At 44.7% G+C, this 115343-nt stretch carries 98 protein-coding genes, 3 pseudogenes and 1 riboswitch (1 of these 102 cut by a window edge); of the genes and pseudogenes, 36 read left to right on the top strand and 65 right to left on the bottom strand.

Annotated elements, in window-relative coordinates:
- The 4 genes in view from kduI to ASG93_RS30780 are tightly spaced (at most 34 nt apart) and all read left to right on the top strand, a layout consistent with a single transcriptional unit that may run on beyond the window.
- Positions 1–170, top strand: the 3' end of a protein-coding gene (gene kduI / locus ASG93_RS30795; RefSeq protein WP_056838480.1) for a 5-dehydro-4-deoxy-D-glucuronate isomerase. The gene continues 664 nt to the left of window position 1, outside the view; 170 of the gene's 834 nt are visible here — the last part of the coding sequence; the start codon falls outside the window, past its left edge; the stop codon is at positions 168–170.
- A gap of 34 nt (positions 171–204) precedes the next feature.
- The gene (locus ASG93_RS30790) at positions 205–960 is read left to right on the top strand and encodes a DeoR/GlpR family DNA-binding transcription regulator (RefSeq protein ID WP_056838478.1); all 756 of its coding nucleotides are present in this window, start codon (positions 205–207) and stop codon (positions 958–960) included.
- 18 nt (positions 961–978) lie between these two features.
- Positions 979–1731, top strand: a complete 753-nt coding sequence (gene kduD / locus ASG93_RS30785) for a 2-dehydro-3-deoxy-D-gluconate 5-dehydrogenase KduD (protein ID WP_056838475.1) — start codon at positions 979–981, stop codon at positions 1729–1731.
- A complete protein-coding gene (locus ASG93_RS30780; RefSeq protein ID WP_056838473.1) occupies positions 1732–2562 on the top strand; it encodes a sugar phosphate isomerase/epimerase family protein in 831 nt (276 codons plus the stop codon). It begins immediately after the preceding gene.
- Positions 2563–2622: 60 nt separating this feature from the next.
- Here the strand turns inward: ASG93_RS30780 and ASG93_RS36695 are convergent, their stop codons facing one another.
- On the bottom strand, positions 2623–2874 hold the full coding sequence (locus ASG93_RS36695) for a heme-binding protein (RefSeq protein WP_056838471.1): 252 nt from the start codon (positions 2872–2874) through the stop codon (positions 2623–2625).
- 72 nt (positions 2875–2946) lie between these two features.
- Positions 2947–3090 carry a heme-binding protein gene (locus ASG93_RS36690; RefSeq protein ID WP_235551020.1) on the bottom strand — a complete coding sequence of 48 codons (144 nt, stop codon included), beginning with the start codon at positions 3088–3090 and terminating at the stop codon, positions 2947–2949.
- Between the two features lie 148 nt (positions 3091–3238).
- Positions 3239–3317: riboswitch (ZMP/ZTP riboswitch) on the top strand.
- A gap of 62 nt (positions 3318–3379) precedes the next feature.
- Here ASG93_RS36690 and ASG93_RS30770 point away from each other — a divergent pair.
- Positions 3380–3973 carry a DJ-1/PfpI family protein gene (locus tag ASG93_RS30770; RefSeq protein WP_056838468.1) on the top strand — a complete coding sequence of 198 codons (594 nt, stop codon included), beginning with the start codon at positions 3380–3382 and terminating at the stop codon, positions 3971–3973.
- A 655-nt stretch (positions 3974–4628) separates the two neighbouring features.
- Here ASG93_RS30770 and ASG93_RS30765 read toward each other — a convergent pair.
- The 7 genes from ASG93_RS30765 to ASG93_RS30735 form a co-directional block, all read right to left on the bottom strand.
- Positions 4629–4850 carry a hypothetical protein gene (locus tag ASG93_RS30765; protein WP_056838466.1) on the bottom strand — a complete coding sequence of 74 codons (222 nt, stop codon included), beginning with the start codon at positions 4848–4850 and terminating at the stop codon, positions 4629–4631.
- A 114-nt stretch (positions 4851–4964) separates the two neighbouring features.
- Positions 4965–6089 (bottom strand): Ger(x)C family spore germination protein, encoded by a 1125-nt coding sequence (locus ASG93_RS30760; protein ID WP_056838465.1) that lies wholly within the window; start codon positions 6087–6089, stop codon positions 4965–4967.
- Positions 6086–7186: a GerAB/ArcD/ProY family transporter gene (locus ASG93_RS30755; protein WP_056838463.1), complete on the bottom strand. Its 1101-nt coding sequence runs from the start codon at positions 7184–7186 to the stop codon at positions 6086–6088. The genes ASG93_RS30760 and ASG93_RS30755 overlap by 4 nt, the downstream gene beginning before the upstream one ends.
- A 58-nt stretch (positions 7187–7244) precedes the next feature.
- Positions 7245–8366 (bottom strand): Ger(x)C family spore germination protein, encoded by a 1122-nt coding sequence (locus tag ASG93_RS30750; RefSeq protein WP_056838461.1) that lies wholly within the window; start codon positions 8364–8366, stop codon positions 7245–7247.
- On the bottom strand, positions 8363–9463 hold the full coding sequence (locus tag ASG93_RS30745; protein ID WP_056838459.1) for a GerAB/ArcD/ProY family transporter: 1101 nt from the start codon (positions 9461–9463) through the stop codon (positions 8363–8365). Before ASG93_RS30745 ends, ASG93_RS30750 begins: the two co-directional genes overlap by 4 nt.
- Positions 9460–10998, bottom strand: a complete 1539-nt coding sequence (locus ASG93_RS30740) for a spore germination protein (protein ID WP_082615198.1) — start codon at positions 10996–10998, stop codon at positions 9460–9462. The genes ASG93_RS30745 and ASG93_RS30740 overlap by 4 nt, the downstream gene beginning before the upstream one ends.
- A gap of 194 nt (positions 10999–11192) precedes the next feature.
- The gene (locus ASG93_RS30735; RefSeq protein WP_056838457.1) at positions 11193–12200 is read right to left on the bottom strand and encodes an LLM class flavin-dependent oxidoreductase; all 1008 of its coding nucleotides are present in this window, start codon (positions 12198–12200) and stop codon (positions 11193–11195) included.
- Between the two features lie 385 nt (positions 12201–12585).
- On the opposite strand from ASG93_RS30735, the gene ASG93_RS30730 reads away from it, so the two are divergent.
- Positions 12586–12780: a hypothetical protein gene (locus ASG93_RS30730; RefSeq protein WP_056838455.1), complete on the top strand. Its 195-nt coding sequence runs from the start codon at positions 12586–12588 to the stop codon at positions 12778–12780.
- A 654-nt stretch (positions 12781–13434) separates the two neighbouring features.
- On the opposite strand, the gene ASG93_RS30725 is transcribed toward ASG93_RS30730, so the two are convergent.
- Entirely contained in the window at positions 13435–14937 is a 1503-nt protein-coding gene (locus ASG93_RS30725; RefSeq protein WP_056838453.1) for an L-fucose/L-arabinose isomerase family protein, read from the bottom strand.
- Between the two features lie 127 nt (positions 14938–15064).
- Here ASG93_RS30725 and ASG93_RS30720 point away from each other — a divergent pair, with 127 nt between their 5' ends.
- Positions 15065–15940, top strand: coding sequence for an AraC family transcriptional regulator (locus ASG93_RS30720; protein WP_056838451.1), 876 nt, complete (start codon positions 15065–15067; stop codon positions 15938–15940).
- A gap of 126 nt (positions 15941–16066) precedes the next feature.
- On the opposite strand, the pseudogene ASG93_RS30715 reads toward ASG93_RS30720, so the two are convergent.
- The 3 genes and pseudogenes from ASG93_RS30715 to fucU form a co-directional block, all read right to left on the bottom strand.
- Positions 16067–16504, bottom strand: a pseudogene (locus ASG93_RS30715) (class II aldolase/adducin family protein); the annotation flags it as partial.
- A pseudogene (gene fucI, locus ASG93_RS34640) lies at positions 16501–16960 on the bottom strand (L-fucose isomerase); the annotation flags it as partial. The pseudogenes fucI and ASG93_RS30715, both read right to left, overlap by 4 nt.
- 29 nt (positions 16961–16989) lie before the next feature.
- Positions 16990–17415: an L-fucose mutarotase gene (gene fucU / locus ASG93_RS30710; RefSeq protein ID WP_056838449.1), complete on the bottom strand. Its 426-nt coding sequence runs from the start codon at positions 17413–17415 to the stop codon at positions 16990–16992.
- Between the two features lie 123 nt (positions 17416–17538).
- Between fucU and ASG93_RS30705 the strand changes: the two genes are divergently transcribed.
- Both ASG93_RS30705 and ASG93_RS30700 read left to right on the top strand, forming a co-directional pair.
- The gene (locus ASG93_RS30705; protein ID WP_056838446.1) at positions 17539–18546 is read left to right on the top strand and encodes a LacI family DNA-binding transcriptional regulator; all 1008 of its coding nucleotides are present in this window, start codon (positions 17539–17541) and stop codon (positions 18544–18546) included.
- 346 nt (positions 18547–18892) lie between these two features.
- Positions 18893–19204 carry a hypothetical protein gene (locus tag ASG93_RS30700; protein WP_056838445.1) on the top strand — a complete coding sequence of 104 codons (312 nt, stop codon included), beginning with the start codon at positions 18893–18895 and terminating at the stop codon, positions 19202–19204.
- A 143-nt stretch (positions 19205–19347) separates the two neighbouring features.
- Here the strand turns inward: ASG93_RS30700 and ASG93_RS30695 are convergent, their stop codons facing one another.
- Complete coding sequence (locus ASG93_RS30695; RefSeq protein ID WP_056838442.1) at positions 19348–19857, bottom strand: hypothetical protein; 510 nt, start codon at positions 19855–19857, stop codon at positions 19348–19350.
- 235 nt (positions 19858–20092) lie between these two features.
- A complete protein-coding gene (locus ASG93_RS36055; RefSeq protein ID WP_200984552.1) occupies positions 20093–20233 on the bottom strand; it encodes a hypothetical protein in 141 nt (46 codons plus the stop codon).
- A gap of 786 nt (positions 20234–21019) precedes the next feature.
- On the opposite strand from ASG93_RS36055, the gene ASG93_RS30685 reads away from it, so the two are divergent.
- Positions 21020–21394, top strand: coding sequence for a hypothetical protein (locus ASG93_RS30685; RefSeq protein ID WP_056838439.1), 375 nt, complete (start codon positions 21020–21022; stop codon positions 21392–21394).
- A 74-nt stretch (positions 21395–21468) separates the two neighbouring features.
- On the opposite strand, the gene ASG93_RS30680 is transcribed toward ASG93_RS30685, so the two are convergent.
- The 3 genes from ASG93_RS30680 to ASG93_RS30665 all read right to left on the bottom strand — a co-directional run bounded on the left by ASG93_RS30680 (position 21469) and on the right by ASG93_RS30665 (position 24090).
- Positions 21469–21669: a sporulation protein gene (locus tag ASG93_RS30680; protein ID WP_056838437.1), complete on the bottom strand. Its 201-nt coding sequence runs from the start codon at positions 21667–21669 to the stop codon at positions 21469–21471.
- Positions 21670–21687: 18 nt separating this feature from the next.
- A complete protein-coding gene (locus tag ASG93_RS30675; protein WP_056838435.1) occupies positions 21688–22440 on the bottom strand; it encodes an AAA family ATPase in 753 nt (250 codons plus the stop codon).
- Between the two features lie 480 nt (positions 22441–22920).
- Positions 22921–24090, bottom strand: a complete 1170-nt coding sequence (locus ASG93_RS30665) for an iron-containing alcohol dehydrogenase (protein ID WP_056838432.1) — start codon at positions 24088–24090, stop codon at positions 22921–22923.
- 105 nt (positions 24091–24195) lie between these two features.
- Between ASG93_RS30665 and ASG93_RS30660 the strand changes: the two genes are divergently transcribed.
- Positions 24196–24534, top strand: a complete 339-nt coding sequence (locus ASG93_RS30660; RefSeq protein WP_056838430.1) for a L,D-transpeptidase — start codon at positions 24196–24198, stop codon at positions 24532–24534.
- 56 nt (positions 24535–24590) lie between these two features.
- Here the strand turns inward: ASG93_RS30660 and ASG93_RS37350 are convergent, their stop codons facing one another.
- From ASG93_RS37350 to ASG93_RS30650, 3 genes and pseudogenes are all read right to left on the bottom strand, one after another.
- Positions 24591–25121, bottom strand: coding sequence for a sensor histidine kinase (locus ASG93_RS37350; RefSeq protein WP_414858901.1), 531 nt, complete (start codon positions 25119–25121; stop codon positions 24591–24593).
- Positions 25098–29786: pseudogene (locus ASG93_RS30655) on the bottom strand (AAA family ATPase); the annotation flags it as partial. The pseudogene ASG93_RS30655 and the gene ASG93_RS37350, both read right to left, overlap by 24 nt.
- A 35-nt stretch (positions 29787–29821) precedes the next feature.
- Positions 29822–31468 carry an FAD-dependent oxidoreductase gene (locus tag ASG93_RS30650; protein WP_082615197.1) on the bottom strand — a complete coding sequence of 549 codons (1647 nt, stop codon included), beginning with the start codon at positions 31466–31468 and terminating at the stop codon, positions 29822–29824.
- A 208-nt stretch (positions 31469–31676) separates the two neighbouring features.
- On the opposite strand from ASG93_RS30650, the gene ASG93_RS30645 reads away from it, so the two are divergent.
- The gene (locus ASG93_RS30645; RefSeq protein ID WP_056838425.1) at positions 31677–32909 is read left to right on the top strand and encodes a PASTA domain-containing protein; all 1233 of its coding nucleotides are present in this window, start codon (positions 31677–31679) and stop codon (positions 32907–32909) included.
- A gap of 637 nt (positions 32910–33546) precedes the next feature.
- On the opposite strand, the gene ASG93_RS30640 is transcribed toward ASG93_RS30645, so the two are convergent.
- The 14 genes from ASG93_RS30640 to ASG93_RS35575 all read right to left on the bottom strand — a co-directional run bounded on the left by ASG93_RS30640 (position 33547) and on the right by ASG93_RS35575 (position 53123).
- Positions 33547–34389 (bottom strand): carbohydrate ABC transporter permease, encoded by an 843-nt coding sequence (locus ASG93_RS30640; protein WP_056838423.1) that lies wholly within the window; start codon positions 34387–34389, stop codon positions 33547–33549.
- Between the two features lie 12 nt (positions 34390–34401).
- A complete protein-coding gene (locus ASG93_RS30635) occupies positions 34402–35280 on the bottom strand; it encodes a carbohydrate ABC transporter permease (RefSeq protein ID WP_056838421.1) in 879 nt (292 codons plus the stop codon).
- 83 nt (positions 35281–35363) lie between these two features.
- On the bottom strand, positions 35364–36698 hold the full coding sequence (locus ASG93_RS30630) for an ABC transporter substrate-binding protein (protein WP_056838419.1): 1335 nt from the start codon (positions 36696–36698) through the stop codon (positions 35364–35366).
- Positions 36699–36822: 124 nt separating this feature from the next.
- Positions 36823–38412, bottom strand: coding sequence for a response regulator (locus ASG93_RS30625; RefSeq protein WP_056838418.1), 1590 nt, complete (start codon positions 38410–38412; stop codon positions 36823–36825).
- Positions 38413–38415: 3 nt separating this feature from the next.
- Positions 38416–40215, bottom strand: a complete 1800-nt coding sequence (locus ASG93_RS30620; protein ID WP_056838416.1) for a sensor histidine kinase — start codon at positions 40213–40215, stop codon at positions 38416–38418.
- A 169-nt stretch (positions 40216–40384) separates the two neighbouring features.
- Positions 40385–41398 carry a LacI family DNA-binding transcriptional regulator gene (locus ASG93_RS30615; RefSeq protein WP_056838414.1) on the bottom strand — a complete coding sequence of 338 codons (1014 nt, stop codon included), beginning with the start codon at positions 41396–41398 and terminating at the stop codon, positions 40385–40387.
- Positions 41399–41472: 74 nt separating this feature from the next.
- Positions 41473–43080: a DUF3502 domain-containing protein gene (locus ASG93_RS30610; RefSeq protein ID WP_056838413.1), complete on the bottom strand. Its 1608-nt coding sequence runs from the start codon at positions 43078–43080 to the stop codon at positions 41473–41475.
- A 42-nt stretch (positions 43081–43122) separates the two neighbouring features.
- Positions 43123–44019: a carbohydrate ABC transporter permease gene (locus tag ASG93_RS30605; protein WP_156411107.1), complete on the bottom strand. Its 897-nt coding sequence runs from the start codon at positions 44017–44019 to the stop codon at positions 43123–43125.
- A 61-nt stretch (positions 44020–44080) separates the two neighbouring features.
- On the bottom strand, positions 44081–44950 hold the full coding sequence (locus ASG93_RS30600) for an ABC transporter permease (RefSeq protein ID WP_235551029.1): 870 nt from the start codon (positions 44948–44950) through the stop codon (positions 44081–44083).
- A 122-nt stretch (positions 44951–45072) separates the two neighbouring features.
- Positions 45073–47865 carry a beta-galactosidase gene (locus ASG93_RS30595; RefSeq protein ID WP_056838408.1) on the bottom strand — a complete coding sequence of 931 codons (2793 nt, stop codon included), beginning with the start codon at positions 47863–47865 and terminating at the stop codon, positions 45073–45075.
- Between the two features lie 275 nt (positions 47866–48140).
- Positions 48141–49679 (bottom strand): response regulator, encoded by a 1539-nt coding sequence (locus ASG93_RS30590; RefSeq protein WP_056838406.1) that lies wholly within the window; start codon positions 49677–49679, stop codon positions 48141–48143.
- Positions 49657–51492, bottom strand: coding sequence for a sensor histidine kinase (locus ASG93_RS30585; RefSeq protein WP_056838404.1), 1836 nt, complete (start codon positions 51490–51492; stop codon positions 49657–49659). The genes ASG93_RS30590 and ASG93_RS30585 overlap by 23 nt, the downstream gene beginning before the upstream one ends.
- Positions 51493–51510: 18 nt before the next feature.
- Positions 51511–52806 (bottom strand): ABC transporter substrate-binding protein, encoded by a 1296-nt coding sequence (locus ASG93_RS30580; protein ID WP_056838402.1) that lies wholly within the window; start codon positions 52804–52806, stop codon positions 51511–51513.
- A 146-nt stretch (positions 52807–52952) separates the two neighbouring features.
- Positions 52953–53123 carry a hypothetical protein gene (locus tag ASG93_RS35575; RefSeq protein WP_156411103.1) on the bottom strand — a complete coding sequence of 57 codons (171 nt, stop codon included), beginning with the start codon at positions 53121–53123 and terminating at the stop codon, positions 52953–52955.
- A 279-nt stretch (positions 53124–53402) separates the two neighbouring features.
- Between ASG93_RS35575 and ASG93_RS30575 the strand changes: the two genes are divergently transcribed.
- Positions 53403–54053, top strand: a complete 651-nt coding sequence (locus ASG93_RS30575) for a response regulator transcription factor (RefSeq protein WP_056838400.1) — start codon at positions 53403–53405, stop codon at positions 54051–54053.
- A gap of 226 nt (positions 54054–54279) precedes the next feature.
- On the opposite strand, the gene ASG93_RS30570 is transcribed toward ASG93_RS30575, so the two are convergent.
- Together ASG93_RS30570 and ASG93_RS30565 are read right to left on the bottom strand one after the other, a co-directional pair.
- Positions 54280–54561, bottom strand: a complete 282-nt coding sequence (locus tag ASG93_RS30570; RefSeq protein ID WP_056838398.1) for a late competence development ComFB family protein — start codon at positions 54559–54561, stop codon at positions 54280–54282.
- A gap of 381 nt (positions 54562–54942) precedes the next feature.
- Positions 54943–57615 carry an alpha-L-rhamnosidase gene (locus tag ASG93_RS30565; RefSeq protein ID WP_056838396.1) on the bottom strand — a complete coding sequence of 891 codons (2673 nt, stop codon included), beginning with the start codon at positions 57613–57615 and terminating at the stop codon, positions 54943–54945.
- A gap of 229 nt (positions 57616–57844) precedes the next feature.
- Between ASG93_RS30565 and ASG93_RS30560 the strand changes: the two genes are divergently transcribed.
- Positions 57845–58369: a metal-dependent hydrolase gene (locus ASG93_RS30560; RefSeq protein ID WP_056838394.1), complete on the top strand. Its 525-nt coding sequence runs from the start codon at positions 57845–57847 to the stop codon at positions 58367–58369.
- Here ASG93_RS30560 and ASG93_RS30555 read toward each other — a convergent pair.
- Entirely contained in the window at positions 58366–58851 is a 486-nt protein-coding gene (locus ASG93_RS30555) for a hypothetical protein (protein WP_056838391.1), read from the bottom strand. The two genes, ASG93_RS30560 and ASG93_RS30555, sit on opposite strands and share 4 nt — an antisense overlap.
- Before the next feature lie 521 nt (positions 58852–59372).
- On the bottom strand, positions 59373–59855 hold the full coding sequence (locus ASG93_RS30545) for a RidA family protein (RefSeq protein ID WP_056838387.1): 483 nt from the start codon (positions 59853–59855) through the stop codon (positions 59373–59375).
- A gap of 115 nt (positions 59856–59970) precedes the next feature.
- Between ASG93_RS30545 and ASG93_RS30540 the strand changes: the two genes are divergently transcribed.
- Entirely contained in the window at positions 59971–61371 is a 1401-nt protein-coding gene (locus ASG93_RS30540; RefSeq protein WP_056838385.1) for a PLP-dependent aminotransferase family protein, read from the top strand.
- Here ASG93_RS30540 and ASG93_RS30535 read toward each other — a convergent pair whose 3' ends face one another.
- Positions 61372–63117 carry a sensor histidine kinase gene (locus tag ASG93_RS30535; RefSeq protein WP_056838383.1) on the bottom strand — a complete coding sequence of 582 codons (1746 nt, stop codon included), beginning with the start codon at positions 63115–63117 and terminating at the stop codon, positions 61372–61374.
- 238 nt (positions 63118–63355) lie between these two features.
- On the opposite strand from ASG93_RS30535, the gene ASG93_RS30530 reads away from it, so the two are divergent.
- Entirely contained in the window at positions 63356–66610 is a 3255-nt protein-coding gene (locus ASG93_RS30530; RefSeq protein ID WP_056838381.1) for a DEAD/DEAH box helicase, read from the top strand.
- Between the two features lie 637 nt (positions 66611–67247).
- Here ASG93_RS30530 and ASG93_RS30525 read toward each other — a convergent pair.
- Positions 67248–68546 (bottom strand): hypothetical protein, encoded by a 1299-nt coding sequence (locus ASG93_RS30525; protein ID WP_056838379.1) that lies wholly within the window; start codon positions 68544–68546, stop codon positions 67248–67250.
- A 205-nt stretch (positions 68547–68751) separates the two neighbouring features.
- On the opposite strand from ASG93_RS30525, the gene greA reads away from it, so the two are divergent.
- A complete protein-coding gene (gene greA, locus ASG93_RS30520; RefSeq protein WP_056838378.1) occupies positions 68752–69222 on the top strand; it encodes a transcription elongation factor GreA in 471 nt (156 codons plus the stop codon).
- 88 nt (positions 69223–69310) lie between these two features.
- Here the strand turns inward: greA and murI are convergent, their stop codons facing one another.
- From murI to ASG93_RS30490, 6 genes are all read right to left on the bottom strand, one after another.
- Complete coding sequence (gene murI / locus ASG93_RS30515; protein ID WP_056838376.1) at positions 69311–70087, bottom strand: glutamate racemase; 777 nt, start codon at positions 70085–70087, stop codon at positions 69311–69313.
- 30 nt (positions 70088–70117) lie between these two features.
- Positions 70118–70897, bottom strand: coding sequence for a Cof-type HAD-IIB family hydrolase (locus ASG93_RS30510; RefSeq protein ID WP_082615194.1), 780 nt, complete (start codon positions 70895–70897; stop codon positions 70118–70120).
- 117 nt (positions 70898–71014) lie between these two features.
- The gene (locus ASG93_RS30505; RefSeq protein WP_056838372.1) at positions 71015–71545 is read right to left on the bottom strand and encodes an ATP-dependent Clp protease proteolytic subunit; all 531 of its coding nucleotides are present in this window, start codon (positions 71543–71545) and stop codon (positions 71015–71017) included.
- A gap of 247 nt (positions 71546–71792) precedes the next feature.
- Entirely contained in the window at positions 71793–72110 is a 318-nt protein-coding gene (locus tag ASG93_RS30500) for an MGMT family protein (RefSeq protein ID WP_056838370.1), read from the bottom strand.
- Entirely contained in the window at positions 72107–73186 is a 1080-nt protein-coding gene (locus tag ASG93_RS30495) for a lactonase family protein (RefSeq protein WP_056838368.1), read from the bottom strand. The genes ASG93_RS30500 and ASG93_RS30495 overlap by 4 nt, the downstream gene beginning before the upstream one ends.
- Before the next feature lie 79 nt (positions 73187–73265).
- Complete coding sequence (locus ASG93_RS30490; RefSeq protein WP_056838365.1) at positions 73266–73877, bottom strand: TetR/AcrR family transcriptional regulator; 612 nt, start codon at positions 73875–73877, stop codon at positions 73266–73268.
- A 148-nt stretch (positions 73878–74025) separates the two neighbouring features.
- Here ASG93_RS30490 and ASG93_RS30485 point away from each other — a divergent pair, with 148 nt between their 5' ends.
- The 3 genes from ASG93_RS30485 (at position 74026) to ASG93_RS30475 (ending at position 76631) form a co-directional block, all read left to right on the top strand.
- Entirely contained in the window at positions 74026–74916 is an 891-nt protein-coding gene (locus tag ASG93_RS30485; protein WP_056838364.1) for an ATP-binding cassette domain-containing protein, read from the top strand.
- The gene (locus ASG93_RS30480) at positions 74913–75725 is read left to right on the top strand and encodes an ABC transporter permease subunit (protein WP_056838362.1); all 813 of its coding nucleotides are present in this window, start codon (positions 74913–74915) and stop codon (positions 75723–75725) included. Before ASG93_RS30485 ends, ASG93_RS30480 begins: the two co-directional genes overlap by 4 nt.
- A 261-nt stretch (positions 75726–75986) precedes the next feature.
- Positions 75987–76631 carry a hypothetical protein gene (locus ASG93_RS30475; protein ID WP_056838360.1) on the top strand — a complete coding sequence of 215 codons (645 nt, stop codon included), beginning with the start codon at positions 75987–75989 and terminating at the stop codon, positions 76629–76631.
- A 1175-nt stretch (positions 76632–77806) separates the two neighbouring features.
- On the opposite strand, the gene pruA is transcribed toward ASG93_RS30475, so the two are convergent.
- Complete coding sequence (gene pruA, locus ASG93_RS30470) at positions 77807–79375, bottom strand: L-glutamate gamma-semialdehyde dehydrogenase (protein ID WP_056838358.1); 1569 nt, start codon at positions 79373–79375, stop codon at positions 77807–77809.
- Positions 79376–79408: 33 nt separating this feature from the next.
- Positions 79409–80323: a proline dehydrogenase family protein gene (locus ASG93_RS30465; RefSeq protein WP_056838355.1), complete on the bottom strand. Its 915-nt coding sequence runs from the start codon at positions 80321–80323 to the stop codon at positions 79409–79411.
- A 228-nt stretch (positions 80324–80551) separates the two neighbouring features.
- Between ASG93_RS30465 and ASG93_RS30460 the strand changes: the two genes are divergently transcribed.
- Positions 80552–82270, top strand: a complete 1719-nt coding sequence (locus ASG93_RS30460) for a sigma-54 interaction domain-containing protein (protein ID WP_056838354.1) — start codon at positions 80552–80554, stop codon at positions 82268–82270.
- A 211-nt stretch (positions 82271–82481) separates the two neighbouring features.
- Positions 82482–83681: a chromate efflux transporter gene (gene chrA / locus ASG93_RS30455; RefSeq protein WP_235551019.1), complete on the top strand. Its 1200-nt coding sequence runs from the start codon at positions 82482–82484 to the stop codon at positions 83679–83681.
- Here the strand turns inward: chrA and ASG93_RS30450 are convergent.
- The 3 genes from ASG93_RS30450 to ASG93_RS30440 all read right to left on the bottom strand — a co-directional run bounded on the left by ASG93_RS30450 (position 83672) and on the right by ASG93_RS30440 (position 86339).
- Positions 83672–84478 (bottom strand): MBL fold metallo-hydrolase, encoded by an 807-nt coding sequence (locus ASG93_RS30450; RefSeq protein ID WP_056838350.1) that lies wholly within the window; start codon positions 84476–84478, stop codon positions 83672–83674. The genes chrA and ASG93_RS30450 overlap by 10 nt on opposite strands.
- A gap of 5 nt (positions 84479–84483) precedes the next feature.
- Positions 84484–85386 (bottom strand): SMP-30/gluconolactonase/LRE family protein, encoded by a 903-nt coding sequence (locus tag ASG93_RS30445; protein ID WP_056838348.1) that lies wholly within the window; start codon positions 85384–85386, stop codon positions 84484–84486.
- Positions 85387–85511: 125 nt separating this feature from the next.
- Entirely contained in the window at positions 85512–86339 is an 828-nt protein-coding gene (locus tag ASG93_RS30440) for a phytanoyl-CoA dioxygenase family protein (protein ID WP_056838346.1), read from the bottom strand.
- A gap of 132 nt (positions 86340–86471) precedes the next feature.
- Here ASG93_RS30440 and ASG93_RS30435 point away from each other — a divergent pair, with 132 nt between their 5' ends.
- From ASG93_RS30435 to ASG93_RS30425, 3 genes are all read left to right on the top strand, one after another.
- Complete coding sequence (locus tag ASG93_RS30435; RefSeq protein WP_056838343.1) at positions 86472–87266, top strand: helix-turn-helix transcriptional regulator; 795 nt, start codon at positions 86472–86474, stop codon at positions 87264–87266.
- Between the two features lie 97 nt (positions 87267–87363).
- Complete coding sequence (locus ASG93_RS30430; protein WP_056838341.1) at positions 87364–88515, top strand: MFS transporter; 1152 nt, start codon at positions 87364–87366, stop codon at positions 88513–88515.
- A 49-nt stretch (positions 88516–88564) separates the two neighbouring features.
- The gene (locus ASG93_RS30425; protein WP_056838340.1) at positions 88565–89344 is read left to right on the top strand and encodes a 3'-5' exonuclease; all 780 of its coding nucleotides are present in this window, start codon (positions 88565–88567) and stop codon (positions 89342–89344) included.
- An 80-nt stretch (positions 89345–89424) separates the two neighbouring features.
- On the opposite strand, the gene ASG93_RS30420 is transcribed toward ASG93_RS30425, so the two are convergent.
- The 4 genes from ASG93_RS30420 to ASG93_RS30410 all read right to left on the bottom strand — a co-directional run bounded on the left by ASG93_RS30420 (position 89425) and on the right by ASG93_RS30410 (position 93159).
- Positions 89425–89796 carry an IDEAL domain-containing protein gene (locus ASG93_RS30420; RefSeq protein WP_063891998.1) on the bottom strand — a complete coding sequence of 124 codons (372 nt, stop codon included), beginning with the start codon at positions 89794–89796 and terminating at the stop codon, positions 89425–89427.
- Between the two features lie 454 nt (positions 89797–90250).
- Positions 90251–90400, bottom strand: coding sequence for a hypothetical protein (locus tag ASG93_RS36050; RefSeq protein ID WP_200984551.1), 150 nt, complete (start codon positions 90398–90400; stop codon positions 90251–90253).
- 88 nt (positions 90401–90488) lie between these two features.
- Entirely contained in the window at positions 90489–91274 is a 786-nt protein-coding gene (locus ASG93_RS30415; RefSeq protein ID WP_056838671.1) for an SDR family oxidoreductase, read from the bottom strand.
- 235 nt (positions 91275–91509) lie between these two features.
- Positions 91510–93159, bottom strand: a complete 1650-nt coding sequence (locus tag ASG93_RS30410; RefSeq protein WP_056838337.1) for an immunoglobulin-like domain-containing protein — start codon at positions 93157–93159, stop codon at positions 91510–91512.
- Positions 93160–93393: 234 nt separating this feature from the next.
- Between ASG93_RS30410 and ASG93_RS30405 the strand changes: the two genes are divergently transcribed.
- From ASG93_RS30405 to ASG93_RS30385, 5 genes are read left to right on the top strand one after another with little or no spacing between them, the layout of a single operon-like run.
- Positions 93394–94953 carry a spore germination protein gene (locus tag ASG93_RS30405; protein WP_056838335.1) on the top strand — a complete coding sequence of 520 codons (1560 nt, stop codon included), beginning with the start codon at positions 93394–93396 and terminating at the stop codon, positions 94951–94953.
- Positions 94954–94972: 19 nt separating this feature from the next.
- Entirely contained in the window at positions 94973–96166 is a 1194-nt protein-coding gene (locus ASG93_RS30400; RefSeq protein WP_056838332.1) for a Ger(x)C family spore germination protein, read from the top strand.
- Positions 96167–96171: 5 nt separating this feature from the next.
- Complete coding sequence (locus ASG93_RS30395; RefSeq protein WP_056838330.1) at positions 96172–96414, top strand: hypothetical protein; 243 nt, start codon at positions 96172–96174, stop codon at positions 96412–96414.
- A 29-nt stretch (positions 96415–96443) separates the two neighbouring features.
- Positions 96444–97535 carry a GerAB/ArcD/ProY family transporter gene (locus tag ASG93_RS30390; RefSeq protein WP_056838327.1) on the top strand — a complete coding sequence of 364 codons (1092 nt, stop codon included), beginning with the start codon at positions 96444–96446 and terminating at the stop codon, positions 97533–97535.
- 26 nt (positions 97536–97561) lie between these two features.
- Positions 97562–98674 (top strand): GerAB/ArcD/ProY family transporter, encoded by a 1113-nt coding sequence (locus ASG93_RS30385; RefSeq protein WP_056838325.1) that lies wholly within the window; start codon positions 97562–97564, stop codon positions 98672–98674.
- Here ASG93_RS30385 and ASG93_RS30380 read toward each other — a convergent pair.
- The gene (locus ASG93_RS30380; protein ID WP_056838324.1) at positions 98671–99060 is read right to left on the bottom strand and encodes a DUF2809 domain-containing protein; all 390 of its coding nucleotides are present in this window, start codon (positions 99058–99060) and stop codon (positions 98671–98673) included. The two genes, ASG93_RS30385 and ASG93_RS30380, sit on opposite strands and share 4 nt — an antisense overlap.
- A gap of 107 nt (positions 99061–99167) precedes the next feature.
- On the opposite strand from ASG93_RS30380, the gene ASG93_RS30375 reads away from it, so the two are divergent.
- Both ASG93_RS30375 and ASG93_RS30370 read left to right on the top strand, forming a co-directional pair.
- Positions 99168–100730, top strand: coding sequence for an SWIM zinc finger family protein (locus ASG93_RS30375; protein WP_056838321.1), 1563 nt, complete (start codon positions 99168–99170; stop codon positions 100728–100730).
- The gene (locus ASG93_RS30370; RefSeq protein WP_056838320.1) at positions 100727–103657 is read left to right on the top strand and encodes a DEAD/DEAH box helicase; all 2931 of its coding nucleotides are present in this window, start codon (positions 100727–100729) and stop codon (positions 103655–103657) included. The genes ASG93_RS30375 and ASG93_RS30370 overlap by 4 nt, the downstream gene beginning before the upstream one ends.
- A gap of 506 nt (positions 103658–104163) precedes the next feature.
- Here the strand turns inward: ASG93_RS30370 and ASG93_RS30365 are convergent.
- From ASG93_RS30365 to ASG93_RS30355, 3 genes are read right to left on the bottom strand one after another with little or no spacing between them, the layout of a single operon-like run.
- The gene (locus ASG93_RS30365; RefSeq protein ID WP_235551018.1) at positions 104164–104721 is read right to left on the bottom strand and encodes an SRPBCC family protein; all 558 of its coding nucleotides are present in this window, start codon (positions 104719–104721) and stop codon (positions 104164–104166) included.
- Positions 104722–104764: 43 nt separating this feature from the next.
- On the bottom strand, positions 104765–105217 hold the full coding sequence (locus ASG93_RS30360) for an SRPBCC family protein (protein ID WP_063892003.1): 453 nt from the start codon (positions 105215–105217) through the stop codon (positions 104765–104767).
- The gene (locus tag ASG93_RS30355) at positions 105201–105539 is read right to left on the bottom strand and encodes an ArsR/SmtB family transcription factor (RefSeq protein WP_063891997.1); all 339 of its coding nucleotides are present in this window, start codon (positions 105537–105539) and stop codon (positions 105201–105203) included. The genes ASG93_RS30360 and ASG93_RS30355 overlap by 17 nt, the downstream gene beginning before the upstream one ends.
- Positions 105540–105800: 261 nt before the next feature.
- Between ASG93_RS30355 and ASG93_RS30350 the strand changes: the two genes are divergently transcribed.
- Positions 105801–106187 carry a TfoX/Sxy family protein gene (locus ASG93_RS30350; protein ID WP_056838316.1) on the top strand — a complete coding sequence of 129 codons (387 nt, stop codon included), beginning with the start codon at positions 105801–105803 and terminating at the stop codon, positions 106185–106187.
- A gap of 62 nt (positions 106188–106249) precedes the next feature.
- On the opposite strand, the gene ASG93_RS30345 is transcribed toward ASG93_RS30350, so the two are convergent.
- Together ASG93_RS30345 and ASG93_RS30340 are read right to left on the bottom strand one after the other, a co-directional pair.
- Positions 106250–107257 (bottom strand): DUF3231 family protein, encoded by a 1008-nt coding sequence (locus ASG93_RS30345; protein ID WP_056838313.1) that lies wholly within the window; start codon positions 107255–107257, stop codon positions 106250–106252.
- 210 nt (positions 107258–107467) lie between these two features.
- Positions 107468–108967, bottom strand: coding sequence for an MDR family MFS transporter (locus tag ASG93_RS30340; RefSeq protein WP_056838311.1), 1500 nt, complete (start codon positions 108965–108967; stop codon positions 107468–107470).
- Between the two features lie 140 nt (positions 108968–109107).
- Between ASG93_RS30340 and ASG93_RS30335 the strand changes: the two genes are divergently transcribed.
- A complete protein-coding gene (locus tag ASG93_RS30335) occupies positions 109108–109761 on the top strand; it encodes a TetR/AcrR family transcriptional regulator (RefSeq protein ID WP_056838309.1) in 654 nt (217 codons plus the stop codon).
- Between the two features lie 4 nt (positions 109762–109765).
- Complete coding sequence (locus tag ASG93_RS30330; RefSeq protein WP_056838308.1) at positions 109766–110626, top strand: AraC family transcriptional regulator; 861 nt, start codon at positions 109766–109768, stop codon at positions 110624–110626.
- A gap of 65 nt (positions 110627–110691) precedes the next feature.
- Here ASG93_RS30330 and ASG93_RS30325 read toward each other — a convergent pair whose 3' ends face one another.
- Complete coding sequence (locus tag ASG93_RS30325) at positions 110692–112101, bottom strand: HEAT repeat domain-containing protein (RefSeq protein ID WP_056838306.1); 1410 nt, start codon at positions 112099–112101, stop codon at positions 110692–110694.
- A 131-nt stretch (positions 112102–112232) separates the two neighbouring features.
- Positions 112233–113120, bottom strand: coding sequence for a sugar phosphate isomerase/epimerase family protein (locus tag ASG93_RS30320; RefSeq protein ID WP_056838304.1), 888 nt, complete (start codon positions 113118–113120; stop codon positions 112233–112235).
- A 132-nt stretch (positions 113121–113252) separates the two neighbouring features.
- On the opposite strand from ASG93_RS30320, the gene ASG93_RS30315 reads away from it, so the two are divergent.
- The gene (locus ASG93_RS30315; protein ID WP_056838302.1) at positions 113253–114146 is read left to right on the top strand and encodes a helix-turn-helix transcriptional regulator; all 894 of its coding nucleotides are present in this window, start codon (positions 113253–113255) and stop codon (positions 114144–114146) included.
- 65 nt (positions 114147–114211) lie between these two features.
- On the opposite strand, the gene trhA is transcribed toward ASG93_RS30315, so the two are convergent.
- Positions 114212–114856, bottom strand: a complete 645-nt coding sequence (gene trhA / locus ASG93_RS30310; RefSeq protein WP_056838300.1) for a PAQR family membrane homeostasis protein TrhA — start codon at positions 114854–114856, stop codon at positions 114212–114214.
- Between the last annotated feature and the right edge of the window lie 487 nt (positions 114857–115343).

Below are 115343 nucleotides of genomic sequence, written 5' to 3'. Positions count from 1 at the left end.
CGCAGCAAACACGTCACGTAGTTATGCGCAATGAGCAAGCTGTCATTTCCCCAAGCTGGTCCATTCATAGCGGTGTTGGCACGAACAACTACACCTTCATTTGGGGTATGGCTGGCGAAAATCAAATTTTTGATGATATGGACGCCGTGGCCATGAAAGATTTAAAATAATCGGTAACCTCTATTAAGAAACGGATGACAACCGATGAACCCTTTACGCAGATATGAAACCATCATGGAAATACTCCTGGCTCAGAAAGAAGTAACCGTGAACGAGCTTAGCGAACGGCTGGACGTTACAGGTAAAACGATTCGCGAAGATTTGGCCAAACTCGAGGAAAAAGGATTACTCGTCCGCATTCATGGCGGAGCGGTGCTCGCTCAAAGTGATCAGCTTGGCATACTTTCAACGAAAGAGCCGATCATTAAGCACGCCGATCAAAAATCCGAAATCGCGACGATTGCTTTGCGATACATTCAACCACGGGATATTATTGCCCTCGATGGCGGCAGTACAACACTTGAAATTGCTAGGCGGCTGGATAATCAGCCGCTTACTGTTGTAACGAATGATTTATTTATTATCTCCGAGCTCTTGCATAAAGAAGAAATTCGATTGGTTGTGCCAGGCGGCTACCGTCTGCGTAACACCCTCGCAGGTCCTGAAGCCGTAGACTATGTGAGTAAGCTCAATATTCAGAAATCGTTCATTTCTGCCACTGGTGTTCATTTGCAGCACGGCTTTACCATCTACACAAGTGATCATGCCGATTATAAACGTGCGTTGATCAGATCCAGTGCAACGGTTTACGGCGTTGCCGATCACTACAAATTCGGCCAGTGTGCCTTACGAACGTTCGCTACCTTGTCAGAGGTGGCTATGATTCTAACAGACAGTTCCCTACCCGCTGATATTGCCAAGCAGTACAGAGATGCTGGCATCCAAATTGTAACTCAATAGTGAAAAGGAGTATCCTTCATGACACTTTTTAATTTATCAGGCAAAACAGCCTTCGTTACCGGCGCTTCCGGCGGTCTTGGTCAAGCGATGGCCATTGGCCTTGCAGAAGCAGGCGCAAATGTCATTGCTGTTTCCTCATCTGAAAGCGTTCAAACGGTTGAAGCCATCCGAGCAATAGGCGGCAAAGCCGAGCTGATCGCAGCTGATCTTAGCAACGAAGTCATCCTTGAGGATGTGGTAAACAAAGCCATTGGCATCTATGGCGGCATCGATATTCTCGTGAATAACGCCGGAATCATCCGTCGTACACCGGCAGTCGACCATGCGCGTCAAGATTGGCACGATGTCATTGACCTGAACTTGAACTCGGCCTTCTTCTTGTGCCAGCTGCTTGGCCGTCACATGATTGAGCGCGGCAGCGGCAAAATCATAAACATCGCTTCCATGCTGACCTATCAAGGTGGCATTAATGTTCCTGGTTACACAGCAAGCAAACATGCTATCGCAGGTGTTACCAAAGCATTAGCGAACGAGTGGGCTGGGAAAGGCATCCAGATCAATGCCATCGCTCCTGGTTACATGACGACTAATAACACAGCTCCTATTCTCAAAGATGAGAAACGTACACAATCCATTACAGATCGAATTCCGGCAGGCCGTTGGGGCTCACCTGAGGATTTGAAAGGTCCAGTTGTATTCTTATCATCGCATGCATCAGATTATATGAACGGACACGTACTGTGCGTGGACGGCGGATGGATGGCTAGATAGATGGGAATCGGTACGTTAGCTCATACTGCTGGACATCTTCCATTGAAGAAATTAACAGAGAAGTTAAGCGGACGAGGCATTGACTTCGTTCAATTGGCACTCAGTAAAGCGATTAGTGATATTGACACCAGCCTCGGCAGGCTCAGCCCTGCTCTTGCCAACCACATTGCTGAGCAATTCCACCATGCTGGCATCCGAATTGGCGTTCTTGGCTGCTATATCAACCCAATTCATCCTGATCCGCAGCAGCGGCGTCATGAAATCAACCGGTTCAAGGAGCATCTGCGTTTCGCCAGAGACTTTGGCACCTCTATCGTTGCGACGGAAACGGCTGACCTAACGACGTACCTCTCGCAGGATTCCGAGCGTTATGAGGCCATTGGTTGGGAGACCCTCAAGCAAACAGTTGAAGAATTGGCAGAGGAAGCAGAACGCTGGGGTGTCTTCATTGGACTCGAACCTGTATTCACTCACACATTGTCTAGCTGCGATAAAATGGTCCGAATTTTGGATGAGGTTCCATCCAGTAATCTGGGGATTGTGTTTGATCCAGTGAATCTATTGCCACCCGTTTCTGTTGAGACACAAGAAGTATTTCTGGATCAGGCTTTTGCTGCTTTCGGTGATCGTATTGTCCTTGCCCATCTTAAGGATGTCGTCGTTCAAAATGGCAAGCTGGAAGCTGTCCCAACCGGCAAAGGTATTTTCCAAACGAAAACGTTCTTGGAGAAGCTGCATCGAATAAAACCGGGGATCGACATCTCGTTAGAACAACTAACGGATGATACGATTGACGAAACCGTTCAATATGTTAGAAGCCTTTTGAAATAACACATAGGCCCCGTTCTCTCTTTCGTTGGAGGGACTGGGCTTTTCTTTTTGAAATGATGCCTATTTCTTTATATCAGGCTCTGTCATGACATCATATACGTTACCCAAATAAGACTGAAGCGCCTTTAACGCCGCAACCCCCACAGCAATGTCATCCTCACTACTCCCTCCACTTACACCGACTCCGCCAATGACACTCCCGTTCACCACAATTGGAAGTCCCCCGACGAAAATAGCAAATTTGCCAGGCATCATGGCATGAATCCCAAATGCCTCACCATGAATGGTCGCTGGACCACCGGGCTGATTCAAGGATAAACGACTCTATCGTCCTTCAGGGACGAGCGCGTTTGTCAAGGTAGATGCGAAGCAAAAGTATAAAACTTATACTTGCTTATCTACGAACAAATGCGTAGAACGCCTGTGACCGCTAGCTGTAAAAGCCTTAGCTATGGCGATTTCCGGGCTCGTATTGCGAGCGCCATTCATTTTTGCTTCCTCTAATTCAAGCTTAAATACCGATTTCATGAGTAATTCCCTCCCTTTTTATCGCCCATAATGACGTGCGCAACGAATGCCTCTTCCATTCATATGGGGAGCGAAAGGTTTAAGTCATAGTCATCGCTTGAAAAAAGATATTGAATTTCGGAGAGGGAGCTTGTAAGATTATAGAAATTAACCAATGTGTGACTGGCGTAAACATGGATAACCATGAGGAAGCACATTGCAAACAGCCGTACGCCTGGGCAAAGTATTTGATCCTTGATCAAGTGCTTATTTGTGCTTATATGACAATTGAAAGGTCAGGTGGCTATTTATGAAAATGGCATTCATACTATTCGATGGAATGACCACGTTAGACTTCGCCGGCTTCTATGAGGCCATCACATGGATGGGCATTTTGGGAGCTAAAGAAAACATCTCTTGGGACTTCTGCTCCAATAAGGAGGAAATTACCGACGACCGAGGCTTAACCGTTAAGGTAAAGCATGTCTATCCAGATCTATCGGGATATGATCTCTTGTTTGTACCTGGCGGATTCTCGACGAGAAATCTTAGATTCGACGCTGCCTTCATTACCTGGCTCCAAACTGCTGGTAATGTGACTTACAAGGTTTCTGTGTGCACAGGTGCGTTGTTACTAGGTGCAGCCGGATTCCTAAATGGAAAAAAGGCAACCACCAATCCTTCCGCCTACGATTTGTTGACACCCTACTGTTCCGAAGTCATGAAAGAACGAATCGTCAGAGACGGAAATCTCTTCACCGGTGGCGGCGTTTCGGCCTCCATTGACTTAGGATTATTCGTGATTGAATCGCTTACTGATTCAGATTTCGTACAGCAAGTTCAACAAAAGATGGATTACCCTTACTATCAAGCGGGACAGTTGTCTAATGTGAATATGGAGTAATAACCTGACCAGGCCTAGACATAAACTGGTGCGCCCAGACGTATATTTTCAAACATTTACCTTGCTTACTAGCTCACCCATATAATGTTGTTACATTTTATACAACATTACGCTAGCGAATCCACGTTTTCCTCGCGATTGTTGCATAAAATACAACAATTCCAGCCAAAAGTAGCATTTTAGCAAGAAATTAGACTAAATTGTTGTACGAAATACAACATCTTCACCTTTACCCAGCAAAAATAAAAGAAATTGTTGTACGCCGTACAACAATTTCTTCCCTTATTGCCAAATCTGTAAATCTGAAAACCATAAACTAGAAGACCAAATTACCAAGCAAACAAAATCTTTCCCAACAAATTATGCAAGTATCCTGTATCCTGTAGCCAGTATCCTGTATCCTGTATCCTGTATGCTTGTATGCCTGTATGCCTGTATGCCTGTATGCCTGTATGCCTGTATGCCTGTATGCCTGTATACCTGTATACCTGTATAACTGTATGCCTGTATCCTATATTCTGTATCCACACTCTCACTCAAGTCTGAGTCCTTATCTCCCCCTCCCGAGCAATGGGTAAGTTCCGCTCCCGCCTGACCTGTAGCAAATAAATAAACCTACCCAGCACACATAAAGTGTTTGGATAGGCTTTCTGTGTTACTTTTTAGGTTGTTCACGGTTAACACGAACGGGTCTCTCGACCCAATTCTCACGATTCATACGTTGAACCTGATTAATCGGGTTCTTAAGATCGATAACCTCGACCGGTTTCCCCTCCACTTGCATGGCGGCCGCGAGCTTTTCCTTATAACCCGTCCCAGTCGCTGGTCCGCCACCGCCGTTGCGTTTACCCTTATTCCAAACTCTACCTTTACTCATTTCACCACTCCGTTTTTGTTTTAAGTGTAAAGGCATGAGTAGAAAAACGCAAATTTTTGCTGCCAATCCTTATCAACTTTATGTCAAAAAGGTGGTTACCCGCTCCAAAACCAGTCACTTCACGGGCCCCATGCTTCCTATAATCACTTTAACGGAAACATGAATATCTGCCTTTGACAGCGCTTCTCCCCAATGATCCTCCACTTTCTTGTATTGATTATAATCATGGGCCCGTGCGTAGAGACCAAGCCCGATCGGATCGATTTGATGCTTCTGAATGTTTTTGATGAGGTTCTCAAATTGCTTTTGCATATGTTCAGAAACCATTTTCTCTAACTCTTTTCCATTCTTTCGTACATCAAAAGGGAATAAGCGTTCAGTAAGACCGGCTGGCATTTTAATGTTGATATCGAACCGAAACTTGTTCTCCTTGTACGAGGTTTTTATTTTCGTTTTCATTCCTTGAACCGATATACTTAAATGGTCAGTATGGAATGGACCGCTCTTCTTTTCACCAGGAATTGGAAGGGTAAAACTAACAGATTTCTTGGCATTTTTATTCAAAATTTGAAGTAAACCGGTTTCCTCTATGTTCAGCGAGGTCTTATATATCCCTTTATGATCCAGCAGCGATATGCCAGTCAACCTGATCTGTTTGGACTTGTCCAACTGAATTTCGGAAATATAGGGCGTCACCCCCTTCTCAAACATTTGCCAATGCAGCTTCTGCAGTGTTGTTTTTGCCGTTTCAGACCTAGCACTCTTCGTATCGACCATCCCTCGCAATAATAAAGGTAACCTCGGCTGATCTTTCGGATGTAGATATATAATGTCGGAAATAGATCCTTCGACAGCGATGATCCTAGGTGTTAATGGATTTTTCATATCACGAAAGAAGACGTCAAGTATCCGGAACCAGTCCTCATGTTCCAAGATGCGTTTGCTGATAAGCATGACTTGAACTTTTCTGCCTGTAATAACTCCTGGCGCAAATTCATCTTGACGTTCTCTCGATTGACGAATCGTTTGCGATTTCACTCCGATCTCAAGAGTTTTCTTCTTGATATCTCTGCCGTATGAAGGGCTATTCATAAATACAAGTAAGTTGTCTTCCTTATCTAGATCCAGACCAAGAGCTAGGTTGTTAGTCGAATCTTCCATATCTAATCGGTCACTGCACCCCGAAACCCATGCAATAATCATGATAATAATCAAAATGTAAAGCGGCCGTTTGTTCATAAGTGCTTTCTCCACCCCAAACGATCATGTATCCATACATACAGGAGTAAACAACCAGGCACTAAGTACTCGACAACAAAACCGATCTGACCAAGAAACGTATTCATCTTTTCGCTCTGAAAAAAAGTAGGCATGAAGAAATACGTGCCCACAGCGATGAATAGCCAAAGCAGCCGCAAATGTTTGCGGTGGTCCTGCTTTCCGATTAGCCAAGTTGTGCAAAAAACACTCATGTACATCGTAGGTATCCATGACAATGAAAAGATAAGTAAATAAAACGTGATAAATAGCACTTCGATTCGTGATATAATCTTAAACTCGATAGCTTTCAATACATTGATCGTTGGTTCGTTGTACGTCAGTATTTCATCTGGACTGAAATAGACGAAACAGGTAATGGTAATGAACAAATACATGAGCATCGTCAGTGTATACGAGATAACGATTCCTGCTGAGGCCATCCGCTTGTTTTTGAGAAACGGATACAAAATAAACGTGGTTGAAAAACCTACATGATAATATAAAGTGCTAGGTAACGCTGCGAAAACAGGCTTCCATCCTTCTTTAAGCACAGGAAGCAGACGGAGCCAATGAGCATCCTTAAGCGGAAGCAAATAAACGAAGGGGATCCATAGTGATAGGAGTATAATCACTTCCACGTATCTGCCCAATATGCGTGGTCCGTTCCGTACAATAACATAAGTGGGAATGAGCAGCAGAAGCATAATGATATAAGCTGGGGTTTGCTGCAAAAGATATTGTTTTGTAATCAATATCGTATATACTAGACCTGTGTAACCGTAGTAAAAGAGATAGAGGGCAAATAGGACGGCTCCCACTTTCCCTGTCCATTTGCCCAAATACATCGATAATAGATCTAACAAGGTGCCGTCTGGGTACTTTTTCATCACTTGTATGACGATCAGGCTCGCCATTATGGAGATGAGCCAAACGATGATGAGCGTAATCCAGCCTGCCGTGCCTGCGTGTTCAGCTAGTACTCGCGGCAGCGACAAAAATCCGATGCTCACAACCATTCCGAAATTGAGAAGGATATACTGCATGAAGGTGATTTCATTAAAGGCATATTTTTTCACTTGCTGTCCCCCTTAAAGCTTTCTATTAAAAAGCTGGCATCGTAAGCATACAAGGCTGTTACTTCACTGTCCCCATGGATCCTATAATTGTTTTCACAGAAACATGAATGTCCGCATTGGCCAACGTTTCACCCCAATGATCTTCCACTTTCTTGAAATGGCTATATTCATGCGCCTGCGCATAAAGCCCGAGCCCTATCGGATCGATTTTATCCGTTTGTATTTTCTTTATGAGGTTCTCAAACTGCATTTGCACTTGTTCGGTAATCTTATTCTCCAACTCTTTTCCTTGACTACGTACGTCGTAAGGTAACAAAAGCTCCGATAGTCCGACTCGCATGGTAATGTGCATATCGAACTGAAATTTGTCCTTATGGAAAGAGGTCTTGATTTTCACCTTTATTTCATTCGCGTTTAGACTTACTTTATCTGTGTGGAACGGTCCAATCTTCATTTCTCCGGGAATGGAAATTGTTAAGCTGACGCTCTTTTTTGTGTTTTTTTGCAATATGCGCAGTAGAATAGTTTCCTGCATGTTCAGAGAATCAGCAAAGTTCCCTTTATGATCCAACAGTGTCGTCCCTGTCAACGCAATCTGTTTATCTTTCATTCGAACTTCAGAGATGATAGGAGTGACACCCTTTTCAAGTAATTGTTGGTTCAGCCTCTGTAAAGTCGTCTCTACCGTTTCCGATCTGGCGTTCTTCGTTTCTACCATTTCCCGCAGCAATAGGGGCAGCATCGGCTGATCTTTCGGGTTCAGGTATATGATTTCTGAGAGAGGTCCATCGAAAGCAATGATCCTTGGTGTTAATGGATTTTTGGGATCGCGAAACCAAACATCCGTTAATCGGAACCAATTTTCTTGCTGCAGTATTCGTTTAGATACTAATAGGACTTGAATACTTCTCCCTTGGAAAACACCCTCTGTCTTACTGTCTTGTTTTTCTCTTGATTGACGATTCGTCTGTGGTTTCACTCTAAGTTCGCGCGTTTTTTTCGCGACATTTTTGCTGAAAACTGGAGATGTGCTATATAGAATGAACTCGTTTTCATTATCAAGATCAAAACCCACTAATAAAGCATGCGTAGCATCTTCCATATCTAACCTGTCACTGCAGCTCGGAGTGATGACGACAACCGTGGCGATGAGTATAACTAGAAGGACCCGCTTGTTCATAAGTGCTTCCCCCACTGAAAACGATCATGCAGCCATAAATATACGAGTAAGCAACCGGGAAAAACATATTCGACTGCAAAACCAATCTGAATGAGAAAATCATTCATGCGATCGCTCTGATTAAAAGTTGGTATGAAGAAAAACGCGCTCACAGCCGTAAACAACCACAGTATCCGCAAATGATTGCGATGATCCTGCTTTCCGAGGAGCCAGCTTGTGCAAAAAACGCCCATGTATATTGTTGGTATCCACGCTAATGAAAAAACAAGCAAAAAAAACGCGATAAAAAGCATTTCCATCCGTTCTACAAATTTAAATTCAATGGCTTCTAAGATATTAACCACAGGTTCGTTGTACTTCTGAATTTCGTCCGGGCTGTAATAGACAAAACAGATAACCGTAATGAACAAATATCCAAGCATCGTCAGCGTATTGGAGATCATGATAGCGCTAGAAGCTTTTTGTTTGTTTTTCAAAAACGGATACAAAATAAACGTGGTAGCAAATCCGATATAAGAATAGAACGTTGTAGGTACCGCTGAGAATACAGGCTTCCATCCTTCCTTTAATAAGGGGACTATATTAAGCCAGTGGGCGTCCTTGAGCGGAAATAAATATACAAAAGGTATCCATATTGAGATCATAAAAACAAGTTCCGCATATCTGCCCAAGACGCGAAGCCCATTTCGCGCAATCACATAAGTAGGAATGAGCATTAATAGCATGACAGTAAATGCCGAAGTCTGCGGTAAAAGCGATGCCTTTGTAAGCAAAATTGCCTCAACGAGCCCAGTATAAGCGTAGTAAAAGAGATAAAGGGCAAAAAAGATAGCAGCCACCTTGCCTGCCCATTTGCCCAAATATCGTGTTAGTAGATCAAACAAAATTCCTTCTGGGTGCTTTTTCATCACCTGAATAACAATCAAGCTTGCTGCAACCGTAATAGCCCAGCCGATGATGAGTGCGATCCAGCCATCCGTGCCTGCCTTCTCAGCTAATTTTCGCGGCATAGCCAAAAAGAACACACTCACTTGAATACCGCTATTCAGAAAAATATATTGCATAGAGGTGATCTCATTGTAAGCATATTTCTTCATTTCCCATCACCTTTTGGACGATTTGTTCCTTGCCTCTTCGATTGGGTCGCTCTTGTGCCTAGAGGTCGCTTGCCCATTGTCCACAGCGGTAAACGGACGAACGTATCTTTCCAATCGGCAAACCGAACCGGAGCAAAAGGGGTACCGTATGGCGTTCCAAGCGATTCGAGTGCTATCAGATGCCCGATCATTATCATCAAACCAATAATGATGCCAACAATGCCGAACATGGAGGCAGCGATCATCATGCCGAAGCGGATAAGCCGGACAGCTGCGACCATATCATAATTGGGCAGGATGAACGATGCAATGGCCGTAGAAGCAACAACAATCACCATGAGATTGCTGATGAGTCCTGCCTGCACGATTGCTTGTCCAATAACAATGCCTCCGACAATGCCAACGGTTTGCCCGACGGGAGCCGGGAGACGCACACCAGCCTCCCGCATCATTTCAAGAGTTACCTCCATGAGGATCGCTTCCACAAAGGGCGGGAACGGTACTCGACCTCTGAACTCACCAATTGTTAGCAGTAATTTAACGGGTATGATCTCAAAGTTATAGGAAATGACGGCAATGTAGAACGCTGGCAAAAAGATAGCAATGAAAAAAGAAAATATCCGCAGCAGCCTGATAAAAGTTGCGATCGACCAGCGAGTGCTATAGTCGTCGATGTTTTGAAAAAACGACATAAATGCCACAGGTGCGATCAATACACTTGGTGAACGGTCTACGACAACTGCGAATCTTCCTTGCAATATTTGTGAAGCCGCTGCATCCGGTCTTTCCGTTGTAATAAATTGTGGGAATGGGGAATACGGATTGTCCTCAATCAACTCTGCCAACTCACCTGTATTAAGGATGACATCGATATCAAGTTGCTGAATCCTATCTTCCAGTTCGGTTAGCACCTCTGGATGTGCGACATCAGCTAAATATAAGATAGAAATTAAGGTGTTTCCTCTTCGTCCAACCACTAGTTCTTTAATTTTCAATTCACGGCTTTGAATATAGCGACGGATTAAGGCAATGTTCTGGCTGCCTGTCTCAACAAAGCCTTGATGCGCTCCTTTCAAAGAAGCCTCTAACTGCGGATCTTCAATCGCCCGCTGCGGCCACCCTTGCGTTCCTAAGGCGTAAGCTTCCGTCCGACTGCCAACTAAGAGAACACTACTGCCTTGCAAAATAGCATTCTCGATTTGTGGCCAAGCAATCAACGGATTGATTTGACCTACATTTATCGTAAAACCATAACTCGAATCGCTGCTTCCCGTTTCAAATTGAAGTGGGCGAAGTACATTGTTATTAATGGAATTTTTATCTACCAATCCAGATAGATAAACAAGTGCTGCTTGTTCCCCAGACTGCTTGATGATAAAATGCCGCACAATCAAATCGGGAGTTTGGCTGAACTGACTTTGTAAAAAAGTTATATTTTGCGCCAACGACGAACTGATCGAGTCGCTAGGCGGCTGATTAATTTGCGCTGGGACCGAACGATACTTCTTCCTTCCGAACCAGTTTGAAAATAGCAATGAACTTCACCACCCTCACCCCTATTCTTTCATTAAATATCCAAAATTATGTATTCATGACAAAGGCTGTACGCCTATGAAAATGAATGAAGAATACGTTGCTAATAGAAAAAAGCAGCCACCATTAATCGGTGTGCTGCTTCTGATTTACAAGATTGAGCTTATGTCCATACGGTCAAACTTTACGCAAACATTTACACTTGCAGCTCAAACGCCTTGGCTAACAAACGATAAGAATGAATGCGCGCTTCCACATCATGAATCGGCGAAACGATCATAAACTCGTCAGCTTTATACGCTTCGTTCAGCTTGAGAATCTCCGCTTTTACTTGCTGAGGCGTACCCACAATACGCTTGTGCTGGCGACCACGTATTAGGGCCATATCCGATTCTGTATACGGATAATTCATAGCCGTTTCAACGGAAGGAAATGAGGGCAGCAGCGCGCCGCGTCCAAGGGAGAGGAAAAATAAATCCGTACTCGTCGCCAATCGCTTCGCCTCTTCTTCTGTATCGGCGCAAACGACTAAAACCGCCGCAAGCGAATGTGGCTTATCATTCAAAATAGACGGCTTGAATTCCTCACGGTAAATCTGCAGCGCTTGTTCACAATCGGCATTGCCAAAAAACTGTGCAAAACCAAATGCAGCCCCTTGTTTAGCCGCAATGCTGGCACTGTCGTAGGAAGAACCGAGCAGCCAAATTTCCGGTGCTGTCGGAATAATTGGAGATGCCTGCAGCGCCGCAAAGCGATGGTTCGCAGGCAGCGAATCATATAAATACCCCGTCAAGTCAGCAACTTGCTGCGGGTATTGATCTACGCTCGTGTATTTCCCCTCTTGCAGCGCTCGCGTCGAGATGGGCATACCGCCTGGTGCACGTCCAAGACCAACGTCAATCCTTCCCGGATGCAGCGCCTCCAACAAACGGAAATTTTCAGCTACTTTGTATGCACTGTAATGCGGCATCATAATACCGCCTGACCCTAAGCGGATCCGATTCGTTTTTGCAGCTAAATGAGCGATAAGTACTTCTGGACTTGAATGAGCAAGCGCCTCAGAAGCATGATGCTCCGATACCCAGTAACGTGTGTAGCCAAGTTTATCTGCCTCTTGCGCCAGCTCGGTCGTTTCAACCAGCGTTTGCGCGGCGTTGCGACCTTCTCCTATTTGTGATTGGTCCAAAATCCCCAATTTTAACATGCTCGATCACCTCCTTTTAACTGTAACATATTTAAACACAGAATAGCAAAAAAACAGCCAGATTATCTATGAAGACGATAAACTTTCTCTAAATATTGCACGAATACCGATTAGCTATGGTCACAAAATCCAACACAAGATCTATCGTCCAAGGTTTGTTCATCGCAAAAGTCCATTCAATTTTCATACCTATTCCTCCTTTCCGGCCAAAACGGAAAGCCGTGTAGAGAACATTTCACAACGTATAGACAACAGAAAAGAAGCAATTAACCACATTTACATGCAATTAGTCAGGAATAGACAATTTCTATCAATTTACACCTCTACCAAAATTGCTCGTTTGATGATAGTTTAAGATATACATCCAAGCGAGGGAGAGATCAGAATGAGAACCATTTATGAAAATTACCGAGGCTTTAAAATTAGTAAACAAGAACGCACCTATAATGCGATTTCTTCAGATCATGTTGTTTTTAGCCGCTGGCAGCTAAGTCAGGTTCTAGATACGGTCGATCATTATGTGGAAATTACAGATAACAACTCGAGTGTGGACGCTGAATCCGTTATTCCACAAAACTAATCGTGTATATTTGAAATGAACAAAATGGCCATTAACACTAATTTCTCTGATTACAATGGAGTGGACCTTTAGAGGAACGTGGAGGCGCTATTTACTGAAAATCGACCAGATTTCATAAGCAAGAGGAACAACGATCCCTTATTTCGTTATTCTTCCCCCAGAAAGCATAGATTTCACCTAAATAGCGTACTCACGTTCCGTTCAAACAAAATTTAAGCCAATTTCCCCAAAATAGAGGATTGACGTTCCGCTCATTCAAGTCACTGGCCACTTTTCTTTAAAATAGAGGAGTTTTGTTCCCTAGAAGTAAGTGTAGGACACCGTTTCCCGCATCGATGGATCGATTGTTGTAAATTTTACAACATTACACGAACGAATCCGCGGTTTCCTTGTTATTATTGCAGAAAATACCTCTTCTTCCCCAAAGCGGCTCAAAAGTATAAAACAAGTCAAAATTGTTGCACGAAATACAACTTTGACAGCTAATAGAGAAGAAACGAAACGAAATTGTTGTACGTTATACAACATAGTTTGTTTATCAGGTATGTCGAGACGAAGATCAAGTAGCAAGCTTATCAGGAATAAAGCAACGAAGATCAAGTAGCAAACTTGATGGTCACTTAAAAGTCCGCCACTTGCGGGTTTTTAACAACTTCACAAAATCACATGCTTAACTTTCATCAGCTCGGCGACCTTCTGGAACATGGAAGCATTATGACCGATGGACATCGCACAGTGGTGCGTCGGCGCTTCGGCGAACCAGCGCGACATGTACGCGTCTGGATGATCACGGAACTTCACCGGCGTCTGCGTGTTGCCGATCTTCATGATCGGCCCTTTCGTGGACTCGCCTTCGCTAGAGATCAGCTTCAGCCGTCCATCGCCGGTCTGAGTCAAGTTCAGCGCCGTGATCGCTCCCGCTTTCACCTTCGCCTCGACGGATACGCCCGTGCCTTGCTTCCCGTGATAAAGCCCCATGCCGCGAAGAATCGGCTTTCCTTCGGAAATCGCGATGTGGAACGGTCCGTCATGGCCCAGCAAGATCGTCTCGTCAATATAATCCACGACGACGATTTCCGAGAAGCTGCCGCCGACGCCAAGGATGTCGCTGATTTTCATCGCGACGGCCGTCTTAAGATCCCCTTCGCCGGAGCAGGGGATTCCGCGCGCGGTAAGCAGCGAATGGCCAACGATGAAGCCGCCCTGCAGCTTCTCATAGTCGCCCCCCGGCGCACCGTGGTAGTAGTAGGACAAGGCGTCCAGATCGTACGCTCTAACGAGCTTCTCCTGTGCTGCCGCCACTTTGCAAGACCACTCCAGCTGCTCATCCGTAGGCTTCTTCGCGATCGGATCAGAAGGCGAGTCGCCGCTGATCTGGAACATCTCGTGAACCTCAGCCAGCTTTGCTTTCACCTCCTGTGGTGTCACCTCCCGCAGCATGCGATCCAAATCACACATTTCAAGCACCTCCACGTGCAGCCCGGTCTGCGCCGAAATCATCGTAAAGTCGCTGTACATATCGAGCATGCCGCTGTACGTATTACCAAGAAAGCCGAAACGGCTACGCTGAAGTGTTCGAGGCACACCAGCTGCCTTCACCCATTCCTCGATCTCCCTCCATGCTCGAATAGCTTCTTGGCGCTTATGTGTCACTTCATCCGTTAACGAAATCGCCGGCGTATAATCGAGTCCCAGTACCCCATTTATGACTCGGAACGGGATTCCCGCCCTGTTAAACACATTAGCGAACTCAGGCACAGGACAAGCCCCGCAATGCGCCAGCCACTCTCCTGTTGTTGATTGATCATAATTAAGCCGCAAGGTCGGCTGCAAATTCAGAAGCACGACCGGCGCTTTGCAAATTTGGTGAACAGGAAGCACTGTCGAGCTAGTCGAATAAGTCGCTGCGTGACAGAATACGAGATCCACATGACGTTCATTCAGCCATTCTCCTGCCTTCCGCCCTTCATTTTCCGTATCTACCAGCCCGTAATAATAGACGTCAGCCCATTCCGAGATTTTCTTCTCAATGAATCGACCGTATTCCTCAAGCCGTTCTTTTAAGCCAGGGAACTGTTCCCAATAGGCACGGAGCCCCACCGAATAAAGTCCTATTCGAGGTATTTGGCTTGCTTTTATAACTGGGTATACAGACATTCCTACCACTCCATTCATTTATAAGATAAAAATAATACCTTTATAAACTCATTGTAATGGCTTACAATATAGAAAACATCCAATAAACTTGTTTAAAAATAATAGAATCTTGTGCAGGTGTTGCAGCATGACAACTTATAAAGAAAATTTTACGACAGCTTGGTCAGAAGACTCCATACGCTTCATATCCAGCCCTACTGTTTTCGCCAAATCCACCCTCTATTATGTGCAAGAAATTGGCCATTTCCGTACGTTGCCTGGTTACTTTACAGAACGTGAACAGCTGGACTCCTACCTTATCGTTTATACGATTAATGGCAAAGGCCGCTTGAAATATCAAGGAAAGAGCTATAACCTTCAGCCTGGGCAGGTGTTCTTCATTCATTGTGAAGATTATCATTACTATGAAACAGATCCACTCGAGCCTTGGGAAATTCTATGGGTGCATCTGCATGGCAGCTCGACATCTGGTTACTATGAGCAGTTCGCTGCTAATAATGAGCCTTTCCTTCAATTGAACCCTGAATCCTCCATACCTACTCAACTGCGACAAATCCTGCTTATCCAGCAGCAAAGAAGTGCACGCACGGAACTCATCTCGTCCAAGCTTCTTGTAGATTTACTAACTGAGCTCTTGCTGGCAGCGCAAAATCTGGCATTGCCCGAAGCCGACAAACCCAGCTACATCGAAGACATTTGCCAAACGCTGGAACATAGGTTCATCGAATCGATTTCGCTGGACCAGCTTGCCCATGATCATGCCGTCAGCAAGTACCATTTGGCCAAACAGTTCAAACGTTATACAGGCTATTCGCCCCACGAATATCTCATATTAATCCGCATGACACACGCCAAGGAACGTTTGAAATATTCCGATAGGCCCGTATCCGAAATAGCCGCCAGTGTCGGTATTGACAATGTCAGTCATTTCATCAATTTGTTCAAAGACCGCGATGGAGATACGCCTCTAGCTTATCGGAAGAAATGGCAGCGCCCCAGATGATGGGGTTATTTCAATTCTTTCTCTCGTCAAGTACTGCCCGAGCTCGCTCCAAATTTGTCGTCTTCTCCTATACAAAAAAACCGCCCCCATCGATTACGATGAGAACGGGTATACCTGACAAGTCCATTATTTCATTTGCTGCAATAAATTCACGCGGTAAGCTTCAGTTTCTAAGCCTTGAATTTCTTTGTACTCTTCTTCCGTCAGCCTTCTAGGTTGACCAACGGACTTCGCGATCAGGTAAATCTTCGCGCTCTCTTCCATGACTTCCGTGCGGTAGTAAGCTTCACGCAAATTTTTACCCGTTGTGACGAGTCCATGATTGTTTAGCAAAATTGAGCTATAACGGTCAGCCTTCTCTGCCACTAAATTGGCTAGTTTATCCGTTGTCGGAACGGCATAGGGAACAAAGGCTACATCGCCGACAAGCGCGGCTTGGTCTGGAAACAACATTGGAAGCCCATTATCTACGAGTGTTAATGCGATACAATAAGCCGGATGCGTGTGCACGATCGCCTTCATGAAGGGATTCACGCGATAGCAAAATAAATGCATGAGCATTTCACCGCATCTGGGCTCCAGTATGTTCTTACATCAGCAAAGATTTGTGCTGTATTCGTGAGCAGATTACCGAATAATATCGCAACACCATTCAGACTATCGTTCTCCGTTGCAACCAAATAAGGGGCGCGTTTGCCATTCTAGTCAAAGGCAGTGTTCAGGATAGCTTCCATGAAATCACCGTTCGGGAAGTGATCCGTCCAATGACGCTGCCCTTGGAAACCAGAGAGAATCGCATTGTGGCCAAGCGCTTCTTCTCCGAACTCGATGTCAGCCAGACGCGGGTTGCAATGCCAATTGGTACTCTTCAGGATCGAAAATCTCTTTATCAATACGGCGCACTAATTCAGACATATCGACATATTCATTGCGCATGCCCATGTAATTCTGGAACAGCTCCTCATTCACGATTGATCCAGCAATCCCCATGGATACAGATCCTATTGAGAGGTATGATTTCATGACAATAGAGTTATCGATAATCCAAACTACTCACTAATGACACCTTTTTTCAAAATAATATTGGCGTATAAAGCTTTTTCACTCGTTGCCACGATCGCGTAGGCTTTCTTCGCTCGCTCATAAAATGGGAATCGATCTACATACTCAATTCGTGGCGGTGTGTACTTACCAATGATTCCTTCGTATGTAGTCCATATCGATGTTTCAACCGTATCTCCTGGAACTACCGCCATAAGAGCAATAGGATGTTCACTGTAAGTATCCAGTGGGAACAATGATAAAACCGCTTCCAACAATTCCGGTACGCCATGGCCATCACTGCGCAGCAGGCGATTCGTATGACTGGCAGCAGGGAAATTGCCATCCGCTAGAATAATTTCATCCCCATGCCCCATTTCCATCAGCACCTTCAAAAGCTCCGGCGATAGAATGGAAGGAATACCTTTAAGCATATTCAAAACCTCCTCGAAAAATGGGTGTTACCGATAACTCAAAATTATCAATTTTAAGCCTTGCTGTCAATCCTTAATTTCTATACAATATACGAATAGGATGAGATGAAAAGGTGACTCAACGTGATTACAATTTATGATATCGCTGAAAAAGCCGGTGTTTCGGCAATGACCGTTTCACGGGTCATCAATAATACAGGTCGGATCAGCGAAGCAACGCGCAAACGAGTAAGGAAAGTAATGGAAGATCTCCACTATATTCCGAACTCGATGGCACGCAGTCTGGTGCTTCAGAAGACGAAAATTCTTTCCCTGCTCATTACGGATATTACGAATCCGTTCTATACTACGCTTGCACGCGGTGCAGAGGATGCAGCTAAACGGGCTGGGTATCGGCTGCTTTTTGCAAATAGTGATGAAGATTATGCGAAAGAGAAAGACTACGTGGATATGATTCTATCAACCCGAGTGGATGGCGTTCTATTCGCTCCGACGGGAGATCATTCTGTTGAAAATCTTGAACAACTGCAAAAACGTAATATCCCCTTCGTTGTTTTAGACCGTGAAATTCCGGGAATTGAGGCGGATGTGGTACTCGGGGACAGCAAGGAAGGCGCGCGGAAACTTGTTGAGCATTTAATTGGTTTGGGGCATCGCCGTATCGCGATGATTAATGGTTCACAGGATGTTTCTACAGCCCGCTTGCGTTATACGGGGTACTGCGAGGCACATTTACTTAACGGATTATCCGTAGATGACTCGCAGGTCGCACATCTGAATTATCGTGATTTCCACGATGAATCCGCATTAGACGCTTTACTCAATCTTGAAGATCCGCCGACAGCTATCTTCGCGGCTAACAACATGCTCGCCGTCGGCGTCATTCAATCTCTGAGACTGCGTGGCTTGCAGGTGCCAGATGATCTATCGGTCGTCTGTTTTGACGATTTCGGCCCATCAGGTGCGATTAGCCCGTTCCTAACCCTTGCTTCTCAGCCTGCCTATCAATTCGGCCTATTAGGCATGCAGATGTTGATCGAACGCATTGAAGGTGAAGCCGTTCATGAGAATCGGAAGATCATTCTGCCTTCGGAGATGATTATCCGAGCTTCCACGCAGGCGTTGAAGTGATGGTTGAAATGGCGGTTAACAGGAGGGCCCTTGGATTATCAGTTCTCGGATTTGCAATATCCTTCGAGTCCAATAAACCGCAGCTCTTTGCCGCTAACGGCAAAGAGCCTAATGATTCACATTTATTAAAATGCGATTTTACCCCAATGTAGAGAAAGATGGATGAACGAATCGACGGTCTCCGTCGTATAACATTCAGTAGCTTTTGAGCTAAAATGAAGGGATTATGTTGTCTGATGTACAACAATTTTCACTTGCGGTTCCTGTATTAAAATTTCCCCTCCCCCATCAAGTTCATCCTATTAAATAGATGAGAAAGCACCCTATGAACGATTAGGAGATTATTATGAACCCAAACGTAGAGCAAGCCTTACTAACCACTTTAAAAAACTGGAATGCCATGTCGGCATCCCTTGGCGATGAGCAGGAAGCTGTCGCTGATCAGTTCCAATCATCTTTTTATTTATTCATCGATGCAGTCCGTGAATGGGTTTATGAGTTAGAACCGCGACCGCAAACCATTGATGAGTTGTTAGACATGGACATGGTGGAGGAAATCCTGGATGTACTTCCAGCACCCCTTCATCTAAACTTCGAGACGGAAGTTGAGCTTATCATGGATAATGTGGTTAGAATCGACGATGATAAATATGATTAAGAATATCTCTCCCAAATAGCAAAAAAAGCCCAACGTCAAATTGGGCTTTTTTCATCATTTATGCGCTTCACGTCTTGCATCTGCACTTATTTCGCGTTCCATATCGCGTTTCTGCAACTACACCAAGCCGTGGCTATCCGCACCTAAACCGTTTTATCCACAAACGCAATCTGGTTCTGCTCAGCAAATTTTTTCAATCTAGCAGCCATAGCCGCTACGTCGAAACGATTCAGAGATTTGTTGTACACCCAACGAGGCGACTTCCCATTCAGGTCAATAACCACCTGACCCGGAGAGTATATGATTTCTTTAATTTTATCGGCATTTAGAACAAGCTCTCTGGCGAATCCTCTCTTGGAAAGATTCGTTTTACTTACCTTCAAATAAGGACGGCGAATAAAATAAACGAACAGTCCAACCGCCATGTAACTGAGTGTCGTATACCAGTACATCTTGTCCCCATCTGTTTTGGTCAAAGTAAACAATAATAAGATGGAAATTAGAACAAAAAATGAAGCTAACATAATGCTTCTGCCCTTGAACACTTCTGATCGATCCGGATCCGAAGAAATTGGCGCAATCCCCTGTTTCGACCGATTCTTGTTTACTGCTTTCGTATTCTTACTTACCATTCTTTCCCACTTACGAGACATTCATTTCACTCCTTGGTTTATTCGTACTTATACAAGTACATCCCTCTTCATTTCAATAATCGATTCAAAGCGCCTTCATACCATCGAGCATAGCCAGTAAATGAGGATAACCCGCCCGCTCACACTGCTAACATTAACAATACAACCATATTGCTGAGCGCGCATGTGCGGTAGGACAGTAGGACAGCCCTCGTTGTCGCAATGACGCCAAATACATTCGTTTCCAGCTGAGATCTCACGCTTCCATCGGTACATCTTCCATATACCCCCCGACAGCAAAGCCGGCATTGTTAATGAGAACATCGATTCTGCCATACTTGTCCATCATATCAGAAGCGACTTGTTCAATCGAGTCATAAATCAATCCAACACACATTCCTTCATAATCCCATACAAAAGGCATAATGTCGATATGTAAAAGAGGACATTTGATTCGAGCAGATGCTAACCTCCAAGTGTTTGCCCATTTATGGATGTTTTTATCCAATCGCATGTAAAAAACCTGAGGCTTCGTCTCAGGTCGATTTTGCCAATTAATTTTTCATGCGCGTAGGTGGAACGAAGCGTTGGTTTCCTTCCAACCATCCGAAAACCTCGTAAAGTGGAACGTCGATGCGCTATTTTGCTTGAATGTGGCTATATCGCTAGCGTAGCGGAAGGACGATGCGTTATTTCGCTTTGAGAGCTATATTTCAGCCCAAAACTGCGAATTAACGCATCGTCGTTCCCCTCAATGGTCAAAAAGGCAGCTTTTTCGATAAATAACGCATTGTAGTTCCTCTTGATGGGATCGTTTGGAAGTTTCAAACCTCCTTTTAATTCCACTTACAAATATTTACAATCATCTTCTGCATATACCAAAATATACATTCATCTTCTGCATAAGCCAAGTATTCCCTGCTTCTTCATGAAAATAGAGGTAATAATTTTTTATTGTAAATAGTCATATTCAATCCATATCCCACATAGGATATATAGTTGCTTATTACTGAAAGCCCAATGAAAGTTTACTGAAATCCAATTTACACACTTGAAGGGATGCTGATTTCGTATTATTACATTAGAACAAATTCATTTTATCGAAACTCGCTGTATCAATCCGCAAGATGCCATCATCGTTCGTTTACTCACAGAGGGTATTGCCTCTCACGAAATTGTTTATTTGAAAAAGAACTCCTTAGATCCCAAAAATCAAATGCTTACTGTCACTGACGCTATGGGAGCAAAGAGGCAAGTACAAATTTCGCGAACATGTGCTGAACTGTATCAAAGTGCTCTTGTGCAAACGAAGTACATAGTCAACTACGGAGATCTTCCCAATAAACAACTGATAACCGACCTTCGAGATAGCGATTATCTGATCAAGGTGGGCATGCGAGATTTTATTGCAAATCGCAGTATGATCACAGAGATGGATTCCGTTATTTTGCGAACGATATATATGAGACTTCGGCGATTAGCTGACTTTTTCTCAACACCGGAACTCACGTATTTAACGACTGGAAAACTTGAACTTAAACAATTAGCACATGCCTAACAATTTTAATTGAAATGAAAAGAGGCTATCCCTCCGGTAATCATCTACCGTTGGTGACAGCCTCTTATTATGTATTACTCGAGCAACTCGTCAAAGATCTCCCAGAAAACAACTTCAGTATGCGGGTGTGCCCGAACTTCAATATCGTTACGATCCGAAGGATCAATGGCATTATCAATATCTAAGCCTGTCCGCACCCAGATCGGGCTAACACCTATGGAGATTGGCGTTTCATGCGGCAGGACGAATTCAAATTGAAAAATGCCAATTCTCATTCCCCCGTTGCTTAATTGTTAGTTGTCTTCTTCTTCAAACAAAGCCCGAAAATAGCGCTCTCTGTGATTTAAAAAGTCTCTCGTCAGAGTAAAATGCTCAGTATCTTCATACGCGATAGGTTCGATTGTCGTTTCAGAAAATTGCAAAATCTGCGCGTTTGGGTACGCCATCAATATCGGAGAATGAGTGGCGATGATAAACTGCGCTTGGCCCAACTGCTCCAATTCCCATATCATTCTCAAGAATGCTAATTGGTTTTGCGGGGATAAGGCCGACTCTGGCTCGTCTAAGAGATATAATCCCTTACCGCCTAATCTATTTTTCAAAAAAGTTAAAAAGGCTTGTCCATGCGACTGCTGATTCAACGATTTCCCCCCATAGGGTGCATACGCTGATTGCCCTACATAGGGGTCTTTCGCGAGTTCATCAATATAACCGGCAAACGTATCAAATGTCTCGGCACGGAAAAAAAACCCATCCTTAACCCTAGGAAGCCAAGACAGCCGCATTATACTTGCTAAAGATACATCGTCTTTTTCCTTCGAAATCGTTAGATCCTTGCCGCCTACAACGCTGAATCCGCAAGATACGCCAATTGCCTCAAGTAAAGTAGACTTCCCTGACCCATTGTTACCAATAAAAAAAGTGACGTTAGATTCAAATTTGTATTCATTGAAGGATTGAATGGTTGGTATATGGTATGGAAATTGTTCTTTATCCTCTGGTGTTAGCTGGGACCAATCCAGGGAGATTCGTTTTAAGAATGGCATTTGAGCTTCCTTTCTATACACGATCAGAAACGAGATTCTCTGCATGTTAATTCCTGTTGAATCCAATCAACAATGATTTGTCTCCCCTTATTATCACTACTAGTTCCATTAGTAATAAGATCGGCATACCATTTTGTTGGTTCCACGTACTTATCATGACTGTGTCTTACAAGGTCTAAGTTTCCGGAGCCTCCAGATATGCCTATGACAAGAGGTTTTTTCATGCTTGTTGTCCTTCACGATTTTTCTTGATTGAAAATATACACTCGAGCATCTATGTCTTATCTTATCTTATCTTTTGTAGATATCTCAGAATCTCTTGATTAAATCAACTCCCTCGAGACTTTACATAATATGGGTTGTCACCTTTAACTTTACACGATTATTCACCATATCTCTACGAGTTTGTGCAATTTTAAAGTTTGCGAAAATATAAAAGCTACCCCGTGTAGTTCCATCTACATCGGGATAGCTTATCTCCTAGGTTAATGATCGAATCAAAATATCTCTGACTGATTCTCGCGTCATCATTTTGTATTGCCCTACTTTATCCTTCATGAATGATTTATGGACTAATTCTTCAATCCGCGAATCATCAATCCCGTAATCCCCTAAGCGATTCGGCGCACCTAGGGAATTCCAGAAATTTCGCAGGGCGTCAATCCCTTCGAGTGCAATTTCATGATCCGTTTTATCCGATGGATCGATACTGAAAACAGCAACCGCCAGCTTCATCATCCGCGAAGGATCTTCCTCCGCACAATGCTTCATCCAGTTCGGGAAGACAATCCCAAGCCCTCCGCCATGCGGAATATCATAAACGGCGGACAAGCCATGTTCGATCTGATGCGATGCCCAATCTCCACCATCTGTGCCGCTGGACAGCAGCCCATTAAATGCCGTCGTCCCCGCATACATGATCGTTGCTCTATGTTCATAGCTGTTAAGATCGGCAAGCAGCTTCGGTGCAGCTTCAATGACTGTCAAGAGTACTGATTCCATGAAACGATCAATCATAGGTGTGTTCTCCGTCAGGTGGAAGTACTGCTCCAGCACATGCGACATCATATCTACGATGCCATAAACGGTCTGATCCAAAGGTACCGAATACGTGTACGAAGGATCTAAAATAGAGAAAGCTGGATATGATAAAGGACTGCTCCAACCACGCTTTTCATTTTTCTCCCAATGGGTAATGACTGAAATATTATTCATCTCTGAACCTGTTGCCGCAAGGGTTAATACCGTTCCGAAAGGAAGCGCTTTGTGAGGCACAGCTTTCCGAGTAATGATGTCCCAAACATCCCCGTCATAGTAAACCCCCACGGAAATCGCTTTAACACAATCAATCACACTGCCCCCGCCAACGGCCAAAATGAGCTCGATTTGCATATCGCGGCAAATTTCTATGCCCTTCCGTACAGTGTTGAGCCGTGGATTAGGCTCAACTCCGGACATTTCAAACACTTCTGCTTGCCTATATGTAAGCTGTTCCATAACAGCATCGTATACGCCATTTTCCTTAATGCTTCCACCGCCGTACACGAGCAAAACTCGCTTGCCAGCAGTACCAAGTTCCTGCTGCAGCTGCTCAATTTGACCTTGGCCAAACCATAATTTCGTTGGATTAAACTGTAGAAATGATTGCATGACTGTTTCTCCTTCGGTGACTGATATCTACAGCAGTATATCACATGTAAGTTTCAATATCGAAATCGTTCCATTTAACATAGTATAGATTGAGGTGACAATCCTATGCCCAATTACCGAATTATTGTTGATCTTTCTGACTTTCAATTATATCTTTTGGATGTAAACATCGTTGTACGTGGATTCCCAGTTGGTATTGGTAAAATGTTAACCAATACACCGACGGGTGAGTTTTTTATTATCAATAAACAACCCAATCCTGGAGGCCCATTCGGTGTCTTGTGGATGGGTTTAAGCAAACCTCATTATGGTATCCACGGCACGAATGATCCTTCTTCCATAGGCAAGAGGACATCGCACGGCTGTATCCGCATGCATAACGATGATGTGCTTGAGTTAGCCGCACTTGTGCCCATTCACACCAGAGTTACCATTCGACCCTAGCCCAAAAAACCGTATACCGCACACTGGGATCATGTGAAGTATACGGTTCTTGCGGCTTAAATCCGATGCACAGGTAACGAGAACGAGATGCTGCAGCCTTTTCCAAGACGGCTTTCCGCCCAAATCTGGCCACCGTGATACTGTACGATCTCCTTTGCAATCGCGAGTCCCAGACCACTGCCGCCAGACGTGCTGCGGGATTTGGAGACTTTGTAAAACCTTTCAAAAATATGCGGAAGATCCTCTTCGCTAATCCCCACGCCGGAATCGGTAACCCGAATCACTAACTCACTCGGTTCATCCTTGATTTCCACGTGAACATCAATGAATCCGCCTCTAGTAGAAAATTTAATTGCATTGTACAAAATATTCGCATACACCTGTTCAATACGATCTGTATCTACAGTTAAAAGCAGTTCTTCGCCTTCCGAATGAGCCATGTTTAGCGTATATGTAATGCCGGCATTCGCTGCATCCAGCTCATACTTCGCAAAAAGCTGGCGAACCATCGTTCCGCATGACGTTGGGGCTAGCTGGAAATGGAACTGCTTAGTCTCAAGTCGACTTAACTGATAGAGATCCGTAATGAGCCGTTGAATGCCGACAATCCGCATGTGAACGACCGAAAGGTACTTTCTCTGTTCCTCAGGCTCTTGAATAACCCCATCCAGAATAGCCTCAACATAACCCTGTATGGATGTGAGCGGCGTGCCCAAATCATGGGAAATATTAGACAGCAGGTCTCGACGCGACGTCTCCATCAAGATCAATTCGTTCGTCCGTTCTTTGACTTTGGACTCCAAATCATTATAGAGTCTCGCATTCTCGATCGAAATTGCCGCCTGAGCAGACAACAGCTTGATAATATCAAGACGGTCTGATGTAAAGGCATTGCGAATCAAATTATTTTCAAGATAGAAGACGCCTACTAGATTGCCCTGATGCAGGATCGGTTCACAGAATATCGATTTACTCTCCGTTGCCCGAATATACGGGTCATGTGTAAAAAATCCCTTATTCTCGGCATCATCGAGAACTACGCCTTCCTTGGTTCGTGCCACGAATTGAATCACAGCTGCCGGGAGATCTTCCCTTGTTTCGAGTAAAACAGAGCTTACGGTACAGGAATCCTTGCCATCAATGGCTAGCATCTCAGCCTCTACAAATAAGCTGTCGCGTTCCTTCAATACAAGGATACTTCTCTCCGCGCCAGACGAATAGGTTACAATTTCCATTAACCGTTTGATCAATTGCTCCAAGTTAACTTCACTCGACAACGACCTTGACGTGTTCATAATCGTCATAAAATCAAGCGCCTGCAGCGAATAGTCACTTATTTTGGTTGTGCTCCAATCCATTGAATCCTTGAGTGATGTTAAATAGGCTGGATAACGCAGCATTAATTCCTCGGCCTTAGCTTTCGCACCCCAGCTTAGATAACCGTAATAAGCATCGACGAAATAGGTTTTGGCAATCTTTTCACGTCCGGCTTCCTTATACATCTTCCCTGCTAGCTCACAGGCAATTGCCTCATGCTGGATGAAACCCTGCTCCCTCGCTTGCCGGATTGCCGTTTCGTATTCTTGCTCCGCTTTATGAAAATGGCCTGTTACCCGGTTCCATTCCGCATGCATTAATAGGCTAATATGCAAAAAGTTTTCCGGACAATGCGCAGCCCATTTATCCATCTTGCGAAGCATCTTTTTCATCTGTTTGGTCATCATCTTCCGCTCTAACATTGCAGCCTCTTTATATTTAGCAGCTATTGTTAAAGCATAGTAGAAATAGTTCTCAGGAATATGAAACAGCCCGAAAGAAACAGACTGCATAGGCTCCGCATCTTTACCGAACTTTAAAGCTTCCTCATATTGACCAAATAAATAATACAGCATCATTTTTTTTACGGTATACTCATGAAAAATGACTTGGTTCGGGTGGATCTCCAGCTTACGGACAAATTGATCTTCGTCTTCTTCATCCTTGCCGATAATCAGGGGATTCTCAGACTTCCCTTCCAAATTATGAATGACCTTACGGAGCATTTCTAACATAAGAAGGGTGTCGTGATGATTGGTCTGTTCCAATATCCGATAGTTTTTGGCTAGATCTTCTTGCACTTCCGAAAGGACAACACCCTGAAAATCCTTCGCCAAAACCTGATAAGTAAGGGCATAACCAGCGAAAACCAAGTCCCCATCTTCGATCCCGCTTCGGAATGACTCCTTCAAATGCTCCAAACAAACCTGCAGAGGTTTAACCCAAGGAGTGACGAACAAACCAAATGAGAAATGGCTTTTGCTGCGGAATTGATGGGATTGAAATCTGGCATTCATGCGTTCGCCAAGCTGTCCATACTGGTAACCCAGCTGATAATCCCCGAAGCCCGAGCCCAGAATCAGGCCATAGGATCCATATACATAGGCCATCATGGGGGTATTGCCATACTTCAAGGCATGCTTGGTCATGATGAACATGAACAAAACGAACAAATTCGTATTCACGAAATAGGCGGAGATGGCAATACTCATCATTAAATTCATTAATTTCGTTCTGTATTCATCTTCCATAATCGGCAAATCGTACAGCTGCAGCGTATTCTTCCGTCCAATCATTGCTTTTAGCTTCATATATTCGAAAAATATGTTCATACCCGTAGGTTCTTTAGATACACGAATGCCTTGTTCAGCTAGGGCTTTCAATCCGACTTCCACACTTTTATGCTGCTTTCCGACGTTCGTATACAGAATCACTTGTAAGTTATACACTTCGAGCTTAAGCTCGTTCGTACGAGCATCTACAAGCAGTTCTTCATATGATATCTCGGCCTCATCTGCCTGACCATTCAGATAAAGCACTTCAGACTTCTCCAGTCGAATAGAAAAGCTAAGGTCATTTAACTCCACGCCCTCTACCAACTTCAGCAAAGTTAAGGCTTTATTGTAATACTGCAGGGCTGAACGATAGGCATTCGAGGATTTAGCTTTGCGGCCTGCAGCAAAATTAAATTCAAGAAGCTGGATAAGCTCCTCCCGCTCCGTTAGTAAGTTAGAGCCGATATTCATATGGTTGACGATATCGAATAACCGGGGCTCGGCCTGATCTTCCGTTAAATGCTCCAGCAGCTGATGTGCGATGTTCAAGTGCATTTCTGGCAGCATGGATTCCTCAATGGAACCATAGACGGCTTCTTGAATGGAATCATGCACAAACATAAACCGTATGTCTCGTGCAGTCGAGTTCCCTTGGATCTCGATAAAAAATTTATAATCCGTACCAACTGGAATCATCAGCCCGTTTTGAATAGCTATTTCCAACTCATGCAGAACATCAGTAAAGGACATCTTAGCAATAATACCAAGCGCTTCCAGGTCAAAGGAGGCCCCCAAACAAGCAGCTAGCCGCATTAAGTATTGCGTTCTTGGCGGCATGCGCTGCAGCTTCTCAGCTAGTAGGAACATAAGATTATCGGTAATTCTAAGCTTCTGAATTTCAACAATATCCCATATCCAACGATTAACTTCATAATTAAAGGCGAGTAAACTTTGTTCGTGTAAGGCAGTTAAAAATTGTTTGACAAAAAAAGGATTCCCACCGGTTTTTTGCAAAACGAGCTGAGCCAGCTCAACTACCTGTTGCTGTTCCGTCTTTAACGACTCCGCAATCAACTGCTTGACATCCTCAATTTCCAGCGGCTGCAAAATAATCCGTTCCGTAACAAGGCGCTCTGGGAGCTTATCCAGCAATTGAACATGGGTAGATGATAACCAGTTCGTGTCATACTCGCTTCGATAGGAACCTATGAAAAGGAAATACTTCATTTGTGAATCGTTCAATAGCAGGTCAAGAAACTGCAAGGAAGCCGCATCTGCCCACTGCAAATCATCGAGAAATAACACGATGGGCCGGTCTTTCACGCAGAAGATTAGCAGAAATTGATGCAATAGGAAGTGCAATCGATTCTGTGTTTCTTGTGGAGGAAGCTGCTTCGCAATGGGCTGCTCACCGATTAGGAGCTCAAGGTCCGGAACGAGATCTGTTAGTACTTTCCCGCTCGTTCCAAGAACTTTCAGCAAACGTCCGCGATACTCTTCGATTTGATGATCTTTCTCCGTCAGAAGCTGACGGACTAACTGACGCAGTGCCTTAGACAACGCGTGATACGAAACATGCTGTTTGTTAGGCTCGAATCGGCCTGATAAGAACCAGCCATTGTCCTTTAAGACCGTCTTCATCGTCTCGGCGATGAGAAACGATTTGCCATAACCAGATTCCCCCGTTACCCAAACAGCCTCCAACGATCCATGCACTGCACGTCCATAAACATGCAGCAGATTTTCGATTTCCTGAGCTCGTCCGTACAGCCCTTGGGGGATCTGGAACATGTCCGTCATGTCATAGAGACCAACAGCAAAATCCGTCATTTCTTCCCCAGAATTACTTAGCATCAAGATGTGCTCGAGATCCTGAATAATGCCGTAGGCGCTCTGATATCGATCTTCCGCATTTTTGGCAAGAAGCTTCATAACAATATCGGATAGCGGCTTCGGTATGCCCATCCGTAAGCTTTCGGGAGGAGTCGGCGTCACGGCAAAATGGCAATGAATCAGCTCAACCGGATCTTCCGTTTGAAACGGAAGACGTCCAGTGAGCATTTCATAGAACGTAACCCCTAAGGAATAATAGTCCGTTCGGTAATCGATAATACGATTCATACGACCTGTCTGCTCAGGCGACATATAGCTTAGCGTTCCCTCTAGCATCAACGGGTCTAGCATTTCTTGACGTTCTCTTGTAAAAGAGGAAATGCTGAAATCTGCCAGCTTCATGATCTGCCTATCGGGATTAATAATAATGTTGCTAGGCTTAATATCCTTATGTATGACGTACCGCTGATGAATATCCCCAACGATTTTGACCAATTGAATAGCAGCTATGAGAAAGGCTTCTATGGACTGGCGAAACATAGGAAAATAAGCCGATAAAGTCTCACCGTCAAAATCCTCCAAAATGAGAGCTAAGCTGTTTTGATACTTGGGCAGCGCCAATGGCTTAACAATGCCAGGAAAGTCTAGCATGATGCCAATCTCATACTCACGTTTCAATCTCGCGATATCTGCTGAAACTGGAAAGTCAGAACGCAGGGTTTTGATAATTACTTTTTCCATAGATGGCTTATGAACAGCACGATAGAGTACAGTCCGTTCGCCTTGATAGATTTGTCTGATCAACTCGTATTCCGGCAAAATTAGCATATAATCCTCCTAGTAAAACTAGCTGCTAGGTATTCCTAAAAAAGCTTTCCATCCCAAGGAAGCCCCTTTTCAAACCGTCGCTTGTCATGATGATGAAAAGGTTTCAATAAATCGATATGCCCAAGCTCAAATGTGTACATCTCCCATATTTCACAAGGCTCTTCCGCAGAAGCATCTTGTTTTAGTATGGCATTAACTGCGCGTCTAGCCGCTTCATTAGCGCCTTCCATCGTCGCGAGGTTCGTATTCGTACGGACATAGTCCGCGGCAAGGAACAGATTCGGAATAGCGGTATAAGCTTCAGGACGGTCTTCCCAAGTACCCACACGATTAATAAGCAAGGGTTCCATATTCGTGCATGCATGTTCGGGATTCTCAAATTGAATATCCGTATCCAAGAACCAAGAATGCAGAACACCGTCTTCTAGGATAACGGCGCCATCCACGTTCAGACTTAACTTCATCTGTGCCCATACTTCGGCCTTGATCTCTTCAGGCGTGCAATGTGTAGCCGATTTACCGAATAATATCCCCGGTGAGTCCCAATCCGAAATATCGACGGATAAAACGCCCTTCACTGTGCCATCACCATACTGGCTAAGGTCGACATCCTGCCAAAATTGCTTCTGGGATACCGAAGTCAACGACCAAGGTGCATCTAAGTATATAACATGTCCATGTGTAATAGGCAGTTCTTCCTTCAAATAATACTGAATGCCATTCATCCATGCGACGGAATCAACAAGCTTCTGCACACCTGCAAGTGTAGGATCGGCTTGCACCATAGCGTCCGTAATGAATTTGCCCATCACTTCAACGGGGAATGCAGCGATGTAATAATCAGCTTCTACATCGAAGGTTTTACCGTTCTCTGTCACCTTCGCACTGCGAATAACGCCATCCACACAGTCGATGCTTTCGACTTTTGCCTCTAGATGGTAATCAACGCCCTGCTCTCGTAAAAATGTTAGCCAAGGGTTCACCCATTTGTCATTCGTAGGACCGTTCAAGAGACGGACGAAGCTCGTGCCTGGTGTTGTGATATCTAGTGTCATTTGAACAGCTACAGGGCCGACAGTTTGAGTATTTGCAATTTTGGATTGGCAAGCAACGAGGGTTTTAGTGAATCCAGCGAATATTTTTTGAAATGCAGGGGATTGTTGATCCGCTTCAATGAAATTCCACCAATCGATGAGGTTATATTCCTCGCGAATGCGTTCATCACAGCTCGTCATGACTTGCCATAGCTTACGTCCGTATTGCTCCAGATCATCCATACTTAGACCTAAGCCATTATCGAATAAATCTCTGATGACCACCATAAAATTCTCTAAGCTAAATTCAATTTTGGCGAGCAGCGGCAATAACGGTGCTGTATAGGTAGCAATATCTAACCGCGTCACTTCTGTTAAGTTATCATATACAGTGCCATTCTCATAGGGAATTCGTTTCAAAGTATCTATGACATGTCTGTAAAAGCGAGGAAATAACCGGAAACCATGTTCACCTGGCAGATCCTTCCTCCCGCCAGTTCCGCTGCCTACGAAAGGCATACTTCTCGCTTTCCCGCCTGGAATACTTTTAAATTCGTACACAGACACATCGTAGCCTCTTACAATCAATTCATGCGCGGCACTCATTCCGGCAACACCGCCGCCCAAAATAACGACTTTTTTCAACACAGTTCCCCCTCATATTGGATCAAATTGTAAAAAATTCTGCAAAACTATCATATCATCTAGGTCATTTGAATCATAGAGCTTTCAACTCAATTTTCTCAAGCTTGTTCCAAAAGAGAGGAACTCAATCCCTAAATTCCTAAATCCCGCCGAATCATATATAATAAAGGCAACTCCTAATGATGCCATCAAGAGAGAGGATGGATATTCCATGCATAATAAGATGGGTACACGATATGTGCCAGATACACAGATCGTCGCATTACCTCATGGCACTCTGCGTTACGGTGATGATTTATTTCTAACTCGAAAGGTTCTCCTCTATCAAATAGAGCTTCAACCTGGGCAGATCGGTGAAGATTGCATTCGAACCCTTCATCATAAAGCAGCTTTCATACATGACGGGTTTCAACATATCCTGGATACATCTGTAGAAGAAGATTCGGTTACGATCATTCTGCAAGCCAAGCCAGGGTCACTATTCTCCAACCATGTTAACAAGAAAAATATGTCTTTCTATACCATCGTTGCAATGATTGCTGATCTAGGGGTTTCTTTGCTAGACGCGATGGAGGAACGTATTACAGGATTTTCAGTAGGCGCTGAAAACCTATGGTTAGATGATCACGGCAAACTTTCCGTCATTAACTATTGGGACAAATGCGATCCGCAGGCACAAGGGGCCATCGGGCTTTGTCGGTTGATGATTCAGCTCTTCACCGGCGCGGAGACGATTACCGGTGCTTTTGAAGTGATGCATACACATCTGGAGCGCACGCCTATTCCATCTGCGACATATGAGCAGAAATTGGCTTTAATTAAGCTGATTAAGCTTGTCTGCCAAGGTCACGCATCACTTTCTTCATTGATTTTTGGGTTGCGGAGTTTACCATCTTCCGGTCAAAAGCAGGACGCGGGGCCTAGCCACAAACAAATTCATTACCAAAACCCGAGTAAAATTCAAAACCACGCAATGGATGAGGTTGATGATAAGGATGAGGTAGATGAAGTTGCACCCGCAGCTGAAAAGCGATCACAATCACTGAGCGCTTTAAGCAAGGCAGGGATAGGAGCAATTGCTATTTTGGTCGTCGTCTTGGTCACGGTTTGGGCGCTTTGGCCATCTTCCAAAACGAAATCTGTCGTTGTGGTACCTATACCAACCGCCACACCTGTTGCGCCGACAAATACACCTGCTCCATCAACAACGAAGCCTCTCGGTGATTCGAACAATCAAACCGAGGAAGTCGCAATACCGAACCTGGTCGGTCTATCTCAGGCTGATGCCGAGGCGCAAGCTTTGGCCGCTGGTCTGCATTACAATTTTTTGATTGAAGCAAATGATAAGCCAAAGGGAACCGTCATAAAACAAGACCCAAAGTCAGGTACGAAAGGCTTGCAGGGCGACAATGTTACGTTTTGGGTTAGTAAAGGGAGTCCATGATGCTTAAGAAGCGTTGAAAGTTAAAACAGTGACATAAAGAGCAGAACACCGAGAAGCATAGCACCTAAAAAACAGAAAACTCTAAAGCAGAGCACCTAATGAGTAGACCACTAAAGGCAAGTTGTACTACGTGCAACATTTGTCTAGCTAATCAACCATTTCCCATCAATTGTTGCAAAAAATACAACAATTTCTCATGAAAATGCCCTAAAAGGAATAATAATGACAAAATTGTTGTACGAAATGCAACATATTCCACTTTTACGATAAAAATCAAGGAAATTGTTGTACTTAGTACAACTCGCAAAAAACGAAACCACCCATATCTTCCCAAGTCGCACGAATCCTGGGCGCTCGTTGTAGCACCGAGGATTGGCGGTGAACAAATCCCACTTGTTCAGGTCGGCAAAATCCGTAGTTTCAAAGTCAGTATTTCCGCTAACAGGCACATCGAAATTCGACCATCTACCACTTGGATAAATTTGAGAAAGCACTTTCCACCTTTAAGCTGAAGCTTAAAGGTGGAAAGCCTGCGATTACTTATTTCTATCGCGATAAAGCTGTATATTAACGTAAAAGGGGCTGTCCTCAAGTAATCTACTTGAGGACAGCCCTTTCGTTTTAACCATTTACAGTTTTATCCTTTCACGGCAGACCCTACGGTCAATGCCTTCTCCACTTGCTCACTAAACAGTACATACACAAGCACGGTCGGTAGGCTCGCAATCGTCATCGCCGCACCCATAGCCCCCCAATTGGTGGTGAACTGACCTTGGAAGAAGAGCAGCCCGAGCGGCAAGGTCTTTAAGGATTCCTTGGTAATCAGAATTAACGCCATCGTAAATTCATTCCATGCCGACAAGAAGACGAAGATCACCATCGTTGCAATTGCAGGCTTGATAATCGGTAAAATGATCGTATAAAAGGTCCGGTAAATACTGGCCCCATCCATACAAGCGGATTCTTCCAGCTCAACCGGAATACTGCGGAAAAAACCATAGAAAACCATGCTGGAGAATGAAATATTGAAGGCAATATAAGGCACGATAAGCGCCCAATACGTGTTGGCCAAATGAAACTCACGTACGAGTATCGCTAGCGGAATCATGATGACTTGCACAGGAATGAACATCCCAATTACAACATAAATACGCGCGGCTTCCTTCCACCGCCATTGCATTCTGGCAACAGCATAGGAAAACGTAACCGAAAGTACAATCGTTCCCGCAACCGTTGCTGCCGCTACCAGCAAGCTATTACTGAAGTAGACTGGAACATTGAACCTTGACCAAGCATCCACATAGTTCTCGAATCGCAGATGAGTCGGGAAACCGAATGGATTCGTTACGAAGATTTCATTGTTGTTTTTAAGCGAATAAAAGACCATCCAAAGCAGTGGATACACCGACAACCCCGCATATACCCACAAGAAGATGCCCAGGAGCGGATTCTTTTTACGCAATTTGAGTATTCCGTTCATCTGTCATCCCCCTTAAAATGTAATCCGTTCTCTGGCAATCAGTCGGTTAATAGCCAAAGTGACAATCAAGCATTCAATGACAAGAAAGGCAGCCGCGGCGCTTCCATAACCGAATTCACCCACGCGGAACGCAGAGCGGTACATCAGATAGGTCAATGTGTATGTGGAATTCCCCGGGCCCCCGCCGGTCATAATGAACATGTTGGCGAAAGCATTCAGTCCGCCAGTAATCGCCAGGACGAGGCAAAATTTATACGTCTCAGCCAGCATTGGGATTGTAATTGCCATGTGCGCTTTGAATTTGGATGCTCCATCAATACGTGCAGCCTCTAGGTATTGTTCTGGAACGGACTTTACAGCCGCCAGCAGCAGCGCGAACTGGTAACCCATGTACTGCCAAGCATTCACGAACGCAATCGCGAAAATCGCAGTTTTGTTGTTCGTCAACCAATCTTGACGATATGAGATGCCGAGCGCTTCAAATATTTTATTAATCAAGCCATACTCACTGTTATACATGGCCAGCCACAGCTGACACACAACCGTAATGGAAAGAACCACAGGAATGAAGTAGCTAATTCTTAGAAACTTGCTTCCTCTGAACCCTTCTGCGACGACAAAAGCAAGCACAGTGCCGATTCCGATTTGCACGACAGCTAGGATGCCTGCAAAGACTAGTCCGTTGTAAAGAGAGGTATAAAAAATACTATCTTGAAACAACCGAATATAGTTATCCAGAAAAATAAAAGTGCCTTCGCTTAACCCATCCCATTCGAATGTACTGCGATAGAAAGTTTGCAAAATCGGATAAAACACAATCACTGTATACAAAAGGAGTGCCGGCAGTGTGAAAAGCATAATAGCCGCCTTATTTCCCATGAATTTGCGCATGTCATCACTTCCCTTTTTTAGTAGAAAACTCACACCGGCTCTGAGCGATCCAGTGTGAGTCTCCTTTTCCATAGAAACTTCGGTTATTTCGCTGTTACGGCTGATTTATTCAAATCTTTCACGAATTGATCCGCTGTATAATTACCTGTCATCAGGTTTTGCGTGGCATCTTCAAGCGCTGCTTTGAACTTAGGATTGGACAATCCCCATGAGAACGCTGTTGTGCTTGTGATTTTCGGAATATCTTTGGATAGTTGATCCATCATCGGTGGAAATGGTTTCACAATCGGTTTATCTACTTTAGTTGCAACGATTGGATTGCTGCGGTTCGTAAACTTGTACTCCGCATATTTCAAGGAAATGAAGGATGCTACTTTCGCTGCAAGTTCTTTATCCTTGGTGTTTGCTGATACGGCATATCCACCAGGACCGCCGCTGCCGCTGAATGCTGTTTTACCTTTTTCATAGGATGCAGCATCTGCAGCTGGGATGTACATGTAGCCAGCCTTGTCACCAAGCGCTTTCGTAGCCGCTTCGATTTCCCACTGACCGTTAATGAACATCGCTGCTTTACCTTCATGGTAGAGCGCCGCTGCTTGATCATAGTTCAAGTTCGTAGCGCCTTTTGGCAGCATGCCTGCTTTAACCAGCTCAATGATTTTATCTGCAGCTGTTTTGTAAGCAGCATCATCTGCCTTGGCAAGACCTTTATCGAGCTTTGTCACACCAGCTGGTTCAGCGCGTGAAACGAACATGTCATAAAGGGCTACGCAAGGCCATTTTTCTTTAGCGAAGATGGAAAGTGGCGTAATGCCTTTACCATTGAAAGTTTTAACCGCCGTCATCATTTCATCATAAGTTGTCGGTACTTTCACACCATTTTGTTGGAACAAATCTTTGTTGTAGTAAAGTAGGGCTACCTCGTTACCAGCGTAAGGGAAAGCGTAAGTATGACCATCATCTGTAACCAGCGTATTCATTGCGCTTGGCTGCATTTTGTCCTTGAAGCCGAATTTCGTTACATACTCATCCAGAACTAGAATATTATTGGATTTCTTAAACGTATCGATAATGTCTAATCCTGCTTGAAAAATGTCAGGCAGATTGCCTGTAGCCGCATAAGTCTTCAGCTTCTGGCCATCATCTTGCGCTTGAATATCAAGCTCTAACTCAACATTCGGCATTTCTTTTTTCAATTCTGCAACCGCATAGTCATAAGGTGTTTTGGTATCTTCATCTGCGTACTGGGCATAAATTCTAAGTTTGACCGGCTTTGCATCCGACTTCGCGGGTGCTGCTGTTGCTGCAGCCGTTGGCGCGCTAGTTGCACCTGCATCTTTAGTTGTGTTTGTAGTTCCGCAAGCTGCAAGGCTAGTAGCCGCGAGCAAGCTTACGAGAGTGACTGCCATTTTTTTCATTTGTTGGACCTCCCAGGCATCATGTGCTTTCTCTTCTTTACAACCTGAGTATATAAGGAAAAACCCCCTATGATAATGGAATAATCGAGGGGTTCTTGTAAAATCCGCACATTTAGAAAATTCGTTATAAACGGTTATTCTCATACTCACTAGGGGAATAACCAAAAAATTTCTTGAAGCTTTTACTAAAGTAACTAGGATCGTTAAAGCCGATTTGTTCAGCAATATCCGCAAGACGTATGTTCCCTTTACCGAGTAAATCCTTCGCTGTATGCATACGAACATGTGTGACATAATCGGTCACCGTCATGCCGATTTCTTTCTTGAATACAGCCCGGAGATAGCTGGGGTTGATGAACACCTGCTGGGCAATTTGATCCAATTGCAGTTCGGGATCTCCGTAATGAAGCTCAATATATTCTTTGGCGGATTGGGCAATTTTCGACGATCGGGTCTTTCTGTGCTTACCCGTATAAAGGATCGCTTGATTGAACAATTCCTTGATCCATAGCGATGTGGTTTCAATGGATTCCAACCGTTTGATTTCACTATAGGGAAAAAAGGCTTCGCCGAAGCAGTCTTCAATCGGATGCCCCGTTTCCGTTACATAAGACAGACAAACAGAAATAAGTCCCATGCTTATGACATAGGTGTAGTCTAAGGAAAGCCGCTGATCACGAATCGATTGGAATATTTCTTCCAACTTAGCATCTACCTTATCCCCATTTTGCATGCGTAATTGAACAAGCAGCTCTTCATTCACTTCTGTGGGATAGAAGGCTTGAGTCCCTAACTCCAAGACTCCTGACCCGTAAGCGATAACACGATCATTCCCCAGTACAAACTTATTTTGCAAGGCTTCAAGCGCCTCCAAATAGGAAGTACGGATCCCCTGATAACCGAATTGACTACGCCCCACACCAACGGTGATCGTAAATTTCAAATATTTCTTGATCAGGAAACATAATTTTTCATACCCGCCTAACGCAGGAGTTTCCAGCTCACCACTGCCTTGGTGCTCCACCAAGCAAATAATGCGCCCCTCTGGTCCATTGAAGATCAAGTGATTCTCCGTTTCCTCCAGCGCCTCGTTCAGAATGTTCGTCACCGCATATTTCCAAAGTAATCGTTCACTCACTTTGTTCCATTTGTGATCCATGTTATCAATCTCAATACACGCCACCACAAAGCATAGTGACTCGAAGGATTCCCCAAGTTGATGAAGTCTTGTAGTTGTCTCCTCATTGGAATGGTTGTAGTCACCGCTAAGCAAATGATTAAGAAAGCTCTCCTTCATCAACAGCTGATTTTCCTTCAGTGTGGACTTCTCTTCCTGGGCACGCTGATGCTCCTTCTGAAGCTTAAGCAGTGTCAGTACCAATTCATCCTTCGAAAATGGCTTCAGAATGTAATCTTCAACGCCAAGCTTAAGTGCCTTTCGAGCATAATCAAATTCGTTATGGCCCGTAATCAGCACCACGCTTGTAGCTGGATACCGTTCCTTCAATTGCTCTGAAAGAGTCAGTCCATCCATAAATGGCATCGTAATATCCACAAGGGCAATATCAGGATGATGCACGTCGACTTGCTCCAACGCCTCGACCCCATTCTTGGCTTCCGCACATATTTCAAACCCATAAGCTTCCCAATCTAATGCCGTGCGCAAGTATTCTCGGAAAATGGATTCATCATCAACAATTAATATTTTCTGCATCTCTTAACCTTCCTCACTTTGAAAAGGGAGCCATAGTGTTACTTCTGTACCCTGCCCCAGTTGACTTTCAATTTGTAAGCCATAATCATCGCCAAAATAAAGCTGTATACGGTCTTTCACGTTCCTTAACCCATAGCCGACAGCTTGTTCCGGAGATTCAGGCTTTTTCATAAGAGCATCAAGCCGCTCCGGCAGCATGCCAACCCCGTCATCGCTGACGATAATCTTGATTTTACCATCCACAATTTCACCTGTTACTTTCAAAAGCCCCAGGCTTCCCTTCGTTTTAAGACCATGGTAGATCGCATTTTCAACGAGTGGTTGAATAGTTAATTTCGGTATAAGACCGCCGAGCACTTCACCCCGGATATCAAATTCAAAGGTAAACACATCGGAATAACGGATACGCTGAATGGATAAATAATCCTTCACATTGCGGACTTCTTCCTCGATCGTTATCGTCTCTCTGCCTTTACTTAGAGCCACGCGATAGAAATCGGCCAACGCTTTGGTTGTTCGCTGTACGTCCCGCGCTCGTCCCATTTCTGACAAAGTGTAAATAACATCTAACGTGTTATAGAGAAAATGCGGTTTAATTTGCGCCTGAATAAGCGCCAGCTCGTATTCACGCTTCTTCTTTTGCTCAAAATTAATGTTTGTCAGCAGCTCTTGAACACGCCTTATCATGGCATTGAAGCCTGAGGCCAATAATCCAATCTCATCCTCTGAATTCACCTGGAATTCGATGTCCAGATTGCCTTCTTTGACCTTCTTCATATGCTTGGTAAGCCCCATAATCGGTTTGGCAATGAATTGCGAAAGCATGCCCGCACCAAGCAAAGCAAAAAATAAACAGATCAACCCTATAAACACAATAAGGACAGTGATTTTACGGGTATCCGCGGTTAAGGATTGTAAAGGGGCCATCGAGATGAGCTTCCACCCAAAGCTAGGAACATCAGAGCTGACTACAAGCGTTTTCTCATGTTGAAAAGAGGTAAGATCCGATGTATCTTTACTAGACGTAATCCAGTTTTTCAAAGGTGGATCTGCAACATCATGAAGCAAATCCTCCGGATGCTGCGAAGAAATAACGACGCCTCCCTCATTCACGATAAAATAGCTGCCATCCTGGATGGAGCCGATTTTCTGATAAATCGCAGACAAGGAGCTTTCTTTGATATTCAGTATGATCATACCGATTTTTTGCCCCGTATAAATATTGACAATCCGCTTACCTAGCGTCATGACTATTTCTTGTGAATCAGGGGTCAAGTAATTACGATGCTGCATGGGAAACCACATATTATTGCCACTGGAGGCGTCAATCTCTTTAAGCATTTCACTGCTCGCGGTCAACTCCTGATTCCGTTCCATAAGGAGATTAGATCCAAAGACCCGTCCATTCGCATCTATAAATGCAGCCGATTGGACATCGGGAAATACAAGCAGGGCAAAGCTCAACTGATTCGTAATCTGCGTGTACATCTGTAAGCTCGTTTCCGCTGCCCCCTGGGATTGCGGGTCTTCCACGATCAATTTGTTGAGATTGATCGTCAGCATATTGGCGCAGCTTTCTACATTCGTTAACATGCCCGTGATGCGCGTAATAATGAGGGACGAGTTATCCGAAACATTTTTTATCGTCTTTTTGACAATCGCATTCGTATATACTTGATTCGAGACAAAACCTAATACAAATAAAGGCACGAAGATGAGTGGAAAATAAATCAAGATGATTTTATAGCGAATGCGCTGATTACGAAACCAAGGCATGGTTACATATTTTTGTAGAAACTGCATGGTTTGCCCCCTACTCATCAAAAATTCAAAAAAACCCTATACAATCTACCGTCAGGCAATACCTGTCGGTTATATTGTATAGGATTCGTCTAATCATTGAAACTAGTCAATGCTTTATCCATTTAAGCTGCATGGCCATTACCCTCAAGACACCCATTTAATGGGTGTCTTACGTACTCTGCCTAACGATGAGCTTAGGCTCCAGAACCGTCAGTTTCTTCACCTTTTCCTTCTGTATCAATCTCGATAATAAAGCCATCGCTTGACTCCCAAGCTCTTCACTATGCTGTGAAACGGTTGTCAGTTCGGGGTTCATCGCAGAAGCTAATTGGCTGTCATCAAACCCCGCAATGGCGATATCCTGCGGAATACGCAGCCCATGAGAAATAACAGCTTTCATAGCACCAATGGCCACATAATCGTTAATACACAGAAAGGCAGTTGGACAATTTGGCATGGTAAGGAACTGATCCATCAGCTTGCGGCCACATTCCATGGAGAAGTCTCCCAAGCGTACGATTTGTTTCCGAAATGAGAGATTATTCGCTCCAAGCGTACTTTTGTACGCTTGCAGCTTTTCCATCGTCGTTGTCGTTTCAGCGTTTCCCCCCAAGAAGCCGATGCTTCGATGCCCGCGATCAATAAGGTGCTGCATCATGAGCTGGGTGCCCGCATATTCGTCCGTTTTCACCCGATGACAGGGATGACCCGGAAGGCTGCCATTGATCAAGACAATTGGAATTCTCTTCTGGATATCCACGACTTCCTGGGCGAGCAGCTCGGGGCAACGACGTGAATTAATACGTCCACCCATAAAGATGAGTCCTTCTACCTGCCTTTCGCAAAGTAGATTCAAATACTCGGATTCTCTGCTGAAATTACTGAATGTATTACATAGAAAGAGTGTGAACCCAAGCTTCTGCGCAGCTCGCTCTGCCCCTCCGAACACCTCAGGGAAAAACATGTTGCTGCTATCTGGGAATAACACGCCAATCATGCCCGTTTTCTTATTCACCAGACTGCGTGCCAACGCATTGGGCTGAAACTTATGCTTTTCAATAATCGCCATAATCCTCTGCCTAGTCGAGGTTCGAACGGGTGCGGTATCATTGAGAACACGGGAAACTGTCGCGACGGAGACGTTCGCTTCTCGGGCAATATCATAGACGGTTATAGATTCCAAGAATACACTCTCCGTTACGTCAAAATATAAAGATCGAAGGCCTGTTCAGAGACAGACCTTCGATATCTTTATCCTTATTTGCTGCTTTCTACAGTGGTTTTGAAGGCATCCAATTGTTTTTGGACTTCAGCCATCAGCTTATCAAAACCTGCTGTTTTCAGCTTCGCGCGGAAATCATCAACTGCTTTGACTGGGTCTCCCGCTTTGCCATAAAGAATCGCAGGTCCCATTTGTCCAACAACTTGGGTAACCGCTGTCAGCTCGTTTGACACAGGTCCCTTATCGAAAACGAATCGGCCGTATGGGAATGGCTTTTTGATTTTGTCATAGGATGCATAAAGCGCGCCTTTTCCTGACCAATCATTACCATCTGGAATTTCATTCTTATCGATGCGTCCACCCCAGAAGTTGGAATAGAATTCGTCTCTTTGCACATCATAGCCGTCTGGACGGAAACGTTTGCCATCTTTGATGACGTATTGTGTGCCTTCCAAGCCGTAATTCATCAAATGATACACTTCTGGATCTTGACGAATCAGCTCGTAGACCATCAGAGCGCGCTCCGGATGCTTACTTTTCGCACCAATGGAAGTACCGCCATGCGTGATCGACATGGATACGAGATTGTTGCGTGTAGCCGAGAATGGAAAGAACTGGAGGTCCGATCCCGGCTGCAGCTTATCCATTTTGATACGTTCACCAAGGAAGGTTTGCGTATGATGCTGATCTATTGAGGATTTACCAGCTTCCAGTTCAGAACGGTTATCGCCCTTATAGTTCAGCACATCATCGCGCCAGAAGCCTTTGTCGCCCCAATCTTTCATAAGTTTGGCAAAATTCACGAAGGTATCATCGAGAACAGGGCTGTAAGCTTTATACTTCTCATCATAGGATTTACCGTAGATTAGACCGAAGAGACCTGTACTGATCGGAAGTTCAATCGCATCTGTGTAGGAATTGATGTAGCCGCCAATATTACCAGCAGCCGTACCATTCGCATCCCAAGGAACAACGCCTGGCTTCTTATCCTTGACACCTTGGAGATAGGTCTCCATCGACTTCCAATCTGTAATCGGCGCCGTGATCCCAAACTCTTTGGCCCAATCACCACGATACAAGAAACCGTGATTAACCCACTGCGTATAATGATCTTCAGGAATGAGCATGATTTGATTCTTGTACTTCGTCTCAGCCCAGTTCTCTGGCGGTACTTCCTTCCAAGTTAACGGCGCATACACAGGAAGCAGCTTATCCAGCGGCTGGAAAGCGCCTTTTTGTGCATTCTGCCAAGTATCCAACCAATCTGTTGCAACCGTGATCAAATCAACCGGTTCTCCTGAAGCTAGCAACAGATTATATTTGGTTTGCCAATCGGCCCATTCCACCCATTTAATTTCCAGTTTTGCATTTGCTTTTTGTTTCAAAATAGCGTTGACCTTCTCCATTACCTTTTCAAATTGACCATTCTTCGGTTTATCCCCCAACATCACGTAGGAAATCGTTTGAAACTCGGAGGTGTCAATTTTGCCTGATGGTGCTGCTGTCCCTGTTGCCGCAGTAGTCGCTGCCGCTTTATCCGTGGAATTAGTTCCTGTACTGCTAGGTGTGGAGCACGCTGTCAAGCTTACAGCAAGCGTCGCTGCCAGAGCTACACTGAGCGCTTTCTTTTTTCTCTTGAACATTCGGATTTGCCTCCCCATAATCGTTTTGGTATATGTTTTGCGTCAGCCTTTTACAGCACCAACGGTAATACCTTGGATGAAATATTTCTGCACCAACGGATAAAAGAGAATGACCGGTCCCGTTGCGACGACTGCGGTAGCCATTTTCATGGACTCCAGCGGCATATCCCTTGGCTGTACATTGGAGGAGACCGATGAGTTTTTGATAAAATCGGCACTTGTTACAACGTTGTACAGGAATAATTGAAGCGGCCTATACTTTAAATCGGGTGATAGGAACAACATCGCATTGTACCATTCGTTCCAATAACCCAAAGCAATAAACAATCCAATGGTGGCCAGCGCCGGTGTTGTCATCGGCAGGATGAGCTTGGTGAAAATCTTGAAATCACCCGCCCCGTCCATTTTGGCCGATTCTGTAATCGCATGCGGGATGGACCTTACGAAGCTTTTCATCATAATAATGAGAAAAGGGCTCATCAGTCCAGGCAGCAGGACAGCCAAATAGTTATCCTTCAGATGCAGCCACTGCGTCATGATTAAGTAAAAGGGGACAACTCCACCCTGAAACAATGTTGTAAAGTAAATGAAGAAGGAGATCCGATTCCGATAAGGAAAATCAGGACGCTGCAAGGAATAACCCGTCATGGCTACGATAAACAACCCAATGGTTGTTCCAACCAACGTAATGCCGAGCGTAACCCCATAGGAGCCAATTATGACTCCCGGATTCTCGAACACAATTTTATAAGCAAAAGTACTGAACTCCTTGGGCCACAAATTGTAGCCGTGTAACGTGATCGATTTCTCTGCTGTGAACGACGTCCCAAGGACAAGAAGAAAAGGCAGTAAACAAAACAGAGCGAAAAGACCAATAACGAAGTAGCCGAATGCCCGAATGGCCACCGAGGAGAAATCTGTTCCTCTTTGACGTGCGATAACTTGCTCCACTGGATGTCCCTCCTAACCGATCTTAAGTGACGAACACTTGCATGCTGAATTAGAACAGCGTGTTCTCAGGCGATACTTTCTTAACCAGCCAGTTGGCTGTGATGACAATAAAGAAGCCAAACACGGATTGATAAAGACTGACAGCGCTTCCTAAAGAAAAGTTAAAGTTGTTCATCAAAGAGCGGAACACGAACGTTTCAATAATATCTGTCGCATCAAAAAGGGCTGTATTGTTGGCTCCGACCAAGTTATAGAACAATCCAAAGTTCCCTCGGAGAATACCGCCTAATGAAAAAAGCAGCAAAATAATGAACGTCGGCTTTAGCCAAGGAAGCACGATATAGCGAATTCGCTGCAGGGCATTCGCCCCATCAATTTCTGCGGCTTCTACGATCTCTGAGTCCAATCCCATTATCGCAGCGAAATAGACGATGGAGCCGTACCCTGTCGACTGCCAAAGAAACGTAATGACGATGATAAATGGCCAAATCGTTGGATTCGAGTATGTCTTAAGCGGCTCCCAACCGATCGATTTGAGAATGCCATTGAGCAGTCCAAAGTCATAACTGAGAATGTTATAAGCAATAAGGCCAACAAGCACAAAGGAGATGAAAAATGGCAGGAACATCAGGGATTGTGAGAGCTTCTTAAACCACTTTTTACGAAGCTCATTCAGCAAAATGGCAATACCAATTTGCAAGATATTTCCAAATATGATAAAAGCTAAATTGTAAGCAATCGTATTAAACGTTAATTTCCAAAGCGCCCCGGAGGTGACTAGAAATTTGAAGTTGTCAAATCCAACGAACTCACTGCCGAAGATCCCCGCTGTATAGTTATAATTAATGAATGCGAGATAAAGCCCTGGCATTGGAAGGTAAGACATGACTAAGAAAAATAAAATCGCAGGAACACACATAAGGACTAACGTTCGATACGTCCAAAATCTGCGCAGTGGGGTTGCTCGCTTTTTGACAGCAATAGGCGCCCCTTCTAATGAGCTTGCTGAGATGGCAGCTTTCATGGTACTCTCCTTCCAAATTAAACTGCGGCTACGGGTACGAAGCGAAGAGGCTCTAACAAGGCATCTTCAGCGGCCGATACCGCCTCCAGTAAGATGGCTATTTCATTGCCCGAACCACCACTCTGAAACCACGGTCCCGGTAAATAAAAGGATTCATCGCTGCCGCCACGGAATACCGGTCTGTTGGCACCGCCTTGCGTCCACAAGCGGCCAACGAGGTGTCCGTTGAAGAACACGGTCAACTTCATGTTGCTTCCTTTGACATAAACCCTCCAGCCTAATCCTTGGTTATCATCACGAAGGTCACCGTACAGCCATGACAGGGTACCCGGTATTAAGGAGACCGCTCCTTCTACGGGAAGTGACCCGACGCTTGATGCTTTGGCATGCTGCAGTAAGCCATTCTCCTGACAAGAGGATAATGCCCACTGTTTGGCGGCGGTTCCTTCGAAGAGACTTATATTGCCGCTTAGGGAACCATATGTTTTATCCAGAAATAGCGTTAACGTTGCTGTATCTCCTGCCTTTATATAAGGCGTAAGATCGAGATAAGGATTGAGCGGATTCAATTGTCCGAGTGCGTGCCCGTTCACGTAAGCATAGGCGTGCGAGAAATTTCCAGGCGTGTGAAGAATCCATGTATCCGCTTCTTTCGCCAGCTTTACTTGTTTGCGGTAGCATTGATGGGCGGGCTGTTCGGCGGAGAGCCACCCTCCAACGCTTACAATCGGCCATTGTTGATCGTCATAATCTGTTGCTGCGTATTCGTCCTTATCATCTCCGTTTGACATACGCTTGAATCGCCAGTTCTGGTTTATTTCCCTAACCGACGTTACTCCAACTATGCCCGTTAGCCCTTTCAGAGCATTTAAGTGCAGTCCTGGCAAATTCGTATCGTGGAAATTGGTATGTCCCCAAATCTCGACACGAGCAACCACATTTGGCTCTACGCGCGAGCCGGATGGAATCGGAAGGAAGTGACTTCCTCCACCTGGTGCTGCTGTACCCAGGTACGTTTCACCGGTATAGACGGAAACGACATCACTTGCCTGCTGAACGATAATGCCTAAACAGCTGTTCTCCAGCGGTAGCGATAATTGCGAGGTGTACCAGGCGAAACCTCGGTAAACACCATGCTTCTCCAGATAATCGGCGGTATCACCGATCGATAAGCTTTCATCCGCAAGTGAATCCAAGGAATTCACTAAGCTTTGTGACCAGCCCAGTTCAACTTCGCGGCTTTCCGAGACTCGTTCTACCTCTTCGCCAACATGCAGATCGCCTTTATCATCCATATTTTCTAAAAGCAAAGCACGTGAACGACTCATCCCTATCAATTCGATAACGTGACCGCTTAGTAAGCGAATACAAGCAGAACTCTCTTGCTCGCCAGATTGAAAGGATACCGTAACCTGATCTCCGGCTTCGGCAGCGTGAACCGTCATCGTGCCAGCCTCAATCTGCACTTCCGTGTTAAAGCAGAGACGGATTTCGCCTTCACCCTCCGTATGAAACACGAACAGCGTGCGCTGCTCATGCTGCTTCACCAGCAGCAATTCTGCAGTTGCGTAGGCCAGTGTCCCTTCAGCGATCCCCCATGTCTGCAAAGGCACCTGCACGGGAAGAATCGGACAGCGGCTTGCTCTTGCGACAAGAGTGGTATAACGGGGTATGACTTCTTCTGCAACATGAAAGTAAGCGTCTTCATCTTGCTCGTTCACATGACATAGGAAGAGCAGCTCTCCGCCTTGCTTTAACGCTAACCGATAAGGGGATGAGGCACTGCTCGTGAACTCAGGCTTCGCTTCCGCCAAGGAAGCGCCATACGTTTGAATCACTCGATGCAGCAATCTTCCTTCATAAGCTTCCTCTCGAATGTGTCCTTCAGGTGATATCATCCCACCGAAATCATAGTCCGAGGTAAGAAAAGAAAGTGGATTTCCCCAATTGTTAGCTGCATTGGTAAAGCCAAAATTCGTCCCAGAAGCCTGCAAGTAGGGACCAAGCAGCTTCGCTCCTGCCGATAACAATCTGCGAAGCAGGAAATGCGAGCGATTCGTCTCCGTGACGAGTAAGGGCAGCCCCCTACGAGCCAACTCCTCTCTGTAGAAGAGCACCTTTTCTTCGAATTCAGGGTCTTGATCATTTGGATAGAAGTTGCATGTAGGCACCACGCCTTCAGCAAAACCTGAAGCCTCATATAAGCCGCCTTGTCCAGCGCAAGCAATGAGCGGGACGGTAATCCCATGCTGTAAAGCTAAGTCTCTTAATGCTGAGATGTACCCTTTGGGATCCGAACAAGGATAGAAATCAAGCTCATTGTCTAATTGGACAGCAATGATGGTGCCACCTTGATCCGTTTCATATTTCTTCAGAATGGGAAGAATCTGTTCATACCACCTGGCCACATGCCGCAAGAAGGCAGGATCGTTATCCCTTAAGCGAAGATTTTCTTTCACGAATAGATAAGCAGGGAGCGCTCCCCCATCCCATTCGGAGCAAATGTACGGCCCTGGTCGGGCAATCACCCACAGACCTGCATCTGCAGCATCCTGCAGAAACTGGGCCACATCCTTCTCTCCAGTAAAATCCCAAGTTCCTTCCACGGACTCATGATGATTCCAAGGAAAGTAAACATCAATCGCGTTATATCCAAAGGCTTTAACTTTATTTAGTCTCTCTTTCCATAAACCGCGTGGTAATCGAAAATAAAATAAGGAGGCACAAAGTATAATTTCTGATTTTCCATTTATCCTCAGTGCTTCTGACGATAACTGAATCACTGCTTCTTCACTTTTTGATAAATACAATGGCTAACCCCCTTGGTCTACTCTCATTTATTTATGAAACCCGTTTCATCCGCTAAGGATGTTTAGCTTGCTGCTCTTTATGAAGTTAGTATAAGTTTTTTTAAAAGCGCTTACATTGAAAGAAACATCAAGTTATATAACAAAACTACGAAGATACAGCCTTACGCAAAATAAAAAAAGCTGCGAATTTTATCCAAATTCGCAGCCGCTTGCATTCTATTTAATACTGATTTTTTATATAATTCACAGAATTTGCAATCATTCATCTTGAATAATTAGCCATTGCGCCTAAATTCCTTGACCGTTTTCCCTTCCAGCTCTTTAAATACCTTGCAAAAGTAGGAAGTTTCTTGAAACCCTGTTTTCTCAGCAACTTCATATACTTTCCATGCAGGGTCTTGAAGCAGCTGTTTCGCTTTCTGAATCCGGTATCGATTCATATATTCGACGATCCGCATCCCCGTCTCGCTTTTAAATAGATTGGAAAAGTAATTCGCGCTCAAATGGAGAACATCTGCCAGATTTGCCACCGTAATGTCTTCGGCGTAGTGCTCTTCCATATAGGCGATTGCTCCTTGGATTTCCTTCCGCATCAACGTGTGCTCAGCCTTATTCCCAGCGATTTGCTTATTCAAATTTAGAAATAACGGCTTCACTTGCTGCAGAGGCAGAAGGACTTCTGTCGCTTGACTAACCTTTTTATACTCATGTTCAAACTGAGCTGAGAACCCGTGCCTCTCCATAGCCAGTGTTTTCAGTTGTATCATTAATTCTGTCAGCAGGCTGCGGAGCTCGGAAATAGGCGGCTTCCTTTGAATGAGGCCTTGAAACAAAAGCTCAGTTTGCTTTTCAATATCAGTGAATAAACCGCTTTTCATCGCTGCAACTAGAGGCTGAATCGTGATTCCAGGCAGCGTTTCAACCTTGTCATTGATCTGAAGGGACGGATAGGCATAGAGTTGACCCGCTCCTTCATAAACATATTGATCTAAGGCTGTTTCAGCTTGCTTATAAAGTACGGCCCAATCCTTCAATCCATAGCCGATCGAGCTAATTCCCATTGTTACAGAGCTTACTTTTTTCATCCGGGTGTATAGCTGCGATGCTTGTCTGCGTGTCTCTTCTAAACATTTGTGTTCACTCTTCTCATTCGGAAAATAGATAATAACTGCAGTTCTCTGCTCCGAAATCGGTATAACCATGTTGGAGTCCGCTGACTGATCTTCCTTAGAATCATCCGTAAGGACTTTAAAGTTAGCATTGATCACGACAACTGCTGTAGGACCGCCGTGAATAGGAAAATGAACGGCGTTCGCTTGTTCTTCGATGTCCTCTGCTCGCTTCAACTCGCCTAAGAGAAGCTTTCGGCCCAATAGAGATCGCACCTCTTGAAAGCTGGCATCACGAATACTCGCTTGTTTTCTTCGCTTATGATCTTCCATAATCTTGCCGTTCATTTGTTGTAATAGCTGCTGCAACGCTTTAGGTTCGAGGTCATGCTTTAACAAATAATCCTCTGCCCCGAGTTTGAGGGCTTCCTTCACGAACCGGAAATCATCGAAGGAGCTGAGTGCCACAATTTTAATGGATTCATCCATCTGCTTTACCTGCTGGATCAGATCAATGCCGTTCATTTCGGGCATCGAAATGTCCGTCACAATGAGATCCACCTGCTGTTGCTGCAAAAGATCAAGGGCATGCACGCCATTGAGTGCTTCGCATACAATTTGGAAACCATAATCTTCCCAACGAATGATCGTTTTAATCGCATATCGATATATCGCATTATCTTCAACGATCATGGCGTTCAACATGCTCATTCCTCCTTTGACGGTACGTTCTATGCGGAATTCGAACTATAGCTTTCGTACCAAATCCGGGTGCACTTTCGTAGCTAAGGCCATATTTCTCCCCATAATACAGCTGAATGCGTTCATTCACATTGTGAATACCGATACTCGTCACTCCCGGAACCGATTCTTTACGTGTTGCTGTGTTCAATAGATTAAACGCTTCTTCAGCTTCCATACCTATTCCATTATCTTCGACAATGAGCACGAGCTGCTTTTCTTCTATGCGTGCAGAAAGTACAATACGTCCATTCCCCTTGGACATTTCAATGCCGTGAAGAATCGCATTTTCGACAAGCGGCTGTAGAATGAAATACGGCACCTCGCAATCCATCAACCATTCATCCACTTCATAGTCCATGCGAAAGGCATCGCCATAACCAATTTTTTGAATATATATATAGTTTTTTAATTGGTTAATTTCTTGCTCCAAGCTGTGAAATTCCCCAACACGTCGTACCGAGGATTTCAATAATTCAATAACTGAAGTGACCATTCGCTCAATCTCGGCTTGATGGTTCATGCGAGCGTACCATTTCACAGTACCTAGCGTGTTATAAAGGAAATGAGGATTAATCTGACTCATGAGGACGGTAAATTCAGCCTGTTGTTTGGCAATTTGCTCTTTATACACTGTGTTTATTAAATCGTTAATCCGAGACAGCATAAAATTAAACCGTATAGACAAACTCCCAATCTCATCTCGCCCAAGCGGAATAATGCGAACATCGAAATTGCCATCTTCGACTCGGCGCATCGTTTGCTCCAAGATTTTGATATTTCGCGTCGTAGAATTCGAAAGCAGTACAGCAATGCCGGTAGATATTAGAACGGCAAGCAGCGAAACGAAAGCAATCACAAAAACTAACACGCGTGTATTGGACAAGAGATCAGACATCGGAATAAAACAAAGCACCCGCCAGCCCAGCGTTGATGTTCGTTCTTGGACGAATAAATGATCCCCTTCACCCGCATTATCGACAATGGCCATAGAGGCATCATTCTCCTTGAACGTATAACTTAAGCTTCTTGAGATGAGATTGTCCATGTCAGGGGTTCCGCCACCCGCCAGCAGTTCGTTTAAAGGATTGAGAATCGCAACATTATTTTGCTTAATGATTGAGCTATTGCTCCCCAGGGATAAGAAATAATCTGAATCGATACTGATTACAATCGTGCCAAGACTACGATCTACTTGACTCAAATCAACGAAATCTCTGATAAGGAACACTTCTTTTTGCTTTCTCAGAGAAGGCGACCAGCTGATGCTTTGCTCATGATTTTTCAAATAATCAGAAGCATTATTCGTCATCACGGTTACTTCTTCATGATTTAGTGAATGATCCAAGCCTTTTTTATTTTCCCACCAGTACACCTGTCCCTTTTGGGTTTGAATCATAATGGCATTCATATAAGGGTTTCCATTCCCGTACTGGGCAAGTAAAAACTCCATACGGCTGCGGAAAGCCGGGTAGTTGTCACCAGTAACTTGTTCGCCCTGCTCAGCAGCAATTTGCCGAATATTACTGTCACTAAGAACGTAAACGGAAGAAGTAAATGCTTCCTTCGCCCTAATTTCAATATTGTCGGAAACTTGATGAATGACCTGCATCGAGAGGTCTCTTGTATTCGATTCAATGAATTTCGTAGAGGCATAGATGGCAACTCCGCCAATCGCGGATGAAATGAACAATATAATAATCATATTAGATAGAAATATTTTCGTTCGGATGCGAAAGTCCTTGACCCGATTTAAGTTCCAAGAGGTGGCTGTCATACGCAGAGCTCCTTGCTGTCATTTGGATGGTTTGCGAATCCGATCGAATGCTTGATCCAGCTCCTGAATACATAACTCCACATTATGGCTTCGATCAAGAACAAATTTCGTAAGTGCGTTGACAAACACTTTTCCCAAATCCTGATTCACGAAATCGGTTGACAAACTCGACCAGTCATACGTTTTGCCTGTTTGGATATACGTTTCATCCAGCTCCACATAAGTGGGATCAAAGTCATTTGGCAAGCCTTTAATCACAGACAATGCCTTCTTTTTCGTCTGAAAAATCGTCCCCATTTCCTTCGAAGCAAACAGTTCTAGTGTTTGAAGCGCCGCTTCCTTATGAGGTGATTGAGGATTGATCACAATCCCGCCTGTTGATTTTAGTCCAAACTTGGCATCTTGGGGATTATTCGAATAAGGGAAAGCGAACAGTCCTAGATTACTCGCAGGATTCTTGGATTTAACACCGTCAACCGTCCACGTGCCATTAATAATCATGCCGGCTTTCCCCTCAGCAAGGAGCCCTTGGGCTTGGTTCCAATCGGTTTCGAACGGCTTGATGTTCACATAACTCAAGCGTTCTCCATATCGTTTCAAGATGTCTTTGAAGTGAATTTGATCCTCAGCGAACGAAGTTCGACCTGCTTCTATATCCGCTATCCAGTTGCGGCCAGCGGCATACTGATTAGCCAGAAGATCCGCTGCAATGTCCCAAGTCAGTGTCCAGCTATCCTTGTAGCCTGCTGCAATAGGAATAATGCCTGCCTCCTGCAGCGCCTCGCATGCAGCTATGAATTGCGGCCATGTTTTTGGCGGACTTTGAATGCCTGCTTGGGCGAAAGCTACTTTATTATAAATGACTCCCGCCCCATTCACGTCAATCGGAAGCGCCCATATTTTCCCATCGGCTGTCTTCACACCATTCAGAAACCTCTCGTCGATTTGCGATAAGAAGGGTTGACCCGTTAAGTCCATCGCATATCCTTTATGAATCAGATCCTGAGCGGACTCCATATTATCCAGCATATAGATATCAGGCATGTTATTCGAAATCACACGCGTGCGAAGCAAGCTCATATAATTGCCACCGTCTACGCCCGTCAGCGTAAACGTATAAGAAGGATGCTGTTTAGTAAATAGCTGTGTCCCCGTCTCCAGCCATTTCCGTGCACCCTCCTCATCAAAGTGATGTATCCACGAAAGCGTCTGCTCCTGAAGCTGCTGTTTAGGAACGACCGTTACTGTTTGGGGTTGACAAGCGGTAAGCATCAGAGTTACAGTCATGCCTAGAGCTAGCAAACGAGTCTTCATTGATCCCCCTCATTTCATGATAACGTTTACAAATAGTATAACGGACATGGCCGATTAAAAAAACAGCCTATTTCCTCTTCAGAGAAAATAGACTGTTGTGTGTTGTATATACAAGCGAATTATCGCTTATCGAATTCTAGTTATTCCTATCCTTCATTCGTTGAATTCCAACCATTATTGGCTTCGATGATTTCCATCATTTTCTTCATCGAAAGCTGAATTTGTTCGGCGGAGGGCAAGGTTAAGTTGCAGTACGTTTGCTTCACAACATCCGTTAACACAGAATCGAACATGCCATCAAATTGCTCGTTTTTCATTATGAATTCCCTCCTTATTTTCTTAATTTTGGAAGATTACCTATACTTATCATATATAGAAACGCCAACGATAACAGCGCAATATTTTCTTTCGCAAATCCACATTTTTTTCCATAAACGCGCAGATTTTTTTGCGTTAACGAAAAAAGACGCAAATTTATAAATAAAATCTAATTTGCAATCTTTTTGTGAAATTTGGTAAAATCAAGGAATGGTGATAAACAGCGGCGTTGAACTCAACATTCGGATCCCCCTACCCAATCAGGAAGGAAGTATCAAATGATTAAGAAATCGAAGATTCTGATCGTAGATGATCACCCCTTAATGGCGGAAGCGACATCGAATACGCTGCAGCAAATCGAGGGCGTACAGATAATAGGGATAGCTGGTACTGGCAAACAGTGCTTGGAACTCGTAGATTTGCATGTACCGGATATTGTTTTTTTGGATTATAATCTTCCGGATCAATACGGCGATGAGATTGCCAAAATCATAAAAGGGAAATACCCCGGCATCCACCTTGTTATTTTTTCGGGTATAGAATTATCACATCTTTACAATTATTTGATCGGACTTAAGGTTAGTGCGGTTATATCTAAGGAATCTAGCGGTACGCTGATTAAAAGCTTAGTTACTCTTTTGATAGAGAATTTCACGGTAATCCCTGTTCCTGTTTTTCACAAAATGAAAGTGGACAGCGGTAATTTGCATCAGACGGATTCATTGGACGACGATGAAGTGCACATGATGACCATGATTGTCCAAGGCCTAACCAATGAGCAAATGGCCGAGGAAGTGCATATGAGCAAACGAACCGTAGATAATTATATACGCAAAATTTATGAGAAATTAGGCGTGAAATCAAGGGCGCAAGCAGTAGATAAATTTAATCAGTTTAAGCATATTTATGAAGTTAACCGGCGGCCATAGATGGTCGATGTGATAAATGGTCAAGGATAAACGACTCCGTCGTCCTTCAAGGACGAGCGCGTTTGTCAAGGTAGATGCGAAGCAATAGTATAAAACTTATATTTTCTGCCCTGAAAATTAAAATTTTCATTCATCAGTGGTGCCGCAACGCGGCATGGAAGTCTTATCTACGAAAAAAAGACTGGCCTCTTCGTGATGAAGAGACCAGTCTTTTCATTGCAGTTCTCTACGGTTGGGATTCTTCTCGGTGATGCTGATGATGTTCCACAATATTCGCCGCTTCTATTAATTCTCGCATAACATCGGACTGCAGCTGTGGATTGATATATAGACCTTTCACAAATAACTGCCCTTTTTCACTGGAGGTATATCGCGGAGGGATTTTATTTAAAACCAAAGCAAGCACGTCTTCTTTGCAAGTAGTGCAATCGCATTTCATTTCATAGTTTTTTTGAAACTCATCAAACAAATTCATCACTATCGTTTCCATTGCATTGAAAACAGCCATTGTAAGGTACCCCTTCTTGTTCAACTATATCTCTATTATAACTCATATCCTCCTGATCAAAAAGTTATCAAAAAAGTAGAGGAGCTTTCCCATAAATGATAAAAGAAAAAATATCACTTTGGGGCACAGAAAACAAAAAAAAGAGGTCGTAAGCAATAGCTGCCTGACCTCAGATTAGCGGAACGACGATTCGTTATAATGGGAAATATCCACTAGAAATCGATTAAGAGGAACGTGAGTGCGCTAATTGTTCAAAATGAACGATCCGAAGGTAAAAACAGCAAAATAACGAATCGTCGTTCCTCTTCTTCATGTGTTTGGGTGTTTTTCAACCAAATAACGCATCGACGTTCCCCCTCAGCATATTCTGGTTACCATTTCTCAACAAATAATGATATAGGTGCCCGATCCAAGTTCTAACCGCAGCTCTCCATCCATTTCCGCTGCTGATAGGACTCCTGATGCTGACTGCGCTGCTTGACCATTAACGGATGACATTGCTAATGTCGCCCCTCTCAAGGTTGCAAGGCCTGTCGTATTCGGAGGTAATTGGAGTTCATAGACTACTCTGCCATCAGCCTCTTTCTTCCACTCACTGCGTATCTTGCCGTAGCTGGAATCGAGCGATGCTTTCGCGTATTCTAGGCCGGAATCTGGTCGCGGACGGAAATGAATCCGTTTGTAGCCAGGCTGATGATCATCGGAATCGAGACCCGCCACTACGCGGTAGAGCCAATCCCCGATGGATCCATACGCATAATGGTTATAGGAGTTCATATCATCACTCCAGAACGATCCATCCGGCTTGATGCCATCCCAGTGCTCCCAGATGGTGGTTGCTCCCTTGTGAATCGAGTACAGCCATGACGGGTAATCTTCCTGCTGAACTAACTGCACAGCCAGATCATGGTAGCCATTCTCGGATAATACATGGCACAGATACGGCGTACCTACGAAACCGGTCGTCAGGTGATTCTTCTGCTCGCCTACATATTCGGCTAATGTCTTCGCTAATCGATCACGCGTACTTCCTTTCACGAGTCCAAACATCAGCGGGAGCACGTGTGCTGTCTGTGTATGCGCGGCCAAACGTCCGCTTGGTGTAAGGAATTCTTGAGTAAAAGCTTCAATAATGCGCTCATAAAGCTCACTGTACGTAGCCACATCCTCGCTGCGTTCCAGTACTTCCGCAGCTTTCACGAAAAGTGAAGTCGAATAGGCATAGAAGCATGTCGCGATTAAGTCTCTAGGGGTCGCTCCTATGTAGCTGCCTTCTTTGGCATCCAGCCCTAGCCAATCACCAAAATGAAAGCCTGTATTCCACAGATACTCTTTCTCTCCTTGGCTTCGCATGTACGTAATCCACGCTTTCATGCTTTCATACTGCTCCTCCAGACCACGCTTATCGCTGTATACCTGATATAACGTCCACGGGCATATGACCGCTGCATCCCCCCATGCAGAGGAAGAGTGGTCATTTGGACCAAGTACGTCCGGAATGACGAAAGGAACGCCGCCATTCTCATGCTGATCCACTTTTAAGTCGCGCAGCCATTTGGTGAAAAATAGAGCCACATCATAATTAAATGCTGCCGTACGAATAAATACTTGCGCATCTCCTGTCCAACCCAGTCGCTCATCCCGCTGCGGGCAATCCGTCGGTACATCCAGGAAGTTCCCTCTTTGTCCCCACACAATATTTTGCTGAAGCTTATTCAGTAACGGATGGGAACACTCAAAAGTACCGCTAGCTGCCATATCCGTATGAATGACATGCCCTGTGAAGCGCTCTGCATCGAATGTTATTTCCTTGGGCCAGCCTACTACTTTGACATATCGAAAGCCTTGGAACGAGAAATGGGGTTCATATTGTTCTTCGCCACCTTTGCATACATAAGTAACCGTCTGCTTCGCGTTACGCAAGTTCCCAATATAGAAGTTCCCTTCTTGATCCAGCACCTCTGCATGCAGCAGGTGAAGACGAGTTCCGATCGGCAGCTCCAATCTCATGTGCACTTTTCCGACCATATTTTGACCAAAATCAAGAACGGTTTCACCAGAAGGTGTTTCAATAACGGTTATCGGCTTCAAATGCTGGGTAATGCGGGTTGGCTCATTCTCTTGCATGACTAGGATGTCTTTGGAATGATCAAGAACCGTTACAGGGTACCAATTATCGTCCTGATACGTCGAAAGGCTCCATCCGCTAAGCTCCAAGTTAGCATCGTAGGTTTCGCCATGGTACAGCTCAGACATCCGAACCGGCCCTAATGAAGCACGCCAGGAATCATCACTAACGGTCATTTCCGAAGTTCCGTCTATGTATTCGATATGTAATTGGAGGAGAAGAGCTCTAACATCCCCAAATATATTTCGTTGATTCTTCCAAGCCAAATTGCCTTTGTACCAACCGTTTGCCAGCACTGCGCCAATAGTATGGTTGTCACCATGCTGCAGAAGGCTCGTTACCTCATACGTCTGAACCTGCAGTCGATGACGGTAACTGGTCCAGCCAGGTGTGAACTCCCAATCTCCCACACGAACTCCGTTAAGTTCAAGCTCATAAATGCCTAGACTCGTTGCATAAATAATCGCTTTACGAATTCCCTTACGTGCTGCGAATGTCTTCCTCAAATAGAAAGCCTCTTCTGCGTCAGGATCAACGGAGGTTGCATCAGGTGTAATCCACTTGGCTGACCAGTCATCTGGACTAAGCTGTCCCATTTCCCAGAAAGCTATTTCACTCCAAGGCGATGACAAGCCAGACTGATCCCATACTTTAACACGATAAAAATAACGCTTTAGCGGCAGCAGCTCTTGCCCCTCATAAACAACAAGCACCGATTGTTCCGATTGTACGTAGCCGGAATCCCAAACCAAACGACTCGGTTCAAAAGAATTTTCATCCATACTAACCTTGATCTGATAGGCTGATTGCAGGGTATGATTGATGTCCGAAGCTAGTTGCCAAGTAAAGCGAGGCAGGGTCGTATCCAGTCCAATCGGGTTGACGCGGTATTCGCATGTTAAGCTAGAAATATTGAGTGTCGTCATTCAAAAACGCCTCCTACTTTTATCAATACTGTCTGTGTCCTATTCATCAAGTAAGCATCCATACGTCCTATTGTAGTGCATCATATGGCGCAATATGAAGGTGGATTCAGACAATCTTATAGGTAGAATACGACATGGAATAACTTTTTTTTCGGCTTCCCCTCAATTTAAGAATCGCATGCGAATAGTATACAGTTATCGTTAAATCACGTAAGGATAGGTGCATAAGATGTTACAAAAAACACACAGTATTGCCGGATTCATTTCCGCGGAAATCGTTCTCACGTATCAAGATATTAGCTTCTTCACCTGGGATGCCGCCGGGGCTCTATTACTTGGATGTTTGGCAGGTACGCTAGCGGATGTCGATAAGCCAGGTTCAACCATGGCAAAGGTTCTCTTCCCTTTATCTGCTCTGCTGCGGCTGCTGAAAGTTAAGCATAGAACGGTTACCCATTCCCTGCTTTTCATGCTTCTCTTAGTCGTCATTGCAATGCCCTTATCTCCTTTATATTTCTGGGTATTCATCCTCTCTTACGCGTCGCACTCGTTTATCGATTTATTCAATGATAGAGGGGTTCAGCTCTTCTGGCCAATTCCCTTCAAGATTCGTCTACTCCCAAAATGGATTGCCATCGACACAGGTTCAGTGAGCGAGACTGTCTTCCGCTCTATACTTCTGGTTTCGAGTCTAATCATCCCTTTTTGGACTTATGTACTTCCGCAAATCTTGAGCCATAGCGCTTTGTTTTAATGCGTTGCAACAATGTAATCCCCGTTAGCATTGAGTAGAAACTGCGCATGATAAGCTCCTTGAGCGTCGGGCTCAGCTAAGCTTTGCACCATCTCGCCAACAGCAGGAACACCTAAGAAGTCGATCAATTCCTTCTTCATTGTCGATTGGAAAAGGATCTCGACTTCTTTCCCCCGATTTTTTGGAAAAATAACAGGATGGCTCAATTGAATCGGATTATTCTCATCCAATAATTCAGAATGCTGCAGCAGTTGGCTCGGAATTTCCAAGTTCTCAGGAACGGAGACCAATAAAACCGTTTCCGTATCATTGGTTTTTACTTGTATGACCGTTCCTGCCACGTAAGCTGGACCCGATTGGATTTCTTCCATCGACATCATGCTTTTTTCTGGAGAAATGAAAGCAAATAGTGCAAACAGAGGAAACAAATGAATGAAGCTTTTCTTGAACTCTTCCTTGTAGCGGTATTTTGACATGTTCATTCTATGCTCCCCCTTTGCGATTAATTTAAGAATCACGATTCATAACATTCGTTAGTTATCCTTACCCCGTTTATAAGTTTTTGAAAACTAAATGAGATAATTTTATGGAAAAAGAAAGTAGACTATCCCAAAAGTCATTTTCGGATGTTATTCCTCTCTCCCCTTTGCTGTATAGGACTATGCTATGTGACCAGAAATTGCTGAGGAACGTCGATGCGCTATTTACACGAAAAACGCCCAAAATTATGCAGAAGAGGAACGACAATGCGCTATTTCGCAAATTTCACCTTAGAATCACTCCTATTGCTGAAATAACGCATCCACGTTCCTCCTATTCGATTTTTATCACTGATTTCCCAAAATAACGCATCGACGTTCCGCTAACCAGCGGTCGGGTGATTTCCCTTGTCTCGGCAGAAAAATAAAAAAATGAGAAGGCAAGTATACTTGCCACCTCATTTTTTTGTTTTTCTGTGCCTCTAAGGGGATAGCTCGTTTGATTGCTGCGACTACTTCGGCATTCATGCCAGATCCCCCATTTCTTCGCGCTGAAAGGCAATCTCAAATATCGTATCAACGACAAGAGGCAGATTATCTCGTAATGAACTTGCTCCTAGAACCGAACGAGCATGAGCCCCCTTTTCGCCGAATACCTCCTGCATAAGATCAGAGAACCCATTTAAAACCAAATGATGTTCGTCAAAATTAGGATCTGCATTAACGAAGCCTTGTACCTTTACGACTTGCGCAATCCTATCCAAGCTGCCAAGTGCATGTTTGGCGGCAGCAAGCACTTCAAGACCTGCCAACCGTGCCAATTGATAGCCTTCTTCTGTTCTGTAATCCAACCCAAGCTTCCCTTTCGGCTTCCCAGTTGGCCCTTTTCCTGAAATAAACAACAATTGACCGGTAACAACATAATTAACATAATTTGCAGCAGGGCCGCTGCTCTCAGGCAGCACAATACCTAATTGGTTTAACTTCGTCTCAATCGATTCTGTCACTATGCTTCACCTCTGACTATATTGATCATTGCTTATCCTAAAGTCTATACTATTATTGACCCTGCGATTAGGTTCAGTTTCCTATAAATAATAGGGGTCAGATTTGAGGTCTTCCATGTTCGATATTTTGCTTACAAGTGATGAACAGGGTCCGCTTTATATACAGTTATATCGACATATCCGAGGTCTTATCCAGCGCGGTACTATCCCAAACGGTACGAAACTACCTTCCATCCGCACGCTCAGCCAACAGATACATTTTAGTAAAAATACAATTGAAACTGCCTATCAAATGCTTATTGAAGAAGGTTATGTGATTAGTAAGCCGCGTTCCGGCCTTTATGTGGTCGCTCCCTTATTGCTTCCACCGATCACAAACAAACAAGCACTCAATCTATCTCAGAACACCATCGAGGAAAGTCTGCAATCTCAACACGAAGCTCCTGTTGATTTTAGCCTATTAGAAATCGACAGCGAGTCTTTCCCGCTTCAAGCATGGAAAGCATGCTTAAACGAATCCTTTAACTACAACAGCGGTTGCATTCACCAATATGGCGACAACAAAGGCGAATATGCGCTTCGACTCCAAATTGCCCATTATTTACAGCAATCCAGAGGTGTTTCCTGCTCCCCGGAGCAAATCCTTATTGGAACGGGAATGTCTAACAGCCTGCATCTCCTCTCGAAGCTGATCGGGCAATCCGCACGAATCGCTTTTGAAAAGAATGCCATTGCTCAGGTCGGTGATATTTTTACACAGAATGGGTACACGGTCGTCCCTTTTCCGCTAAATGAAAATGAACTTTCCATTGCTGAGATCGTTTCCGCAAATATAGACGCAGTATACGTTACTCCTTCCCACCGGCCTTCTGGACACCCTCTATCCTATGCGATTAGGCAGGAGCTGATTCACTGGGCCTATCATAATCAAAGCCATATTATTGAAGATGATTATGATGGGGAATTCCGTCATGCCGGCAAAACCATCGCTTCGCTTCAAGGCCTTGATCAGCATGGTGTGGTCATTTATATCGGAACATTTTCCAAAGCTTTCACACCTGCATTACGGATGAATTATATGGTGCTGCCACATCAACTTTTGCCTAAACTTCAATCAATCGAACGCACGCTCTCGAGCCCATCACGTATGGATCAGCTCGCCATGGCTTTGTTCATGGAACGTGGACATTGGTATCGTCATATCAGGCGTATGCGTAATACGTATCGGAAAAAGCATGAAAGAATACTTCAGCTCATACAAACTCATTTAGGCTCTCTTGTCCAAATTGAAGGCGGGGGAGCAGGACTACACATTGAATTAACGGTCAATCGTACATGTTCAGCAGAAAAACTAAAAGACCTTGCCCTTGCTAAAGGGGTTCGTGTATATAGTTCACAACAGCCGGAGCAAGTACCCAATAACAAAAAGCCCAAGATTTACTTGGGCTTTGGCGGGGTAACAATCAAGAATATGGAGCGCGGGATTCCATTATTAAAAGAAGCTTGGATACGATGATTATTGCATTGGAACTGATATTTGGAAACAGATGCAGCCGTCTGCTACTGACACTTCGATGGTGCCTTTGTAATACTCGATACGTTCCTTCACAACGGATAGACCAAGACCCTGGTGCTCGCCGTCACCTTTGGTGCTGTAGCCAATCGTGAACATTTTGTTATAATCATCAAGTTGGAAATCAGGATGTACCGGGTTGGTTACGGATATGGTTACATGGCTCGACTCCGACCATCCGTTAACCATGACTTCACGTTCATCTGGCGGGAATTTATTGACCTCATCAAACGCATTATCAATCAAGTTCCCAATAATTTTCACGATATCAACGGATTTTACACCTAATGACAAGCCTTCTAGACCGGTAAAATGGTAATTGAAATCGATTTTGGTTCTCATGGCAAGCGCTATCTTGGCTTGGATAAGAGCTGCAATAGCCGGATGCCCGATTCGAATGATATCGTTCACTTCGTTGATTTCTTCAATTAGTTCCTTCATGTATTTCATTTGGTCTTCTTTTTTCCCCTTAGACAGCAGAGCATACATGGTTTGTACATGGTTTAAAAAGTCATGCCGTTGACTACGTATCGTAGCAAACATAAGATCGACGTTTTGAATGTACATTTCTTGTGTGGACTGGACAGCTGTTTCTCGGCTTTTCGTAATAAATCGAAATACAAAATAAATAAACACACAGCTAAAAATAGTAAACAAAACAATGAGAAGTGTAAGCTGAACGAGCTGCTTGTTTAAAGTGCGTTGAATCGTTTGATAATCCGAGACGATGGTAATCACATAAGGAACTTCCCTTTGAACTACGCTCATTTTTTTCTTAACAGGAACATACATGAACGTTTTCAATATTGGCTTCCCATTCCAATTTTCCACAACGCTAACTGGTTTATTTTCCTGTATGGACTCCTTGTAATTATCCAAATCCTTCGAACTCGTTATGTTATATGTACCAAATAAAACCGGGCGGTCATAAACTGATATGAAGGAAACCCCATTACTGTCTTTATACTCAATCGGCTTGGTACCAAAAGTTACCCCGTTCAGTCCTGATATTTCCATAATATCTGGATTCGAAGCGAGCGTTTTCTTCACGATTGTATCCGCGCCTACGATTTGCTTGAATTTCTGAATTTTATCCGCATTGACAAACACACAGATCAAATAATTCGTGCTTCCATCATAAAAGTACCCAAACTTACTTACATTACTCGAACCTGAAGCTGGTACTTCATAGATACCTGACCAGAAATTAGGCAGCTTTTGCCCCTCAGCAATCGTAACTTGATGGTTATCCAGAAGCTGGCTAAACGCCGTAAACCAATAACCGAAAGCTTTTGTACTTGTAATCTGAAGCTCCTTGGGCTCTGATGACTTACCTACCATAATATCATCGCCATTTCGCTTCATCAGCGAGAAACCATCGACACCTGCTTGCCTGGCAAGCTCAATTAATTGTTCATTCGTAACCTTATCAATATCCGGATCCAGCTGACTCTTGGCGAAAAGAGCGACTGAACGAAGATTCTCACCAATCAAATCTTCTACAAAAAATGAACCTTCTTCTGATTGCTCAATGGATGTGCGAATTTGACTCGCAGTCGATTCCATGCGTTCTGATAACGCTTGCGTTAAGAGAGATTTTGTGAACCAATAATAAGAGGTGTTGTTCGTTACTAGTAATAAAATAACAATAGCAAAAGTGACATAAATGACTCTAGTGTTGATTCTCATGAAGTTTCACACTTTCTTTTTGATGTAAACTCGATATTACAACGTAGACGTGAAATAATTTTCGACACAAATCGATGAAATATCCCTCTTTCAGTAGTATAGTTGGATACGAAAGCGTTGTCTATCTATTAATATACACGTATCAAAACGTTTGGTAATATAGGGAAGAAATCTATAGAATGAATCTACCCCATAGCAATTTCGGAATAACTATGTTTCAAAAGGAAGGATCCAGGAAATGAGCTTTCAGTTGACAGATGGAATCATTAAGTCGTTGTGCGGCCGGTTTTCTTATGAAAAAGGAGAAGCCTACTACAATGAACGACAAGTGACTTTCCTTAATGAAGATCCTGAAACACCACGTTATGAAGCCACGGTCGAAGGAGATAACGGCACCTACCTAGTAAAAGTTGAAGATGATACAAAAGGGGATGTTATTGCCCATTGTACCTGTCCTGCCTATGATCCGGACGATAAATACTGCGAGCATATCGCTGCCGTGCTGCTAAATATTCATGCTATTCAGAGTGAATCTCGAGTTATCGGAACAACTACCAGACCTTTTGGAAATCTGGATGGAGACCATAGATTGACGAACCACATACTGGATTTGTTCGGGAACAAACCGCAGCGTCCAAGCCGTTCACAACCTCTTTTCGATACAAGGGCAGTACTAGAACTGGAGTTCACCTGCAAACCATTCCAATACGGCTATCGGAAGTTCATGTTTGGGATTGAGATGAAGGTCGGCCCTAAACGGCTATATATCGTCCAAAGGGTAAGAGATTTTCTTGATCATATTGAGCGGAAAGAAGCTTATGTATTTTCAAAGCATTTTACCTACGACCCTAAGCTCCATAGTTTTCAAAAAGAAGATGATGCGGTCATTCGGCAGCTCATAGAAATCTATCGTAATGAACAGATGTACCTTGAGACTTCAACTACGTACTCCGTACATACGAATCATCGGAGTGGCGATCGGATGCAGCTGGTTCCTCCCTTTTCATGGACAACCTTTCTTCCTGCGCTTACCGAGGCTTCGTCCGTTAAACTTGAGCAGGGTAACCGCATATTTGATGGAATCCGTGTATCCGATGAACCGATCCCGCTTCACTTTGAGTTTGACCAAACGGAGACCGAAAGCTTCCAATTGGATGTCCAAGGTCTGGATAAGATTACGGTTATGGAATCGTATGGGGTCGTCCTTTCCGAAGGAAAGCTGCTGTACATCCAAGCTGAACCGTGCAAGCGTCTTTCGGAGCTCAAGCAAATGCTCGAAAACTCCAGCAAGCACCAAATCCGGATTTCGCCCGCGCAAATGGAACCTTTTATGGAAAAAGTGATTCCTGGCCTGATGAAGCTAGGCAGTGTCCATATCGCTGGGGCCATTTCCGACCGCATTATGCGAACGCCATTAAAGGCTAAGTTGTATTTGGACCGAGTGAAAGATCGACTGCTTGCTGGTCTAGAGTTTCAATACGGCGATATTATCATTAACCCGCTAGAAGGCAATGAACAGAGGCGCGGAACCGACCGCATTCTCATGCGAGACGGAGATCAGGAACGACGAATTCTGGAGCTTATGGAGCAAAGTCCCTTCGCTAAGACGGAGGGGGGATATTTCATGGATAGCGAAGACGAGGAATACGAATTTCTGTACCGCGTCGTTCCGCAATTAGAGAAGCTGTTGACTGTTTATGCCACGTCTGCCGTGAAAACAAGACTTCTTACCGGACATGTCCCGAAGGTCAAGGTTGATGTGGATGAACGAACGGATTGGCTCGAATTCAAGTTCGATATGGAAGGTATTCCTGAATCGGAAATCCGCAAACTGTTGAAATCCCTTGGGGAGAAACGCAAATACCACCGGCTGCCGGATGGGGCGTTGCTGCCGCTCGAAAGCGCGGAGTTTCAGGAAATTGTTCGCGTTATGAACGAAATGGGAATTACCAAGGAGGACGTGAAAGCAGCAGAAATCCGCCTCCCCTTAGTCCGCGGGCTCTATTTGATGGATTCCGAGAGACAAGGAAATACCGTTAAGCTGGGCAGAACATTTCGCCAGTTACTAGAAAACATGCGGAATCCGGATAATTTAGATTTCACTGTACCGACCAGTCTGGAATCTGTTCTTCGGGATTACCAGAAGTATGGATTCCAATGGCTGAAGACGCTGGCCCAATACAATTTCGGCGGCATTTTGGCAGACGATATGGGCCTTGGAAAAACCATACAAAGCATCGCTTTTATTGTTTCTGTGCTGCCCGGGATCAGAGAACAGGCGCTACCGGCGTTAATCGTTGCTCCCGCTTCTCTCACTTACAATTGGCTCAATGAGCTGAAGAAATTCGCGCCAGAGATTCGGGCCGTCATCGCAGATGGGAGCAGAGAAGAGCGCTCCAAGGTTCTGAAACATGCGTCCCAAGTCGATGTCCTCATAACCTCGTACCCCCTATTGCGCAGGGATATCGACCTGTATACGAAGCAATCGTTCCATACGCTTATTTTGGATGAGGCGCAGGTGTTCAAGAACCACACCACGCAGACGGCCCAGGCGGTGAAGGAGATTCAGGCTGAGTACCGTTTTGCCCTTACTGGAACTCCAATAGAGAACAGGCTTGAAGAACTTTGGTCCATCTTTGACGCAGTGTTCCCTCAGTTGTTCCTTGGGAGAAGGGCATTCAATGACTTGTCCCGTGACAGTGTGGCCAAACGGGTCCGTCCTTTTCTGCTGCGCAGGTTGAAGACCGACGTTCTGATGGAACTGCCGGAGAAGATCGAGTCGCTGCAAGCTTCCGAGCTGCTGCCAGAGCAGAAGAAGCTGTATGTCGCCTATTTGGCCGAATTACAACAGGAAACACTAAAGCATCTGAACAAAGAAAGCTTTAATAAAAATCGGATTAAAATTCTGGCCGGCTTGACCCGACTTCGCCAGCTATGCTGCCACCCTTCTCTATTCGTTGAAGATTATGCCGGAAGCTCGGCCAAATTCGAGCAGCTCATGCAGATTATCGAAGAATGCAGAAGCGCCGGCAAGCGGGCGCTGATATTCTCGCAATTTACCGAGATGCTGGGAATGATCGGACGAGACCTAGGCTATCAAGGAGTGCCGTATTTCTACTTGGACGGTAAAACCCCAGCTTCCCAGCGTGTAGAGCTGTGCACCAAGTTTAATGAAGGCGAGCGAGACCTGTTCCTCATCTCATTAAAAGCCGGCGGTACTGGGCTAAACCTTACTGGCGCTGACACCGTTATCCTCTACGACCTATGGTGGAACCCTGCCGTGGAACAGCAAGCAGCCGACCGTGCTCATCGTATTGGGCAGAAGAAGGTCGTGCAGGTGATCCGCCTTGTTGCACAAGGCACCGTAGAAGATAAAATGTACGAACTCCAACAGAAAAAGAAGAACCTGATTGATGAAGTGATCCAGCTGGGACAGGAAGCATTGTCCGCCTTGACGGAGCAGGAGATTCGGGAGATTTTGATGATCGGATGATGAAATGGCATAAAGAAGGGCATTCCCAAGATCATTGTAAGATGATTGGGGAAGTCCTTCTTTTTTTCAGAAAGTATAAGTTTCGAGGTAGTGCTTGAAGGTACCCCCTTGCCTCCGGACGCTAGCGCACAAAAATTGTGCGCAAGGACGGCAGATCCGGCGCCAACGGACGCTAGCGCACAAAAATTGTGCGCAAGGACGGCAAATCCGGCGCCAACGGACACTAGCGCACAAAAATTGTGCGCAAGGTCGGCAAATCCGGCGCCAACGGACACTAGCGCACAAAAATTGTGCGCAAGGACGGCAGATCCGGTGCCAGCGAACGCTAGCGCATAAAAATTGTGCGCAAGGTTGAAGATTCATCAGCCGTAGCAAGTTAGTGCTCAAGGTAGTGCTTCTTTCAAGAAATCCTAATGTAGTTTTGCTTCACATAAAGTAAATCATCCATTATCAGGTCGTGAAGTACACGCCGCTTGCTCCGGAAATTCATTTCCGGAGCAAGCGGCTATTTTGTCAATTATTACTATGATAGGTTACTTAGCTACTATTTCAACGTTCTGCTTCCAAATAATCCTCTCACCAATACGTACAACAACACTCACTTGGTGAGTTCCGGCTGTCAGTTGTCGAGATGCTTTCAAGCTAAACAAAGCAACTGGCGAATCATTCGCATCTGACTTGCCGTTTGTGTATCTTCATCCCAAATTGTATCTTGCAAGCTGTCCCAGTACGGAATCCATCCGGATCGCCCATCAACATGAGCTTTCAGCCACACGGGCCCGAAGTTGGGGGATTTCCAAACCTCTGTAACCTCCACCGTTTGATCGCGCAGCAGTAATGATGATGAGCTGAACGGCGTTTCCGGGTAACGCTGCAGCTCCTTTGGATCTTTAACCACGACTTTCCAGTGAACTGGTATAGCCCCTTCAGGCTCGCCAATACTTTTGTTTATCCATCCTGTACCTTTGGAGGAACGTACATGGTACCAAGTACTATTGTACCAAATCGGATAAGGGCCTCTCCCCGTCCATAATCGCTCTTCAATTTTCTCGAAAACGGTTACCGTTTCACCTGCTATAACGGCATCTTCCTTCTTTAATCCATCCCACACAACATGAATTAGCGGCTTTTCACGCAAGATCTCCATTGTTTCATTCGCACTCAGGATAGTAACTCCCTTATCACGCGTCCACGTGGTCCCTTGCTCTGTTTGGACTTCGAATGCTCGATCATAGATCGTGGTAAACTCCCTTACGATCTCGTAATCACCAGCCTTGGAGTCTGACCAATCTTGCTTCTGCTCGCCAAATCCCATAGCCGTACTCAGATCACCATTGGCCGGTAGTCCATAATAATGTACTTTTTGCTGCACCTTATGTACAGTACCTATTTGATTGACGGGGATATGCGCCCATAGATCACCTAACCATGTGGTGTGCACCTTAATCCAAGCTTTACTGCTGGGATCGTTCGTGTAGAACCACTGTTTTTCGGCTGCAACTACCTCGACCTCTTGTGCGGATAAGGAGGCCGCAGGTTCGCCTTTGGTGCTTTGACTGCGATATAGCGGAGTTTCTTCCAAAAGAGTAATGTGCTTAGGCGGCTCCATATCGATCTCCCATGGATTTGGTCTGATCCACCGCGGCCCGAACATCGTCTCAATCTTCCAGGCGGCTGTACCTATCGACCACGAGCTTTCTACCGTGAGGACATTTACTTCCTGAGGTGCAAAAGTACCTTCCGGCTCATCATCAGGCTGATTAGGAGCTGTATAATAGGGCGTCTCCGCCAAAAGCTCAATCGTGGCAGGGAACCTGATTCCTTCTGGCGCGTAGGATCCTCCATAAATGGTTTCAGCTTTCGTCTGATGTGCCAAACTGCCCAATCCTAATCCTGCAGCAAGGATCGTGATAGCGAATATCTTCCTTTTAATCATCTGGAACAATCACATCCTGACTCGAAATAAATTAGGGAAAACTTACCATTTATTTGACGCTCAACATAGCCTAAAGTTGCTTACATCCAGCCCAGCTTTTGAAAAAAGCATAAGTTAGCCATTTCTCCTTGCCTGACTCACTTTACTTGCCTCAGTTACTTTAGTAGTATAACTAGTATCGAATAAATGAGGAGCTGCAAAAAATATGTCCAATGATGAAATTATTCTAACTCCAGAAGGATTACGCAGTTTAGAATTAGAGCTTGAAGATCTCAAAACCGTCAAACGCAAAGAACTAGCCAGCCGTATTAAGACAGCGATTAGCTATGGCGATCTCAAGGAAAACAGTGAATATCATTCCGCCAAAGAAGAGCAGGGTTTCATGGAAACCAGAATTTTGACGATCGAAAGAATGCTAAAAAAGGCGCGTGTCGTAACGAATATCGGTACTTCTACCGTTCAAGTTGGCTCTACCGTTATTCTCAATGATGTGGAATTCGCTGAGAAAATTGAGTATAAAATCGTCGGTTCGCAAGAAGCCGATGTAAATCAAAATAAAATTTCCTACGAGAGTCCACTTGGCGTTTCCCTCATGGGCAAATCCGTTGGTGATGTGATTAGTGTGAATGCACCAATGGGTGTCATTAACTATGAGCTGCTTGAAATCAGAGTGTAAACTGACGCAATCCTTCTAATAAACAAAATAAAGGCATTGTCATGCAGCGGCGGCTGCACGACAATGCCTTTTTAACTTTCCTTTACCTTTACTCATTAATAGCTTGAATGATCTTCAAAGCCTTTTCCATCTTCCGTATATAGGCTGTCTCATGGCTGGAACACATGAATTTGATGTTGGACTGTCCTTCGCCAAGTAATTGATTTGGGTCACTGAGCAGCTGAATCAACCGATTCACAGTACCCGCGCTTCCATCAACAATTTGGATATGACTTGGCAGAATTTTTCTAAGAACGCTCCTATAAAAAGGATAATGCGTGCAACCTAGTACAACAGTCCCGTACAACTTCAGGTCGAAGGACTCCAGCTTGGCATGAAAATAATCAATGATTTGTTGACTCTCCACATCTAATTGTTCACAAAATTCAACCAATTCCGGCAGCGGCACCGAATCGACCATCCCCATATCATCCATACGAGAAACTAACTCTCTATATTTCGATTGCTTGAGCGTTAAAGGGGTAGCGAAAACGAGCACTCTTTTACCAGATGAACGATTCATTTCGAGGGCTGGCTTTACCGCGGGTTCCATGCCGATGATCGGTATCTCATAGGTTTTTCTTAATTCTGCAATAGCTATACTGGTTGCTGTGTTGCAAGCAATGACGAGGGCTTTAACCTCTTCTTTGATAATCATGTCTACGGATTTATTGACAAAAGCAAGAACCTCGTCCTTCGATTTCGTCCCGTAGGGAACATGAAGGGTATCCGCAAAATATAGAAAATCTTCATAAGGCAGTTGCTTCATGGCTTCGTGTAAAACAGTAATACCGCCTATTCCTGAATCAAAAAAAGCTATTCTCATTATCTTCACCCTGTATTTGTTGTTTCTTTTCTATAGCAATCCTGCTGTAATAAGTCCGTTTCGAATGCCATCTTCATCCACATCTGTCGTTACATGATCGGCATAAGGAAGTAAGTCTTTGTGCGAGTTCCCCATCGCGATACCAAATCCAACATACGAAAGCATCTCCATATCATTCAAACCGTCCCCGAAAGCGACAGCATCTTCCGGCTTCAATCCAACAAGCTCCAAAAGCGCGGCAATCCCTTGGGCTTTGGAGCCACCGGCAGGCAGCACATCCATCGCATGCTGATGCCAGCGAATCAGCTTAAATTCCGATTGCAGTTCCTCGTACAAATGCTCATCTGTGTCTTCAATATGCAGGAAGATTTGATAAATGTCGTTTGTTTTCCAGAAATCCGGGTCATACGCCGGCAAATCAACTTTCAATGAGGAAACCGATCCAACAACAAAAGGATGGTCTTCGGAATCCGTGAAGAAGTTGTGTTCCCCTTCAAATACGAGGGAATGCTTATGCTTAGCCGCTAATTTGACCAAATCTTCTATGCTGCTCTTAGCAATAATCCGTCTGTAGAGCGGTTCACCACGGTAAACGGCATAGCCGCCGTTCAAGCACACATAGGAATCAATTCCAAGCTGTTCAGCCAAAGGCTTGATGAAGTAAGGTGCTCGTCCTGTTGCAATGACCGGTTCAATCCCTTGCTGCTTTAGTTGTTGTATAGCTATGATCGTACTGGCAGGAACTTGTTTTTCTTCGTTAACTAATGTGCCGTCAATATCAAAAAATACAATTTTATACACGGTATGGATCTCCTTTTCATTAGAGGACAGATCAGCTGCCCCTCTTCTCTCTATCTTTCAATTAAACACCAAAAGCAGAGAAAAAACAAAGAAAAAGAGAATCCCTCAGGCTTCTCTCCGCCATGTTTATACAATTTCATCAATAATCCCAAATGATAAAGCCTCATCAGGACTCAGATACCAATTACGTTGATTCTCCTGAACACGATGCAGCTCGTCTGCATGCAGCTTCGTTTTCGATAGGATATACTCATCATAAATGTTTTGCAGCCTTTGCGTTTCATCCACACGATTCTTCAAGTGTTCCAAATGACCGTCGATATGCGTTGATACCGAGTGATACATGAATGTACTAAGTCGGCCAGCGTACCTCTTGTGACCACTAACGGCGATTAGTAAGCTCATGCTAGCAGCAAGTCCATACACGTATGTATGCACCGGCGTCTTACTGTTATCAATCACATTGATTAATCCTAGACCATCATAGACACTACCCCCATTACTATTAATAATTAAGTCGATGGGCAGACGTTTGAAGTCTTTTTCTTTCTTATCTCTGTCATCATCATATTGATTAATTCTCATGATTTGCTCGACTATGGTTTTCACGGAGCTTTTATTAATGCCATCGAATAGATATAAGGTCCTGTCATTCATAGCATGCCTCCTGTCCAAATGGCCTACTGATACGTTAGTCTATTCTCGTTTTATAGACTTTGTAACTCTTTTCCCTTGTTTTTCTGGATTTTTGGGCAAAACTATAGGCCAACCAATTATGGTTGACCTCTCAATACCCTTTGCCAAGCTTGTATAAATCGTTTGAAATATTAACAAGTTTTGAATCTAGCAAGCGAAAAAAGCCTCACTTCTTCCAGTTGCAAGAAGTGAGACTCCCTATATAGATTCATGCTTCCTCTTGCATTTGATACTGGTAATGCTCAAGGGAAATATACCGCTGATCGGTAATTATGACACCTTCAGCTTGCAGCAGAAAACTTTGCATATGAGATCCTTCGTCATCCATAATCGCTATCTCTCCCTTTGCGTTAATGACTCTGTGCCAAGGAAGGCGATGCTTCTTGCTCATTGCATGCAAAATTCGTACGACTTGACGAGCCGCCCTCGGGCTTCCAGCGAGCCTGGCGATCTGACCATAGGTCATGACTTTGCCCTCAGGGATACACCGAATGATATGAATAACTCGCTCCGTGAAGGGTGTCATTCTACACTAGCAAACTTGATGCATACAGGTTTAGACACATTTAGCACACTTCCGGTAGGAACCAGCTTCCCCGATTGAGTGTCCCGTGAGAACGATACAATATGATCCGAATCTTTGTTAGCTACTAGAACAAATTGTCCATCCGGTGATATTGCAAAATTACGCGGATGCTTCCCTAACGTAGGCGCGTGTTCCACGACTGTTAACTTACCAGTACCTGCATCGATGGCATACACAACAATACTGTCGTACCCGCGGTTAGATCCATATAGAAACTTTCCATCAGGTGAAACATGAATATCCGCGCAGGCATTTTCCCCATCATAAGACTCCGGGAGTGTGGAAATCGTCTGGATTTCCGTTAGCTCTCCTCGTTCTTCCTCATAGCTGAACGCCGTAACGGTGGAGCCAAGTTCATTAATCACATAACCAAAAGCATAGGACGGGTGGAAAGCAAAATGCCGCGGACCTGAACCGGGGGCTACTTTCACTTCATTATGAGGAATAAGCCTTTTTGAAGGGATATCCAGCTTGTACATCATGATCTTATCCAAACCTAGATCACAGACTCCCGCATAACGGTTTTCTCGATCTAAGAAAACCGAATGAGCACGAGGTCTATCCTGAACCGATAGGACGCTTGCGCCTTGATGCTGCTGGATATCAGCCGTTGTGCCTAAACGGCCATCCGCAAGTACAGGAGACAAGCCTACCATCCCCCCGTGATAACTGGCTACCATCACCACTTGGTTCGTATGGTCCAAAGTAATGTGGCACGTCGTCGCAGGCAGTGTGATCTCGTTATTCAGAAACGTTAATTCTCCTGTTGCTGAATTTATTTCAAAAGAACTTGCCGCTCCGCAGCGCTGTTCCTTCTCGTCAACACTCTCTGTCAAGGCATATAGTTTCCAATTTGTCGCATCTACAGTCAAGAACGTCGGGTTTTGCAAACCATTTACTTGATGGGTGACTTCCAAGCTTCCATTCTCTTCATTGTATCGGCAGGAGTATACCCCAGGATTATTCGAATCCGCATAAGAACCTATAAAAGCTAACGTTTTTTTCTTCTTTTCCAAAAATGCCACACTCCCATTCTTCTGTTATTACTATCAGCATTATCTCAAATCCACTTCTAAGGAGCAACAAAACTTAAACTTATGTAGGAACGATCGGTTGAGGCGTGCTGCCGATCCCATAGAAAAATAAATGCACCATTTCCTCGATCAAGGTGTCTATATTCCCATGTATTTCGGCATACTCCAGCACGGTGTCCGCCTGGCTCGTCAACATTTGCATATACATCATGATGGTGGAAGTAGAAAGCGCCCCGGTGATTTCCCCATTTTTCTTGCCGTCTTCAATGAGCTGGATTACAAGTGGAACACCCTTGGCCATATATTCCTCTTTGAGAAATTGCGCCATTTCTGGATCGTCGTTAAATATCTGCTTCATGACCTGAAGGCTGAACGTTCTGGACGATTTCTTCTTCTGGAAAACGATGTACTCGATCTTCTCCTTCAGAGAGTGATCGCCGGAGATAAACTCCCCAAATTCTTTCAACGCCGTCCGTGCGTAATCTTTGAACACTTCGCGCACCAAGGCCTCCTTGCTGCCGAAGTAATTGTAGATCGTTACCTGGGATACACCAGCCGCTTCGGCGATGTCGGTGATCCGCAGTTTTCTGGGATCGGACGTATTCAGCATATTCAAGGTCGCGTGCATGATTTTTTCTTTTTTTTGCTGGGCTCTTTTTTCGTAGCCGTTCAATTGGATCACCTGTTTTTTTGGAATAATGAAATTATAGCATAAATATATTTCAAAAGTATTGACGACGTGAACCTTCAGGAGTAACATTAGTTTTGAAATTAATCGCAATTAATATTTCATAACTTTTCATATTTGGAGGTGGCCGCGCATGTTGACTGTTCAGCAGCTGAGCAAAACATTCCCGAACGGAAAAGGGATTTTTGACGTTTCGTTTTCGGTCAAAAAAGGAGAGGTATTCGGATTTCTGGGTCCGAACGGGGCCGGCAAATCCACAACGATTCGGCATATTATGGGATTCATGAAACCGGAGAAAGGCTCAGTGAAGGTTGGCGGACTGGATACTTGGGCTAAACAGGGGTCCGTCCAGCGGTATATCGGTTATTTGCCCGGGGAGATCGCATTTATTGAAGGCATGACTGGGCGAACGTTTCTGGATTTTATGGCGGAAATGCAAGGGTCGAAGCATTCTGCGCGGCAGGAGGAGCTGATCGACCGCTTCCAGTTCGACGTCCGGACCCCTATCCGCAAAATGTCCAAAGGAATGAAGCAGAAGGTTGGCATCGTCGCCGCTTTCATGCATCAGCCGGAGGTAATCATCCTAGATGAACCGACTTCGGGACTCGACCCGCTCATGCAGAAGGTGTTTATCGACCTGGTGCTGGAGGAGAAAGCCCGGGGCACAACGTTCCTGATGTCGTCCCACAGCTTTCCCGAGATTGAGCGGACATGCGATCGCGCGGCCATTATTAAAGACGGAGTCATCCTCACCGTTAAAGATATCCACGAGCTGCAGTCGATGCAGCGGAAGTTATTCGAAGTGACGTTCGAGCGTGCGGAGGATGCAGAAGCATTCGTAAGGACTTCCGGCGTAACCGTTGAATCGCGCGAAGGCAAACGCGTACGGGTAGCTGTGCAGGGAGAATACGCTCGATTCCTCTCGGAGACCTCTAAGTATCCTATCCGAAACCTGGATGTATTCACGCAAAGTCTCGAAGATGTGTTCATGAACTATTACGACCGGAAGGGGACATTACAATGAATTCCGCTCTCTACAAACACATGATGAAGATTCATATCAAAGGGATGATGAACTATGCGTTCGGATCAGCCTTTTATATCCTGCTCATGTTCTGGCTGTTCCCGAGCTTCGCAGGAAATAATACGGCCCTAGACGAGTTGATCAAGTCCTTGCCGCCTGGCATGACCAATGCGTTCAACTTGGGCAGCGGGTTCGGCACCGTGGAGGCATTTATCTCTGGCGAATATTACGGACTGCTGCTCGTACTGATCATATCGATTTTTTGCATCATGTTCTCCACACATCTGATGGCGAAGCTGGTTGACCAAGGCTCCATGGCGTATTTGCTCGCGACTCCAACCACTCGCGGGAGAGTGGCGATGACGCAAGCACTCGTTTTTGTAACTGGACTTCTGTCCATCATGGTGGTTACGACATTATGCGGGTTTGCGGGATATGCCCTGTTTATCGGTGATTTGAGCGACTTTCATGGAGCGGCATACCTACGTATGAACCTTGCGGCATTACTGCTGTTCTTCGCGGTCGGCGGAATCGCCTTTCTCGTCTCTTCTTTAGCCAACGACGAGAAGAAGGCGCTCGGGCTATCGGCCGTGCTTACCTTCGGGTTTTTCAGTCTGGATTTTATCGGCAAACTAAGCGAAAAGATTAACTGGATGCGCAACCTGTCTTACTTCTCGTTATATGATCCGAGCGGCATTATCGGTGGACAGACGGAAACCGGGCTTGCCTGGTCGGTATTGATTGTGATTGGGCTCGTGACCTTTACGGCGGGAATCGCGTTGTTCCGCAAACGTGATTTGCCTTTGTGAGATGAGCAAACTCACTTCCGCGATCTTCTTCCATTTCGATGATAACGACTCCCTACACAAAAATGTTAATTCGAGAATTCTTCCCTCTCCAAGATGGGGTGGCACAACGTTATCATTTTCCTCTATACTAAAGTTATTCAATCAAGCTGGTCGTGAAGCACACGCCGCTTTCATCTATGCTCGTAAGGAGTCAACTCCTAGCGACAAGATGAAAGCGGCGTTTTGTTTTAGCCAACACTCGCTAAGAAAGTAGGAATAACGATGAAATTTGAGCAAGCATTCGAAGCCTTCATGAATTTGCAGATATCAACAGAGGCGAATGGACGCAGACGGGAAAAGTTAGAGCGAGGGCTCGGACATGGAGAATTGGAATTTCTGCGCTGTGTGTGGTATCCGGTTATTGGACATTTTGACCATCTTTACCCTGAATGGGAGGTGCGTGACTTCGCGAACGGCTACCGCTATTTGGACTTCGCTTACATGCCAGGTGATGCTAAGGGTGTGATTGAGATCCAAGGCTACAGCTCCCATGCCCGCGATCTTGAGCTTGGGAGATTCAAAGACCTCTGTTTGCGGCATTGCCACCTTGCGTTGGATGGATGGCTGGTTATGCCTATCGCCTACCCATCTATTGTCGAATCACCAAAGCAGTGTCAGCAGCTTATTCTTTCTATTGTAGGGAAATTCATATCTTCAACTGCACCAGAGCCACTCTCTTGGCTTGAAAGCGAAACAATCCGATTCGCGCGCAGATTATTGCGCCCATTCTCCCCATCGGACCTTTCCGCTCATCTCCAAGTAAGCACAAGACACGCCAGAACGATCTTGCACCTCTTATGCGAAAAGCAGCTATTAACCGTAACGCGTGGGCAAGAGCGGGCTCGTATGTACCGGCTTAATCTGTAATGTGACGAAAACTGGATCGTTTGGACAATGGGTACAAAATCGTAAGGCCGACTTTATTTCCCCTCCGAGAGTAGCATTTCAAAAGAGGCATATTAGCGAATCGACGTTCCCTCTACACAGCAAAAGTTAGTTATATTGCAAAATAGCGAATCGTAGTTCCCTCTCGCTTTTCGTCGTGGATATGCACGTCATCAATACAATTGAAAGGGAACATCAGTGCGCTATTTATGCTAGATTAGCCTGTTTAGCTGCCTAGACGGAACTACAATCACTTATTTCCCCTCCAAGAGCAGCATTTCAGCCAAAAGAGGCATATTAGCGAATCGACGTTCCCTCTGCTCACCAAAAAGGCAGCAATATTGATGAATAGCGAATCGTAGTTCCCTCTCGCTTTTCGTCGTGGATATGCACGTCATCAATACAATTGAAAGGGAACATCAGTGCGCTATTTATGCTAAATTAGCCTGTTTAGCCGCCTAGACGGAACTACAATCACTTATTTCCCCTCCAAGAGCAGCATTTCAGCCAAAAGAGGCATATTAGCGAATCGACGTTCCCTCTACTCACGAAAATGCAGTTATATTGCAAAATAGCGAATCGTAGTTCCCTCTCGCTTTTCGTCGAGGATATGCAAGTCATCGATCCTGCTGAAAGGGAACGTCCGTGCGCTATTTAAGCTAAATTAGCCTGTTTAGCTGCCTAGACGGAACTACAATCACTTATTTCCCCTCCAAGAGCAGCATTTTCAGCCAAAGAGGCATATTAGCGAATCGACGTTCCCTCTACACAGCAAAAGTTAGTTATATTGCAAAATAGCGAATCGTAGTTCCTTTTCGCTCCTCAGCAAGCGATTCTTGAGACGAATTATTGCTCCCTTCTCCTCTAGACGACCGATCCAACAGACGAATTATGCTCCCTTCTCCTCTAGACGACCGATCCAACAGACGAATTATGCTCCCTTCTCCTCTAGACACCGATCCAACAGACGAATTACTGCTCCCTTCTCCTCTAGACGACCGATCCAACAGACAAATTAATGCTCGCTTCTCTTCGAGACGATGATTCTCTCATCCAAGCCTAGCAGCATTCTAGTCCCCTGGCGTTGCTTACTTCGGCTAGCGTTCCAAACAAAAAAAAGAAGGCCAGACTCATCGTCCGCCCCCTTCTTCTATTGCTTATACTTTGCGTGATGTCAGCTTCGCTTGTGTGAGAAGCATGAGGTAGTCGTAACCGCCTGCTTTGGAATCCGTTCCCGACATATTGAAGCCGCCGAAAGGATGTACACCCACTAATGCGCCTGTGCATTTGCGATTAATGTACAAGTTGCCGCAGTGAACCGTGTCTAACGCCTCAGTAATCCGCTCCTCATTGGTGGAGTAGTAGGAGCCAGTCAAACCAAATTCCGTATCATTGTACATCGCGATGGCTTCTTTCCAATCCTTCGCTTTGGCGATGGCCAAGACTGGTCCGAAAATCTCTTCCTGCATAACGCGCGCTTTGCCGCTTACATCACCGAACACAGTTGGCTGAATGTAATAGCCGTTACCTTTGGTTTTGCCGCCACCCGCTAGCAGTGTTCCTTCGGTTTTACCAATTTCAATGTACTCTAAAATCCTGTCATAGGAGGTTTTATCAATGACCGGACCTGCTGCGAAATTGTGCTCAGGCAGGCCGCTTTGCAGCTGATTGGTCAGAGCAACTACTTTGTCTACAACTACGTCGTAAACAGATTCAACAATGATAGCACGTGAGCCAGCTGAGCATTTCTGCCCTTGGAAGCCGAAAGCGGAAGCCACAATCGCAGCGGCAGCCGCGTCGAGATCCGCCGTTTCGTCCACGACAATACCATCTTTGCCGCCCATTTCTGCAATTACACGCTTAATCCAAATTTGACCGGGCGCCACGTCTGCGGCCAACTTGTTGATGCGTAAGCCGATCTCTTTGGAGCCGGTAAAGCTAATGAAACGAGTCTTCGGATGAGTCGTCAAGTAGTCTCCTACTTCCGCACCGCTTCCTGGAATGAAATTAATTACACCAGCAGGAAGTCCAACTTCCTCCATAAGGGCCACGAATTTGTGAGCAATAACAGGTGTTGTTGAAGCTGGTTTCAACAACACGGTATTACCAGAAACAACCGCTGCAATCGTCATACCTACACAAATAGCTAGTGGAAAATTCCATGGCGGGATAATAACGCCGACGCCTAGTGGGATATAACTAATTTGGTTATTCTCACCGGGAATTTTGGCTAGTGGCTGGGTCTCGTTGATTTGGCTCAAACGAATCATTTCGCGCGCATAGAACTCGATGAAATCAATCGCTTCTGCGGTATCTACATCCGCTTCTACGTAGTTTTTGCCTGATTCCAAAATCATCAACGCTGAGAATTCATGCTTACGATCACGCATTAGCGCAGCAGCTTTAAATAAATATTCCGCACGCTCTCTTGCCGGAACCTTCTTCCAAGTTTCGAAAGTTTCGAGGGCAACGTTCATCGCTTTTTCAGCAAGTTCCTTGTCTGCTTTGCTTACGTATCCTATGATTTCATCTACATTCCCCGGGTTAATCGATGTGATTTTAGCCTCTGTTACTACTTTCTCAGTACCGATATATAGCGGGTATTCGCGCCCCAACTCACTTTTCACTTTGGCAATCGCAGCTTGCATCGCCTTCATATTTTCCTCTAGACCGAAATTAGTAAATGGCTCATTTGCATACGGACTAACCATCGTAAATGTATTCATAGTATTTCTCCTCTCAAATTGGAAACTTGGGTGTTATTTAAACATATTTTTCAGAACAAACCAGACATTCGCTGGGCGCTCTGCTAACCTTCTCATGAAATATCCGAACCAATCTACACCATAAGGGACATAGATACGAACCCGATATCCTTCTTTCACTAATTGCTTTTGCAAATCTTCACAAATCCCATAAAGCATCTGGAATTCAAACTGATCTATAGAAATAAGATTTGACCTTGCAAATTCTTTCGTAAAATGAATGATCGCCTCGTCATGGCTCGCAATAGCTGTATAATGACCGTTCAACAGATGTTTTTGAATGATTTTTTTATAATTTTCATCAACCGCGCTTTTTTCTGGAAAAGCAACTTCCGGAGATTCCTTATAAGCACCTTTCACAAGGCGCAGATTGGCTCCGAGTGCATGTAAATCATCAATATCTTGCATGGTGCGGAACAAATAAGCTTGAATGACGATTCCTACGTTGTCATATTCTTGTCGAAGCTCTCTGTAGATATCAAGGGAGATTTGACAATGCGCATAATCTTCCATATCTATGCGCACGAAATTTCCATGCTGACGCGCGCAATCAAGAATACGTTTCATGTTGTTTACACAGAGCTCTCTGCTGATATCCAGCCCCAGTGAAGTCATTTTAAGCGAAAGATTGGATTTGACGCCTGAACTGGCAATCGCATCTAGTGTTTGAATACACATGGCTGCTGACTCCAACGCCTCTTCTTCACTAAAGACGAACTCACCCAAATGGTCCAGGGTCGCTACGAGGCCATCTTGATTGAGTCCGCGCACAGCTTCGATGGATTGCTGGATGGTTTCTCCTGCTACGAAACGCGCTGCACCAAAGCGTAAACCATACTTTTTGGCTAATCGATTCGCTGTGCGGCTTTTACCTAAAGATTGAAACATATTTTTCATGATGAGTTCCATCTGCTATTCCTCCAAAGGAATTATACAATAGTGTTCAAATTTATAAATTTATTATACAACTTAATTTTAAATTTGAACACTATTTGTTTATGTGTGTATTATTCTTTTTTTTGAACAAATTTTAGTTCTTTCCCTTTATCATACTCACTATCTTGGCTTCCTGTGTTGAATCCCCCCCTGCTTTCATGGTAAATTTAAACCAAATAAATGGTACAAATGAGGTCAATTATGTTCATTACTGAACACTTTCCGTTGAACAACCCTATGATCACACTCCCTGTTGAAACAACACTCGAAGAGCTTTCTTCCTATTTAAACAGAGGAACGGCAGTTATCGCCCATTGGCACGACGAAATATGTTTATTTACTCCGGAAGATACAGGCCTCATGACGGCCTTTTCCGCTAAGAACATCCAAGAATTGGTAGAAAGCAGCAAATACTTTGTATCCGCGATTATTCCTGTAGACGAAAACACTCCTTTGCCGCTTGTGCCTCAACGAACAAATCGACCGGTACTTATCAAAGCTAAGGATGGAACCATCGCGGGATACTCCGTTTTATCCACGTATCTCAATATCGCCATTTCCGAGCTGCAAAAGTGGTCTGCCTATTTCAATGCACTCGCGAATACCGTAACTGATGCTGTTACAGTCGTTGATCGAGCCGGCGCTGTGATTTGTTGGAATTCCGTCGCTGAGGAGCTCTATCATCTTCCGGCAGCAGATATTTTAGGTAAACGCATTGGCGAACATTTTGATATCGAAACACTGATGGTCTTGAAAATTTTGGACGAAGGCCGGATGATTCGTAATACCTACCACCGTCCGCGGCCGGACACCCATGTCCTTATTAATGCGTCACCGATCAGGAATGCTCAGGGGCATATCATCGGAGGTATTGCGACCGAGCAGGATATTACACAGTTGGTAAGATTGAACGAACAATTAACAACAGTCGATTCCTTCGGCCTACCACATAAAGATCAGGCGGAAGATCTTTTCACCTTAATCAAAGGAAAAGGACCTGCGATCGGCAAAGTCATCCAATGGGCCAAGAAGGTGGCAGCAACAGAAACACCAGTCCTCCTGATTGGAGAATCGGGTGTTGGCAAAGAGCAGCTTGCTCATATTATTCATCAATCGAGTTCAAGAGCCGAGCAGCCTTTCTTGACCATCAATTGCGGCATCGTTCCCGCAGGGTTATTGGAGGCCGAATTATTTGGCTATCAAGGGGGCGCCTTCACGGGAAGTGATAGTGGACAAGCTGGGAAGCTGGAGCTAGCCAAAGACGGCACTTTGTTTATTAATGAAATCGAGAAGCTTCCATTAGAGCTTCAAGCTAAGCTTTACCATTACATCACACAGCAAACGATCGTTCGCTCAGGAGGAAGTCAACCTATCAGCGTGCGTACCCGAATTATTATCGCAACTACACAAGATTTAGCCAGCAAGCTAGCCAATCAAGAATTCCGCTCGGATCTGTACTATGCGCTCAATGTGATTTCCATTCGGATTCCGCCTTTACGGGATAGAACTGAAGATATTCCAGCGATGGTCCACATGTATCTCAAGCAGTTTTCACTGCAATACCAGAAACCGGTTCCAACGCTTTCTCCAGAGGTCATCTTGGCATTGACCAATTACGCATGGCCAGGAAACATCCAAGAATTGAAAAATGTCATCGAGAGGTGCATCATTCTTAATGATGAAGACCTGATTACCTTGGAACATTTGCCAGTCGCCTTACAGGAGCAGCAACCAAGATTTACTTCTTCAGAAGCAGATGCGGCGATTTTATTAAAAGCGAAGGTGTCCGATGAGGAAGAAATACATCTGATTGAAGATGCTTTAGCCAAAACGGCAGGCAATAAAAGCGCGGCAGCCAAACTGCTCGGCATCTCCCGCGGTACCCTTTACAACAAGATGAAGGAGTATCAGCTGGAGTGAGATGATTTTGATGGACTCCCGCTTATTCAAGAGCACTAAAAAGGATCATGATTTCTACCCAAGTAGAGTTCAAGATCCTTTTATATGTGTTGGAGTAATCGGATGGTCCTCATTACTGTATTATTTGTGTTAATCGGTAGAATCGCGTTGCATTTTCCGCTACACTTATATGACTTAGATGTTCATCAAACGTCATTGGGGAGGAACTAGGTTGGACACCGCTGCAAAAACACAGCAAAGTAAAGGAAGAGCATTGCTTGAAGTATTTCTCGTATCAACAAAATTAGGATTGACATCCTTCGGTGGACCCATTGCTCATCTGGGTTATTTTCACAACGAGTATATCCAGAAACGTAAATGGATGGATGAGAAAAGTTACGCCGATCTCGTTGCTTTATGCCAGTTTCTCCCTGGCCCCGCCAGCAGTCAAGTAGGCGTTGGTATCGGTACAATCCGGGCCGGGTTATTGGGAGGCGCAGCTGCTTGGCTAGGATTTACGTTACCTTCTATAATCCTCTTACTCCTCTTTTCCCTACTGATGAAAGCCATGGATGTTAGCAGCACCGGCTGGATTCACGGCCTCAAAATCGTCGCCGTAGCCATCGTCGCACAAGCTGTTCTCAGCATGGGAAAAAAGTTAGCATCAGATAAAAGCACTGCCTCCATAGCTATTGCGGCAGCTTCGGTAACCTTGCTATGGCAAACCGTCTATAGCCAAGTTGTTATTATAATACTCGCCGGACTCATCGGACTATTAGCCTTCAAAAGCGTTTCGAGCCCAAAAAACAGTTCCATTCGAGTGCATGTTCATCGGTCTGTTGCGATCTTTTGCTTGGTCTTGTATGCGCTGCTGCTCCTGCTTCTACCAATTATAAACGGTATATGGCACTCGCAGCTCTACTCCCTTTTCGACTCGTTTTATCGAGTAGGTTCCTTGGTCTTCGGCGGCGGCCATGTCATTCTTCCCCTTTTGGAACGCGAAGTTGTCCCGCAAGGTTGGGTAAGTAAAGAAGCCTTTCTGGCTGGATATGGTGCTACGCAGGCAGTTCCCGGTCCGCTTTTTACATTTGGCACGTATTTGGGCGCTATGTTTGCCGGATTCAGAGGGGCTCTCGTGGGAACAGTGGCCATTTTCCTGCCTGCTTATCTCTTGATTATAGGAGCATTACCTTTTTGGAATTCATTACGAACAAATGTCAAAATTCAAAGTGCTTTCGTAGGCATTAATGCGGCCGTTGTCGGAATCCTGCTCGCGGCCCTTTATAACCCGTTATGGACAACAGCTATTATTCGTCCTTATGATTTTGCATTGGTTATCGTGTTGTTTGGCTTGCTGGTGTTCTGGAAATTACCACCTTGGTGCATCGTCCTCTTAGGGGCTGTTGTTGGTGAAGCTTTGTATTATTTGTAAAAAACCAGTATTTCACCCGGTTGAAAAATATGAAACCTCTGTCCTGGATGCTTCTGAAATAAACGGTCAACGAAGGGAGCGATCCCTTCACTATTGTTGTCATACATATCGAAGTGCACAGGCACAACGATGCCGAATTCCAGGTGAGCCGCTAGGTCTGCCGCTTCCAGAGCGTTCATGTTGCCGACGACACCGAGGCGATTACGGAAAATGTCCCTTCCATTAATCGGCAGAAAACCTACATCGATAGTGAAGCCGGACAGCGCCTCCACTAACTCCTCGGTCAGAAGCGTATCCCCTGCATGATAAATGCACAAGCCATCCCATTGTAAGACGTAGCCTAAGTAGTGATCCCAGCCTTCACTATCTCGTACCCGCTCCTCGTGCCAAGCCGGAATAGGGTGAATAATCAGATCAGCGCCGTATGGAAATTCCTCCTCGGTCCCAAGTGCATGCAAACGCTCTGCTGAAATGCCGATCGCCATAAGCCCAGGCAAGCACGACTTAGGAGCGCCAAACTGACAGTTGGGAGATGCCACAGCGATTGCCCGCAGCGTATCTGGATCCATGTGGTCCAAATGCTCATGCGTACAAAGCACAAGATCCAAATCCGTTAGTGTCTCCGGCTTCACAGGAGGAGCATACCTCCGCTTCCAAAAACCCTCTGGAAACCCAGAAAGCTGATCAACGGAATCCGTCAAATAAGGATCGATAGCGATTGCGATATCGTTTTTACGCAGAATAACGCCGACCTGACCAATATACTGAATCTTTAAATGTCTGTTCTCATGTGACATAGAACCTACCCTTTCCGTTCCTCATGCTGTACTCCGAATGAATGCGTCTTCGTACCTTTTACACCTGGCTTTACCGCAAAAATCCCTCCAGCATGTGGCTGATCCCCCGCTTGCCCCTCCTGAATACCCTTTCGGGCTGTCGTAACATACAAGGTGTCTAGCTCGTCTCCCCCGAAAACACAAGAGGTTACTTTAGCTGCGGGAATGGCAATGCTGTCTATCTTTTGACCTGTTTTGGGATTCCAACGGGAAACCTGCCAGCCATCCCAATGGGCGATCCATAGCATCCCTTCTTCATCGATCGTCATCCCGTCAGGGAAACCTTGTTCATTTTGAAAATCGATCAGTGTTCTCGGGTTGCTAACTTCCCCTTTATCCGCCTCATACTCAAAAGCAAGCACTAGCCTTTTCATCGAATCGATATAGTACATTTCTTTCTCGTCTAGGCTCCAAGCGATCCCGTTGGAAACGCCTACTCCCTCGTAAACCTTGCGATAACTATGATCCGTTTCTAGCACATAGAGTGAGCCTGTTGGCTCTTTTTCAATAATCTCCATGGTGCCCGCCCAGAATCGTCCGTTAGCATCACATTTTCCATCGTTAAATCGATTTCCCGGTAAATGTGATTCCGGATCAACAAGAGGCGTAAGCTTACGCTGCTGCATCTGGTACGTTTGGAATCCAGATTGTGTCGCTAACACAACCTCATTCTCACCGGCGCAGACCACAGCACCGACATATTCCCCAATGGAAAAGTCTTCGTTTAGCCTAGTTTCAGGATCAAATCTTCCAAATTTCTTTCCAATAATATCAACCCAATACAACAAACGCTGTTCCGCATTCCAGCACGGTCCTTCAGCCAGTGTGGCTTTGGCATCAAGTACAAGTCGCACGATTGGTGATCCCATTATGCATCAACTCCTCTCTCTAATTGTAAACCGTCCTCATAGAGATTGGAAGATGCAGGAAGTCGCTATCGAGTTCTCATCTTCTTTGTATGTCTTAAAATGTCCTGACCTTATGCTAGTTTGAATCAACACTCAGCCCCGCTCATTTCATTGGTGAAGAAACGTTTATACTCTTTTGGGGTCAGTTTAGAAGCAGACGCTCCAACATAATGAAACTGCAGCGCGCGCCGTTTCTTCGGAGATAGATTATAAGGTGTCCCATGCTTAAGTAAACCGTGGAACAAAAGGATTCCGCCTGGCAATAAGGGTACTGCTACATCCTTCTCAACAGCTACATGCGAATCACAAATTTGCCAATCCCGAATGGCATAATGCGGCGTTGCGCCATCCGCGTGCGAACCGGGAATAACATGCATGCAGCCATTATCCAGCGCAGCTTCATCCAAAGCAATCCATACGCCTACCACTGCTTTCTCATAGGCAAGGTTTCCGTATGCCATGTCTTGATGCCACGGCTTTTCACCCCCTCCGTGTGGAGGCTTGAGTAAGGCCATATCCTGGACAAGACGCGGCTCCTCGCCAAGTATATCTCGCACTGCCCCAAGTATAGCAGGATGATAGGCTATCCGTTTGAACCGTTCTTCCACTCGGGCGAACTCGCTGACTTTACGAACGGCTAGTTCACGTTCTTCTTCCGTTTTCAATTCCTTGCTTGGTTTCGTGAACTGAATTTGGGCTCCTTTGTCATCTACAAAAATAATCTCATACAAGGCCCTCTTCGCATCCTCGATTTCTTTTTCATTGAGCACATGCTCTAACGCCGCATAGCCGTCTTTCCGATATTGCTGGAGCTGTTCCTGACCCCAGTTTTCGAAGCCATTCCATTTATTCGCAATGCGGTCATACCGGTAAAGCTGTGCCGAGATTTCTTCAGCAGAACTTATTTCTGACATTTGGGATAACCCCTTCCACTTTAAATTATTTGTTTACTCCTATCTTTATTATAGGAACGGAAGGTAGTAAACTAAATGCATTAAAACACATCATTGTTTGCACTATTTTACATAAATCGGAGGAAATCTTTCATGTCTGTTTTCACATCTCAGGAGCTCGTCCTAGACGGTTATTTCGGCAAAGTCATCTGTGAACCTAACTGGAAATGGAGCCGTGAACATGAGCCATTCGATGATTACGACTTCTGGTATGTATGGGACGGCGAAGGCGAGGTCAGCCTGAATCGTGCTCATTACCATGTCCGCAAAGGGGATTGTTTTCTCTTTCGTCCAGGAGATTTAACGAGTGCCAAGCATAACCCGGAGCGCCCTCTTACGGTTACCTATATCCACTTCAACACGAAAGGTACGGTATTTCCCGTAGTATCTCTTCCTTCATTCGTCCACTTTGACCCCTCGGAATTTCATGAGCCCTACTTAGACCGTTTCGTTCATGTTCGGTTGACTGGCGGATATGGACACGACGAGGAAGCCACGATGCTGCTTCGTTTGTTATTGCTCATGTTTGAACGCCAAATCCCAGGAAACCAAGCGCAAGGTGATCCTGCTCACCGTTCTATGAATCGGGTGATTATGGACATCGCGGCCCATATCATACAAGATCCGGGGCGCCAACACAGCATCCATGACTTAGCCAAACAAGCGCACCTTTCACCACGCTACTTTTCACTTAAATTCAAAAAAATCATGGGCCAAACGATTGAGTCCTATATCATTAAGAAGAGAATTGAACGTGCCACGTATCTTCTTAGACTTGGAATGAATGTTGGGGAAGTTTCAGAAGCGCTAGGCTATCGGAGCATTTATTTCTTTAGTCGACAGTTCAAAAAGGTAACCGGGACGAATCCCTCAGAGGTACGTCTCTGAAAAAATCGCCTTATTTACTTGGGATTCTTACCATGACATGTTAGAATGTAGTTTTACAACAGCATGAGCTAATTTATCTGGGAAGGTTAAGGTCATCATGAATTCTTCAAATTTATTGCGTTCGTTTAACTTTTTGTATTTTGCACTTCTGGCTATGTTTGTTTCATTTCTTCCCGTCTATTTGGATGCGCAAGGGCTTCCAGCAACGAAGATTGGTCTCATTATTGGAACGGGAGGCTTCATTGCCATCTTCTCGCAACCTTTATGGGGGATGATCAGTGATCGGACGAAGACCATTAAAAAGGTTATGTTACTCCTCTTAGGAAGTTCAACCATTGTGGGGTACTTGTTATACGCCTCATCCAGCTTTATTGTGCTTCTACTTTTTACGATGCTGATGTATTTTTTCTTAATGCCTCTCGATCCCCTGACAGAAAGTCTAAATTTCCAAACAGCGGAGGCTAACGGGGTAAGCTACGGTTCCATCCGAACATTCGGAGCTGTCGGTTATGCGGTTATGTCCTTGGTTGTTGGTTATGCCACACAATATTTCGGAATTAATAGTTTGGCGTTCTTGTTCGCTGGTATAGGCATTATTAGCATTCTAATCTGCTTGCCATTGCCTGATGCGCCTGTAACAGGGAAACCGATTTCTTTAAAAAGTCTGCGAAAATTTCTAGGAAATAAGGAAACCATATGGTTTATGTTGCTTATTTTTATTGTTGCCGTGCCGCAGCGGATCAACGATACATTTCTTGGCGTCTATATTCGAAAATTAGGCGGAACCCCAGACATGGTCGGTTTGGCCTGGTTTCTAGCAGCAGGAAGCGAAATTCTCGTATTCGCTCTAAGCTTTTGGTGGCTTCGCAAAGGAAAAGAATTAGCGATCATTTCTTTTACCGCCGTGTTTTATTTTATTCGCTTTTTCCTATCCGCGTGGGTGACTGATCCTCATATTCTCGTGTATATTCAGCTGCTGCAAACCTTCACATTCCCGATATTTTATTCAGCTGCAATCCAATATCTATACCGTATTGTTCCTGAAGAATGGCGTGCAACGGGACAGACTGTGCTTGCGATCCTTTTCTTTGGCGTATCGGGGATCGTCGCTTCCTATTTGGGTGGTTGGTTCTACGAAAGCTTTGGAGGGAAACAATTATATCTATGGATTTCAGGAATGTCCTTTGCAGGTCTACTGTTTAGTTTCGTTCTAAATGCGGTCTATGGAAAACGGAAGCTGGTATCCTAGGCATTTTCTGATAGAATGGAAACACAGAGAAGGAAGCGGGGGCTACATCATGGACTACATTATTTTGGACATTGAATTCAACGGTCGCAAGTTTGCGAGTGATTTACCAATGGAGGTTATTGAGATTGGAGCAGTCCGATTAGATTCCTCCCTACGAGCTATTGATGAGTTTTCATCTTTAGTCAAACCTGTTTATTTTTCCAAATTAAATGGATTTATCAAGAAAAAAACGGGCATTCCCCAAGAAGATATCGATCAAGCCTACGGCTTTCGTAAAGTCATTACGGATTTCGTGGACTGGCTAAATAAAAGTGAGGCTTTCCTGCTAGTCACCTGGGGTGGCGAGGATTTGAAACGCATCGTATATGATACGCGGATGCATAAGTTAGATGATGCATACTGGATGGCGGCGAGCTATTTTGATCTATTGAAAGGGTTTATCCGTTATAAAAATGTCACAAATGATGTCAGTGTCGAGGCTGCTTTACTCGATCTTAATATTGCTGCTGAAGGCTCCGCTCACAGGGCTTTAGACGACGCGCGTATGACAGCTGAGGTATTTCGCGCTATTTTTACAGAGTTAGATTTCGATCGCAAACAGCAGTATATCGACGTGTACACTAACGCCAAGGAACGAAGGTTGGTTAAGACCGCTATTCGAGCCATGACATCTCAAAAGGTAACCCCAACGTGGGAACTGCTCGTTGAACATTATTTCGCTGACAAAGTGACACTTGCTGATCCTAGAAAAGTCGCAGAACTACAGACTCTTTTTACCGCGGAACTCACGAAAGTACAACAAGTCTCCAACAAGGCACCTATACAGTAAGCGGGAAAACTAAAAAGCCAATCCATCAGACAACATGCAGGACATGTTTCTTGGATTGGCTTTTTCTTTTATACGACCCATTAAAACTGATCAACACCTAAGCGGTTATGATAGTAGGACGGAAATACATCACGCTCACCGCGTTTTGCGCCATTATTTTGAATAGCAAATAGTTTCGCAGACAATTCATTGAACCATTGCTCATCTCGCGTTGTTAGCGCCACATCAATCAAGCTCTTTACTTGATCTTCTATATCAAACTCGCTTACCGGTAATTTCTTAACGTCTTGACTGCTTACTTCCATTATTCTTCCGATGGCAGTTTCACGATCCGATGCAATAACGTGCACCCGAGCAATGCCTTGCAGCACATCTATAGACTCAATATAACCATGCAGCATTTCATCTTCATTTGTAGTTGCCACAACCCAATCACTGATTACAAAGTTCATGATTATCACCGCCATTAACTTATTTTTTGTAAGGACTTTATACTGTAATTATAAATATTACAGTATGGTTTGTCAAGACCCACAAATCCCTCTTTCGAAGGCTAATGGCAGTGATTGCAAAAGCGAATATGGATGTATCCATCTTTAATGCCAACGAATAAATCCCTGTTAAACGAAGCATATTAGCTTATACAATTGAAAGGGTGAGAAGCATAGATAACTTGACCAATAACAGAGACACAAAATTTGAATCTACGGTTGATGCTGAAGGTAAATTAGATGATTCCAACGAAGACGGGCCAGATGATACGCTTATCAGAAGCTCTGAGCATACAAGTCCTGAAACATGTCGAGCAGGTTTTGACGATTAATAGGTAGAGAAATGAAATAAGCGCATGTTGGTTACAGGAAAGTCCCCTGAGTCAACATACGCTTCTCAACTTTTTATAAGTGACTATTCATCATTTTTCTTGTTATCTTTCTCTACATCTTCGATAGTATATTTCATGCCTCCAGTACGAGCATGATCCAAGACGACATTGACCTCCTTGGATTGTCCGCTTTTCGGATCGTATGAAGTGACCGTTTCTTTTTGCTCATCCATGGTTTCTTTCACCTCCGAATATAGACTGCTCAATTTCTTGGAAAATCATTCGTAACCTACTACCAGCAAGTCTGTTTGCAGGCTATCGTTAAAGCAGCGATTCAGCGCCGTCGATGAACAGCTCCGTGCCGGTGATATGGCTCGAAGCTTCAGAAGCTAGGAATGCTACCAGATTAGCCACCTGCTCTGGTTGTCCTGGCGCGTGTTCCAACGGTTGGCTGCCTTGCGGATATTTGACTGGGATTTTGATTTTCTCGAGCTCCGGCGTCGGCTTCGTATTTTCACCAATGTTAGTCTTGATAGACCCGGGACAGATAGCGTTGACGCGTATTTTGTAGCGGGCCAGCTCCAATGCGGCCATCTTGGCGAATGCCACTTGTCCTGCCTTAGAAGTACTATAGGCTGTCATCCCAAATCCAGAGAAGGAGCGGCTGCCATTAATGGAGCTAGTGATGACGATGCTCCCGCCGTTCTCTTTCATATGCGGAATCGCATGTTTGACGCACAGGAATGTGCCCTTCAGATTGACGGACAGCGTACGATCCCAATCCTCTGGCTTCATATCTTCGATCGGCGCCAACACCCCGTTGATGCCTGCATTAGCAAAGACGACGTCTAGTCGTCCCCATGTTTTTACCGTCTGCTCGAACGCCCGCGCAACACGGTCGGGATCAGCGACGTCGACATCAACCGTGATCGCCTGACCGCCTGCTGCTAGAATGTCCCGCTTCGTCTGCTCTAGCCGTTCGTCCTTCAAATCCACAAGGCAAACCTTCATCCCTTGCTGTGCAAGCATCTCGGCGGCAGCCTGACCAATTCCCGATCCCGCTCCAGTGATCAATGCGACCTTATCCTTCAAATCCGGCAGTCCCATGCGCGGTTTTTGTATCGTTTGCACGCTAATGAGCTATCACTCCTAACCCAAATAAATGAGGATTGAAAAACAATCCATACTTGGTTTGCCCGATTGGGGTGAAAAATATGTGATTTATTGAAAAGTGGCTTATTCCCAAACCCGAAATATCCCTAACTAGTCTACTAAAAGTCCCCACCTTGGAAGATGGGGACTCATTGTTACTATATTTTCTTTTTTGAGTTTTAAAAGTAATTTAAGGAAGCTGCTTCACCGTCAAAACAAATGCTTTCGTTTCGGCATATCCGCCGCTCGTAATAACAGCCGTCATGATAACCGCGGTTTCTCCGCTGGTAGCTGCCGGTCGAGTGACGACACCGCTATTAGAGATAACTGCCGTATTGCTCGAGACCCAAATGACATTGGAACCATTCGGCCCGCTTACAGGCAGGCCAATATTGTTCTTTACACTGGATGCAGAATCGGAAGTTCCGAAAGTGATGGCCAGCGCCGCCTTATCTGCAGTTACGCGCTGCGCGTCCGTCAATTGCTGCTTTACCGTCACTGTAAAGACCTTAGTGTCGGAATAGCCCCCGGCTGAGATGATTGCACTAAGAACTACCGTTATATCCCCTTGTCCGGCAGCTGGGCGATTTACCGTTTTGCCGTCGTTAGAAATAACGGATGGATTGCCCGAATACCAGATGAGGGATGATCCGTTGACGCCCACAGCCGGCAGTGTTAATGCTTGAGTGACACTGGATAACGTATCTGTCCCTCCATAAACGATGGCCAAGGCCGCTTTATCTGCAGCAACTCGCTGCAAGTCCGTCAATTGCTGTTTTACCGTCAAAGTAAAGGTTTTGACATCCGATGAGCTGCCCTTCGTTATAATCGCCGTTAGTACCACCGATGCGTCCCCATTGCCAGCGGAAGGCCGCTGCACGGTTTTACCGTCATTCGAAATGACGGATGCATTGCTAGATACCCAAGTGATCGTGGAACCATTTGTCCCGCTAAGCGGCAATGTTAACGGTTGTGTTACACTGCTTGTTGTATCTGTTCCACCGAATGTTATAGTAAGCAGCGCTTTATCAGCAGCTACTTTCTGAGCATCGGTCAACACTGACTTAACTGTCAACGAGAAAGATTTGGTTTCCGAAACACTGCCATAGGTTATGGTAGCTGTGAAAGTCACTATGGCATCTCCTTGTGCTGCTGTTGGACGGTTTACCGTTTTGCCGTCATTCGAAATAATCGCAGCATTGCTGGATACCCAAGTAATCGTGGAACCATTTGTTCCGCTAAGCGGCAAGGCTAACGGTTGAGTAACAGCGCTAGCCGTATCCGTCCCACTGAAAGTAATTGCCAATGCTGCTTTATCTGCAGCAACTCTTTGGGTTTCCGAGTTCTGCTGCTTAACTGTTAGGGTAAACGTTTTGGTTTGTGATACGTCACCGTAATTGACAATGGCTGTAAGTGTTACCACAACATCCCCCTGCCCTGCAGAAGGTCGAATTACGGTTTGTCCGTCATTGGAAATAACCGAAGGCGTACTCGATTCCCAAGTGATCGTGGAACCATGAGTTCCTGCAAGCGGCAGTGCCATAGCCTGAGTGACTTGATTTTTCGAGTCAGTACCACCGAATGTAATCTCCAATTCTTTCAAGTCCGCGGCAACTCGCTGCTCTATCGTCCACTTATTCTGATCATGCTTTCCTTGCTTCCGCTCCATTGCTCTGCGTATAGCTTCACGGGCTGTTTCATTCTTTTTCCCTCGTTCAAGTGCATTTTCTAAGCCAGTTTTCTTCTCCGCATGTTTGTTCGGGTGCTCATCATTAGCGAATGCCGCTCCCGTTACCATCAGGCTTAGGATAGCTGTGCAAAATAAGACTTTTGACTTCATTCAGTTGCTCCTCCTCACATTCTTTCTTTCCCTAATATACTTTCGTGCAATTTACAATTTTTAGGGGGTTTAGAAATAAGGATTTTAGATGGCCTACATCACTCGGCTGAGAATGTGGATTCATTCAATTTGTTTTGGGAAACGCGAGCAAAAGAGCTTCGGTACGCATACCTCATGAAAATTCAGGAAATGATGTTGATATAACAACATCCTAGAACTTGGAGAAAAAACCATATGTTCGCTCACTGGCTGCGCTCCAAAAAGAATCCAACCGCTCCTTCGCAGAACACAATCATAGAACCTACGTCATCCATGCCTTTATTCTCAACCATTCAAGAAAACGTTGATTACGTTCGACAAAGTCTCGGAAACAGCACGGATATTATTATTCGAGAATTTACCTATAATGCCATTACAGAAGGGCTAGCCCTCTTTTATACAGATGGACTAGTTGATGCGAAAGTCGTCAATGATTTCATGATGAGATCTTTGATGTCAGATACCACGGAAATTGATCCCGAGCAAGACCCCTTTGATGTATTAACCATGCATACACTGACGATTGGTGAAATTCAGAAGGTATCGGATATGAAAGGAATGCTCCATCATATTCTATCGGGCGATTCAGTCATATTGATGAACGGCTATAACACCGGGCTGGCAGCCGGTACCAAAGGGTGGAAAGACCGTGGCGTTACTGAGACGAATGTAGAAACCGTTGTGCGCGGGCCGCGGGAAGCTTTCTCCGAATCCATTCGAACGAATACCGCTTTGATTCGAAGAAAGATCAAAGATCCGAATTTATGGATGGAAACCTTCCAGGTAGGCCAGGTTACCCAAACGGACGTTGTTCTGATGTATGTAAAAGGCATTGCTCTAGATTCACTAATTCTGGAGGCTCGCAATCGATTGACTCAGATAAACATTGATGGGATTTTCGAAAGCAGTAATATTGAGGAACTCATTCAGGATGAAGTGATAACTCCATTCCCAACCGTGTATAACTCAGAACGTCCAGACGTCGTCGCATTTGAATTGATTCATGGCAAAATTGCCATTCTTGTAGATGGAACCCCCTTCGTGCTGATTGCACCTGCCTTGTTTGAAACTTTCCTCAAATCATCCGAGGACTATTATCATCGGGTAGATATAAGCACATTAGTAAGGATCCTTCGTTATGCTGGATTTCTCATTGCCTTATTAGCCCCATCGTTTTACGTGGCAATAACAACGTTCCATCAAGAAATGCTGCCAACTCAACTTCTCATAAGCCTCGCTGCACAAAGAGAAGGTATTCCATTTCCGGCGTTCATTGAAGCGGTATTGATGGAGATTACATTTGAGATTTTACGGGAAGCAGCGCTACGTATGCCGCGTAGCATAGGTTCTGCCTTATCTTTTGTTGGAACACTCGTCATTGGGCAAGCAGCGGTCGAAGCCGGTATCGTTTCGGCAGCCATGGTTATCGTTGTTTCCATTACGGCGATTTCCAGCTTTGTTTCCCCTTCTTATGATTTATCAAACGCCATTCGTATCCTACGGTTTCCTCTGATGGCTTTGGCCGCTTCATTCGGATTTTTCGGCATACTCGCAGGCTTACTTGGACTTATTCTGCATTTGAATAGTTTGCAATCGTTCGGTGTGCCTTATTTAAGCCCTTTTGCTCCGCTTGAATTGGACAAACAAAAGGATGCCTTGTTTCGATTTCCTTTTCAATCGTTATTTTCACGAGTTCGTGTCGTTAATGCGAGTAACGTAGTCAAGAAAGCGAATAGAAAGCCCTTCAAACCTTAGAAGGAGGAAAGAGGCAGATGTGAAATCATGTATTCGACTAACAGCTTGCTTACTTACCATAGTCTTACTGCTAAGCGGCTGTTGGAGCCGCAGGGAGCTTAATGATCTTGCAATTGCCGAAGGAGTTGGCATCGATATTACCGATGATCAGTTTGAGCTAACCGTTCAAGTTGTAAATCCAGGTACTGTGACGAAAGCGAAAGGGGAGCATGAAATTCCCGTTATCGTATATTCTTCCAAAGGTGTCACACTGAATGAAGCTGTTAAACGATTGACCTCGTCGATTTCGAGAAAGATTTATTTCGCTCACATTCGTATTCTTGTGTTTTCTGAGGAATTAGCCAAAAAAGGGATTGTCAATTCGATGGACTACTTAATGAGAGGGAGCGAATTCCGATCTGATTTTGACGTCGTCATTGCCAGAGAAAGCTCAGCTAAGGAATTATTAAGTGTGATGACACCTCTGGAAAAAGTTCCAGCCAATTACATCTTCAACGCCCTCGAAGCGGCCAAGAAAGAATGGACATCTGGGGTAACCATTAAACTAGATCAATTATCAGATGCACTAGTAACACCAGGTAAGAGTACGGTCATATCCGGGATTCAAATTGTGGGAGATCATTCTGTTGGTACAAGCAACAAAAACATTGGTTACACCAAGCCGCCTGTACGATTAAAATACTCAGGTAATGCGATCATCAAGAAAGATAAACTGGTTGGTTGGCTGAACGAATATGAGTCTCGCGCTTATTCTGTGATTAACAACAAAGCTAAGAGATCTTCTTTACATCTGGCCTGTCCTGATGGTGGGAACATTGGCATTGATGCTGCAACCATCAAAACCAAGATTTACGCAGTTGTAAAAAACGATAAACCGGAGATTTTCATTGAAACTCGAGTAGAAGGAGATGTTTCCGATGTGGAATGTAAAATCGATTTGTTCAAAGTCGAAACTCTCGAATACTTAGATAAACAATATGTTGAGTTTGCTAAGTTGAATATGGGGAAGACCATTAAGAAAGCACAACAATTAGGTGCAGATATATTTGGTTTCGGTGAGGCCGTTCATCGTGCTGACCCAAAGTACTGGAACAAAGTAAAGAACAATTGGGAAGAGCATTTCAAGCAGCTGGAACCCCATCTGAAGTTTGATATGAAAGTGAGAGGTACGGGAACAATGGGTGATTCTGTTGTTAACGATTTGAAGGAGTAATCGTTATGTTAATTGGTATAAGTGTACTTGCGTTATCCATTCTCATTGCGTGCTATGAAATTCCAAATTTATGGAAACAAGGTTGTAAGAAGGATGTCGGGATCTACTGCACACTCATGTTGCTTGGTAATGTGTTGGCAACTCTGAAAGGAATGAATAAAGCACTACCTAATCCAGCTGACTGGATTACGTTTCTAATGGTGCCATTCACCAAATTTTTACTACAGATCGGATTATTAAAATTATGAGTATTCATCCTGCTTAAGGGAGGCGTGTCATGAATAACGAAAATATGTTATCGGCTCGTCAACTCATGATCTTGATTATTTTTTTTTCGGTGGGAACGACCATTCTTGTTGTCCCATCGATGTTAGCCGCTGAAACGAAACAAGATGCCTGGATCTCTGGTGTAATGGGCGTAGGAATTGGCTTGCTTTTCTTATGGATGTATGTGAAGTTAGCGATGATGTATCCAGATTATACGCTATTTGATATGAATGAGTATGTACTGGGGAAATGGTTAGGCAAAACAGTCACTCTCTTTATTGTCTTTATCGCAATTGTGCTGAGCGCACAGGTACTCTTCTACATTGGCTCGTTCATGACTAGACAAATTATGCCATCGACACCCGTACAAGCCATACATATACTCATGATTACTTTCGTAATCATTGGTTCAAAGCTAGGCGTAGTTATACTGGGGAGAACCGCGGAAATCTTTTTTCCGTGGATTCTTCTGTTGTTTATCCTTTTGGTGATCTTTGTAACACCGCAGACCCATTATACTAATCTGCTGCCAATTGGCGAAACAAGTATGATGTCTATAACTCGAGCATCCATTTTTATGATCGTTTATTCTTATCTTCCTATTGTCTTTACGATTTGCTTAATTTCAAGAGATGCTAAATTCCCTAAACAACTATCTAAATCATTCCTTTATGGAGGAATAACGAGTGGAAGTATGATGATTATTATAGCTTTTCTTAGCATCATGGTAATGGGACCCGACCAGTCGTCCAGACAAGTATATGCCACCTATGCATTGGCAAAGAAAATAAATGTGGGGAATTTTTTGCAGCGGATCGAAGTCACAGTTGCATTCTTGTGGTTTATTACCATTTATTTTAAATTAACGATGTATTTTCACGTAGCGATTAAAGGGATCGCCTCCCTTTTTCAAATCCAAAATTATAAATCTCTATCGACTCCAACCGGGTTTATCGTTGCTGTGCTTTCGTTAGTCGTGTATCCCAATGCTGCATATTCACATCAATGGGACAATCTGACTTGGGTACCACTCGCATTTTGCTTTGGCTTTTTGTACCCCGTCTTATTGATCGGTCTGGGCTACTTGCGTGGAAAGAGATAAATGAAGTAAACAAGGGACGTGCAGATATGATGGGGACAGATCAAATTTCGCCGCGACAATTCATGATAATCGTCATTATAGCTTCCTTTGGAACGGCTATTTTGGTTATTTCAGCAGCGGTAGTAGCTGAATCGAAGCAGGATGCATGGATGGCACAACTGGCAAGCAATGGCATTGGGGTCGTTCTTACTTGGCTTTATATGTATATTGCGAAGAAATTCTCGAAACGTTCAATTTTCGAAATAAATGATAACGTTTTTGGCAATTGGCTGGGGAAGTTCATCACACTTTTTCTTGCGTTATTGACACTGATTCTTTGCTCTCAAGTTGTTTTTTATGTAGGCAATTTTATGATCACGCAAATCATGCCGACAACTCCAATTCAAGCGATACACATTGTATTTATGCTGGTTATCATCATGGGAGCCAAGCTGGGAATGGTTGTCCTGCTAAGAACTGCAGAGATCTTCTTTCCGTGGATACTGCTATTATTTATCTTCTTCATTTTCTTTAGTATTCCTAATATGGAAGTGAATCGTCTTTTACCGATAGGGGAAGTCACTCCCCTTCCTTTCGCTCGAACTATACTAAGAATCATTAGTTATACGTTTATACCCTTGTTACTTACGGTTAGTCCCCTGCTTCATAACGTTTCTAATCTGCAGCAGGCCATGAAAGCTTATTTGTTAGGTGGGATAACAGGCGGTATCATCATGCTTATTGTCGTCATATCCTGTGTTCTGGTATTAGGGGCAAGTAATACAGCTATGCAAGTCTTTCCCACTTATGCCATGGCTCAACGAATTAGCATTGGAAATTTTTTGCAACGGATAGAAGTGATCGTGGCCTTTTTATGGCTTGTTTCCATTTACTTCAAGCTATCTTTATATTTTCACACAACGATAAAAGGCATTGCGCATGTGCTCCATTTACGCGACTACAAAATGCTTTGTTTTCCAATTGGCTTAATCATTACAGTCTTATCGCTGGTTGTATATCCAAATAAAGCATATGAAGAAAAATGGGATAACTTAACGTTTATTCCCCTTGCGCTACTTATAGGTATTGTATATCCTCTCTTGATTTTACTGATAAGTTGGATGCGAAAGTCATCCATTCGTGGTAAATCACATGACTAAATCCGCTTATCGCGCTGCAGCCAATATTTATCTATCCAAAAAGCAATTATAATCCCTATAACATATCTAAATAAATCTACCGTTAAATATCCTCTTCCAAGTATGAGCGATCCAATGACCGTATTTCTTATTTCGACTATCCAATCTGCTTGGTATAGCTGACTAAATTCAATAGCAAAGCTAAATATGACACTGATCCCTGCCGCCCAGGTTAACCTTCTCTTTACGAAAAAAAATCGAAACCCAAAATAGACCATACTTGCCCAAAGCACGTCCCCTGCATGTTTAGCAATAAAAAGAGGGATTTGGCCAGAGAACCTTCTTGAGCTTAAGCCTAATACGACGGAAATTATAATAGCTACAACATACTTTATCCGAGTATTCAAATAGAATCATCCTTCCTTTTAAATGGACTCAATTTACATTATCAGCTCCACTATTTATACTAAAAGATGATTTTGATTATTGAAAGTGGAAAAAAAGGAGCTATTCGATGAGTTCTCCCATTATAAACGATGAAGAGTGGTTGGAGCTGCTGGAATACGTAGCCGAAACTTATAATGACGTTACCCTTAGTCGAGGGTTTACTTACTTTAAACAACAGCGTGTAACTTCGCTAATCGTATCTGAGTCTCGAGTCGTTCGGGCAGTGGTGCAAGAAGAAGAATCAGGAGAAAACCGTGTCATTCTGAACTTGGACAAGCCCCACGCCAGTCAATGTAGTTGTCCAGTACCAGCCGCTTGCAAGCATATTGCAGCAGTTTGGATGGAGCTTGGGGATCGTCTTGGTTATCCCGCTATCCAAATCATGAATGCCAAACTGCATCTCAAGCGGGCAACGTCAACTACTTCCTTGGAGTCTACGCTCCTACAATTGCCCAATATGGATGTATCCGGCTGGCAGAAGTTTCTGAATCATTACACGTCTCTCATTAAGGCGACATATGATTTGGGGAATTATGTTGACATGCTGCGGATGCAATTGCAAAACATCACGAAGATCACTATTCCTTTTTCTGATTTGGATCAGATTTTTTTTGACATGCATCAGGAATTATTTATCCTTAGAAAACTAAAAGAGCAGAATGTACAAGGTGGCGTAAGTTCCTTCACGTCTTTCACACTTTACCGGGTTTACGATGAGATTCATACTTGGCTGAAACAACAATCGCCCCTCCTCGACTTTTCGGCCACCGGAGAGCGCCTTGAACAGACGTTAAGTTATATCCGACAGCAGATGGCTGAAGAATCAGGTCATAATTACCAAGATTATGGCGTCTATACCGTGCTTTGGAAACATTGGGTTGCCCCAGATCCCGAAGCAAGTCAATATGTAACTAAAGAAATAGAAGCTCTTGAGACGATGATAATGGACAGTCCCTCACCATCTCTTTCAGCCGCAAAGGCTTTCTTGTACTTGCAACAATCTAGGAGCAAAGAAGCCTGGAAGGCATTAGAAGAGAATGATAGTTTCAAAGAGGCCCCTCCCAAACTGTTTATCCCTTTCCTTGACTATCTATATAGCACCCAGAACTGGGAAGAGTTAGTGAATTGGTTAAGAAGATCAGCCTCTTTTTTCAATCAGAAAAGGACCAAAGAACTTGAAGTTTATGCCGATTATTGGACAAAAGCCATCGTGCATCTCCCTCAAGCGGAAGAACATATGTGGATCGTTCTAGAAGAGCTATTACCTTATTCGTTCCGGATTATTGAGGAAATGCTGTACGAACAAAGAAAATGGAAGCCTTGGTTAGAAATGCAGATCCTTCAGGGGCATGACCCTCTCTACCATCGTGTCAATGTCCTGCATCCGATTGAAAAGGATACACCAAAGCTGCTTTTACCCTATTATCATCAAGCAGTAGAACACTATGTCAGTTTGAAAAACCGGCATGATTACAAATTAGCAGTAAGGCTCCTCAAGCGGCTCGATAAAGTGTACAAAAAGATGAAACAAACTGAGCGATGGGAACATTTCTTTTCTGGTTTCGTGGAACGGCACAGCAGGCTGAGAGCGCTGCAAGAGGAACTGCGGAAAGGAAAGCTACTCGGATGAGCACAAAATTGCATGATATGACATTGAACGTCACCTTAACGGATAGTGGAGATGCCCTACTCTGGGGGCTCCAGGACGGACGCGATGTGCCCGGAGATAAATTTCGTAAGCTGCTGTTTGCGTGGCACGAGCCTTCTTACTATGGGACCATGCTAGATCAACAGGTAGCGGGAGAATTGACACTAACGGTCCTACCTGTGGAGATGGTGCTCCCCTTCTTCGCAGAACCCTACTTCATGGATGTCCTTCGATGGGAAGGGGGAAACGAAACCACGAAGGGACTGCTAGAAGTGGCACCGGTTCTATACCGGGAAGCTAGAGCCGGCCAATACGTACCCAATTACAGCGCATTCCGGAATGGGAACCTGGCTTGGACTTGGGATGTCGAGGCGGAGTCACTGAAAGAATTCGATTGGCATGTATTACAAAGCTTAGACGGCTTAGGAGAGGGAATGTCTGGCTTGCGTGCAACCTTCTCCGCCGTGGTTTCGGCTGAACACTATCCCAATGAAGCTGCCCTAGCTGATCTTCGGCGGGATTATCCAGCTCTATTCCGAGGGCATAAGTCAGCATCATTGTCGGCTGATGCGTTCACAGAGGAAGAATGGCTTGCATCACTGGGCTGGAGACCGGACACCGCTCCCTTCCGCCCTGCCCTTCAGCTGCTTGAACCAGACGAGAACGATGACACTTGGCGTCTACGTTTGGTCCTGCAAGATAAAAGTGAAGGCTCTGTGTTAACGCCAATTCGCCTTTATGCGGATGGACGTGCTTCAGGTACGTGGGCTAGTGAATGGAGCCCGTATATCCTGGAGCGTTCTCTTGGCTGGGCAACAAGACTAACAGAAGCATTGCCTGGGCGCAGTAGCGGCGGAGAGCTATTTGCTGAGCCATTAAGCGACGAAGCGGCTTGGTCGTTTCTGACAACGGACAGCCGCCTTTTGCTGGAAGATGGATGGAATGTCATGCTCCCCGGTTGGTGGGAGGCCGCCTCGAAGCGGAAGCCTCGGCTGCGAGCAAAGGTTTCCGCTGAAGCTGGCGGCAGAGGCGAGTCGCTGTTCGGGCTGAATTCGCTGGTCAACTTCGATTGGCGAATTGCCATAGGCAACACTGACCTGAGCGAAGCTGAATTCGCCAGTCTGCTTATCCGCAATGAACGGCTTATCCGCTTCCGTGGTCAATGGGTGATCTTGGATCCTTCTTTATTGGGGCAAATCCGGAGACTCATGGAAAGCGTGAATCCGGAAGAAGGTCTGTCTCTACAGGATATCTTTCAGCTTCACCTGTTAAGTGAATCCGAAAAGGAAAGAACCCAAAAGGAAGCTCTTACGGCGGAGGAAGAAGCGGATAATGAAGAACGGCTGAAGCTGGAAGTCGAGCTGAATGCGCACCTCTTGGCGCTGCTGCGTCAGCTTGGACAGCCTTCGGAATTAAAGGAAGTTGCTGTGCCCGCGGGACTGCGTGCTGAGCTTCGCAAGTATCAACACGAGGGCTTCACATGGCTGAGCTTCCTTAGAAAGTTCGGGCTTGGTGCCTGCTTGGCCGATGACATGGGGCTCGGCAAAACCATACAATTCATTACCTATTTACTGCATCATAGAGCAGAGTCGGAGCCCCCTGCCCTGCTCATCTGTCCCACCTCCGTGCTTGGCAACTGGCAGAAGGAGCTAGTCCGATTTGCTCCGGATTTAAAGGTTTATCTTCATTATGGGAAGGGACGTTTAAGCGGCGAGGCACTTTCTGCGGTTTTGAAGGATATGGATGTCGTCCTGACTTCCTATACGACGGCGCTGATGGATCAAGAGGCTCTGCAGGAGACCATGTGGAGTTCCCTTTGCTTAGATGAAGCCCAGAATATCAAGAATGCCCACAATAAACAATCCGCAGCGATCCGTACGCTTAAAGCTAGACACCGAATTGCGCTGACAGGAACACCTATTGAGAACCGTTTGTCCGAGCTGTGGTCGATCTACGATTTTCTTAATCCGGGTTACCTCGGGAACCAACGCGGGTTTCAACATCGATTTGCGAATCCGATCGAGAAGCACCACGATGAGGAGCGAACGGCACAGCTGCAGAAACTCGTCAAACCTTTCATGCTGCGCCGCAAAAAGAAAGATCCTGAGATCCAGCTCGATTTGCCCGATAAGCTTGAAATGAAAGTCTATATCAATCTAACAGCAGAGCAAGGAGCACTCTATGAACGATCCGTCAAGGATCTACTGGAGCGTATGCAGAAGCTGGAAGGCATGGAGCGCAAAGGAGCGATCCTAGCAGCCTTAACGCAGCTAAAGCAGCTATGCGACCACCCGATGCTGCTAACGAAGGAAGCTACACTATCGGAGGAAAATCTGCTTTCCGAGGAGAGCCGCGAAGCCTTCGTGATGCGATCTGCGAAGCTGGAGCGGCTCGTTGCCATGGTCGGTGAGCTTCGGGACGAAGGCGACTCCTGCCTGATTTTCACCCAGTACGTAGGCATGGGAAGAATATTGGCAGACGTGCTGCGGGCTGGGCGCAATGAACCGGTATTGTATCTGAACGGAAGCACGCCTAAACAAGAGCGCGATAAGATGATTGATACGTTCCAAGCCGTAGATGGTACTGGGCCGGGTATCTTCGTTCTGTCGCTGAAAGCTGGCGGAGTCGGACTCAACTTGACCGCAGCGAACCATGTGTTCCACTTTGACCGGTGGTGGAACCCTGCCGTAGAGAACCAGGCCACGGATCGTGCCTATCGGATGGGTCAGACACGCAATGTACAAGTACACAAGTTCATCTCTCTCGGCACATTGGAGGAACGAATCGACGAAATGCTCGAGAGCAAGATGAGTCTGAGCGAGAACGTGATCTCTACTTCTGAAGGCTGGATTATGGAACTCTCAAATGATGAATTGAGAGATTTGTTTGCACTTCGTAAGGAGTGGTGAGGAGTTATTGCCGATTTAAGATTGCACCTTCGAGACTGTCGATCCATTGGGAATTAGGCTGTATCTAGGCACTAATTGTTGCATTTTCTACAACATCTTCAGAGCAACCAGCAACCTCAAATGAGTATATATGACAGAATTTGGGTCTGGGCTTCGTTCTCGAGTTCGAAAAAGAGCTGCCTACATCCCTTGAGGGAACGACGATCCTCTATTTGTGCGAAATACGCCCGAATTCTCGGGTATAAGGAACGACGATTCGTTATTTCACTGTTTTGGTCCCTTAATCGTTCAGTTTTCCATCAAATAACGTCCGTACGTTCCGCTCATCCAATTTTTAGCTCATATTTCCAAAAATAGCGAATCGTAGTTCCACCATTCAACAAAACTAAGCTTTAACCAAGGCACCAACTTCATTCATTAAATAAGGGGGTAAGCTTCGCTTCCTCCTTATCCAAAACAAATAAGAAACGGTACTCGTTCCAAAAGAACGAATACCGTTTTTTATATTACGCTAGGTACTTCTTAAGCGGTTCCCAATAGTTGGTATGCCAGCCTGGAGCCAGGTGAGCTTCTTGTCCTTCAGGAAATCCGGTATGACTAAAGATTAGGCGGGTTTCCGCGCCTTGCTCTTCCAATTCGAACTTCACTAGAGAATATACGCCTTCTTCCCAATTCGCGACACGCCACGCCTGAACGATTCGCTTGTTTGGCTCTAACTCAATATTTTTCCCTACGATCATCCCTCCGAAGCAGGAGAATGAACCGCCAGCCTCCGGAGTTATTTCTGTAGGAGCTCCTCCCGAGACTTTGCTAAACTGTGCAGCATCGGTCAATGCTTCATAAACGCGGTTCGGGCTTGCTGCGAACACAACCTCCTGATGAATGGAAGAAGAATCGCCTAATTGCTTATCTTTTCCCATCAACCATTGTGTAATCTGCTCTACAGACATGCTTTTCAACATATCAGCGTGATCGTGAATGGCATGATGCCACATCTTTGCCTCTACTTCGTACCGGTTTTCCTCTTCTACTTTAAACCCACAATCGCAAGCTAATGTCGTCATTGTCTTCCATCTCCCCATAAGCTTTTTTTATGAAACGTAATTTTTAATGCATGGCCTTAACAGACCACGGATCTATACCAGGATCTCCACCCTCAGCCAACGTTTGGAGTCGAGCTGTATAGTGCATCCAACCTTCTGTATGGGCGGCGACTTCTTCGACCGGCAAATCGTAGTGAGTTAATAACAGAACAGTTCCTTTGTCTTTAGCTGTGAATGTAAATTCGAGCGTGCTTGAACCAGGTGGAACCACCTTGGACTTCTCCCAGCCCCAAGACATAACGATTTTCTCGTTAGGAATAATCTCTTTATACTCCCCCATCGCAATATCCGATCCATTAACATCGATCCGATATTTCCCTCCAACGCTTGGCTGGAGCAGAATATGTCTGCCCATCCAACGAACCATCTTCTCAGGGTCTGTAAAAAAGGAGAATAAGATCTCCGGACGGCAATCGATAAACATCTCTTTCCTAATTGTATCACTGGTCTGATTCATTTGATTCACGGTTACGCTGTCTCCTCTCTTCTTCTTCTGCGGCTTCCTTCAATAGCAGTAGACTATCATCCCAGAAACGGTCAATGTACGCTTTCAGATCAGCAAAACCTTCCCTCCTCATACGATAATACCGCTTGGTTCCCTCTCTCCGAACCACAAGTAGTCCGGATTCCTCAAGAACCTTAAGATGTTGTGATACTGCTGGTGCCGAAATGTCAAAATGGGACGCGATGGAGCTAGATGTAAGCTCTCCATCACGTACGAGATATAAGATATCTCTGCGTCTAGGCTCTACGATGGCTTGGATCACTTTTTCGATCATGAAGTTAATTTAGCATATACTTAATTAAGTGTCAACTTAACTAATAAAACTATTTAAGTTGACACTTACATAAGTGATTGCTAAAATACGAGTGTCAACAACGACTACGGTAAGGAAATTCATTATGTACTTAAAGTAGTTGACTATGTACCCGAGCATTGATGCTGATGCAATCGATTAAAGGTCCGTTTCCGATGAAACTTGAAACGCCTTAAGTCCATTATAGAAAAATAATAAATCAAATTGAGGGGAGTTTTCTTTATGTCCATGCCTCGTCCTGATGAGGAGATGAAACAATTTTTCGCAGCTGTTATGCCCAGCGATCCTCATATTCATATTCGTCCTATGTTCGGCAATCTAGCCGGTTTTATTAATGGCAACATGTTCGTAGGACTTTACGGACAGCAGATCTTTATCCGTCTGCCGGAAGATGAGCGTTCTCGCCTTGTCGAGCAAGAAGGAGCCTCGTTATTTTCTCCCATGCCAGGCAAACCGATGAAGGAATATGTTACGTTACCGGAGCAGTGGCGGGAAACGCCTGATACCATCACAACATGGATCGAGCAATCCTTACAATGGGTCTCAGCGATGCCAGAGAAGATTCCTGCGAAGAAAAAACCGAGCACGAAAAAGAGTAAAGACGTATAGCTGATCTATACTGACATACCAAAGACCATCCATTACAATGGATGGTCTTTTTATATCACCGCTTATAAGGATAGTAGCGCATTACGTTCAATCGCACCCGGCATTTTTTCCATCCATTCGTTCTTTATCATAAGTTCTGCACCGTCGTCCGCGTAGGTTCCGATTTCACCAACTAGCCGAAGGTATACCGTTATCAAATCTCTCTTCATGCTTGCCGCAAGAGAAGCTCCATAGTTCCCTATTCCTAGCGCTGAAAGAAAAACCGTATGGTAGAGCATTAGCTTATCGGAAAATGGGGACTCCTTAGAATTCGAAATTTCTGTTTCCCACGTCGTGGGTGCCGGCAGCTGGTCATCGCGTAATAACGCGCTGAATACTTCGACATGCTTCGAGGAGATATCTCTGCCGCGCACGATATATTCAATGACTTCTTTGGTTTTAGCCACTTGAGAGAAACCTAACATCAACGCCTTACCTATGCTGTTCTTCATAATATTCAAATAAATGTTCGTGATTTCCGCTGCAATTAAGGGTCTACGATCACCCAGCAGTCCATTTAACCAACTTTCTTTGTGTACATACTCAACTGAATCCGGATACGGGATGAAAGGACTCCTAAGGAAAATTCCTTTAGATTGCAGAATAGCCGTAGATCTCTCTAGCAATTCAGCCGTAGTCTTTAGATTGTTTTGGAAGAATGCGCGAATATCCTGTCTCGAACTGCTTGCTAATGCCATTCCATAAGTAACAGTGCCCGCAATTCCCATATGTCTGAGATAAAGAAGCATATAAACATCTGAAAATAGTCTTGGCGCATTTAGGTTGACATCCTTATCAGTAAAGGCAAGAGGGATAGGGAACTGCTCGACTTTAAATAGCTTATTAGTAAATTCCATATGTTCTATTGTCAATCCAAGCGCAAATTCGATGACTGGTTTTACTTCATCATCCTCAACAGTTTGCAAGAAATGTTTAAGCACGCAATTGACCATACTGTCACTTAAATATCCTCCCCATAGAGGCGCGATATCACCAGAAGTTAGTTGAATATGGAGCTCATCTTGACTCATTGTATTGCCTCCTAAAATGATGTTTTCGCTATTCTTTAGAATTCCATAAATACCAACTTCTATGTACCAAAGGATAAACGACTCCATCGTCCTTCAGGGACGAGCACGTTTGTCAAGACTGATGACGCGAAGTGTAATAAAACTTATACTTCTTATGTACAAAAAAAGCCTACCGATGATTCGGTAAGCTTCCTGTACGATTGTTCATATCTAGTGTAGTCCTTCTAACGCGACTTCTTGTTTCACAGCCTCATTAGGCTGTGTCTTGTCACGGCGAAGGAACAAGCCTAAGAATATCCCGCAGATCGCAATAAATAGCATCACGTGGAAAGTCTGGCCGAACGCATCAGGTGCTACAGCGAGCATAGCCTTTTGCTTATCAGCAGGACTGTTTATTAGAATGTTCTTTGCAGCAATGGAAGAGTTTACGTGCGAAGAGAGAATTGTCACCAAGGTAGCAACTGCGAATGAGTTGATAACCTGCTGCATGGCACTAGTTAAAGAAGTAACTCGACTTACTAAATCATGCGGAGCCTTCTTAATAAGATGTGAATTAAGCGGCATCATCATAAGTCCCATACCAGAGCCAGCCATAATAAGCGGTAAAATTAAGTCATGTCCTTCTGTCGTAAGATTTACATGCGAATATTGAAAGATCGCGCCGGAAACAAGACTGAGCCCAACGACGACCAACCAGCGAACACCGATTTTATCAAATAAGTAACCGCCAATCGGCATCATGACGGCCGAAGCTAACGCTTGCGGGAATAACGTCATCCCCGTGTCGAAAGCACCGTACCCGCGGGCTTGCTGAAGAAATTGCGGAAGCAGGAAAATGGCTCCGAACAAGCAGAATTGCAGTACCCACTGTACGAAAATACCGAAGGAAAAATCAACAGATCGGAACACTCTCAACTCGAGCAGAGGGAGTTTGGATTTAAGTTCCACAATGATAAAGGCGATCAAGGCGACAGCTCCGATGATGATGCCCCAAAGCGTTTTATCGGAAGTCCAGCTCTCAGCACCTTGTGTGATCCCATAGGATAAGGATGCAAAAGCAATGGGCCCTATAATCATACCCGGTAAATCAAAACCAGCTACCTTCTTACGAGCAACAGCCGGCAGCTTCCATAGTCCGAAGATAAAGCTGAAAATACCGACGGGAAGATTAATTAAGAAAATCCAATGCCAGGAATGGTACTCAACCAGCCATCCCGATAAGATAGGCCCTATCGCAGGCGCCAGCAAAATAGGCACACCCAACATCCCCATCACTTGACCTATTTTGTTCGGTGGACTTAACCGAAATACGTATGCCATAGCAACAGGCATAACGAATCCGCCGCCTAAACCTTGAAGGATACGGAAAACAATCAACCACTCCGCATTGTTCGGTGTAGCACATAAAACCGATGCTACAGTGAAAAGAACAACCGAGGTGAGGAATACATTCTTCGCCCCAAATCGATCGGATAGCCATCCCGCTAGCGGAATGACGGCCGCGGTCGCCAGCATATAACCTGTTACGGTCCATTGAATGGTCGGTAAATCCGTTTTAAAATCGATGACCAGCTTCGACAATGCCACATTCATCGCAGTCGTATCGAGAATAACCATAAAAATACCCGATATGATAGCAATGAGCGGTACCAGAATACTCGTAATCTTAAACTCTGGCTCCGCTTCACCGGATGTTATTGGTTTACTCATGCCCGTGTTCCTCCTTCACAATATCTACTTCATCGTGCTACAATAGTAACGGACAATTGTCCGCATCATCATATTACGGACAATTGTCCGGAATGTCAATTATTTCTTTTGTTAAGCTTGTTCTTATAGGAGGAGCACATGTGAAACATCCAGATACCAATGAGAATTCATTATATAGTCAAGATATGAAAGCCATTCCACCTTGCGGTCGACGCGAAGAACGCGATTCAGAGTATCGACGGCGTATTCTTACATCTGCCAAAAGCCTATTCGAAACCAATCAAATTGAATCCGTTACCATGCACCAGATTGCCAAAGAGTCGGGCGTGGGTCAAGGTATTCTTTATCGCCGTTACGCCCATATTGGCGAGGTTTGCAGCGATCTGCTTCGTTCAACAACCTCCCAGTTTATTGCTTCTCTTGAAGCTAGTATTGCCGATCCCGGTCCCGAGGTAACAGCTATGAACCAATTGTCGGACACGATCGTTCGAATTATTGATTTTGTGGACGGTAAAGCTTCTTTACTGTCCGTCATCAACACCATATATACCGACAAACATAGCTTCTATTTGCACAAAAAGCCCATTTATGTTCGACTTCACAACCTTCTCGCTCCATTGATAACTCGTGCCGTTCAACAAGAGGAGATTGGACCGATCGATGTCACTTTGACCGTTAACACCATACTTGCCTCGCTAACGCCAGAACAGTACTTGTATCATCGAGAAATTCTGGGCTATACCAAACAGCAATTTATTGAGGGCATTTGCCGACTCTTCGTGAAAGGAATGTGAGCCTATGAGAATTGATATGAATCCTAGCCAGCTCACCTTCTGGAAGAAATACATGGCTAAAGCGAAGCTTGATTTATCCTATGCTGCTTACACTAAGGTACAGAAATCCTGGAACGATGAGAACGCTTCCTGTCCGTTTAATCGCTTGTATTTTATTATCGAGGGAGAAGGTTTTGTCAAAGTTGGGGATAAGACTTATTATCCGAAACCAGGTGAACTTTATCTGCTCCCAGCGGGGAGTGATCAAGCTTACGGAACCATAAGTGATCACACTTTCGGGAAATACTGGTGTCATTTCACAGCCAAAATCGGGGATTTGGATCTCTTTCAGATTTTGCAAACATCCGCTTACATTACGATTAAAGATCCGGAAGCATTACAAAGAAAATTCGAACAACTGATAGAATATCATAAAAGTGAAGGATTAACTTCCGCTTTTAGAGTCAATGCGATTATAAGTGAATTCATTGCCGAATTCATTGAACAAAGTGAAACCGTCAAGTTCAATCTTGCTTCTACCCCTACTTTCGAGAAAATGAATAGTGTGCTGCACTATATGGAACAGCATATTGCTGACAACGTATCCGTAGATACATTATCCCAAATTGCGCACTATCACCCTAACTACTTTATTAATGCCTTTAAACAATTTACGGGTTATTCACCGATTCAATATATGAACCATTTACGCTCAGAAAAAGCCAAGGATCTACTCATGATGACGGAATTAAATGTTTCACAAATCGCTGATTCGTTGGGAATGGAATTATCGTATTTTTCCCGCATGTTCCGAGAACAAACGGGTTTTACACCAACTTCTTTCCGTGATTTGAAACCGAAAATGCTCGATTACAACGAACTGTGATGAAATAATACAGCACAAAGAGGGCAAAAGTTAATTTGCCCTCTTTCTCAATCTATTTTGCGCGTTTACGGGTAGAACGCATTAGTCTTTGTCGTTGTCGGGCACCAGCGGGAATTAAGCAGAAACTTAATAAGCGTATTCTTCGCCCGTTCCGTGCCGATATAATGCAGAGATTCGGCAGCATGAGCACGAACATATCTGTTCTCATCATCCAATGCAATTTCCAACTGGGGCACTGCTGCTTCCGCCTGAGAGCCTAATCGTGACAAGGATAAACTTGCCATGAAGCGAACTTGCGCGTTCTCATCTTGTAAGCACCTACCTAAGCTTGACACGATGTCATTCAGCGGTGTGTCCATGAATCCAAGTGCATCTACTACGGCGCAGCGGACACGATCAGCTGGATGCTCGAGCAGCTTGATGAAGGTAGGAACGGCTCCTGCCGCTAAGCCTCTTAATTCACCAAGAGCAAAGACCGCATGCGTAACGATTTCAATATTCTCATGATGCAAAGCAGCAATTAGCCCGTTAACGGCCTCGCTTCCTGCAACGGATAATCCATAAGCGGAAATTCGCGATACTTGGCTATTCTCGCTAGTTAATCCTTCGAGCAAAGCGTCCACACCCTGCTGCCCTCTTCGTGCCAGATCATAGGCCGCATTGATGGCTAACGGTTCAAAACCTTCCAACTTAGCGGCTAACTCCTTAATCTGATCCGGATCTGATGCAGCTGTTCCTGCCAGACTGCCAACTTTTCCAGACAACCAGTTCCAAGTTTCTTCCCACATCAAGTCATGCTCGGCTATTGGCAAATGTAAGTTGGCTGGCTTCCTCCATGCTGCCTCTTGGTTATTCCAACTAGGTGCTTGCGGAAGCTCTGTACGCATGAATTCAAATTTCAGCATGTAGCGCGGCTGTCCTAACACATTAGGCGTGGAACGATGCCAGATGTCATAGTGAATCAGTGCAAAGGTACCCGCCTCGCCGCTTGCTAAAACTTCCCCTTCATGTTCACTCGATTCAAAAGTCCGAGTCTGGTAATTTTGCGTGCCCGGCATAACGCCTGTTGGTCCTAATTCCACAGGCGTATCCTGTGGGAAATACATAATCATTGCCCAATTGGGGTGATGATTGCGCATTCTATCATAGCCCCAATAGCTGTCCTTATGCCAGCCTCCAGCCGTCGCTGAGGCATTGAAATGCCCATGTCTATGTGCATGCATCATATAGTTCTGCCCTAATACGCTTGTTAATGCACCTGTCACAACAGGGTGATCGAATACTTTTTGCAGCTCACGAATGCGGGGTAGTAAATTATTGCCGGGATTCCCCTCTTCCGCATAAACCGTGTTTAATTGTTCCAGAAGATTGCTGTGAAACTCATTCGAAAAATCGGTTTTGAGTATTAAACATCCGTTTGTAATAAATTCTCTCATTTGCTCATCTGTCAATAATAAAGGCGTGTTTTCCTGCATGGCTGTCAGCCTCCTTGGCTTTGAATGAATGCGGTAACAATGACCTTATTATAAGAAAGATGTCTCTGACTAAAAATAGACGATCTTAATCAGAGCTAGCACAAAACTAAGATGGAAAATGAGACGACTCATTAAACAGGGTTTGGAATGTAATCTCCGCCACGGCAGCGTTTTAAATAGTTCAAAGCATGCACCTGACCCGTCATCTCGAGCTCACCACGGTAGACGGGATCATGCCAGCCTTCAATGTCGATTGTACCTTGATAGCCTGCCTGACGCAGAATCGTAATAATATCGGACCAATTCGTGTCCCCAAAGCCAGGTGTACGGTGCCAAACGAACTCTTGGCTCCCATGAACCCCATATTCCCGAACAATATCCCACGCAATTGTCGCATCTTTGCCGTGGACGTGGAACACTTTATCGACCCATTTGCGTAACTGCGGAATCGGATCGATCAGACTGACCATCTGATGGCAGGGCTCCCACTCCAGACCCATGTTGTCAGCCGGTACGGCATTAAACATTAGACTCCAGGCAGTTGGGTTATGGGCAATGTTCCAATCTCCTGTCTTCCACGTTCCGCCCATATCACAATTCTCGAAAGCAAGCCGCACACCGCGATCAGCAGCTCTGCGAGAAAGCTCGCCAAACACTTCCTTGAACTTCGGTATTGACTCTTCAATTGGACAATCCGGAATGCGGCCGGTGAAACCGTTTACGATATCGGTACCAAAGAGATGTGCATGATCAATAAGCCGCTCCCAGCTCGCAAGTGTATCTTTATTATCACCTGTTCCAGTGAGTGGATTTCCGAATACACCAATTGTAGATATGATGGCGTCGTTCTCTGCCACAATGTCGGCTACCCGCTTTGCTGTTTCTTTGAGATCGATATTCCCTGTTGTTTGCCAAAAGGATAAACTGTAGGATTCAAATCCGTGCTTGGCAATTTGGGGGATGATGCGAACGGCATCTCCGCCGCCAACTAAAGTACCCACTCTAAGCTTCTTATTCATGATTGAATATCACTCCTATATTGGTATAAGATTAATGAATATGATCATTATAACTAGGAATATAGACAATTTCTCTATCCTATCTTGCTCCAAATAGGTCTTATCTTGATGCTTAGGAAAGTGAGGCAGCTCATGACGTACCCGCAAGATTTAATGGAAAAGACACCACACTGGGATAGCAGCTATCCCATCCGTTTTTACCGAAACCGACCGCAGACGACCGCTAAAGACGATAACATTCTGTATCTTCATTGGCATGAACATTTCGAGATCATTGATATGCTGGTTGGCAAAGCGATATTTCATATAGATAGCCGTCCTTATGAGGCCAACGCTGGCGACCTGCTATTCGTACCAGCCGGAGCTTTGCATGTTGGCTATAACGCAGCGGATGAAGCAATGGAGTATATCGCTGTCGTTTTTAATGCTTCCTTACTGCGAGTGATGCATCCAGATCCTGTGCACGAACGGTATATTCTCCCGTTTCTAGACGGACGAGTTCCAATGCCTGCCCAATTATTTGCTGAGGATGAACTTGCTGCTCCTTATCGTCGACTCATCCGTGAATCTACGGCTGAATTCGAGAATCAAAATGCCGCGTACGAGCTCGTCATCAAACATAACTTTCAGCTGCTATTCGCTCTGTTATCTAGGCATTTTTTACCGGAGAAGTTCATAGATAAGCCAGCTCCTGCCCGTCATTCGGAATCTTTCAAACCGTTAATCCAGCATATAGAATCCCATATTGCCGAGCCTTTGTCGGTTGAGCAGGCCGCACGGATGGTGAATCTGAACCCTTACCATTTCTGCAAAACATTCAAGAAGCTAACCGGACGTACCTTCGTAGATTATATGAACTGGCTTCGAATCAACGAAGCTGATCGTTTACTTCGTGAAACCGAATGCACCGTAACCGAAATCGCCGAGCGTATTGGCTGCGGTAACGCTAACTATTTTACGAAGTTATACAAGAAATATAAGAATTTCCCGCCTTCTGACGTTCGGCGAAGACGGGCCAACAAATGACCTAGCTTATAATTCAAGGTACTAGGCAGATGTCAGCCTGCCGGACACTAAGCTTATTTTCACCCTTACAAAACGGCAGGCATCACATATGCATACACAGCTATAAAGTGGCAGCTGCTTCCCGCAAGCACAAACAAATGCCAAATCGTATGGTGATATTTTAACCTTTTCCAAAGAAAGAACGGCACGCCAATGCAGTAAAAAGCGACTCCGAACATTAACCAAGCAAGAGCCATGGAGGGAAGAAGATCACTTAGCGGGCCGATTAATGAAACCATGAAGCCACCCATCAACAAGTACATAATAAGGCCCCAAGGCATAAAACTCCTAATGATCAAATGAACATAGCGGACACCTCCCAGAGCGAGAACCCATATCATCAGCAGCAAAGTGTACCCTAGCGTTCCTTGCAGGGTAATCAGCAGGAATGGCGTATACGAACCCGCAATGGCAATAAAAATAGCCGCGTGGTCCATGATTTCAAAGCGTTCACCCCACTTCTTCGATCGAGAGCAATGCAGCAGGGTCGAGGATAAATACAGCAGGCAAAAAGATACCCCATAAATCGCATTACTAACGATATAGGCAAGATCTTCGAACAGAACGGAACGTTGTAAAAGTAAAAAAAGACCGAAGGCACTTAGCGCCGCGCCCAAGCCGTGGCTTAATGCGTTTAGCCGTTCTTCCCTTAGAGCTATGCTATCTTCCATACGTAGGCTCACTCCTTTCTGCTTAGTCCCTAGTTTTTCCTAATGTGAAGCCTACTATGTAATTACTCTGCCCTGTTAATTTAAAAAAGACCTTCAGGGAAGATATCCTGATGGTCCTATGTGGCAACAAGGATAAACGACTCCGTCGTCCTTTTGGGGCGAGCACGTTTGTCAAGTCTGATGACGCGAAGTGTAATAAAAATTTATACTTTCTGCCCTGAAAATTAAAAATTTTCATTCATCAGTGGTGCCGCAACGCGGCATGTCGAGGAGAACTATTATTCAAGAGCCAAAATAACTGCGAAAGTGCAGGTATTTTGCTAGAAAATCGTTTGAATAGAGGAAAAGCCTGCAAATATGCTGGAATTTTCAGCTTTACCACCTTGAAATTAAAAAAAGACCGAAAAAGCCTGCACAATTGCAGGAATTTACGAATTGGAGATAATCGAAGAAAAAAAGCATGTATAATTGCAGGCTTATCACAACC

Origin of the sequence: Paenibacillus sp. Soil787 (assembly GCF_001429545.1) — a bacterium.
Taxonomy (GTDB): Bacteria; Bacillota; Bacilli; order Paenibacillales; family NBRC-103111; genus Paenibacillus_E.
This window is presented reverse-complemented; position numbering and strand designations above follow the sequence as displayed.

Coding starts and splice junctions, on each gene's coding strand:
- ASG93_RS36690 (WP_235551020.1), bottom strand. CDS start 3,090: ATGAAATCGGTATTTAAGCTTGAATTAGAGGAAGCAAAAATGAATGGC.
- ASG93_RS30765 (WP_056838466.1), bottom strand. CDS start 4,850: ATGAGTAAAGGTAGAGTTTGGAATAAGGGTAAACGCAACGGCGGTGGC.
- ASG93_RS30350 (WP_056838316.1), top strand. CDS start 105,801: ATGTCCATGCCTCGTCCTGATGAGGAGATGAAACAATTTTTCGCAGCT.
- ASG93_RS30415 (WP_056838671.1), bottom strand. CDS start 91,274: ATGGGACTGCCGGATTTGAAGGATAAGGTCGCATTGATCACTGGAGCG.
- ASG93_RS30745 (WP_056838459.1), bottom strand. CDS start 9,463: ATGAAGAAATATGCTTACAATGAGATCACCTCTATGCAATATATTTTT.
- ASG93_RS30665 (WP_056838432.1), bottom strand. CDS start 24,090: ATGCAATCATTTCTACAGTTTAATCCAACGAAATTATGGTTTGGCCAA.
- ASG93_RS30645 (WP_056838425.1), top strand. CDS start 31,677: ATGCATAATAAGATGGGTACACGATATGTGCCAGATACACAGATCGTC.
- ASG93_RS30625 (WP_056838418.1), bottom strand. CDS start 38,412: ATGCAGAAAATATTAATTGTTGATGATGAATCCATTTTCCGAGAATAC.
- ASG93_RS30365 (WP_235551018.1), bottom strand. CDS start 104,721: ATGACGACATTAGCTTGCGATTGTGGGTTTAAAGTAGAAGAGGAAAAC.
- kduD (WP_056838475.1), top strand. CDS start 979: ATGACACTTTTTAATTTATCAGGCAAAACAGCCTTCGTTACCGGCGCT.
- murI (WP_056838376.1), bottom strand. CDS start 70,087: ATGAGAATAGCTTTTTTTGATTCAGGAATAGGCGGTATTACTGTTTTA.
- ASG93_RS30395 (WP_056838330.1), top strand. CDS start 96,172: ATGTTAATTGGTATAAGTGTACTTGCGTTATCCATTCTCATTGCGTGC.
- ASG93_RS30780 (WP_056838473.1), top strand. CDS start 1,732: ATGGGAATCGGTACGTTAGCTCATACTGCTGGACATCTTCCATTGAAG.
- ASG93_RS30630 (WP_056838419.1), bottom strand. CDS start 36,698: ATGAAAAAAATGGCAGTCACTCTCGTAAGCTTGCTCGCGGCTACTAGC.
- ASG93_RS30430 (WP_056838341.1), top strand. CDS start 87,364: ATGAATTCTTCAAATTTATTGCGTTCGTTTAACTTTTTGTATTTTGCA.
- ASG93_RS30375 (WP_056838321.1), top strand. CDS start 99,168: ATGAGTTCTCCCATTATAAACGATGAAGAGTGGTTGGAGCTGCTGGAA.
- ASG93_RS30500 (WP_056838370.1), bottom strand. CDS start 72,110: ATGACACCCTTCACGGAGCGAGTTATTCATATCATTCGGTGTATCCCT.
- ASG93_RS30450 (WP_056838350.1), bottom strand. CDS start 84,478: ATGTCACATGAGAACAGACATTTAAAGATTCAGTATATTGGTCAGGTC.
- ASG93_RS30420 (WP_063891998.1), bottom strand. CDS start 89,796: ATGAACTTTGTAATCAGTGATTGGGTTGTGGCAACTACAAATGAAGAT.
- ASG93_RS30635 (WP_056838421.1), bottom strand. CDS start 35,280: ATGCGCAAATTCATGGGAAATAAGGCGGCTATTATGCTTTTCACACTG.
- ASG93_RS30695 (WP_056838442.1), bottom strand. CDS start 19,857: ATGTCTCGTAAGTGGGAAAGAATGGTAAGTAAGAATACGAAAGCAGTA.
- ASG93_RS30620 (WP_056838416.1), bottom strand. CDS start 40,215: ATGCAGTTTCTACAAAAATATGTAACCATGCCTTGGTTTCGTAATCAG.
- ASG93_RS30590 (WP_056838406.1), bottom strand. CDS start 49,679: ATGTTGAACGCCATGATCGTTGAAGATAATGCGATATATCGATATGCG.
- ASG93_RS30390 (WP_056838327.1), top strand. CDS start 96,444: ATGAATAACGAAAATATGTTATCGGCTCGTCAACTCATGATCTTGATT.
- ASG93_RS30480 (WP_056838362.1), top strand. CDS start 74,913: ATGAATTCCGCTCTCTACAAACACATGATGAAGATTCATATCAAAGGG.
- ASG93_RS30540 (WP_056838385.1), top strand. CDS start 59,971: ATGTTCGATATTTTGCTTACAAGTGATGAACAGGGTCCGCTTTATATA.
- ASG93_RS30600 (WP_235551029.1), bottom strand. CDS start 44,950: ATGTGTGTTCCTGCGATTTTATTTTTCTTAGTCATGTCTTACCTTCCA.
- ASG93_RS30355 (WP_063891997.1), bottom strand. CDS start 105,539: ATGATCGAAAAAGTGATCCAAGCCATCGTAGAGCCTAGACGCAGAGAT.
- ASG93_RS30345 (WP_056838313.1), bottom strand. CDS start 107,257: ATGAGTCAAGATGAGCTCCATATTCAACTAACTTCTGGTGATATCGCG.
- ASG93_RS30485 (WP_056838364.1), top strand. CDS start 74,026: ATGTTGACTGTTCAGCAGCTGAGCAAAACATTCCCGAACGGAAAAGGG.
- ASG93_RS30505 (WP_056838372.1), bottom strand. CDS start 71,545: ATGAATGACAGGACCTTATATCTATTCGATGGCATTAATAAAAGCTCC.
- ASG93_RS30320 (WP_056838304.1), bottom strand. CDS start 113,120: ATGAATAAGAAGCTTAGAGTGGGTACTTTAGTTGGCGGCGGAGATGCC.
- ASG93_RS30760 (WP_056838465.1), bottom strand. CDS start 6,089: ATGAACAAACGGCCGCTTTACATTTTGATTATTATCATGATTATTGCA.
- ASG93_RS30730 (WP_056838455.1), top strand. CDS start 12,586: ATGAGAACCATTTATGAAAATTACCGAGGCTTTAAAATTAGTAAACAA.
- trhA (WP_056838300.1), bottom strand. CDS start 114,856: ATGGAAGATAGCATAGCTCTAAGGGAAGAACGGCTAAACGCATTAAGC.
- ASG93_RS30735 (WP_056838457.1), bottom strand. CDS start 12,200: ATGTTAAAATTGGGGATTTTGGACCAATCACAAATAGGAGAAGGTCGC.
- ASG93_RS30750 (WP_056838461.1), bottom strand. CDS start 8,366: ATGAACAAGCGGGTCCTTCTAGTTATACTCATCGCCACGGTTGTCGTC.
- ASG93_RS30370 (WP_056838320.1), top strand. CDS start 100,727: ATGAGCACAAAATTGCATGATATGACATTGAACGTCACCTTAACGGAT.
- ASG93_RS36050 (WP_200984551.1), bottom strand. CDS start 90,400: ATGGATGAGCAAAAAGAAACGGTCACTTCATACGATCCGAAAAGCGGA.
- pruA (WP_056838358.1), bottom strand. CDS start 79,375: ATGAATACATTTACGATGGTTAGTCCGTATGCAAATGAGCCATTTACT.
- ASG93_RS30680 (WP_056838437.1), bottom strand. CDS start 21,669: ATGAGAATTGGCATTTTTCAATTTGAATTCGTCCTGCCGCATGAAACG.
- ASG93_RS30570 (WP_056838398.1), bottom strand. CDS start 54,561: ATGGCTGTTTTCAATGCAATGGAAACGATAGTGATGAATTTGTTTGAT.
- ASG93_RS30660 (WP_056838430.1), top strand. CDS start 24,196: ATGCCCAATTACCGAATTATTGTTGATCTTTCTGACTTTCAATTATAT.
- ASG93_RS30560 (WP_056838394.1), top strand. CDS start 57,845: ATGTTACAAAAAACACACAGTATTGCCGGATTCATTTCCGCGGAAATC.
- ASG93_RS30340 (WP_056838311.1), bottom strand. CDS start 108,967: ATGAGTAAACCAATAACATCCGGTGAAGCGGAGCCAGAGTTTAAGATT.
- ASG93_RS30475 (WP_056838360.1), top strand. CDS start 75,987: ATGAAATTTGAGCAAGCATTCGAAGCCTTCATGAATTTGCAGATATCA.
- ASG93_RS30425 (WP_056838340.1), top strand. CDS start 88,565: ATGGACTACATTATTTTGGACATTGAATTCAACGGTCGCAAGTTTGCG.
- ASG93_RS30640 (WP_056838423.1), bottom strand. CDS start 34,389: ATGAACGGAATACTCAAATTGCGTAAAAAGAATCCGCTCCTGGGCATC.
- ASG93_RS30585 (WP_056838404.1), bottom strand. CDS start 51,492: ATGACAGCCACCTCTTGGAACTTAAATCGGGTCAAGGACTTTCGCATC.
- ASG93_RS30675 (WP_056838435.1), bottom strand. CDS start 22,440: ATGCCATTCTTAAAACGAATCTCCCTGGATTGGTCCCAGCTAACACCA.
- ASG93_RS30530 (WP_056838381.1), top strand. CDS start 63,356: ATGAGCTTTCAGTTGACAGATGGAATCATTAAGTCGTTGTGCGGCCGG.
- ASG93_RS30555 (WP_056838391.1), bottom strand. CDS start 58,851: ATGAACATGTCAAAATACCGCTACAAGGAAGAGTTCAAGAAAAGCTTC.
- ASG93_RS30360 (WP_063892003.1), bottom strand. CDS start 105,217: ATGAATCAGACCAGTGATACAATTAGGAAAGAGATGTTTATCGATTGC.
- ASG93_RS35575 (WP_156411103.1), bottom strand. CDS start 53,123: ATGAAAAACGAGCAATTTGATGGCATGTTCGATTCTGTGTTAACGGAT.
- ASG93_RS30465 (WP_056838355.1), bottom strand. CDS start 80,323: ATGGAACTCATCATGAAAAATATGTTTCAATCTTTAGGTAAAAGCCGC.
- ASG93_RS30445 (WP_056838348.1), bottom strand. CDS start 85,386: ATGGGATCACCAATCGTGCGACTTGTACTTGATGCCAAAGCCACACTG.
- ASG93_RS30330 (WP_056838308.1), top strand. CDS start 109,766: ATGAGAATTGATATGAATCCTAGCCAGCTCACCTTCTGGAAGAAATAC.
- ASG93_RS30460 (WP_056838354.1), top strand. CDS start 80,552: ATGTTCATTACTGAACACTTTCCGTTGAACAACCCTATGATCACACTC.
- ASG93_RS30440 (WP_056838346.1), bottom strand. CDS start 86,339: ATGTCAGAAATAAGTTCTGCTGAAGAAATCTCGGCACAGCTTTACCGG.
- ASG93_RS30770 (WP_056838468.1), top strand. CDS start 3,380: ATGAAAATGGCATTCATACTATTCGATGGAATGACCACGTTAGACTTC.
- ASG93_RS30410 (WP_056838337.1), bottom strand. CDS start 93,159: ATGAAGTCAAAAGTCTTATTTTGCACAGCTATCCTAAGCCTGATGGTA.
- ASG93_RS30325 (WP_056838306.1), bottom strand. CDS start 112,101: ATGCAGGAAAACACGCCTTTATTATTGACAGATGAGCAAATGAGAGAA.
- ASG93_RS30315 (WP_056838302.1), top strand. CDS start 113,253: ATGACGTACCCGCAAGATTTAATGGAAAAGACACCACACTGGGATAGC.
- ASG93_RS30575 (WP_056838400.1), top strand. CDS start 53,403: ATGATTAAGAAATCGAAGATTCTGATCGTAGATGATCACCCCTTAATG.
- ASG93_RS30385 (WP_056838325.1), top strand. CDS start 97,562: ATGATGGGGACAGATCAAATTTCGCCGCGACAATTCATGATAATCGTC.
- ASG93_RS30580 (WP_056838402.1), bottom strand. CDS start 52,806: ATGAAGACTCGTTTGCTAGCTCTAGGCATGACTGTAACTCTGATGCTT.
- ASG93_RS30405 (WP_056838335.1), top strand. CDS start 93,394: ATGTTCGCTCACTGGCTGCGCTCCAAAAAGAATCCAACCGCTCCTTCG.
- fucU (WP_056838449.1), bottom strand. CDS start 17,415: ATGCTTAAAGGTATTCCTTCCATTCTATCGCCGGAGCTTTTGAAGGTG.
- ASG93_RS30700 (WP_056838445.1), top strand. CDS start 18,893: ATGAACCCAAACGTAGAGCAAGCCTTACTAACCACTTTAAAAAACTGG.
- ASG93_RS30720 (WP_056838451.1), top strand. CDS start 15,065: ATGACAACTTATAAAGAAAATTTTACGACAGCTTGGTCAGAAGACTCC.
- ASG93_RS30725 (WP_056838453.1), bottom strand. CDS start 14,937: ATGTCTGTATACCCAGTTATAAAAGCAAGCCAAATACCTCGAATAGGA.
- ASG93_RS30435 (WP_056838343.1), top strand. CDS start 86,472: ATGTCTGTTTTCACATCTCAGGAGCTCGTCCTAGACGGTTATTTCGGC.
- ASG93_RS30525 (WP_056838379.1), bottom strand. CDS start 68,546: ATGATTAAAAGGAAGATATTCGCTATCACGATCCTTGCTGCAGGATTA.
- ASG93_RS30535 (WP_056838383.1), bottom strand. CDS start 63,117: ATGAGAATCAACACTAGAGTCATTTATGTCACTTTTGCTATTGTTATT.
- greA (WP_056838378.1), top strand. CDS start 68,752: ATGTCCAATGATGAAATTATTCTAACTCCAGAAGGATTACGCAGTTTA.
- ASG93_RS30610 (WP_056838413.1), bottom strand. CDS start 43,080: ATGTTCAAGAGAAAAAAGAAAGCGCTCAGTGTAGCTCTGGCAGCGACG.
- ASG93_RS30565 (WP_056838396.1), bottom strand. CDS start 57,615: ATGACGACACTCAATATTTCTAGCTTAACATGCGAATACCGCGTCAAC.
- ASG93_RS36055 (WP_200984552.1), bottom strand. CDS start 20,233: ATGTGTGTTGGATTGATTTATGACTCGATTGAACAAGTCGCTTCTGAT.
- ASG93_RS30790 (WP_056838478.1), top strand. CDS start 205: ATGAACCCTTTACGCAGATATGAAACCATCATGGAAATACTCCTGGCT.